Source organism: Halomonas sp. DP8Y7-3, from assembly GCF_019801675.1.
Classification (GTDB): Bacteria; Pseudomonadota; Gammaproteobacteria; order Pseudomonadales; family Halomonadaceae; genus Halomonas; species Halomonas litopenaei_A.
In genome coordinates this window covers 113,822-229,164 of the sequence record NZ_JAHVIO010000004.1, presented here as the reverse complement: position 1 = coordinate 229,164, position 115,343 = coordinate 113,822, and the positions used below count along the sequence as shown (strand labels likewise).

The following is a 115,343-nucleotide window of genomic DNA, read 5'->3' as shown; positions in this document are numbered from 1 at the left end:
CGCCAACTCCCGGGTCAACTTCATGGCCAGGGTCGAGAGTGTGGAGCTGACGCCAATGCCGGCCCGAGCCAGGGTGGTGTTGAATTCGCGGACCGGCTCCATCGTGCTCAATGGCAGCGTGACCCTGAAGCGGGCAGCGGTCGCCCACGGCAACCTGTCGATCGTCATCGATACCGCCTTTGGCGTCAGCCAGCCTACGCCCTTCAGCGAGACCGGCAATACCGCGGTCGTGCCGGACTCCGACATCACCATCAACGAGGAGCAGGGCACCCTGCAGATCGTTGAGGGGGCGAGTCTGCTGGACGTGGTGGACGCGCTGAATGCGCTGGGTGCGACCCCCAATGACCTGATGTCGATCCTGGAAGCGCTCAAGGCGGCAGGATCACTCAGAGCGGAGCTGGAGATCATCTGATGGCCATATCCGATCTGTCGTCGAGCCTTCCGCTGGGTCTGTCCGGGTCTGCGCTGGCAGGCGCCAGCCGTGCTACGGGCAGTGTGGGGCAAGCGGGCTTCGCGCTGGACATGCAGGGACTGTCGCGACTGAAGACCAGTGCGCGCCAGCAGGATCCGGCTGCCGCCGCTGAAGCGGCGCGCCAGTTCGAGGCGATGTTCATCAACATGATGATGAAGAGCATGCGCGATGCGGTGCCGAGCAGCGGCCTGACTGAATCCCGCCAGACCCAGTATTACCAGTCCTTGCTCGACCAGCAGTGGTCGCAGACCATGGCCAGCCGTGGCATCGGCCTGGCGGATCAGCTGCTGCAGCAGCTGCGTGGGCCCCAGCCAAGCAGCGAAGAACAGCGCTCGGAGGTGGAGGCGTTGATCGCCGGGATACCGCGCGGTACCCCGCGTCCGCTGTCCAATGCATTAAGAAGCGACGCTCCGGCCGCTGATGAGGTCGAGATGCCCGCCAGCTTCCTGGATGAACTGGGCGCCGTTACCGCGGGGCTGGATCGGCAGGCAGCGGATGCCCAGATCAGTGGCCGCGAGGCACGCGACACACCGGCCCATGTCCAGGCCTTCCTCGACAAGCTGGCCGCGCCTGCCCAGGCGGCCAGTCAGGCCTCAGGCGTGCCGGCAGAGTTGATTCTGGCGCAGGCGGCCCTGGAAACCGGGTGGGGGCGTCATGAGATCGCCACCGCCGACGGCGGCAACAGCCACAACCTGTTCGGCATCAAGGCCGGTAGTCGCTGGGAGGGCCCCACGACCCGGATCACCACCCACGAGGTGGAGCAGGGGCAGCGCCTGCGCATTCGCGATGATTTCCGTGTCTACGGCTCCTTCGAGGAAGCCTTTACCGACTACGCCCGCTTGATCAGCGATAACCCGCGTTACGCCGCTGTGACCACGGCCCCCGATGCGGAAGCGGCCGCCCACGCGCTGCAGCAGGGGGGCTACGCCACCGACCCGGCCTATGCCGCCAAGCTGATTGCGGTCATGCATACCTTCGGTCCGCTGAGTGATGCTCCCGCGGCGACCCAGGTGGCCGCCGTCGAGCGGGCCAGCGCTGACGCGAGCACCCGCCAGGCCAGTGATAGTCAGGATAGTCAGGCAAGCGTCAGCCAGGCAAGCGACAGCGGAGACTGGCTGGCACGGGCGGATATTGCGACGAACCCTACCCGCGTCTTCTAGACCCGCAGCACAGCAACGGACGAAATGGTGCTGTCGGCCTCAAGCCTGAAGCGGTTTGGCCGATAACGCTTCTATCGGCGAAAGGAATTCCACCATGAGCATGTTCTCCATCGGCTTGAGCGGTCTGAATGCTGCCCAGAATGCCCTGTCCACCACCAGCAACAATATCAGTAACGTCTACACCCCCGGCTACAACCGCGAGATCACGGTGTTGGGCGAGGGAAGTGGCGGTACCCAGGGGGTGCAGGTCAACGACATCGAGCGCCAGTTCAACCAGTACGTGGCGGACCAGCTCAATGGCTCGATCAGCGCCTACTCGGCGTTGAATGCCTACCAGACCCAGGTCAACCAGATCGACAGTCTGCTGGCCGACCAGGACGCCGGTCTGGCGCCGTTGATGCAGAACTTCTTCTCCTCGATGGAAGACCTGGCCTCGGCACCGTCTGATCCTGCTGCCCGTCAGGGCGTGCTGGGAGCGGCGGATACGCTGAGTGCCCAGTTCCGCGCCTTTGACAGCTACCTGCAGGATATGCAGGACGGCATCAATGGCCAGATTCGCGACGAGATCACCCAGATCAACAATCAGAGCGAGGCGCTGGCCTCCCTCAATCGCGAGATTGCCCTGGCGCGGGCCAAGACCGGCGAAGCGCCCAATGCCTTGCTCAACCAGCGCGACCAGCTGGTCACGGAAATGAGTGAGCGTATCGGGGTCGAACTGACGGTCCAGGACGGTACCTCCTACCGCGTCAATCTCCCTGGCGGTCAGCCGCTGGTGGCCGGCACCCAGTCCTATCAGTTGAAGGCGGTATCGTCTCCCAGCGACCCCCAGCGCATCGTCGTCGGCTACCAGGATCCGGGGGGTGGCCTGCAGGTGCTGGATGAAGACGGTCTGCAGGGCGGCTCCCTGGGAGGCTTGATTGAGTTCCGCTCCGAGACGCTGGATCGCACCCAGAACCAGATCGGCCAGCTGGCGGTATCCATGGCGGTAGCCTTCAACAAGCAGCACGCTGATGGCTACGATCTGGAGGGTAATGGCGGTGGCGCGATGTTCGACATCGGCGAACCGCGGGTCTTCGCCAGCGGCGCCAACAGCGGCGCCGCCGCCGTCACCGCGAGCTTCAACATCGATAAGATCGAAGACCTTGAGGCGGCGGACTACCAGGTGCGGGTCACCGATGCCGCGGCCACACCACCGACCTTCGAGGTCACCCGCAGCGATACCGGAGAGACGATCACCACGACCTTCGATGCGGTCGAGAACACCCTCAGTTTTGGCGGCGTGACGCTCACCATCGACGATCCCACGGCGCTGGCCGATGGTGACCGTTTCGAGATTCAGCCGGTGCGTCGCGCTGCCGGTGAATTCGAGACCGCCATCAGCGATCCCGACAAGATTGCGGCTGGCCTGTCCGGAGCCAGCGGCGACAACGAAAATGCGCTGGCCATGCAGGGGCTGCAGGATGCGCTCACTGTCGGTGGCAGTGCGACGCTCAGCCAGGCCTACGCGTCACTGGTCAGCGACGTGGGCAACCGGACCAATGTGGTGCAGGTCAATCTGGCGGCGCAGCAGGGGCTGACCGAGCAGCTCAGCGCGGTCAAGCTGTCCGAGTCCGGGGTCAACCTGGATGAAGAGGCGGCCAATCTGATCCGCTATCAGCAGTATTACCAGGCGAATGCCAAGGTCATCGACACCGCTACCTCGGTGGTCGACACCATTCTTGGACTGAGAGGCTAAGGAGCATCAGGTCATGCGTATCAGCACCGTTACCATGTTTGACCAGAGCGTCAGCTCACTGAACCGTCAGCAGTCCGACTTTATGCACCTGAGCCAGCAATTGGCGACCGGGCGCCGAGTGGTCAACCCGTCGGATGATCCCCAGGCGGCCTCCCGCGCGGTGTCGGTCAGCCAGGCCCAGGCGGTGACCCAGCAGTACACCGATGCCAGGGTCAGCGCACGCAATGCGCTGTCCCAGGAAGAAAGCGTGCTCAATAGCGTCAGCGACGCGCTGGCCAGTGCCAAGACCTTGGTGATTCAGGCGGCCAACGGCACCCTCAGCGATGCCGACCGTCAGTCCATCGCCAGCGACTTGCGCGGTATCTACGAGACAATGATCGGTCAGGCCAATGCGACCGATGGCAATGGACGCTACCTGTTCGGTGGCTATGCCGATGGCAGCGAACCGTTCAAGGACTCTGGCAGTGGCATCGAGTACGCTGGCGCCGATCAGGTGCGCAAGCAGCAGGTCGACGCCTCGCGCAAGATGCCGGTGGGGGATACCGGTGCCGACATCTTCACCAGCGTGCCCAGCGGTGCGGGCTACGTGGCTGAGCAGGGCAGCACCAATGCCGGTAGCGTGACCTTTGCCGGGCCTGATGTCGTCGATACCGCTGATGCGGGGTATGGCGAGCGCTACCGGGTCGCGTTCGGCGGCACGGCGGATGCGCCCACCTACAGCGTGGAGGTCGATGATGGCAGCGGCAACTGGGTCAGCGCCGGCGCTGCGTTCGAGGATCAGCCCTTTGCAGCCGATGGCACCACGGTAGAGGTGGGAGGCCTGCGCCTCGAGCTCGAAGGAGAGCCTGTGGCAGGCGATACCGTCGTGTTCGGCCCCGCCGACGAGATGAACACCAACGTCTTTACCACCTTCGAGAAGGTGTTGGCGGTGCTCGAAGCGCCGGCGGACACACCCGCCCAGCAAGCGACGCTGGAGAACACCCTCAACGGCGCCATGCGCGAGCTGGATGCCAGCCTCGACAACGTGCTGACCAAGCGCGCCTCGGTCGGCGCACGGCTCAATGAGCTGGACGTGATCGACTCGGTCAGCGGCAACCGTGAACTCAACTACGCCCAGACCATGTCGGACCTGGTCGACCTGGACTACAACCAGGCGATCTCTGAGTACAGTCTGCGCCAGGTGGGCATGCAGGCCGCCCAGCAGGCTTTCATCGGCATTCGTGACCTGTCGTTGTTCAACTATCTGTAAAAGGGTGGGGCTTGCCCCCATGTCTCTTCCCGTCCCCATGCAAAAACGGCGCGTCCTCTCCAGGGCGCGCCGTTTTTATGACAGCAAGGGCACCGGCGAATCACCGGTCATCAGTCTGTCCGTGGGGCTTGGGCCGGGCTCCCATCACCGGCTGCTCCATGTCGTTGCCCCAGGCCGTTGCCCCATGCCGTTGCCGCCAGACTAGTCACTCCAGGGTTGACGTATCGATCAATATGTCCATAATTCCGGACATATGGACACTAAAGACTTTCAACCGACTCTCGATACCTTCGCGGCGCTGTCCCAGCCTACTCGGCTGGCGGCCTTTCGCCTGCTGGTGCGGCATGAGCCCAATGGCCTACCGGCGGGGGAATTGGCGCGCTTGCTGGAGGTGCCCCACAACACCCTATCGGCCCACCTTGGCGTGCTCAGCCGCGCTGGGCTGGTCAGCCAGCGCCGAGAAAGCCGCTCGATCGTCTATCGGGCAGATCTGGCGCACATGGCCAGGACACTCGACTTCCTGGTGCGCGATTGCTGCGCCGGACGTCCTGAGGTGTGTCATCCGCTGGCCGACCTGATGACGCCTGGCTGTAGCGACCCCACCTGACGGAGCGACCCCGACCATGACCCTGATCTATCACAACCCAGCCTGCGGTACGTCACGTAATACCCTGGCGATGCTCAAGGCCTCCGGCGAGACCCCAGAGGTCATCGAGTACCTGGTGACGCCCCCCAGTCGCGAACGCCTGGTCGCGCTGATCGATGCCATGGGCATCACGCCGAGGGCATTGCTGCGCCAGAAAGGGACGCCCTACGCAGAACTGGGCCTTGAACAGCCGCACCTGTCGGACGAGGCATTGATCGACGCCATGATGGCGCATCCCATCCTGATCAATCGGCCCATCGTGGTCACCGACCTGGGCACCGCCTTGTGCCGGCCCTCCGAGCGCGTGCTTGACCTGCTGGCGGCTCCGCTGTCGCGGGTGGGGGGCACCTTCACCAAGGAAGATGGCGATATCGTGACCCTCAAGGAGGGCAACTCATGACCGCAGCATCCTTGTTGCATGATCTGCCGAACATTGATCCCGAGCACTTCCAGGCCATCGATGTAGATGCCCTGGTACCCGCCGATGCTCCGCGCCATGCCCCGCGCATTCTGGTGCTGTACGGCTCGCTGCGCGAGCGCTCCTACTCGCGCCTGGTCGCCGAGGAGGCGGCGCGGCTGCTGACGGCTTTCGGCGCAGAGGTGCGCACGTTTTCCCCGGTAGGACTGCCGTTGCCTGACGGCGCCGAGGCCGATCATCCCAAGGTGGCCGAGCTGCGTGAGCTGGCGACCTGGGCCGAAGGCATGGTGTGGGTCAGTCCGGAACGCCATGGCGCCATGACCTCGGTGATGAAGGCACAGATCGACTGGCTGCCGCTGTCACTGGGCGGGGTACGTCCCACCCAGGGCAAGACTCTAGCGTTGATGCAGGTATGTGGCGGTAGTCAGAGCTTCAATAGCGTCAACCAGATGCGCATTCTGGGACGCTGGATGCGCACGATGACCATCCCTAATCAGTCCTCGGTGCCTAAGGCATTCAATGAATTCAACGAGGCGGGCCGCATGCGTCTGTCACCGTTGTATCTGCGTATCGTCGATGTCTGCGAAGAGCTGGTGAAGTTCACCTGGCTTAATCGCGACCGTGCGCGCTACCTGACCCAGCGCTACTCCGAGCGAGTGGAAAGCGCCGAAGCGCTGTCGGCGCGGGTCAATCAGGACAGTCTTTGACAGGGAGTCGAGCATGTTGGCCTTTGCGATTTTTGTGGTGACCCTGGTGCTGGTGATCTGGCAGCCGAAGGGGCTCGGCATCGGTACCAGCGCCCTCGGCGGCGCGCTGGTTGCCCTGGTGGCTGGCGTCGTCGACCTGCCCGATGTGCTGGTGGTATGGGATATCGTGTGGGACGCGACCTTCACCTTTGTCGCCCTGATCCTGATCTCGCTGATCCTGGATGAGGCCGGGTTCTTTGCCTGGGCGGCTTTGCACGTGGCCCGTTGGGGCGGTGGCAACGGCCGTCGCCTGTTTCCGCTGATTATCTTGCTGGGGGCGGTCATCGCGGCCTTCTTTGCCAACGATGGTGCGGCGCTTCTGCTGACGCCCATCGTCATGGCGATTCTGGTCCGCCTCAAGTTTTCTCCCCAGGCGTCATTGGCCTTCATCATCGCCACGGGCTTTGTCGCCGACTCCACCAGCCTGCCGTTGATCATCTCCAACCTGGTCAACATCGTCAGCGCCAACTACTTCGACATTTCCTTCAATCGTTACGCCATGGTGATGGTGCCGGTGGACCTGGTGTCGCTGGCGGCCACCCTGGTGGTACTGGGCTGGATGTTTCGTCGCGACATTCCTGGGCAGTACGACGTGGCCTTGCTGGAAGAGCCGCGTCAGGCGATTCGCGACCCGCTGGTGTTTCGCGCCGCTTTTCCGGTGCTGACGGCGCTGCTGGTGGCCTTCTTTGTCACCGCACCGCTGGGCGTGCCGGTGGCGGTGGTGACCGGTTCCGCCGCGCTGATCCTGGTGGCGCTGGCGGGGCGCTGGGTCCAGGGTGGGCGTAGCGTGATCTCCCTGCCCAAGGTGTTCAAGGGGGCGCCCTGGCAGATCGTGCTGTTCTCCGTGGGCATGTACTTGGTGGTCTACGGGCTCGGCAATGCCTGGCTGACGGCAGATGCCAGCGCCCTGCTGACCTGGCTGGGTGAACAGGGCACCCTGGTAGCCACCCTGGGGACCGGCCTGGCGTCGGCGCTGCTGGCCTCAGTCATGAACAACATGCCGTCCACCCTGGTTGGAGCGCTGGCCATCGACCAGGCCCAGGTCAGCGATCTAACCCGGGAGCTGATGGTCTACGCCAATGTGATCGGCAACGATCTCGGACCCAAGTTCACCCCCATCGGTAGCCTGGCGACGCTGCTGTGGCTGCACGTACTGGCCGACAAGGGCACCCATATCAGCTGGGGGCAGTACATGAAGGTCGGCATCGTCATGACCCCGCCCGTGCTGCTGGCGGCACTGTTGGCGCTATGGCTGTGGTTGCCGGTGGTGTGACCTGGTCACACTAACCTCTGAGCCGTGCCCATCCGCTCACCTATCGGCGGCTGAGTGGCTCTGGGCCTGCAACGCGGCATGGGCCAGGGTAAGCTGTGTTGCCTGAACCTTCGGGGAAGATGATCTTCCCCGCTGAATTGCTGGCCTGCCGCTTGGTCGCGGTGGCCCATGAGGAGCCTTCCGTGCCCGTAAGTCTGAGTAGTGAACACAAGGATGCCCTTGTCGCGGGTGTCGAGGACGCCGGTCGCCTGGTGCTCGAGATCTATCAGCGTGACTTCGACGTCGAGCACAAGGATGACAACAGTCCCCTGACCGAGGCCGACCTGGCCGCCCATCACGCGCTGGTGGCGCTGCTGGAACAGCTGACGCCCGGCACGCCGGTACTGTCCGAGGAATCCGGCGAGATCGCCACCGAGACGCGGCTGGGCTGGGACTGTTACTGGCTGGTGGACCCGCTGGATGGGACCAAGGAGTTCGTCAATCGCAACGGCGAGTTCACCCTCAATGTGGCGCTGATCGAGCACGGTGTACCGGTGCTCGGGGTGGTGCACGCGCCGGTGCTGGGGGTGACCTGGTTCGGTGATCGCCAGCACGGCGCCTGGCGCACCGAGCAGGCCACCAGCGGCCAGGCGCCCGTGCGCCAGCCTATTCGAGTGCGTGACTTGCCGGACCCCGCGGTAGCGCCGTGGGTGGTGGTCGGCAGCCGGCGCCATGGGGCTGAAGCCTTCGAGGCCTTCTGTGCGGGCCTGCCCGCCAGCGAGTGCACGTCCATGGGCAGCTCGCTGAAACTGTGTCTGGTGGCTGAGGGCAAGGCGGACCTCTATCCCCGCCTGGCACCCACCTGCGAGTGGGACACCGCCGCGGCCCAGGCCGTGGTCACGGCCGCAGGAGGCGAGGTGCTGGATGCCGAGACGTTGATGCCACTGCGCTGCAATCGTGGCGAGTCACTGCTCAATCCGTTTTTCGTCGTCTGCGGCCAGCGTGACCGGCGCTGGGAACAGGCCCTGGCCGCAGCACTGGCGGACTGAGTCACGCTGTTCGGCCGGCTTCAGAAGGTGTAGGCCAGTGAGGCACTGATGACGTCGTATTCGGTGTCGCTGGCGCCCAGCGTGGTCTGTCCCGACAGCGACATGACCACGCCTTTGCCGAGGCGGTGTTCACCCCCCAGGGTCAGGACGAAACGGTCGTCATCGCTGCCATCCAGGTGGTCGGCGTCGTCGTCCACGTCACTGGATAGGTCGTAGTGATAGAACAGGTGACCATAGACCCGTCCCGCGCTGAAGCGGGTGCTCAACTTGGCACCAGCAAAGACCTCACCGGTCTCCTCGCCATAGTCAGTGCGCTGCCCCAGGTAATCGCCGTCCAGGTCGTCTTCAAGATAGGCGCCGCCCAGGGTAAGGCCGGTGTCGACCCGGTGATAGCGCGGTAGATAGTAGGTGCCCGAGGCTCGCCCTCCCCAGCGGTGTCCATCCACGTCGATGGGGGCGGCCAGATAGTCCCGATGTGCCTCTCCATCCAGGTCCTGGTACAGCAGGGTGGCATCCAGCACCAGACGGTCATCGAGCAGGGCCACCGCCGCATAGGGCATGACCAGCTCTCCCCCCAGGTCGGTGCGGCCGCCATGGTCGCCATGTAGTTCGATATCGCTGTGGCCCGCGGCGAGGCCGACGAGCCAGTTCCGGTGGCGGTAGTCCACCCCTGCCAGCACCGCCTTGGTATCTCCCGAATATCCTGTGTGGTCTGTTTCCCCGTCCAGATCGCCGACCTCGCTGGTCGTCCAGACGCTGATGCCCGGACCTGTCAGAGCTTGCTGAACGCGCGGTTGCATATGCGCGTCGATGCGCTGGGTGACGGGCTGGAAGTGGCGTGCCAAGGCTTGTTTGAGGGCACCGTACAGGCTCTGATCGATGTCGAGAATGCCCAGGCGGGACGCTAGTGCCAGGGTCTCGTCGCGATCTAGCTCGCTCATCGTTCCGCTGAACAGCAGCGTGCCATCGTCAGCACGCAGGGATATCGGCGTGGTGGTGTTCACGGCGGCAAGCGGTGTGCCGGGGGGTAGCAGGAGGTCAATGGGACGACCATTGAGCACCGCCGTCACACGGTTGTCCGGGCTGCCAGGAGCCGTTTGCTGGAAGTGCTGCAAGGTGAGGGGGCGGCCCTCGAAGGTCGTGTAGAGCGTGCCTGCTGCTGCGGTTGTCGGAAGCGTCTGGGCCAGCCCTGAAGCGGGCATAAGGCCGAGTGCCAGGCTGGGGATGAACAGGCAGCGAGCCAATAGTGAGGGTGCCGGGGCGACGGGGGAGTGGTGAGGTAGGGTCGGTTTCATGGAAATGCCTTTTCGGGATAGAAATACCTTTTGGGCGGCTGATTAGGGGAAATACATCAGCCTTTTCATCCGATTCTTAGCTGAAAATGCGCATGTTGGATGAGTTGTTATCCAGTATCAGGCATTAGAAAGTAACTAAATGTATATACTGTGCCTAAATGGAATTAGGATTGCATTTTTTTGCTATTTCATCTTTTAGGTGGCGAAAAAGTGCTCAAAAAAGCAGAAAAGGGTAATTAAGAGCACGGTGTTGGTGAGTGTTTGCTGAATAAATGACCCATCGCTGTCTCGGCAAGTCAGCAGGGGCTTTGTGAGGGGACCGGAGCAGGGAAGGACGTGGGTGCAGGGAAGGAAGTGGGTGTAGGGAAGGACGTGGGCGTAGAAAGGGAAATGGGTGTTGTGACAAAACGTGGCGCTGGGAGCGAGGGTAGAGCCGTTGCTCGTCAGGGTGAGGCGCCGTGCAGGTCATGACCAGAGGATTACTTGCGCGATATCCCATAGCCAAAAAGCTGCAGCAGGCGCTGGGCCCACGCTGGTGGTAGCAGCGTCAGACCTTGGGTTGCCAGGCACAGCGGCAGTGGAAAGCTGACTCGGGGGCGATTGGCATCCACTGCCTTGGCGATGCGTTTTGCAGCGCGCTCCGCGCTCCACATAAAGGGTTTGGGGCCGGGCATGGCACGCGCCATGTCGGACGCCACGTACCCGGGCATGACCAGGGTGACCCCGACGCCGTCATTGCCAAGGGGGGCCCTTAGCGCCTCGGCGTAGGCCTTGATGGCCGCCTTGCTGGCGCTGTAGCTGGGAACGGACGGCAGGCCATGCCAGGCGGCCAGGGAGCTGACAAAGACCAGCTGGCCGTGACCGCGGCGGCGCATGGCGGTCGCGAGCTGGCGGCTCATTTCCATGGGCACGCGCAGGTTGATGTCCATCAGCTGACGAGCGGCCTCGGTGCATTCATCGAGCCGAGCGTCGCGGATGCCGGTGTTCATGCCGGCTGCCATTATCACGAGATCTGGCGTCGCGCTGAGGCTGTCCAGCCAGGCGCGACGGGCCTGATCATCTTCCAGGGTAACGCTGGACAGGCTTACCTTGGCCCCCTTGGCGCGGCAGCGTGTGGCCAGTGTGTCCAGGACGTCCTGCCGCCGGCCGTGTAGCAGCAGGTGCTGGCCTGGCGCCGCGTAGTGTTCGGCCAGGGCGCTACCGATGGCACCGGTGGCGCCGGTGATGAGGATCAGACGAAGGGGCTCGGTCATCTCGCAAGTTCTCAGTAGGGTCCATGCAGGTAGCGTCGGGTCAGGCGATATAGGCGCTGAAAGAGGGTGAGTTCCGGCGGGTTCTGGCGTGCCGATGCCAACAGCTGGACGGCGGTTTCGACGTTGATGAGCTGACGACTGCATGGGTCGACGTAGCGGGGGTAGCGAATCAACGCGGCCACCACCAGCTGCTCCAGGCTGATCTTGCGGCCACGACGATCGGGTGCCGGTACGTGGTCCTGGGTCAGCCCCCAGCCCGCATAGAACGGCATGCCATAGGTGACCACCCGGCGTTCACGAATCAGCGCTTCAAAGCCGGTCAGGGAGGTCATGGTATGGACCTCATCGACCCTGTCGATCAGGGTCGTGATATCGACGTCGGCGACCAGCCTGTCCCAGTCGTCCGAGGACACCTGCGCTCCTTGCCGCACACCCGCCATCACATCCGGGTGGGGACGATAGACAATGAAGGCGTCAGGTCTGGTCCGACGGACCTCCCTGAGAAGCTGCGCATTGGTTCGGATTCGCCCGGCGCCCAGGCGCACCGAGGCATCGCTTTCCACCTGGCCCACCACCAGCAGGCGCGGTCGATTACCTGGCAGTTCAGGCAAGCGGGAAGGCTCGTGGTGAGGGTTGTACTTGCTCAGCTTGTGCTGTCGCAGCTGCTGGATCAGCCGGGCCGCCCGCGCGAGTTCGCGGGGGCTGAACCGGCCGTGGGCGATCAGCCGTTCCAGCTCGCTGGGGCGGCCAGGATCGTAGTGAATGCCACAGCGATCGATGACCAGCGACAGCGGCCTGACCAGATCGATGCCCAGCCCCACGGAGCGTAGAAAGCCATCTTCCATGCGTGATACCCCTGTCGCTGCTGGTATCTGGCTTCCCCATAGCAGCTGCCGCTCCGTGGAGGTGGCCACCGCTGATGGCTCGAAGCGTCCTTGTGAGTGATGACTTACACACGCCTTGGGTCCCAGAAAATCCCCGACGAACCGCTGCTTCCAGCGTGACAGGCCGTGGCATCGCCAATGCCCCCTGCCGGCGTCGATGTGACGTTGCTGGTCTTCCAGCAGATCCAGGGTGTCCTCCAGGGTGGAAGGGGCGCCGGTATAGGGGTTGGCGTAGCGGCTGTAATGCAGATAAGCGGCGGCGAACAGACGCGGCAGCGAGGCTCGACGGTGACGGCGAGGACAGCGGAGGTGGTCAGTGGTCAGACCCCAGCCAGCGTAGAACGGGAGGCCGTGGCAGGTGACGGGGAGCCCCGCCAGCAGGGCCTCGAAGCCAAGCTGGCTGGTCACGACGTGAACGGCCTGCACCGCATCGAACAGCGCCCAGGGGTTGATGTCATCTGCCAGCAGTTGGCAGCGAGGGTGGCGGCCCGCGTGTTCCAGATGGCCCTGGCGTCGCCCGGCGATGACCTCGGGATGCACCTTGACCAGGATGTCGGCATCGGGATGACGGGTCAGTGCATGGTCGAGCATCTGGTGAAAACGTTGACGGTCGGCCAGGCCACCGACGATCGAGGCGTCGTTCCGGGTCTGGTCGACCACCAGTACGCGTGGCCGAGGGCTCGCCGGTAACGGTATGTCCGGAGCGTGGTTGACCTTGGACAGGCGGGAGTGGCGCAGGCGCGCGATCAAACCGCTGGCGCGAAGCTCGTCCTCGGGTGAAATACGGCCATGCTCGATCAGGGATTCCAGGTCGGAGGGGGCCGAAGCGTCGTAGTAGATGCCGCTGTGATCGACCACCAGTGAATGACTGGCGTATCCCTCTGCCGCGGGCCCCCAGGAACGCAGGAAGCCTTCCTCGAGCGCAATGAACGGCAACTGGTGGCGTAGCGCCCACTGTCTGGCCCTGGCGGTGGTGGGGCGCTGCCCCCAACCCACCACGGCGTCCGCGCGACAGCCGCGGCGGCGTGGCCAGGGGACGATATCAGAAAACTCCGGCAGGCAGGGAGCCAGCGCCGGCAGCCGGGCCAGGGCGGTGGTGGCAGTCAGCGCACAGCCTGTTGGCGACGTGGCGTCACGAAGCTGTGGCGAACGCATGAGTGACCTCTACCCCTTGGACGAGTGTTCAGGATGCTGCTGTCGAGCAGCAGTCGCTAATGCTATCAGGGTGATAAGGGCATCAGGGCGGCGCTTTATGCCGCAGCCAGCAGAGAGGGTGAAGGCGTCGTGAGGGCTCAGCTCGACAGCGGGGCCAGCGTCTCGAGCAGCGACTGCAGAACGTTCAGACCCTGATGGAAGTGGTGCTGCAGGAAGCGGCCCAGGTCGGTCATCAGCACCATCAAAAGCGCCAGTCCAACGGTGAGGGAGGTGGGAAAGCCGATGTTGAACACCGTCAATTGGGGAGCCGCCCGGTTGAGGATGCCCAGCGCCAGGTTGATGGTCAGAAGGGGGGCGACCAGTGGCAGAGCCAGCAGCAGGCCGGTGGCGAAGATGGTGCCACCGTAGCGCGCCAGCATGATGAAAGCATCTGGATTGAAGCGTTGGATGCCGATCGGCAGCGTTTCGAAGCTGGTGATCAGCAGCTCCAGCACGATCAAGTGGCCGTTGATGGCCAGAAACATCAGCAGGGTGATCATGTAGAGATAGCGCGAGACCACCACCATGTTGGTGCCACTGGACGGATCGAAGAAGGTGGCGAAGGCCAGGCCCATCTGCAGGCCGATGAATTCACCGGTGGCCTGCACCACGACCAGCAGCACCCTGATGCACAGTCCCATGGCGACCCCGATGACCAGCTGCTCCACCACCAGCCCAAGGCCGGCCCAGGAGGCAATCGGAATATCGGGCAATGGGGGTAGCATGGGGCTGATCAGGATGGCGATGGCGCCCGCCAGGCCAATCTTGGCCTGGGTCGGCACTGCGCTGTGGCCCCACAGGGGAGCGCTCAGCATCAACGCAGTGATGCGCATCATGGGCCAGAGGAAGAGGCTGAGCCAAGCGTGTAGCTGGTCGAAGGTGACCTCTACCATGGGAGCCGAGTGTTTCCGGTGGTCATGATCTTCACAGCGCTCCCTGCTATTCGGCCACTTGCCATGTTCCGCTGACTGACGCTATGTCAGGACACGAGGGCCGGGATATTGCTGAACAGCTCCCGGGTGAAGGTGATGATCAGTTCCAGCAGCCAGGGGCCCGCCAGTACCAGCACGGCAAACACCGCCAGGATCTTGGGGATAAACGACAGCGTCATCTCGTTGATCTGGGTCGCCGCCTGGAACAGGCTGACCAGCAGACCGGTGAGCAGGGCGGTCAGCAGCAGCGGCGCACCCAGCAGCAGGGTCACGCGCATTCCTTGATAGGCCAGGCTCATGACGGTCTCGGGGTGCATGGGGATCTCCTTAGAGCGATGTGGCTGGCGCGTGCTAGAGGTAGAAGCTTTCGGCCATGGAGCCGATGATCAGCTGCCAGCCGTCCACCAGCACAAACAGCATCAGCTTGAACGGCAGTGAGATCGTCACCGGCGGCACCATCATCATCCCCAGTGACATCAGTACGCTGGCCACGACCAGGTCGATGATCAAGAACGGGATGAAGATGGTGAAGCCGATCTGAAAGGCCGTCTTCAGCTCGCTGGTGACGAAGGCCGGCACCAGGACCTGCAGGGGCACGTCCTCGGGGCCTGCCATGGGCCCGACGTCAGACAGTCGGGCAAACATCGCCAGGTCCGGCTCCCGGGTCTGGCCGAGCATGAACTCGCGGAAGGGCTGCTGGGCGATGTCGATGAACTGGCCGAAGTCGATGGCATCGGTGGTCAGTGGCAGCCAGGCATCCTGATAGACGTCATTGAGCACCGGCGACATGATGAAGGCGGTCAGAAACAGCGCCAGCCCCAGCAAGACCTGATTGGGAGGCGTGGACGCGGTGCCCATGGCGGTGCGCAGCAGGCTCAACACGATGATGATGCGGGTGAAGCTGGTCATCATCAGCAGCGCGGTCGGCAGAAATGCCATCGCGCTGAGCAACAGCAGCGTCTGCACCGACAGCGACCATTTCTGGCCGCCGTCGGCCAAGGGCTCGCTGATCACGCCAGGGATCTGCTGCGCCACCGCCGGTGTGGCGGCCAGTCCGCCTAACGCCAGCACCAGCACCACGGTCAGCAGCGGTGTCAGTCGTCGCGCCAGTGACCGTCGCGTCAGAGGCTGCCAGAAATAACCCGCGGCAGGGCGGCCGGTGGGGTGAGGCAGCAGGCTGTCGATCATCGCCATACCCATCAACGCGGTCGTTGTCCGAGGTTGGTCTTGAGGGCTTGTGCGAAGCGCTCGCCGAAGCTGTCCGCCGCAGCGGACGATGCCGGCAGTTCTGGCTCCTCGGGTGCTGGCAGGCTGTCGAGGCGATTGACCCGGCCTGCGCCGACGCCGAGCACCAGCCAGCGATCCTGAACCTGCACGACCACCACACGCTCACGCTGGCCCACGGCGGTGCTGCCGATGATCTTGAGCCTGCCTGGCTGGCCATGCAGGCCTCCGCTGCGCCGTTTGATCAAGGCCGAGAGTCCGAACAGGATGGCGATGATCAGGGCCAGGGCGGCTGCCGTCTTGCCCAGCATCGCCAGGCCCAGCAGGCCGTCACCGCCCTGGGCCAGACCGTCGATCGCTGCGCTGGTGGTCGTCTCGTTCATCGGTTGAGCTTCTGTACCCGCTCGGAGGGGGTGATGATCTCGGTGATGCGAATGCCGTAACGATCCTCGACCACTACAACCTCTCCCTGGGCGATCAGATAGCCGTTGATCAGGATGTCCATCGGCTCACCGGCCAGGCCTTCGAGTTCCACCACCGACCCCTGGGCCAGTTCCAGCAGCTGCTTGATGGTCAGGCGCGTGCGGCCGAGCTCCACGGTCAGCTTGACCGGGATATCCATGATCATGTCGAGATCACGGGTGCCGCTGGCGCTGGCACTGTCCCCCAGTGGCCGGAACACGCTGTCTCCGGCGGCCTTGGGGGTGGGGCTGTCGGCGGCGGTTGCCGTGTCATCGTTGGGGTCGGCGGCCTGCTGTTCCGCCATGGCCTCTGCCCAGGGATCGTCCTCGGGCGTGGTGGCGTCGTTGTCCTGTTGTTCGGACATGGCGGCAGCCCAGTCATCGTCGCCGACCTGGTCTTCGGGCTTGTTGGGGTCAGTCATGCTCTGATTCCTTGGAAGGAGGCCGTGTGCCTTTGACGAAAGCATTGCCGGAGGGATGCCCGGCGGCGTGATCGAACATTCGCAGGACGCGCAGCGCGCGCTGCTCGCGCTGGCTACCGTACTCGCACTCCATCACCGGCACGCCGTCAACCTGAGCGGTCACCGTGTCGGGCAGGTCCAGCGGCAGAATGTCGCCGACGGAAAGCGCCATCACGTCGGCAATTCGTGAGTCGACCGTGGCAAAGTTGGCGACCAGCTCGACCTCAGGGTGGCGCAGCTCACCGGCCATGCGGCGATGAAAGGCGCCGTCCTTGTCGCGACTGCTTTCGCTGAGGGGGTTGGTCAGCAGGTCCTTCAGCGGTTCGATCATGCTGTAAGGCATGCACACCTGGAAGGTGGACGACAGGCTGCCGACTTCAAGGTGGAAACTGGTGCTGACCACGATCTCGTTGGGCGAGTTGGTGATGTTGGCGAACTTGGACTGCATTTCCGAGCGCAGGTAGCTGATATCCAGCGGATAGACCGACTTCCAGGCTTCGCTGTAGCCCTCGATGGCGAGGTTGAGGACCCGCTGGATGATGCGCTGCTCGGTATTGGTGAACTCACGCCCTTCGGATTTGGTGACGAAACGTCCGTCTCCACCAAACAGGTTGTCCACCACCATGAACACCAGACTGGGGGGAAACACGATCAGCGCCGAGCCTTTGAGTGGCTTCATGGCGATGATGTTGATGTTGGTGGGCACCGGAACGTTGCGTGAGAATTCGCTGTAGCTCAGATAACGAACGGCATCCACGGTGATATCCGCGCTACGCCTGAGCAGGTTGAACATGCCGGTACGAAAGTGACGAGCGAAGCGCTCATTGATGATGTCCAGCGCCTGCAGCCGCTCACGGATGATGCGCTGCTGGTTGGCTGGATCAAAGGGGCGCAGGCGGCCCCGGGGCGCGCTTTCCTCGCCATCGGTGTCATCGTCACCGCTGACACCCTTGAGCAGGGCGTCGATTTCTTCCTGAGACAGGAGATCGTCTTGAGACATGATCGCGACCTATTGGACGATGAACTCGGTGAACAGCACGTCGTCGATACCAATGCGGGCGCGATCGGGGCCGAGCACGTCCTTCAGGGTCGTGACGATGTCGCTGGCCAGGGCGCGCTTGCCTGACGCCGTCACCAGACTCTCGGCGTCCCGGTCCGACAGCAACAGCAGCAGCTTGTTACGCACCTGGGGGCGGTGCTGCTCCAGGGTTTCCAGGCTCTGCTCATCGGTCAGTTGAAGCGTCATGCCGGCATACAGAAGACGCGGAATATCGTCGTCATCTGCCAGGTTGACGGTGAAGGGCTCCAGCTTGAGATAGATGGGCGCCACCGCAGGGTGTGCCGGGGTGCTGGCATCCACCAGAGTGTCGCCGATGGCATCTTCGAGACTGGCGTGAGCGGACGTCTTGGCCTTCTCCTGGTAGAGCAGGTAGAAGCCGGCTGCAGCCCCGAAGGATGCCAGGATGACCAGGATCACCAGCAACCAGATGAGCCGTCGAGATTTCGCCATGTCCTGAAGTCCTGAGCCTGTTGTCCCTGTACGGGAAGTATGGGTACACGCGGATGTGCCGCACCCTCAGTATGCCGCTTGAGGGTGCGTGTCGATGGCAAGAACAGGCACCAAGTTCGTGCTTATCTTGGGATATTGTTTCATCGAGGCGCGATTCCACCAGCGCTCTAGTTCACCAGAGCACTCTTTTGCCAATGCTCTAGGCCTCGACAGCGTTACGCATAGAGATCGACACGCCCCTCGCCGAGGGGCAGTGACGGCGCCTGCTGGGAAGTGGCCTCCTGGAGGCCTGTGTCTGTGGAGGGAGCGCTGGCCAGTGCGGCCTGGCCCCCGCTAGCGGCGCTGTCCTGGGCGTTGCCCTGGGAGCCCGGTTGCGTGCCCTGGTCGCTGACCGAGGCGTCACCGAGCTGGATACCCTGCTCCGCCAGCGCTTCGCGCAGCTGTGGGATGGCCTGCTCCAGGGTCTGCCTGACCTGAGCATGGGCCGAGAAGAACTGCGCCTGGGCGCCATGTTCGCCGAGCTTGAGAGTGACGCCCAGGGACCCCAGCTCGGCAGGATGCAAGCGCAGTTCGATCTTCTGTTCGGCATCGCCGGCCTGGCTGGAAAGACGCGCCAGGGTGTGGCCGAGCTGCTGAGGCCAGGCGTTGTGGTTGAGGGACAGTGCTGCGGCGCTGGCGGGAAGCGCTGACGCCGCCAGGGGGGCCGCGCCGCGGCTGTTCAAGGATGCCGGAGCTGCCAGGCCATCGGTGGCTGCACGAGCCTCAAGCGAGCTTTCGCTACGAGGCTGATCGGCAGCCTCGCTGGCACCCTGCAACATGCCGCTGGCCAGGGTCGTTGGCGCTGGCGGCTGAGCGGCGTCGGAGACCGGCGCTGACGGCGCTGACGCGAGCGGCGATGACGGCTGGGCCGCGCTGGTAGTCGCCTGGGTCGGATGCTCGCCGCGAGGCGTCAGATGCAGGGCGAGAGGATCGACGGAGGTGGCCATCGCGCGGTTCGTTGCGCGGTCCGACGCGCCGCTCACCACCCCGCCCATCGCGCCTTCACTTGACGCTTGAGGCACCGTGACGGCGTCCAGTTGTGTTGACGCAGTGCCCCCTGCCAGTGATGGCATCGCCCCTGCGCCCTGGGCCGCGCTGGCCAGAGAAGGGCCCGTCAGAGTGGGATTGAGCGGACCGGCGGCATGAGAACCTAGGCTGGCCTGGCCTGCGGTGAGCTGGGCCGCGCTGGTGACATCGGCACGGGCGAGACCAGCGCCCTGGCCAGTACTGGCTGTCGTGGCTGTCACCGTGTGCGCCTGGATCGCCGATGCGCGGGCGATGGCCATGGCAAGCTCACCGCTTGCCGGCATCCCTTCGCCGTGGATAGCGATGGGGGCCATGCTGAGTCCAGGCAGCGCGGCATCAGGATGATGAGCCGCGACGAGTTCCCCAGCCATGTTCTGATCGCCGTCCTTCGAGGCTGCGCTGCCCCCGCGGTCGCCACTGTGGGACCCCTGCACGCCAGGCTGCGTCGTCGAGGAAGCCAGCCCGGCCACCGCGGCCAGGTGCTCGGCGAAGTCGCCGCCGGAGGAGGCTTGGCCATCCGTTGCTGACGAGGCCTGTGCGACGTTGGTCGTGGACGGGCCGGCGAGGCCCAGCAGAGTCAGGTCCATGGGATATCCTTATCGCTCAGTAACCGCCGGGAATGGCGTTGCCACGCTGCAGGCGGCTGTTGATCAGGTCATCGCTGACGCGCTGTTCCTGGCGGGCCTGATGACGCAAGCCTTGCTGTGCACGGCGTTGTGCCAGGGTGTCGTAGGCGCTCAGGCGCTGTTGTTCTTGCTGCCATTCCTGCTGGCTGCTGGTGACCTTGTCACGCTCCCGCTGGAGCGCGCCGCGTGCCCTGGCCAGGGCGTCATCCAGTGACATCAGGAAGCGCTGGGTGTTATGCAGCGTGGCCGGATCGATGCCACGACGCATGTCCTGGTGCAGGCGCTCGGCATATTCCTGCCGGTAGTGCTCCAGCGAAGTCAGCTGGTCGGCCACCTGGCGCTCGTCGCGGCGGGCGCTGGCCAGATGCTGCAGGGCCTGGTCTCGGGCATCTCGGGCCAGCTCGATCAGGGTATCCAGTGGGGTGCTCATGCTGCTCCTCCCAGAGTGGACGAGAGCGCCTGACGCGAGGCCTCCAGGCTGGCGCATTCGTCGATTCGCTGTTGCAGAAAGGCTTCCAGATCAGGGTAGCGGCGCACGGCATCGTCAAGACGCGGGTCGTGGCCCGGCTGGTAGGCGCCGACGCTGATCAGGTCGCGGTTGCGCTGATAGCGTGAAAACATGGCCTTGAAGCCCTGTGCCTGGCGGCGTTGGCCGTCATCGACGATGGCGTTCATGGCACGGCTGATCGAGGCTTCGATATCGATGGCGGGATAGTGGCCGGCCTCGGCCAGGCCTCGCGACAGCACCACGTGGCCGTCGAGTATGGCCCGCGCCGAATCGGCGATCGGGTCCTGCTGGTCGTCGCCTTCAGTGAGTACGGTATAGAAAGCGGTGATGGAGCCTCCGCCGGGCGCTGCGTTGCCCGCGCGCTCGACCAGGCTCGGCAGCTTGGCGAAGACCGAGGGCGGATAGCCCTTGGTGGCCGGGGGCTCGCCGATGGCCAGGGCGATTTCGCGCTGGGCCATGGCGTAGCGAGTGAGCGAATCCATGATCAGCAGCACGTTCTTGCCGTCGTCACGAAAACCTTCGGCCAGGCGGGTGGCGTAGGCGGCCCCCTTGAGTCGCTGTAGAGGCGAAGTATCTGCCGGGGCAGCGACCACCACCGCACGACGGCGTCCTTCGGGGCCGAGGATATTGTCGATGAAGTCCTGTACTTCGCGGCCACGCTCCCCGATCAGACCCACCACGATGACATCGGCCTGGGTATAGCGAGCCATCATCCCGAGCAGTACCGACTTGCCCACGCCCGAGCCCGCGAACAGCCCCATGCGTTGACCGCGGCCTACGCTGAGCAGCGCGTTGATGGCGCGGATGCCGACGTCGATCTGTTCGTCGATCGGGGCCCGCGATAAGGGGTTGAGCGGAGGGGTGGCCAGCGGTGCGCGGGGAGCGTCGTCGAGCTCGCCGAGCCCGTCGAGGGGGGCGCCGGTGCCGTCGACAACGCGACCCAGCAGACTGTCGCCCAATGGAAAGCGGCGCGAGGCATTGGCGCCACCCTCACCCAGGGGCAAGACGCGGGCGCCAGGCATCAGGCCACTGATCTCTCCCAGCGGCATCAGAAACAGACGCTCGCCGGCAAAGCCTACCACCTCCGCCTCGGCGTACTGGCTGGCCTGGCTACCGTCTGGTTGGCGCGGGCCTTCACCGGGGAGTTCAATGCGACAGCTGTCACCCAGCGCTACCTGCAGACCCACCACTTCGATCACCATGCCGGTGGCGCGAATGACACGTCCGGTGGCTCGCGTAGCGGGCAGGCCGTCAACCCGTTGGGTGACGGCCTGAAGCACGCGCTGCCAGTGCTGATGGTGGGCCTGAGGTGAGTTCATGGGGCGCTGTCCTCGCCGCTAGTGCTGTCGTCGTCCGTCTCGCGGGGGGCGCGGCGGCGGACCTGGGCGGTGACGGCCTGCCAGCGGCGCTCCCAGGTGGCGTCGATATCGCCCTGGTCGCCGCTGACGCGACAGCCGCCCCGATGCAGACGTTCGTCGGCTCGCAGTGTCCAGCCGGCGGTCTCCAGCTGCTCTCCCAGGTGGCGCTCAACCAGTCGCAGGTCCAACGGATGCAGCCATAGGCGTTGGCGGCCTACCAGCGGCGGGTCGGTATGCAGCAGCTGTTGCACCAGCTCCACGACCTGGCGAGGGCGTGCCTTCAATGCCTCGCCTGCCAGCTGTCGACCGGTGGCCAGGGCCAGGTCGGTCAGCTGTTCCGCCACGGCATCATCGAGCTGCATCAGCGCCGCCTGGAAGTCTTCGACCAGCTGTGCCAAGGGAGCCAGCGCTTCCTCGCTACGGGTGTCGATCGCGGCGGCGATTTCCTGCTCGGCCTGGGCACGCCCGGCGGCAAGACCTTGCTCCAGGCCCTGCTGATAGCCCTTGGCATGGCCTGCGTCGAAGCCTTGCTGGTGACCCTGGGCATGGCCTTCACGGTGACCTGCGTCCCGCGCACGCTGGCGCTCGGCAGCCAGCTCATTGCGTGTCGGTGCGTCAGGCGCGGGCGCCTCGTCTGCATCTTCGGGCAGGGCTCCCATGTTCCAGCGACGCCAATGGCTCATGCCCGCGCCCCCTTGTCATGCGTCTTGTGCACGCCCTTAGACATAGGCTTCGTCCCCTCCACTGAGCACAATTTCGCCGTTGTCGGCGAGGCGGCGCACCACTTGCAGGATGACCTTCTGTTCGGCTTCCACCTGGGAGACCCGAATCGGGCCGCGGGCATCCATGTCTTCCTGCAGCAGGTCGGCGGCACGTTGGGACATGTTGACCAGGAACTTGGCCTTGAGGGTTTCCGGAGCGCCCTTGAGGGCGATGACCAGACTGTTGGTCTCGATTTCCTTGAGCAGCAGCTGGATGCTGCGATCGTCGAGGTCGCCGATGTTCTCGAACAGGAACATCTCGTCGATGATCTTCTGGGCCAGGTCCTCGCTGTGGGAGCGCACCGTGTCGATGGCGGCCTCTTCCTGGGTGGTATTCATCAGGTTGAGGATCTCTGCCGCGGTACGTACGCCACCCATCTTGCTGCGTTTGAGGTTCTGCCCGTCGAGCATGCTGGTCAGCACTTCGGTGAGTTCCTGCAGCGCTGCTGGCTGAACGCCGCTGAAGGTGGCGATCCGCAGCACCACATCGTTGCGCTGCTTTTCGTCGAACAGTTCGAGTACATCGGCGGCCTGGTGGCGCTCCAGGTGCACCAGCACGGTGGCAATGATCTGCGGATGCTCGTCGCGGATCAGCTCGGCCACGGTGGCCGGTTCCATCAGGTTGAGGGCATCGATGCCGCTGCTGGTGCCGGCGGTTTCCAGCACGTCTTCGATCAGGCTCGAGGCGCGCTCGCTGCCTAGTGCCTTGGTCAGCACCGAGCGGATGTGTTCGCTGGAATTCATGTTGAGACCGATGAACTCCTCGGTCTCGGTGTGGAAGTCATGCAGGACCCTTCGCATCTCTTCGTGGGAGATCTGGCCGAGCTGGGCCATCTCCCGCGATATCTGCTGGATCTCTTTGGCATTCAGGTACTTGAATACCTCTGCAGCGCTATCTTCGTCCAGGGCAAGCAGCAGCACGGCGCTGCGTCGAATGCCGCTCGAGGTTTCGATGCTAGTCATTGGCGTTCATCCAGCTGCGCACGATCATGGCGACCAGACGTGGGTCTTCCTGAGCCATTTCCCGCAGGTCATTGAGATTCTGTTCGTAGGCATTGGCCTTGCGCTTGCGTCGGTTGTCACGGCTGTATGTGGCCGCCTCGTCTTCGCCTGACTCGCTGTCGCCATCAGCCTTGTGCTCGCCTTCGGCCTCTTCGTCGCCGACCCGGGCCGAGAAGGCACTGGGCATCGCAGGCGCTGGCGGGGTTTCCGTATAGCGGCGAATCAGCGGGCGCAGGACCAGCAGGTACAGCAGCAGTGCAGCCAGCAAGATCAGCAGGTAACGACCTATCTCCTTGGCCAGCTGGTGGACCATGGGGTCCTTCCACCAGGTCGGCTCGACCAGCGCATCCGGCTGGGTAAACGGACGGTTGACAACGGACAAGGCGTCGCCGCGCTCCTCGGAGTAGCCCATGGCCTGGCGCACCAGGGTCTCGACCTCGGCCAGCTGGGTGTCGGAGAGGGGCGTGCGGGTGGCTTCGCCGGCGTCGTCGACGCCATCCTGATAGTTGATGACCACCGCGGCGGAGAGGCGCTCGATGCCTCCACGCTGGTGCTGTACGTGGGAGACCTGGCGGTCGACCTCGTAGTTGGTGACGTCATCGCGGCGAACTCGCTGGGCGCTGGCCTGTTCGTCGCCGGCGGTGTCCTGGGCGTTCCCCGGCTGCTCGGCGGCCGCCGGGTCGGTCTCTCCGTTGTCAATCGGCGACGCGGCGGTGGTCGGGGCGCTGTTGCTCAGGGCACCAGGGATGCCGCTGGCCAGATCGCCCTGGCCATTGATGTCCAGGCTCGACTGGTGACTGCGCACGGCGGCCTGGTTAGGGGGCTGATTGGGGCCGTAGCGCTCTTGGGTCTCTTCACGCTTGGAGAAGTCGATCTGAGCGGTGATCTGCGCGTGCACATTGGCAGGGCCCACCAGTGGCGCCAGGATGTCCTCGATCCGTCGCTGGTAGGAACGCTCGACCTCGGCGATGTAGTCGAGCTGGGTGCCGTCGAGCCCCAGCCCGCTGTGGCTGGCCGCCGACAACAGACGACCGTTCTGGTCGATCACCGTCACGTCTTCACCGGCCAGGTCGGGCACGCTGGATGACACCAGGTGGACCATGGCGGCCACCTGGCCTTCTCCGACTCGCCTGCCGGGCTCGAGGGTCAGCACCACCGAGGCCTTGGCCGGCTGGCGTTCGCGCACGAACACCGAATCCTTGGGCAGCGCCAGATGTACCCTGGCATCGGCGACCGGGCCCAGCGAGGCAATGGAGCGAGCGAGCTCACCCTCGAGGCCTCGCTGGTAGTTGATCTGCTCAGCGAATTGACTGATACCGAAGGCCTGGTCCTGCATCAGCTCAAGGCCCACGTTGCCGCCGTGGGGCAGACCTTGTTCGGCCAGCTGCAGGCGCAGGGTGTGCAGTTGATCGTCCGGCACCAGCAGGGCGTGGCCGCCGGCGGAGAAACGATAGGGTACGCCGCGACTGTCGAGCTCGGTGATGATGGCACCACCGTCGGCTTCGCTGAGGTTGCTGAACAGCACGCGATACTGCGGGCGTGAGGCCCACAGCACCAGGGCGACGATGAGCGCGATCGAAGCTGCCCCTGCCAGCAGCAGCGGAATCAAGGGCTTGCCACCCAGTCTTGACGTCAGTCCGGACAGGGGGCCCGCGCTGGTGGCTTTGGCGTCTGCCGTGGCGCTCATGGACGATTCCTGTGCGGAAGAGACGTGTAAAGTCGAGTCATTGGCATGACCGGTGGTCCGTTGGTCGAGTGGCCGCGGGCAATGCCCGGTTCTGTGTTGATGCCTATTATCGCGAGGCCTGGTCGAGCCAATGATTGAAATAGCCCATGTTTTGTCGGCCATTTACGGCGATGAGCAGGACGCAAGACTTGGTAGGCTTGCCTGCGACGATCGGGGAACTCCCTGCAGACTAACGAGCACCAGGACTTCACATGTCGACACCCGCGATGCAATCGGTTCTGGCCCAGATGGCCACCATGGCCCGTGATGCCGGTCAGGTTTCTGCGGCACAGCCTCCAGGCGTGCGCGATGGGGCCGAAGTCGACGGCGGCTTCGCCGATGCACTCAAGTCTTCGATACAGCGCATCAATGAGTTGAAGGCGACGGCCGACACCCAGGCCAAGGCCTTTCAGGCTGGCGTTCCGGGCGTCGAGCTCAACGATGTGATGGTCGACATGCAGAAGGCCAGCGTGGCTTTCCAGATGGGCCAGCAGGTGCGCAACCGCCTGGTATCGGCCTATCGGGACGTCATGAACATGCAAGTCTAGGCTGGCCTCTTACCAGCCCTATCCCCAGCCCGAGATGCGCCTGGGCGCGAGGCAGGCTGTGCGTGAGCCGTATGCCATTACCTTGGGCGCCGAGTCCCGTTTCGACACAGTCTTGTCATCAATAGCTGGTATTCCTGCCGCACCCCTTCGCTCAAGAAACGGGACAACCAGGGAACCTTGCTCCGATGACGCCTCTTCGCTTTCTTTCCATCCGCACCGGCGGCCTGCTGGTGCTGGCGCTGTTCTTTTTCCTTATGGCGGGCCTTGGTGGGCTTGGCCTGTATGCCAACCAACAAGGCCGTGAAGCCTTCGACACGATGCGAGAGGAGCATGTCGAGCAATTTCGGCTGCTCAACCTGGCTCAGACCCAGGTCTTTCGCTCACGCGTAGAGATGGACCGGGCGGCGCGGCTGACGCGGGTCCCTTCCTTCGATCGTCCGGGGCCGGTCATCGAAGCGGCCGAGGCGCTGCTGACGGATGCCAAGCTGGCCTTTGACGATTTTATGGCGTCGGACGCCAGTGAGGCCCTGGCGAGCAACAGGTCAACGCTGGAACAGCACTTTCGCTCGCTGGTCGGTACCGGCCTTGAGCTGCAATTGATGCTGCTCAAGGAGGGCGACCTGGGGGGCTACGATGCGGGGCAGTCCCGCCTGACCGCCATGAGCCACGACTTCGTGGAGGGTGTGGAGGCCTTTTCGGCCGAGGCGTTGGCGCAGGAGGCGCGGCTTGCAGCGGGCTTTCGCCACCTGGCGGACCGCATGAACATGGCGCTGGCCGCGACGCTGGGGCTGTCACTGCTGGTGTCTGTGTTGCTGGCCTTTGGCGTGAGACGTCACGTTCTTCAGCCGCTCAAGGCGTTGCTGCGCCACTTTGAGGCCTTGGCTCAGGGGCAGCTCGAATGGTCACTGCCAGACCGGGGCAACAACGAGGTAGGGCAGTTGTATCAAGGCGTTGAGTCACTGCGTCTGGCCCTGGTGAAGAACGTGCGTGACATGCGCGAGGCCAGCGATAGCCTCCGCCACAACGCTGAACGCATGCAGGATGATGGCCGTGAGCTTTCCCGTCGTACCCAGCAGCAGGCGGCGGCCATGGAGCAGACGGTCGCCAGCCTGGAGCAGTTGACGGCGACCGTGGCGCAGACGGTGGCCCATCTCGGTGCAGCCAATCGCCTGGCCGACGACGTGGGGCAGCGTGCTGCCAGCGGCAGTGAAGGAGTTGCCGCGGTGGCAACGGCCATGGCCGAGATTCAGCGTCACGCGGACCAGGTTCAGGCGATGGTCAAGCTGATCGATGATATTGCCTTCCAGACCAACCTGCTGGCCCTCAATGCGTCGGTCGAGGCCGCTCGAGCCGGGGAACACGGTCGTGGATTTGCCGTGGTGGCGGCAGAGGTGCGCAGTCTGGCAGCGCGCAGTGCGGAGGCTGCGGGCGAAATTCGTGATCTGACCGGGGCCTCCAGTGCCAGTGTGGCAGTCGGCGCCCGGCAGTCCCGTGACGCTGATGCGTCCATTCAAGGTATCGCCGGTGCCATCGTCGAGCTGGGGGCACGCATGGTGGAACTCGAACAGGCGGCTGGCGAGCAGCATCAGGGCCTGGATCAGCTCACCCAGGCGATGGCCGACATCGACAGCGTGACCCAACGCAATGCCGACATGGTCCGGCGCTCCAGGCAAGAGGCCGAGCGCCTGACGCAGACGGCTGTTGCGTTGACCGAGGCCAATGCTCACATGCGCCTTCCAGACACCTGCACGCATCTCGACGATGAGCCTTCCTCCCTGGCCCCGCCGACGTCAGCGGCAAGAACACAACGCCGGTGGCTGCCGCTGTTCAAGCGTCAGCAAGCACTCAAGCCCCAGGGCATTGGAAGTGCATGACCTGGGTGCTGGTACAGGAACGGCCTCAAGGGGGCATGCTCCGGGGGGCGTGCTCCAAGGGGCCGTCTTCAAAGGGCGAATGCTCATGGGGGTCGTGATGAACCGGCCTGCTAGGCCGTTAATAGACCTTACCTGCGTTGATTAAAGGTGAGTGTGAAATAGCCGATAGAGCTTTCTGTCGACCTCGCTCACGCGAGGCCCACCCCCCTGACAGAGAGCGACATGATTCATTCATTGAGATTTCGGCTCCTGTTGACCACCGTGGCCGTCATCCTGGCGGCCCTGGTGATCAACGGCCTAGTGAACTTCAGCATTCTTCAGCATCATCAGGAGCGCCAGGTCGGTGAGCAGCTGGCGTCTGTTGCCGAGGGCAACAAAGCCGCCATCGACGAATGGGTCATCGGTCATGGCCGGCAGCTCGAGGCGTTGGCGCCAGCGGTGGCCGTAGCGGATCCGATGAGCGCGCTACTGCAGCTTCAGGCAGGGGGTGGGTTCTACGCAACCTATATGGCCCACCAATCAAGTGGCGAAGCAGTATTTTCAGATGGCTGGCAAGCGCCCGCGGACTATGATCCGCGGCAACGCCCCTGGTACCTCCAGGCGGTGGCCGCGGAGTCCACGGTGGTGACACCTCCTTACAAGGATGCTGATAGCGGTAAGCTGGTGGTGACCTTCGCCACACCTTTCTATCGTCAGGGGAGCCTGGAAGCGGTAGCGGGTGGGGATATCATGATCGACAGCGTGATCGATGTCGTGAAGGGGATCGCACCCACGCCTAACAGCTTTGCCTTTCTGGTGGATGGAGACGGCAAGCTGGTCGCACATCCCGACGCGTCGCTTAGCCTGGTCCCGGCCAGCGAGCTTGCCGAGCGCCTCACGCCAGACTTCCTGGTCCGCCTGAGTGAACAGCAGTCGCCGATCGAGGTCGAGATCGATGAGCGTCTGCGCAAGCTGTACGCCACGTCCATTGATGGCACGGATTGGCAGTTGGTGATCGCCCTGGATAGCCAGGAAGCCGGTGCCAGTCTCGCCCAGGTGACACAGGCGTCGATCTGGACGCTGCTGATCGTTGGCCTGGTGGCACTGCTAGTGCTGGGTGTATTGCTTCGCTTCGCGCTTAAGCGGCTGTCCACCGCTCGGGATGCCATGGTGAATGTGGCCAGTGGCCATGGCGACCTGACCCGACGCCTGCCTGAAAGTGGCAAGGACGAAGTGGCGCAGATTGCCGCCGCCTTCAATCGATTTGTGTCGCGCATGGAGGCGGTGATGGTCACCATTCGCGAAAGCAGCGAGTCCGTGCGCGTGGCCGCAGGCGAGATTGCGCTAGGCGGTCAGGACCTGTCACGACGCAGCGAGTCGACGGCCTCGAGCCTGCAGCAGACGTCGGCATCCATCGAAGAAATCACCAGTACCGTGGCGCATACTGCAGCATCATCCAGGGAGGCTCGGCGCCAATCGGGTGAAGCGTCCGGAGTGGCCGAGAAGGGCGGCGAGGTAGTCGCTGAGGTGGTGACAACCATGGAGTCCATCACCGAGTCGTCAAGCCAGATCGGCGCCATCGTCAAGGTCATGGATGGGATCGCCTTTCAGACCAACTTGCTGGCGCTGAATGCATCGGTAGAGGCCGCGCGAGCGGGTGAGCATGGGCGCGGCTTCGCCGTTGTAGCAAGCGAGGTGCGCCAGCTCGCCACTCGCTCAGCCGATGCGTCACGAGAAATTCGTGGACTGATTGAGACGTCCGGCGAGCGAGTCGCCAGTGGCACGGAACTGGTGCGTCGGGCCGGCCAGACCATGGACGAAATCGTTCACCAGGTGGGGCGCGTCGCCCTGAGCCTTGACGAAATCAGCGTGGCTGCCGATGAGCAGAGCGAGGGCATCGCCCAGGTCAACATCGCCGTCGCTGAGCTGGATCGTATGTCTCAGCAGAATGCCAGTCTGGTCGAAGAGTCCACTGCTGCCACCGAACGTCTGCTGGAGCAGGCAGACCGGCTGGGTCAGCTCGTCTCGGGATTTACCTTGGGAACACCCGCGACCTTGACCCAGACCAGAGGGCCATCGCCGGCACATATGCCTGATCTGTCGTCGTCCACTAGTGGCTCCGCTGCTACGGCCGTCTAACCCTTGGGGACAGCCCGCTGACCATCCTACGGAGGAACGATGCTTATAAGAAGCGCCTATTCCGAGGGGCTGTTCTAAGGGCGGAGTGCTCTGAGAATGATGGGTCAGCGTGCCCGTCGCTTCCCTGGACATCTGGAGTCGTCGCCAGGCCAGGGGAGCGATGGGCATCGTACTTGTGACTGAGGCATAGGGCTGAGTGTCGATGGCGCCCCGCCGCCGGCGTCGGGGCTGGTCATTCAGGACTCGGGTTTACGGCTAAGTGCACAGGGGGAATGAGAAATGTAGGTACCAAAGGTCTGTTGTGTCGATATCGTGTCAATGTCATTTCGCGCTTGCCGATCGAGGCTGCGGCCCTTCCATGCTTCCCCTACTCATTGGCGTCTGACTTTCGTCGACTTCCTACGTTTAATGCCGTAGAGCCAATGTGTGTCCGATGATTGTCCTTAAGGACGAGGGGGTGAACGGTTTTTTTAAAATTATAGAAATTAATATATTAATCCCATCACGTTAAAATATTAGTGTGATGACGTGGTTTTTTTAATTACTCGCCAGCTTTGCATAATCAACTTCGAATGAAGCATCCTCACTTCTCCCGTGCCATCACGCCGTGCTCTTAGCCATCGCCATGGCTTAGTTCCATTCAGCAAAGCGCTGAGGTTGTTATATGTACAACAGTCGTAGGAAATAATGCGATTACTGTGCTTATACGAGGCTTTCTTTTTCTGTATTGTTTGTATCTTGTTGTTTTATATATCATTTTTTGTAATTTTTCATGCGTTTGTCGATGCCTTTTCGCCTTCGTTATCGGGGCGTGAAGTTCATGTTTATTTGTATCGGCATAATTGTATGTCGCTGGATTACTCATTATGCCGAAGTCGTTTTATTTTCGTAGTGAATGGCAGGGTTGGCTGGATGATGACAGACAAGATCATTAACATCCTCGGTTGTAACGTAAGACGGTTCTTTTGTTTCAAAGTGTATGAAGAGCCGCGTAACAGAAAAAATGTGCAGAAAGTGCTGTTGGGCACTGAAGTGGGCGAGGGGAAACGTCCGTGACATCCCCGGGGCGGTAGCGTGCTTTTAGCATTGTTCACGTATATATCGTCCCATCGGCACGTCAGAGTCTGGCAACGACGCGTTAACACATAAGCCTTATCACTCAAGGCGCCATCACACAGGCGCCAAGATAAGGGCTGAAGTAGCTGCTGTTAGGTAACGGCCAGAAGACAGGGGCAGAAAACAGGATCAGAAAAAGAGGGCTTGGCAGGGCACCTTGGCATGGCGTTCACGAACCTGCTGTTCCCATGCCGCCGCAGGCCCCTGACGGTGTCTCCGCCGGTCCTGCTCTTTCGACCTGGAGGCTTCTGACACTTCTCCTCTTGCTATGGCAGCCGGTCCCCCATCTTCACCCCAGCTGTCTCGCCGACGCGCCATGGCCGAACCGTTTCCCTGTACTTCCGATGTCATCTCTCATCACTTTTCTGATGACCCCCTTGCGACCGTATTTCAGGCAGGCGTAGGCCGGCCTCTGCTTTCTTGAGGATTAGCTTCCATGGATCTAGCACCCGACAGGCAGACTCACCTGAGACAACTCGAGGCTGAGTCGATCCATATCATCCGAGAGGTGGCGGCCGAGTTTCGTCGGCCCGTCATGCTGTACTCGATTGGCAAGGACTCGTCGGTGATGCTGCATCTGGCTCGCAAGGCGTTCTTTCCCGGGACGCCTCCGTTTCCCCTCATGCACGTCAACACGACCTGGAAGTTTCGGGAGATGATCGCCTTCCGGGATCTCATGGCCAAGCAGTCAGGCATGCAGCTTATCGAGCACATCAATGAGGAAGGCGTCGCTGCCAACATCAACCCGTTTGACCATGGCAGTGCCAAGTACACCGATGTGATGAAGACTGCCGCACTCAAGCAAGCGTTGGACCAGCATGGTTTCGATGCTGCTTTCGGTGGTGCTAGGCGTGATGAAGAAGCCAGCCGTGCCAAGGAACGCATCTTTTCCTTTCGTGACCGCCACCATCGCTGGGAGCCCAAGAGCCAACGTCCCGAGCTATGGAGTCTGTACAACGCCAAGATCAACAAGGGTGAGTCGATTCGCGTATTTCCTCTCTCCAACTGGACCGAGCTGGATATCTGGCAGTACATCCACCTCGAATCGATTCCCATCGTCCCGCTGTACTTCGCTGCGCCACGCCCGGTGGTCGACAGAGACGGAATGCAGATCATGGTGGACGATGAACGCCTCCCCCTGGCCCATGATGAAGTCCCTCAACAGCGCTGGGTGCGTTTTCGCACCCTGGGGTGCTACCCGCTGACCGGCGCGGTCGAGTCACGGGCCGCGACACTACCCGAGATCATTCAGGAAATGCTGCTGACTCGCACCAGCGAGCGAAGTGGCCGCGCTATCGACCATGACCAGGCCGGTTCGATGGAGAAGAAGAAGCGCGAAGGCTACTTCTGACATCACGTCGTAGCAACACGCCTACTTGGCAGCAGATATAGGCCGCCGCAGCGGCTGCTTCCAGGTTGCAAGCATCGAGATGACGGCACCTCGACCCCCGAGCGCGGTGGTCAACCCGTGGATGTTAGCTCTGCCCGGGCAGCGTTGCTGCCGCGCTTACCCGCCGGCCGTTTTGCATGGCGGCATCCTCTCTTTCAACAGGAATTCTGCATGTCTCACCAGTCCGAGCTGATTGCCAGCGATATCGAGCGCTATCTTCACGAGCATGAGAACAAGGACCTGCTGCGGTTTATCACCTGCGGCAGCGTGGATGACGGAAAGTCGACCCTGATCGGCCGCCTGCTGCATGACTCGAAGATGATCTATGAGGATCAGTTGGCGGCCATCACTCAGGCCTCTCGGACCAGTGGCACGACGGGGGATGAGGTGGACCTTGCCCTGCTTGTCGATGGACTGCAGTCCGAGCGAGAGCAAGGGATTACCATTGATGTGGCATACCGGTTTTTCTCCACCGACCGGCGCAAGTTCATCATTGCTGATACGCCTGGGCACGAGCAGTACACCCGCAACATGGCGACTGGGGCGTCGACGGCAAGTCTTGCCATTATCCTGATAGATGCGCGACATGGTGTGCAGACCCAGACACGGCGCCATAGCTTCATCTGTGACCTGCTAGGTATTCAACATCTGGTGGTAGCGATCAACAAGATGGATCTGGTGGGCTACGACCAGCGGCGCTATCAAGAGATCGTTGAACAATATCAGTCAGTTGTCGATCGCGTCAGCGCTCGGGATATCCGCTTTATGCCGATTTCAGCGCTCAAGGGTGACAATGTGGTGGAGCCAAGTAGCGAGATGCCCTGGTACGACGGGCCGAGCCTACTGGAGCTGCTGGAAACGGTGGAATTGCAGCATGACCAGAACTTGCGTGACCTGCGCTTGCCCGTGCAGTTCGTCAGTCGTCCTAACCTGGACTTTCGCGGTTATGCCGGCACGCTGACGTCCGGGATCTTGACGGCAGGTGCCACGATCAGAGTCCTGCCCCGGGGCACCACGAGCCAGGTGAAGCGAATCGTTACCATGGATGGGGATCTCGAGGCTGCGTTTCCGGGGCAGGCCATCATGGTCACTCTGGCTGGCGACATCGATGTCTCGCGAGGAGACTGGATCGTAGCTGCCGATGACCCTGTGACGCTATGCGATGGTTTCGAAGCCGATATCGTCTGGATGCATGAAACGCCGTTGGAACCCGGCAAGCTCTACGACATCAAGCTGGCTACGCGAGACCTGGCCGGGAAGGTAGTGGCCATTGATTACCTGATCGACGTCAACACCTTGGAGCAAAGACATGGTGTACAGCTCGATCTCAATGCCATTGCGCGCTGCCGCCTGGAGCTGACAGCCGAGGTGCCAGTAGATGACTACCGCCGCTACCCGGGCACCGGGTGTTTCATACTGATTGATCGGCTCACCAACCTGACCGTTGGTGCAGGCATGATTCATAGCCCTGTGGATAGCGAACTGCCGTATGAGTTTCGCAATCATGACAGCAAAGCCAGCGTGGTCTGGAACCGCACCACGGTCACCAAGGCCATGCGTGAGCGAACCAATGGGCATGCTGGCCGATGTGTCTGGTTCACCGGTCTATCTGGCTCCGGCAAGTCCACATTGGCGAATGCTCTGGAAGTCGAACTGAATCGACGTGGCTATCACACCATGATTCTCGATGGAGACAATATCCGTCACGGGCTGTGCAAAGATCTCGGGATGAATGAGAGAGATAGAGCAGAAAATATTCGGAGAGTCGGTGAAGTAGCACGTCTCTTCGCAGAATCCGGCGTCATTGTGATAACGGCGTTTATTTCACCTTTTCGCGCAGACAGAGAAGCCGCTAGAGCCCTGTTCGATCAGGATGGTTTTGTAGAAGTGTTCGTGGACACGCCCCTGGATGTGTGTGAGAAAAGAGACCCTAAGGGACTGTATCAAAAGGCAAGAGAGGGAAAAATTGCCGATTTCACTGGCATCAACAGCCCCTACGAAGCACCCGTCGATGCCGAAATCGTTGTGGATACTGAGAAGATGAGCGAGAAGGACATTATTGCGAAGTTACTGAAGTATATGTAAGCGTCTACCTAAAGCCATTTGGCGAGACAATCTCAGTGTTTTTGTCACGGTGATGTCGGGGTTATACATTTCTGTTAAACACGCTTTCCTGTTTGTGCAGATATACCACAGAAAGCGAGATTATCGCGAGCTCAGAAGCATGGCCGGACAATGCAGGGGACGAAAGGTAGATGCGATGGATGCTAAAGGGATGAAAGTAGGGGTGGGGGCAGGAAGAGCAATAAGCGCTGCCAGCAGGGCAGTGCACCAGCGCAGTCAGATACGACTGTCTGCCTTAGCACTGCTGTTGCTGTGGACCCTGGGGGGATGTACTCATTCGCCTATGGCGCCGACCCGTGTGGACGCCAGCATTATGGCTACACCGACTGGGCGGTCGTTAGATGCATCGCTGGCACGGTTTCTGACAGACGCTAGTGCGGGTAGCGTCACGGTCTTGCCGAGCAGCCCCTGGGGAGCCAATGCCGAGGTACAGGCAGATGCCCCCTACTTTGCTGCGAGTCGGCGAATCTGCCGTCATCTCACGATACGACGCGCCAACGCAGAGCGAATGGTGGCGGTGGCCTGCCGGGGTGAGCAAGGTAACTGGACCAGTGATCGATTGGTGACAGCGCTGTTTAACGGAGCGGAGACCTGGTGATGGCGTACATGGACGGTACGAGCGAGGGACGCAAGCTGGGTAATAGATCTGAAGTAGCAGAAGCGGACGGTGACAGTGAGAGCTGTCGAGCCGGGCTCTGCTCGCTGAAATACACCATGGCTCTCGTGGTGATGGTGTGGCTCATTATGTTGCCGATCGCTGCCATGGCACAGAGCCTGGTGCTGCCAGACGACATTCTGCCAGGCGCTCAACGGCAGGAAGGTGTTGAGGCGATCGACGACCGGCCCCGCACAAACTGGCATAACGATCACTATGGTCCCGTGGCTTCTTCGCCTATCTCCAGTACAACACCTAGCGTTGACCTGTTGCCGCCCTTTGGCGACAACCTTTTCGCGGGAGGGTTCCGCGGCACTATGGCGGACGGCTTGAATCGCGACTACCGAATCAAGCCCGGTGACCAGGTGACATTGAGGGCATGGGGGGCGGTAGAGTTTGATCGCGTGATACCTGTGGACGCGCAGGGCAATATCTTTCTGCCCTCTATAGGGCCGCTTGCGGTGCAAGGCTTGAGTCATGGTGAGCTGGATGCCAGGGTGCGGGCTGCCATTCAGAACATCTATCCCGACAATGTGCAGGTCTACACCAATCTCCAGGGTGTCCAGCCCGTGGGCGTCTATGTGACCGGCTACGTTCATAGCCCGGGTCGCTACGCAGGCACTCCATCAGACTCGATCCTGTACTTTCTTGATCAGGCCGGCGGCATCGACAACGCTCTTGGCAGCTATCGTCGGGTCAAGCTGATGCGCCAAGGGCAGCACTTAGCCAGCTTCGACCTTTATCGGTTTCTCCTGGATGGCAGTATTGCTCGGCCCCAGCTCCGCGATGGCGACACCATCGTGGTGGAGGAGCGTGGGCCGTCGATTGCGGTAACGGGAGACGTCGAGCGTGCCTATCGCTACGAGCTGTTGACGAACCAGTTGAGTGGTAGTGAGCTGGTCACTTTGGCGCGCCTGAAAAGTGGGGTATCACACGCTCTACTCAGGGGACAGAGAGCGACCGGCCCGATGGCGACGTATCTGACCCTGGCGGAGTTTGCGGGCCGCCAGATCAGGCCCGGCGATGAGGTCATCTTCAGCGCTGACCATCAGGAAGACACCATTGTGGTGACGTTGGAAGGGAGCTTTATGGGGCCGTCTCGATTTGCTCTCCCTATCGACGCTCGCTTGGGTGAGTTGCTGGATGCGGTCGCCGTCCAGCGAAACCTGTCTGCCAGCGGCAATGTCTCGATTCGTCGAGAAAGTGTCGCTTTCCAGCAGAAGCAGGCATTGGAAGATAGCCTGCGTCGTCTGGAAACAACCTATCTCGGGGCATCATCCGCTACTGACGAGGAAGCGCAGATCCGTGTTCGTGAGGCTGAGTTGATTCAGACCTTTGTAGCTCGTGCCCGTCAGCTGGAGCCTAGTGGGCGGCTCGTGGTGGCAAGTGATCAAGGGGTTGCGGACATCAGGTTGCAGGATGGTGATGTGGTAACCCTGCCCGAGGCGTCTGACTCGGTGCTGATCAGCGGTGAAGTCGTCGTTCCCCAGGCGATGGTCTTTCAGACGGGAGCTGGGCTTGATCACTATCTTGAGGCTGCAGGCGGGCTGACGCAGAGGGGGGATGACGACCATATTCTGGTGGTGAGGCAGAACGGCGCTGTGCGAAATGCGGATGATGTCGCGCTCCAGCCTGGAGATGAAATTCTGGTGATGCCCAAGGTACCGACCAAGAATCTCCAGCTGGCGACGAGCCTGACGCAGATTCTCTACCAGATTGCCGTGGCTACCAAGGTAGCGGTCGATCTGTAGAGTGGCAGCGGACCTGGAGGAGAGTACCGGCATGAGTCGTGCGGCAACGCGTCATCCCTGGGTGGTGACCCGCAGTGTGTGGTATGCGCTTTTCCTGCGGGAGGCGATAGCCCGCACCATGACGGACCGTATGGGCTGGTTCTGGATGGTGGCAGAACCCATTCTGTTCACGCTTATCATGGTTGCCATCCGTAGCTTCGTACATGCGGACAGTCTGATAATAGGTGCCCCTTTTCTGCCCTGGATGGTGGTCGGCTTAATGGGTTTCTTTCTTGTGCGAGAAGGCATGACCAGAGGCATGGGAGCTATAGGGGCGAATCAGGCACTATTTGCCTATCGGCAGGTGCTGCCTATCGATCCCGTGATGGTGCGGGTGGGCTTAGAAGGGCTGCTACGGTCTTTTATCTTTCTCCTCTTTATTGCTGGTGGCCTATTGCTTAAGGTCGATGCTATGGCCCCTGACGATGCGCTGATAGCTTTATCCTGGTGGCTGGCGCTGTGGGTGCTGGGGCTAGCACTGGGGCTGATCGTATCAGTGCTAGCCACCTTGGTGGCTGAAGTCGCCATTGTTCTAAGAATGGCAATGATGCCGATGCTGATCCTGTCTGGCGTCATTTTTCCGATTCAGGTGGCTCCCCATTGGGCGCAACAGTATTTGTTACTGAATCCTGTGGTACATGGGTTAGAACATCTAAGAAAAGGTTTTTTCGTTTCCTACTGGCCGGTGGCGGGGGGCAGCGCAGTATATTTCTGGCTGGTGACCCTGACATTGATGTCACTTGGGTTGATATTGCACCTTCGTTTTAAGCACCGTCTGATGGCGCATTGACTACGACGCCATGATAGAAATAGAGCATCTGTATAAGCGATATCACCATCACTTGGTCAGGGACTGGGTGCTGAGGGACATCCATCTGACGATTCCGGCAGGGGTCAGTGTGGGTGTGCTGGGGCGAAACGGCGCAGGAAAGTCGACGTTGCTTAGACTGATTGCGGGAATGGATACCGCAGAACGTGGACGCATCCGGCGTCACGTCAGGGTGTCCTGGCCGATGGGACTGGCGGGCGGTTTTCAGGGAAGCTTGACTGGGCGCCAGAACGTCAAGTTTGTAGCGCGCATTCATGGGGCTGGCAGGGATGTCAGTGAGGTTATCCGGCGCGTGGCGACATTTGCCGAGCTTGGCGAAGCCTTTGATGAGCCAATCCGTACCTATTCAAGTGGTATGCGTTCCCGGCTCAACTTTGGTCTTTCGCTCGCATTCGACTTTGATGTCTATTTGTCGGATGAGGCCACATCCGTAGGTGATCGTGCCTTCAGGGCCAAAGCCACTCAAGCCTTCAAGGAACGTGTAGGCCGATCAAGCCTGATCATGGTCTCTCACAGCGAGGGCATATTGCGAGAACTCTGCCAGGCTGGGATCTATTTGAAGGAAGGCCAGGCCTTCTGGTTCGATGACATTAATGATGCTATCGCCGTGTACCATCGTGACAGCGATCAGGTACTTGGGTCACGTACGACCACTAACCTCACTGAAACGGCCATGTTTCCTCAAGTGGCTCCAGGCCTATCAGAATCGTCAACCGCTATTGCTGGTCCTGAGACGTCTCTACCGGACGCCGAACAGCAACACCCCGAGCGTCAGCCCGCCGATGATAAAGTGGCATCATTCCGTTCCCCTAAGCCGACGGAAGGGCTTGACCAAATGCCTCTTGATGCGTTGAGAAGGCTGCTGAGGCGGCGGCGCCATACAATGATGCGCTGGCAGGCACGCCTGGACGAGTTAGGGGGCTCTGCCACGGCTGGCGATGTTCAGCCTGACGGAAAGTTGCATGAAAGCTTAGTCCTACGTCGCAATATCGCGCGGGACCGTCTGCACGAAGTTCGCCGAGCGATTCAAGCAAGGGACCCGGCACATCAACGTCATGGAACATCACCATGAAGATAGGCCCCATGGATAGCATCCGCCGGGGTATCGCCACCAAGGAACAAATACGATGTTGCGATGGTTGATGGGACGCCCACACTGGTTTGTGGTTTCTTTAGCGATTCTGTTCATGTCGTTCTACTGGCTTGTATGGGCTGAGGATCGCTATGTTTCTGAAGCCGTTGTGGTACTGGAAAGTCCGCAAATTGCGCCTGAAACGTTTAGTTTCTCAAGTCTTCTGGCCGGCGCGAATGTCGACAGCGATATGCTGCTTTTGAGAGAGTATTTACTCTCTGTCGATATGCTAAAATTGGCGGACAGACAGTTAGATTTACGTTCCCACTACAGTAAACATGGAGATTTTCCAGCAAGGTTATGGAACGCGGACGCACCGATAGAAGACATGCACGAGTACTATTTAAAGCGTGTGCGCGTGTCACTCGATGACTATGCAGGTGTTCTAAAGATTGAAGTACAAGCGTTTACTCCTGAGTTTGCTCAGCGGCTAACGTCCCTTCTGCTCGAGGCAGGCGAGTCGCATATGAATGAAATCGGGCAACGGCTCGCTGAAGAACAGGTAAGGTTTCTTGAAGTGCAGGTTGAACGTCTTTCTCTGAGGCTTGATCAGAGTCGAGAAGATCTACTCGATTATCAGAATACACATGGACTGGTATCCCCGACATCAACGGTTGACAGCCTGAATCAGGTTGTCGCAAGTCTTGAAGGTGAATTGGCCAGAATGCAGGCACGGAGGAGTGCCTTGGCCAGCTTCTCGAGCCAACGCTCGGCAGACATGGTCAGAGTAGAGAGTGAAATCACAGCGCTACGGCAACAGATCGATCGAGAGCAGGAACGGCTGGCCAAAGCAACAGGAGATTCTCTCAACCGGCTATCATCTGAATATCAGCGGCTTGAGTTGCGTGCCAGATTTGCACAGGAAACCTACTCGAGCGCACTGACTGCCTTGGAAGGGACCCGTATAGAGGCTGCTCGCAAGTTGAAGCAAGTGAGCGTGTTGCAGAGCCCACTTCTACCAGAATATGCGACACAGCCAGAACGGCTCTATAATCTTTCAATCTTCTCTATCGTAGCAATATTTATTGCTTTCATTGCTAGCATGTTGTGGATGATTGTTCAGGATCATAGAGACTAACGTAAGGCCAGGAATTAACTTGGCCATGGCGCATAACAAACTCTACGGAATACTAACACCTCTGACTCCTTTAAATCGATTACTGAATCATATCTTGATGGCCCTTATGCCTGGCCAGCTTCAATCGCACTACTATCTTCTTCTCCCGGCTAGCAGTGGTCATCCTGAAAGGATGCTGTCCACGGCACTGGGCCGATCACTTGCACGATTACCAGAGGCGCTATATGACCAAGACCTTTCTTGTAACCGGGGGGGCTGGCTTTATCGGTTCGGCCGTAGTCAGAGAGCTGATTGCTAATACCTCTCACCGCGTCATCAATGTCGACAAGTTGACGTATGCCGGGAACTTGGCCTCTGTCGCCTCCGTGGCGTATGACGCTCGCTACACCTTTGAGCGCGCCGACATTTGTGATGATGACGCCATGGCGAGAATTTTCGAACAATATCAGCCGGATGTTGTCATGCACCTGGCAGCCGAAAGTCATGTCGATAGATCCATTGATGGTCCGCGGGAATTTATCCAGACCAATGTAGTGGGAACGCTGACACTGCTTGAGGTGGCACGTGCGTATTGGGAGCGCACCAAGCAAAGCGAAGAAGACAAAGCCAGGGGGTTTCGTTTTCATCACATCTCTACGGATGAGGTGTACGGAGACCTGGATGATGATGGTAGCCTTTTTACTGAGCAGACCCCCTACGCCCCCAGCTCACCTTACTCGGCTAGCAAAGCGGGATCAGATCATCTTGTTCGAGCATGGCTACGTACCTATGGCTTACCCTGCATCATCACTAACTGCTCCAACAACTATGGCCCTTACCACTTTCCCGAGAAGTTGATTCCGTTGATGATTCTCAAAGCGCTACAAGGAAGTCCCTTGCCCGTTTACGGTGACGGAGGGCAGGTGAGGGACTGGTTATATGTGGAAGATCACGCCCGTGCCTTGGTGCAGGTAGCAACGGAGGGAGTAGTGGGTGACACCTACAATATTGGTGGTCATAACGAAAAAACCAATCTGGAAGTGGTGCACATGCTCTGCGACCTTCTGATGGAGATGGCGCCGTCAACACATCACTATCGGGACCTTATTACCTACGTCAATGATCGTCCAGGGCATGACCGGCGCTATGCCATCGATGCCTCCTATATACAGCGAACGCTTGGCTGGGAACCTCGCGAGACCTTCGAATCAGGCTTGCGCAAGACCGTCTCCTGGTATCTTGCCAATGAGCGATGGTGGAAGGCAGTCCAGGATGGAAGTTACCGCGCCGAGCGGCTGGGTGTATTGACATGAGCGTAGTGTTGCTGGGAGCGTCTGGTCAGGTAGGGCACGAGTTGCGCAAGGCTCTGGCGATTCATGCTGACGTGCAGGCACCCTCCCGGCCCGAACTCGACCTCGCCGATATAGATCAGGTGCGCGCCTACCTATCCCATTATCATCCTCAGTGGGTGATAAACGCCGCGGCGTACACCGCAGTGGATAAGGCAGAGAGCGAGACCGAGCTTGCCTTTCGACTCAACGCTGGGTTACCAGCCTGTCTAGCCAAATACTGTGCCGAGCGAGACATATTACTGACGCATTACTCTAGCGACTATGTGTACCCAGGCGATGGAGAGCATTCCTGGAAGGAAGATAGTCCGACAGGACCCTTGTCCTACTACGGGCAGTCCAAATTGGCAGGCGACAAAGCGGTGCAGGCCAGTGGCTGTGCAAGCCAGATATTCCGTACCAGCTGGGTGTACAGCGCTAGGGGCAACAACTTCATGAAGACCATGCTGAGACTTGGTCGTGAGCGTAAATCATTATCTGTCGTTGATGACCAAGTAGGCTCACCGACACCCGCCCGTTTGATTGCGGACATGACGGTATGGGCTTGGCAGCGATATCTGGATGACCAGGAACTAACTGGAATGTTTCACCTAGCCCCAAGAGGAGAGGTGTCATGGTACGGTTTTGCCCGAGAGATCTTTCGTCTAGCGAGAGAGGCGAATATCCCGCTCGCGATAGATGAGGCGGCGCTGGTGCCTCTTGCGACAAGCGAATATCCCACCGCGGCGACGCGCCCTTCCAACTCCCGTCTTTGTCTTCGCCGTACTGAGAGCACCTTCGGAGTGAGACTGCCACATTGGAAGGAACAGCTGGCGCTAACCCTGACAGATTACCTGAAATAGGAAAGCGTTCGAAGTTAATGCTGTTGGCGTTCTGGAAGGGGGCGTATTTTCGCGGCTCTGAGTAGCGCCTTTCCTGACGCTAATTTGCAGGTTGCCTGTGTCCATCTGAGCTTATCACTCTCACTTTACGTTGGCTGAAAGGTGTGTGTCTTACACAACACACTCCACTACTGGCTTCTCTATATTGTCGATATAGCTCCATGTGCTTGAGGGGCAGTCAAACGATTTTAAAAGTAGTAAAGTAAATAACTGGTCAGTAAGTTCTTTAGAAAGACAGATTTTCAGTCTGTCCAACGATATTATTCTGCTTTCCTTGATGTTTAATCCCGTCCTCCCCTTCGTCGCGTTTCTACCTTGTCCTGTATGTCGTCGACACCGCACTGAATATGTTAGCCAACCCGCTTATAAAAATAGCGTGCCCAGTGGTCAGTATCCCCAGAGGTCTTCACCATGAATCGTAAGGGTATTATCCTTGCCGGAGGTTCCGGCACACGTCTACATCCCATTACTCACGGCGTGTCGAAGCAGCTGCTTCCGGTCTACGATAAGCCAATGATTTACTATCCGCTATCCGTTCTGATGTTGGCGGGAATACGCGACATTCTTGTAATTTCCACGCCTGAGGATCTACCCGTATACCGTCAGCTACTGGGGAACGGTGAAAAATTCGGTGTTTCCCTTAACTATGCCATTCAGCCGAAACCCGAGGGCCTTGCCCAGGCGTTTATCATTGGCGAGGACTTTATCGGCAGTGATCCGGTCTGTTTGGTTTTGGGAGATAACATTTTTCACGGGCAACATTTCTCAGAGCAGCTGCTGAGGGCGTCGGATCAATGCCGTGGAGCTACTGTCTTTGGATACTTCGTTAAGGATCCCGAGAGATTTGGTGTCGTCGAGTTCGATCAAAACGGCCGTGCCATATCGATCGAGGAAAAACCGACACGCCCGAAGTCATCCTATGCAGTGACCGGTCTCTATTTTTACGACAATGATGTTGTCGATATTGCTAAAAGTGTGAAGCCTTCCGCCAGGGGAGAGCTGGAGATCACCTGTATCAATAACGAATATCTGGACCGTGGCCTCCTTCACGTGGAGCGCCTGGGAAGGGGGTTTGCGTGGCTCGACACCGGGACACATGACAGCCTTCTCGAGGCAGCTCAATACGTACAGACAGTAGAGCATCGTCAGGGACTGAAGATTGCGTGCCTGGAAGAAATTGCCTGGACTCAGGGATGGATTAGTGACGAATTCCTTTTATACCAGGCCGCAGGGCTAGCCAAGACGGGCTATGGAGTCTATCTAAAACAATTGGTGTCGTCCAAGGCAGTCGGGCTATGACAGGCCAAGCATAAGGGGAAGGAATAGGTCAATGAATGCAGAGAAGCTGGCAATACCCGATGTTGTGCTAATGACCCCCAAAGTGTTTGGTGACGAACGGGGATTCTTTATGGAGACATTTCGCCAAGAGCTCTTTAATGAGCACTGCGGCGATCAGCAATTTGTGCAAGATAATCATAGTCGTTCAGAGCAACATATTCTGAGAGGGCTCCATTATCAGCTTAAGCAACCACAAGGAAAGCTGGTGCGAGTCATTCGGGGCGAGGTGTTTGATGTTGCAGTCGACATGCGACGTCACAGTGACACTTACGGAAAGTGGGTGGGGGCTTTTCTTAGTGAGGACAACCGGCAAATGCTGTGGGTACCTCCAGGTTTTGCTCATGGATTCTTTGTCACCAGTGACCAAGCCGAATTTGTTTACAAGTGTACTGATTACTATGCACCAGGTGATGAGGTGTCGATTCGTTGGGATGACGAGACACTGTCGATAGGTTGGCCTCTAAGTGGCTGTACTCCACGCGTGTCTGACAAAGACGCACGAGGGATGGCATTTATCGATGCCCCCGGCTACTAGATGATAGATAGGGAGTGGAAGTAGTGGATGATGAATCAGGGCAGGGGCAGGCCTCTTCGGAGTATCCGGATCTGACGAATTTGGCGTTATCAGCAAGGCTACGGCGTATGCAGACGTCGCTCAGTTGGCGTGCGACCAAACCACTTCGTGATCTGGGCGGCCTGTATCACAAGTACATCAGAAAGAGCAGTCGGCTGGACCTGCTCCCTATCCACGAACTGCAGCTGATTACGAGAGATAATCGGGTCATATGGGTCGCGGTGGGTGATGATCCCCAGTTTCTGCTGACACCGCTTAACCCGGCTGTCTTAAAACAAGGCGGTTGGTTTAGTCTGGAGTATGAGTTCTCAGCGCGCTTTGCTGTCGAGCAGTGCGTGTACCTGGACTATGGGGACGGTTTCCAGCCTGATGTCGTGTGGACACGCGCTATTGCCAAGCCTGGGCGGCAACGCCTTGTCGTCTACATTCCGAGGGGGACGCAAGGTCTTCGGTTGGACCCCATGACCCGACCGGGAGAATTCCAACTCGACGACCCGGTGCTGAGACGAATCGACCCACCTCAGTTAGAACGTCCCTGGTCGGGTATCGATGGCTTTCTCAAGTGCTGCGAAGGTTGTACTGTCACCCTCACAGAGGCCCAACAACTCGAGCGTTGCCTAGAAGGGGAATTCCATTGGCGATCCCATGGAACTGATCCCGCTTTCACCGTGAGCCGACGAGCCCAGGATGGCTTGAGTGAGGGCTGGTGTCGAATCGAGTTCATTATCACAGGTGAGTACCAGCATCAGGTCGCCAAGCTTTACATCGACTATGGTGAAGGCTTTACGGAGGATGAGTCCTACCCGGTGCCGTTTCAGTCTGGCATGTCCACCTCGAGGGTGCTGCGCCTATCAGGAGATGTGGTCAATATTCGTTTCGACCCTTGGGAACGGGAGGGACTGTTTCGACTCGAGCGACTGTGCATCGATAATATTTTGGAGGGTGACGCCCACAGGGACATTGCCAGTAGACTGGCCACTAGTCGCCCTGAGTATGCCGGCCTGTCGGCATCGGACATATGGTTGGGTGCGGTCAATGATGTCTCGATGGAAGAAGGCGAACATTATGGTGAGCCCGCCAAGATCTCGCAGTCAGAAGGCAAAGTCAAAGACCTAGAAGGCCCTGAGGATATCCTCCATCGATTACTGGAGGATTACGCCGAGACCTTCATCGTTAATGAGGCCGAGCTTTCCTACCAAAAATGGATTGATGAGGTAGAAACGCTCGACTTACCCAGCAGAGACACGATTAAGGATTTCATTTCGACGATACCATCACCGGTCGTTATCTCGATTTTGGTTCCCGTTTACAATACCGATGAGCACCTCTTGGCGCAATGTATTGAGTCAGTGATCGCCCAGTCGTACCCTCATTGGGAGCTGTGTCTTGTCGACGATGCCTCTCCGTCACCACATGTGTCAAAGGTGTTGAAGGCGTATAGTGAGAGAGACAAACGCATCAAGTACCATCTGCGAGAAGATAACGGCCACATTTCCAAAACCACCAACGATGCCCTCGCTCTTGCAACAGGAGAGTACGTGGCGTTGCTGGATCACGACGACGAACTGGCAGTAGATGCCTTGTATTTCGTTGCTAGAGAAATTTCTGAACACCTCGACGCCCAAATCATCTATAGCGATGAAGACAAAATTGATTTCGCTGGTATGCGTTGTGAGCCACATTTTAAACCAGATTGGAATGTGGATCTTCTCTATTCACAGAACTATGTTTCTCATCTGGGTGTGTATCAAAGAAAGATCGTTGAGAAGATTGGTGGCTTTCGCGTAGGTGTCGAAGGATCGCAGGACTATGACCTTGTCTTGAGGTGTCTGCCCCACGTGCATCCGGACAATATTCGGCATATTCCTCGTGTACTGTATCACTGGCGAGCTATCGAAGGGTCCACAGCACTGGCTGAAGAGGGAAAAGACTATACAACATCCGCTGGGATCCAGGCATTACAAGATCACTTCATGTCCTCTGCGATAGAGGGAGCAATGGTTCAGCAGGGGATGGTGGCAAATACCTACCGTGTGCAGTGGCCGATTCCTCAACCTTCACCGCTTGTGAGTATGTTGATTCCTACCAGAGATAAGAAGGAAGTTACGGAGTTGGCAGTACGTAGCATTCTTGAGAAGACACTGTATTCACATTACGAAATCATTATTCTTGATAATGGTAGTGTTGAGCCGGAGACTCATGCATTCTTTGAGGAAATTCAGCGTGAGGACTCCCGTGTTACTGTGGTGCGATATGATCATCCCTTTAATTACTCTGCTATCAACAACTTTGGCGCGACCTTGGCCAAAGGAAGTGTTATCGGTTTGATTAATAATGATGTGGAGGTCATCTCGCCAGAATGGCTAGGAGAAATGGTATCTCACGTCTGCCGAGAGGATGTAGGTTGCGTGGGAGCAAAACTGTATTATGGCAACGACACAATTCAACATGCAGGCGTCATCGTAGGCTTGGGGGGCGTTGCCGGCCATTCTCATAAGCACTTTCCCAAAGAGTCTGGTGGTTACTTCAATCGTCTCAAGGTGGTGCAATCAGTGACAGCCGTGACAGCAGCCTGTCTGTTGGTCAGAAGGGATGTTTATAACGAAGTTGGTGGGCTTAACGAAAACGAATTGAAGGTTGCGTTTAACGACGTTGACTTTTGTTTAAAGGTACACGCTGCCGGGTATCGTAACATCTGGACGCCGTATGCCGAGTTGTATCATCACGAGTCTATTAGTCGCGGAGCTGAGGATAATCCTGAAAAAGTCGCCAGGTTCAATGCTGAAATAGAGTATATGAAGAATTCGTGGGGACGTATCATCGATCATGATCCAAGTTATAACCCCTGCCTGACAAAGAGTCGCGAGGATTTTTCCATTGGTGGACGATAATGACTGCCGTATTAAATATCACTAGCGGAGCTAGTGAGAGAGCTCGGAGGGATGATGGCTAAAAATAATGCGTTAATTAACAAGGGTGTCGTTGTTGTCGGAAACCCTAAGTCGGACAAGACGTCTCCTATTATTGTCATTGGTACGGCGCGCGGCGGGACGTCTATGGTGGCGGGCGTCTTGGCTAGATTGGGCGTTTATATGGGGGATCAGGCCAGTCATCCGGTCTACGAGGACGTTCGTCTTTCTGGAGCATTCGAGCGTAATCAACTTGCCAAGGCGAAGCATATCATTAACGAATACTCCATGAAGCATGTGTACTGGGGGTGGAAGCGTCCGTCGATCATTGATCACCTTCCCGAAGTTGATGCCCTGGTACCGAATGCGCGTTATATCTTTATCTATAAGGACATACTCTCGATTGCTCAAAGAAATTCTATCTCCATGCTTGAACAAGTCACCATGGGGATGGGCCGTGCACTGACGCAGTATCAAAAGACTTTGGGCTTTATTAATAGCCACACCCCTCATGCTATGCTGGTGTCGTATGATAAGGCCACTGCATATCCAGAGGTATTTCTCTCTATATTAGAGGAATTTTGTTCTCTCCAGCCATCGAGGGAGCAGCGTGATAGTGCACGTTCTTTTATTGATCCAGAACCCGAGGATTATATTGAATCCACCCGCATAACGAAATCGCAAGGCAGCCTTGTGGCTTTTGATGGGCAGCATGTCAAGGGATGGGCTCAATATGTTCATCGAGGGCGGCATGCCGAGGTCGAGATATTCATTGGTGAGCGCTCTATTGGCGTAGTGACTGCTAATGAAGCAGATCCGGGTTGTGGTGCACCCGATAACTTGGCTTGCGGCTTTTCCTTCACTTTGCCGGATGATGAAAGTGTACTGCCTGGTGAATGCGTAAGGGCAAGGGTCGTCAACGATGTTGTTGATTTGGTCAACTCACCGCTGAGGATGAACTAGCAATGGAGAAGCTTTGTCTTTCTGGAATTGTAAAAAATGAAGTTGACTACATGGTGGAATGGGTGGCCTGGCATCACCTCGCCGGTTTTGACAATATCATCGTAGCTGACAACATGTCGAACGATGGCACGAGATCATTGCTTGAGGCGATGGAGCTAATTGGGTGCCTCAAACTAATATATCAGCCGACTTTGGCCAAAAATACTCAAGCGCATTGTTACAACCGGGTGTTAGAAATTGCTCTCGGCAAGTTTGAATTTGTGATGTTTCTTGACGCTGACGAGTTTCTGGTGCACGAAAGTCAACGTCATGGGGAGGAGCGGCGCTGCCTTGAACAGCTAGTTGGTGCGGGTGATGTCGGCAGTGTCTGTGTTAACTGGCGATGTTTTGGTTCCGGAGGCCTAATCAAGAAGACTCCGGAGCCTGTCCTTCAGCGGTTTACTCACTGCTCGGGCGACCCTAACTTTGAAGGAGATCGTCATGTGAAAAGTCTGGTCAAAGTCGATCATGTTAAGAGTTTAGGAATTCACGCCAGCTTGTTGATTTCTGACCTTAAATATGTTGATTGCATGGGGAAGGAAATCTTAGACTTTTCGCAACGGGCTGGCCAGACTGTTAAGCCTGGCCCATTATGTGGTTTGACAGGTGATGTTCGCAAGGGGCCTTTGCGAGTGCATCACTATGCCGTAAAGACAAAGGAGGAGTTCGCCGCTAAATGTCGACGCGGAAGTGCAGCTAGCACTAGCCTTACGCGAGGTGAAAATTATTTCAAGCATCTTGATGTCCATGGCGAGCAATTTTTCTTTGACCCAGGGAAGCTAAGTCGCCTTGAACGAGAAATGGCGGGGTTGGATCAGCGCTTAGCCAGTGAGACCCCATTAGGCCGCCCTCTGAGGGGGATCGTGATTGTATCTAATGCTACCACGGTGATGGGCTGGATCACGGACTTGCAAGGTGAGGCGGGTGGTCTATTTGTGAACATATTTGTCAATGGCGTGCATGTGGGGCGTGTTTCGGCTGACATGTATCGTCCAGATCTTCTACATTCAGGGAGGTCAGTGGACGGATACTGTGGTTTTCGTTGGACGCACTCTCTTCCGTTGAAGCGTGGCGACAGGGTAACGGTGACACCCCACGCCAATGCATCTAATTTGGGCGGCCATAGTAATACCATTATCGGCGAAGATTGATATTCCAGTTTTTTATTAGAAAAATAGTAACTTAGCGCTTGAGAGATATCAGGATTCGTGGTGGAGACTGTTGCTATATTATGTGACAGGCGCACACTCTTTTTTGGATCTCTACGATAGTGTAATGCCAAGAAGCTCATTGTCGGGTTGTGGGACGTTGGTTCTCCTTATAGAAAAGGGTGTGGGGTATGCAGCTGCATGAAGAAGAATGTCCTGTATCAAGTGAAGTGACCGTGGGTCCTTTGTTTTTTATTCACATACCTAAAACGGCTGGTACAAGCTTTCGTTTAGGGGTTCAGCAGGCTTTAGGTAACCAACATATCGTGTATGACTATGGGCTTGAGGCTCAGGGCACTCATGCTTTAGTACGGCAGTATATGTACGAGGGGCGTGATAATGTATGGCAGTTTTACCGCAGTTGTGTTGCCATGCAGGCAAAGATGGTGGCCGGGCACGTTAATGCTGTCAGATACTTGCCTGTCTGCGGCGCAACTCAAACCTTGACGTTTCTTCGTGATCCTCTTCAACGGGCAGCCTCTGAATATTGGCATCATCAACGTCATGACCGTTACAAAATGAGCTTTGCTGAATTTATCCGGCTCGAGGGTTTTTTGAATCGCCAGCTTGCCGTGCTTCGTGGTGTCGAGCCTGAAGCTATCGGTGTCATCGGACTGACTGAACGCTACTCGGAGAGTTTGGAGATTATTAATACTCGCTATGACATCGATGTTCCTCAGCGTCAGGAAAATCTTGCAGCGCCTCGACTAGGTGCACGCTACGATATAGATCCAGATGATGAGCGAGACTTCCTTGAGCTGAATGCTAGGGAAGTGGAGCTATATCAGCATTGCTGCAAGCTCTTTGACGTGCGAATGCAACTCTATCGGAGGAATCTGCGATTTTCTCACTGCAAGATGACCCGTTGTGATATGCAGGGTGTTTCTGGATGGGCGTGGTGGGAGACAGAGTCCGATGATCAGGTCGTTGTTGAAGTATTAGTCAATGGCGAGCGAATGGTAACGGTTCCGGCGACGCAGTCCTGTAGTGATGTTCAAAGCTGGCGAGCACCGAGAAGCGGTTGTGTAGGGTTCAAGGTGGCGATCAAGTTATCAGCGGGTGATGAAGTGCAGTGTCGAGTCGCAGATACCGGTCAATGTTTCCCCATCGAACCTTACCGAATAGCGGCACCACATTGACGTGGAGCATAAGACTATCTGCAGACTTGAGCACGCAGCATGAGTGAGGATAGTACGTCTTCGGTGGTGTTACGACTTCTTGAGCGAGCGAACTTTATCGTTCATCCTCAGCGGTATTGGCGGCCTTGGAGTGGTTTGGGAAAGCTCGGGAACGGTCGTCTCGACTGGCAATGGGAGGCTTTGGATGATGATCCCCAGTTTCTTCAGCGCAGGCACTTGCCCCTTCCCGGGTGGCATATGGTTGAACTCGACCTGGACCATGATCAGCGGCACGCGCTAGTACGTCTGTATTTTGATACTGGTAGTGGCTTCAGTGAAGAGGAGTCACTCGTAGTGCCCTTGCGAAACGGGCGCATCAGTAAGCGTCTCGTGTATGTCAAAGGATGGCTGAAACGCCTACGCTTTGATCCTCTTGATTCGCCTGGTCGCTTTGCCGTCAGACATTTTCGTATCGTCTGGCTGACACCCTGGTTTGCCCATGATCGTCTGAGTCAGCGACTGGTGAACATGCATCATCGTTGGCGAAATGTCCCACGGGCAAGTGTGATACAAGGCTGTCGTCAGCGCGCCAGGTTGGAGCGGCGGCACTGGCGTGAATTGGCTTTGGCTGACTACGAAGAGACGTTTGAGTGGATGTGTTCGGGTCAAAGCTATCCCCAGTGGTTACGCGAACGTGGCTGGGAGGAGGCGTGGGAGCGTCTAGACGAGCAGGATACTAGCGTATCTTCTTGGCCTGTTGGGCCAGTGATTTCTCCTGTTCATCGTGTTGTGGCTCGGTCCGCCACGCTAATGGGTGAGGGCAACCTATATGACCTCGAAAGGGTGGATGGACGGGCGGAAAGACGGGATGAAGAGACGGTCAGGCAGCAAGATGCCCATCCTCCACTGCCAGCGCGTGAGGCGGTAAAGGCTGGAGAGGTCATCTATCGCCAGAATTGGCGGACGACCAGCCGACAGGCCGATTTTGGGGAAATTCGCGCCGGTACCGAGGGGCTCCGTGGCTCCCGCGCACGTGATCGTTCAAGAACCCGTCAGTCGAAAAGGAAGGCGGGGGGGGCGCGATCTCGCGATGACAGTCGCAGTCGACAGCGGGTGATGCTGGAGCACAAGAGATCGTTTGGGCGTATGGATGTTCAGGGGGAGTCGCGGTTGGTCCGTTCACAGGCCGGCCCCAGGTTCTCCGCTCGGGACGTGCCTGGTGCGGCCCAGGCAGCCGACGCCCATAGAGTCTGTCACCCTACGACACCGCAGGTGTCGATTCTGGTTCCCGTCCACGACCCCGTGCCGGCTCATCTGCGTCAATGCCTTGAATCGGTACTGGGGCAGGACAGCCCCCATTGGCAACTGTGCCTGGTAGATGATGCTTCCCAGGACCCTCAGGTGATTGCCCTGCTTGAGGAGTTTGCTGCAAGGGACAACAGAATCGAGCTCGCACGCCTCGAGCAGCATGGGCACGTATGCGCAGCCAGCAACAAGGCGCTATCCATGGCCAACGGGCAGTACATCGCCTTGTTAGACCATGATGACATGCTATCGCCGTGCGCCTTGAGCTATGTGCTTGAGGCTACCAGCCTGTTTCCCGCGCCACTGCTCATGTATAGCGATGAAGACAAGATCGACTCCCGTGGCTATCGCTGCGAACCACACTTCAAACCAGGGTATAACCCAGACCTGCTGTTGGCACAGAACTACATCGCTCACTTGTGTGTGTTTGATATCGAACTGGTACGTCAACTTGGGGGCTTCCGCCCTGGCTTCGAGGGTAGTCAGGATCATGATCTTGCGTTGAGGGTGTGTGCTGCGGCGGATCCTGATCGCGTCGTCCATATCCCACGCGTGCTTTATCACTGGCGTGCTTCTCCCGGCTCTACGGCCTTGTGCAGCGACGCCAAGCAGTACGCCTTCGATGCCGGACTGCGCGCCGTGGCAGACCATTTGCAACAGGCCCGCAGCGGGGCTGAGGTAGAACCAGGGCCGTTGCCCCATACCTACCGAGTTCGCTGGCCGTTGCCTGACCCTCTACCATTGGTCAGCCTGCTGGTTCCCACCAAGGATCGTATCGATCTGTTGGCGCCCTGCGTTGAAGCGATTCTCTCGCGCACCCGTTATCCGCACTTCGAACTGCTGATTCTCGATAATGACACTCGCTGTCCAGAAACGCTGGCATACCTCAAAACCGTCGCTGCGGCGGATAAGCGTGTCAGAGTAGTGGCGTGGAACCACCCGTTCAATTATTCGGGAATCAATAACTTTGGCGCCCGCCATGCTCGGGGCGAGTTGCTCGGTCTACTCAATAACGATATCGAGCCGATCAACGAAGATTGGCTAGATGAAATGGTACGTCACGCGGTGAGGCCAGACATCGGCTGTGTCGGTGCCAAGCTCTACTATCCCAACGACACGATCCAGCATGCGGGCGTTGTACTTGGCATAGGGGGAGTGGCTGGGCATGCCCACAAGTATTTCAGTCGTCACGCTAACGGTTACTTTTCGCGGTTGATGCTGGCTCAGAACTATTCTGCGGTGACGGGGGCCTGCCTGCTCGTTCGAAAGTCGCTGTTTGATCAGGTAGGCGGACTGGATGAGCGCCACTTGCCTATCGCCTTCAATGATGTCGACTTTTGTTTGCGAGTCCGCGCTGCCGGTTATCGCAATGTATGGACGCCGTATGCCGAGCTGTACCACCACGAGTCTGAGTCTCGTGGTGCCGATGACAACGCCAGCAAGCGGGCCAGAGCCAGTGGTGAGGTGCTGTATATGCGCAGCACCTGGAAAGAGCAGCTCGATCATGATCCCGCCTATAACCCCAACCTGACCCTGGTTCATGAAGACTTCTCTTTACGCTGATAGTGGCCGTATCGGGGCGCTTGGCGATGCCAGGCGAGACACTGGGCACGTTGGCTGTTGTGGCATTTCCTGCTGGAGCTCTTCTGGGGGGGAACCCAGCGTGTGAAAGCTGATGATCTGACAGGCGCAGTCGGGCGGCGCCATGCAACGGGAAGCCTGAGCGCCGCCCGAGCAAGATGGCTATTGCTTAGCGATGGTGCGCTGCCCACTGAGGATATCTACTTTATGGCGACGGCGGCGCCCGGGTTGCGCAAGGCCGGCGCCAACGTGACTCGATTGAATACTCGACGATGGGTGACCCCCAGACTATGTTGGCCTTGGCTCGGGCGCCTGTTGTCCGGGGCACAGGTCATTGTCTGCAGAAGTCTGCCTCGCCCCTGGCTTGAGCTGCTCGAGTCGCAGCGTGGCCTTTTGGCGAGTCTGCATTATCTGCTGGACGATGACATCGGGGCAGCCGCGGAGGATGCCAGCCTACCGCCGCCCTATCGCGAGCGTATGGCCTTGCTGTCCCGCTATTGCGTGCCACGGCTATTGGCCCTGGCTGATGAAGTCGTGGTGGCGAGTGAACGCTTGGCCCGTCGTCTCAGTAGCCACCACGGGACGGTGACGGTGTTGACGCCGGCTCTAGGCTCATTGCCTGGCGCGGCGACTCCGCTGCCAGGTGACGGGCAGTGGCGGCTGGGATATCACGGTACGCGAGCCCACCGAGAGGACCTTGCAAAGATCAGCCCAGCCCTCGTCAATGTCTTGTCGTCGTTTGACAGCGCCTCGCTGGAGGTGGCGATGGGGGCATTTACCCCTGAACCGCTGCGCGACCATAAGCAGGTCATGATCCTTGCACCCATGGGATGGCATGCCTATCGGCGACGGCTCGGCCAGACGCGCCTGCACGTAGGGCTTGCTCCGCTGTGGCCATCAGCCTTTAACAGCGCCAAGTCACACCTCAAGTTTCTCGAGATTGCTCGCATGGGAGGGGTCGGTGTCTACAGCCGCCGTTCGCCATATCAAGAGATCGTCGATGATGGCGTGGATGGTGTGCTGGTAGATGATGATGGTCTCGCCTGGCAGGAAGCCCTGGAGCGGTTGCTGACGTCTCCGGAACAGATGCAGGTCATGGCCAGACGTGCCGTGGAAAAGGCCGCGGATATAGGTAACCCGGCGAGGCACGAAGCCTTTTGGCGCGAGCGACAATGCTAGGAAAGTGTTTGCAATACTCAAGGCTTGCCTGACTAGGGCTTGTACGAAAAGTGCCTGCGCTTGGTGATACGGCGTTAAAAATCGGCTGGTACGCCAGCCCGGTCAAAATGCTCATTTACACCTCGTAAACTGCGCTTTCTCACCAATTTTTGCCTTGTCTAACCTTCGCTCGTCGACTTTTCGGACAAAGCCTAGGAAGCTCACTTCAATCTCTCTTCTCTCTTCTCTCTTCTCTCTTCTCTCTTCTCTCTTCTCTCTTCTCTCTTTTTCCCTCCCCTCGCTTTCTCCCCCTTTCTTCTCTCTCCTCTACTGCTTCTCCCTACGTTGATGGTTCCCCATTCACGCTGTTGCTGCTCACAGGCTTGGGTGGCTTCTTTGTTGGATCATTTTGGTTTTCCGTTGCTGGGACAAAGGTCAGGATCCTTCAATCACTACCATTTCATGACGATGTCGCCATCAATCCACCCAGCGTTTGCAGGGTGACGTCGATCTGCTCGTGTGTATGTTCGCTACTGACAAAGAAGCGCAGGCGAGCGCTTCGCTCTGGCACGGCGGGATAGAGAATTGGCTGGACATTGATGCCAGCCTCCAGCAGTCGGTGAGAGAGCTGGGTAGCCTTGGCCGAATCTCCCAGAATAACGGGAATGATGGCATGGCCTTGGCAATGTCCTGTCTCCAGTCCTAGCGCTCTGCAACCTGCCAGTAGACGCTGAGCGTTGTGCTGCAGGGCGGTGACGCGCCACGGCTCCTGCTCAAGAAGCTCAAGCGCGCGAATCGCTGGGGCCCCGAGCTGTGGCGCCAGGCCAACACTGTAAAGGAATCCTGGCGCCAGATAGCGCAGGGTGTCGATCAGCGGTTGGCAGCCGGCAATGTAACCACCGCTCGATGCCAGTGCCTTGCTGAGCGTGCCCATCCAGATATCGACCTCGGCGGCAGGTACGTCGCAATGCTGGTACAGCCCTTTTCCGGTCGCTCCCAACACCCCTAGTGAGTGCGCTTCATCCACCATGAGCCAGCACTGATGGTGACGCTTGACGGCAATGAATCGGGTTAGGTCCGGCGTATCACCATCCATCCCGTAGAGCCCTTCGATCACCACCAGTACCCGCTCGAAACGTTGGCGGTGGCGTCGAAGCAGCTGATCCAGGGCGTCGGGATCATTGTGAGGAAAGCTCATGCGCGTGGCCCCGGATAGCTTGGCGCCGACGAGCACGCTGTTATGGATCAGGCTATCGTGAACGATGAGATCGCGTGGCCCGACCAACATGGCAATGGTGGACACATTAGTCGCGTGGCCACTGACGAAGGCCAGGGCATCGTCGCTCTGATAGTGCTGGGCCAGCGCGCTCTCCAGTTTTTGGTGGAACGGCCGTTCGCCGGCCACGATGCGACTGGCGGAAACGGAGGTCCCATAGCGTTCGATAGCGTGACGCGTCGCGGCGATGACCCTGGAGTCTCCTGCCAGTCCCAGGTAGTCATAGCTGGCAAAGTTGATGACATCGCGGCCCTGTAGCTGACTAATGGCCCCCGCTCTGGCGTCATGACAGCGGAAGAAGGGGCTGGCGACACCTGCCCCGCTGGCGAGTGAGCGCATCATGCTGATCTGGCGGTAACCTTCCAGCGTGCTGAAGTCGGTGAGGTCTGGGTGGGCATCCTGGCGGCCAGGCCGCTCGCTGTGGCTCGCATCCTGCCGCCTGGCCTGATCGAGCCATTGTCCCTTGAATGCCTTGCGTTCGTCAGGCGTCATGACCCCTCCTTCTCGGCCTCCGCGCTGGCACCGTGACGGTGGGCCAGGTGGGTCTGCTCGTCGTGTACCGTGTCGGATGGGCCCATCGCCTGTTCGCAGATCAGGTTGACGGTGCGCTTGAACGTTGCAGCGTCTGCCAGGGCCATGGGAGACAGTGTTACACCCAGCTGGTGATCGATAGCCGTCACCAGCTCGACCCCCATTAGGGAGTCGAACCCCAGTTCAGAGAGACGCTTGTGGCCGTCGATCCGCTCCGGCTCGAGCATCAGGATGCTGGCGAGCTGCTGACGTACCACGCTTTCCACGATCTCCACCCTCTCGTTTTCGTCCAGGGTCGCCAGGTCGATGTGGGGGAGAGGCGCTTCCGAGCTATCCGTTCGTTGCCACTGCTGGCGCAGGTCGTCAAAGCGGCGCTGGGCGGGCAAGCCATCGACGGGGCCAATCACCGCGCCGACCCCGATATCCTCGTTGATGGCCTGTTGCAGATGGTCCAGCGCCTGGCTGGCACGCAGCTGACTGCCTCCCATGCGCTTGGCCAGTGACTGTTGAAGGGAGGGATGGCGCGCGAGAAAGCCGGTGTCCTCGATGATGCCCCAGCTCAGGCAGGTAGCGGGCAGGCCCGCCCGACGTCGTCTCACGGCAAGGGCTTCCAGCGCCGTATTGGCGGCAACGTAGGCGGACTGCCCAGGGCTGCCGAAAACGGTGGTGGCGGAGGCATACAGCACGAACAGCTGCAGCGGGCAGTCGCGGGTCAGGTGATCCAAATGCAGTGCCCCCAGCAGCTTGGCTCCTAGCGTTGTCTCCAGGTGGGAGCGCTCCAGATGGTGCACCAAGGCGTCATCGATGGCGGCCGCCGCATGGATGACCCCTCGCAGGGGAGGGCGCTGCTGTTGCGGGGCCTTGATCAGCGCCGCGAGCGCTGTGCCATCGGCAAGGTCCACGCAGGGAGTCTCCACGGTAATGCCCTGGCGATGCCAGCGATCGACTGCCGCCTTGGCTTCGGCGCTGCTGGCGCCTGATCGACTTAACAGCAGCAGGTGGCGGGCACCGCAGTCCACCAGTCGCTGGGCAGTCACCAGCCCCAGCCCCGATAGCCCTCCGGTGATCAGGTAGCAGCCGGCTGCATCGAGCCAAGGTTCTCCAGAACTGACCTCATCCTCTGCCAGTGAGCCCGGCTCGTGGTCGCTGTGCTCAACGCCTGTCCTGATCACGTGAGAGGCGGGAGCGGTGGCGACAGCGCTGTCCGGTAGCTCGCTCTGGTGGGCCGTGTCAGGGGCGGTCACGATGATCTTGCCGATATGTGCGGCCTTCTGCATGTGGCGAAAAGCATCGACCACGCGATCTGCAGTGAAGACGGTACATGGCAAGGCGTGAAAAGCACCCGAATGGAAGCCTTCCATCAGTTGCCCCAACAGCTTTCCGGCGAGAGCGGGTCGATGGGACAACAGCTGGTCGGAGTCGATGCCGAAGTAGCTCAGATTTTGGCGAAAGGGTCTCAGCCCCATCGGCGTATCCTGGTAGAAGTCGCGTTTGCCGAGTTCCAGGAAACGACCGAACGGCGCCAGTACCCGCAGGCTTTGGTGAATCGCCTCGCCAGACAGGGAGTTGAGCACAACATCAACGCCATCACCTTGGGTATCGTCGAGGATCTGTTCAGCGAAATGCAGGCTGCGCGAATCGTACAGGTGGGTGACGCCAAGCAGGCTTAGCATATCGTGCTTCGCCGGGCTGCCTACCGTCGCAAAGACCTCTGCTCCCTTCCACTGGGCGATCTGTATGGCAGCAAGGCCGACGCCTCCGGCGGCACCATGGATCAGTATTCGCTCGCCCGGAGAGAGCCGAGCCAGATGTTCCAGCGCGTAGAACGCGGTCAGAAAGGCGGTGGGTACTCCGGCGGCAGCGATGGGGTCGACGCCAGGAGGAATCCGCGTCAACGCGCTAGCACCAGTGACCAGGCGGGAGGAGAAAGCGTTTGAGCCGAGCCCCATGACGAGGTCTCCCGGCGCCAGTTCCTCGACACCGCTGCCCGCGGCTTCAACGATGCCTGAGAACTCCAGCCCCAGGCCTGCGCCCGAGAACCCTTGTTCCAGGGCCTCGTCGCTCAGCATGCCGAGGGCATACATGACATCGCGGAAATTCAGTCCCGTGGCCAGCACCTTGACCCTGACCTGATCGGCGTCGAGGGCCTCAGACGCATGGCCGCTGGTGAGCGCTGGCTGCCAGGTCAGACGTGATAGCTGTCCCGGATGGCTGATGGTCAGGCGCTGGTCGTTCGCGCTGGTCGTCACAGGCGCGGACACTGGCCTGTCGCAAGCCGGGGGGAGCTCTGGCCATCGGCGCACGCGAACCGCGTAGCGATCTCCCTGGGCAGTGATCACGGTTTCCTCTTCGCCATCGTCCTGCTCAAGTGCCCGGCCAAGCGTCTCCAGCGCTTCATCGGTCAGGACAATATCGACGGCGCGACAGCGAACCTTCGGTCGTTCATTTGCCAGGCTGCGCCACAGTCCCCAGGCGGCGGCCTGCTCAATCTCGTCAGCCGCCGTGCACCCCATCGCGTCTGCCGACCTTGGCGTGGCGCCGTTCAGCAGCGGTGCCAGCTGGCAGGTGACCAGCGTCATGGCTGCGACCTCAGGCAATCGAGCGAGCTGGCTAAGCTGTTCCAACCGATCGAGACAGCGACGGTGGGTCTCGAGGGGGAGACAGGGCTCTTGCTCAGCACTGATGGCTGGAGCAGGCGTAAGAGGCGCCGGGTGATCGCCTGTGGCCAGGCCGCGCAGGTCGACGAGATGAACCCGTGCGCGCTCGTCACTGGTCAGATGTTCAAGCTCAGCCGCCAGGTCACTATCCATTAGGCAACGTGGCATCAGGCAGTGTGCTTGGTTTGCTCCTTCCCCTTCCCCTTTCCCTTCTCCTTGCCCTAGCTGCGGCAGCAGGCGCTGCGCTGCTTGTTGGCTACGCTGATCGGTGATGAGCCAGAGTGCCGGTGAGGAGTTGGCAGCGGCCTCTGCCGTGTTGGGCTCTGTCAGTACGGCGTGAATGATCGCCGGTTGATGAGCACCCGTACGTGAGGGTGGGCTGAGAATGTCAAAGCCATGGTCGATGAGATACCGACATATGGCGTCGTGTCGGGCCGGACGAGCGGTTGGGTACAGTACACCCAGGGCTTGCCACCAGCGGGTGGGAGGGGGCGCCAGGATGATCAGCTGTCCCTGTTCGGCCAGACGGGCCCTGGCCTGATCGATGGCCTTCAAGCTGGCATCGAGATCGAGGGGTGTGGTGACCACCCAAGCCAGTTGAGCCGGAGGCCCGGCCGTGGATGTCGCCAACGATATGGCGCTGTTGGAGTCGATCAGGCGTTGGGCGCGCTGGCGCGAAAGCTCGTCCGAGACGCAGATCTGCAGCGTGATGCGGCTAGGCTGAAGCACAGGCAGCAGCGCCTCCGCCAGGCGTGGGGCCGCCATCCCCGCCTCCACCAGGCGTACAGGCTGAGACGAGGGAAGCTCCTGGTGCAGCGTGTCGACCAGCGCACGGACCTGCTGATGCAGTACCTCCCATAGAGCGTCATCCATCAGACTGGCCGCGGCAGGCTGGAGCTGTTCCAGAGTCAGGTCGTCGATGACCTCTCGCGTCCCGGCCAGCAGCGACGGCAGGTGCTGGCCAAGGCGTCCAAGCGGGCCTAGCAACGCCAGTTGCTGAGGATATTCCGCCAGCAGTAGTCGCCACAGCGCGACGGGCGCAGGTTGCTCATCTTCGCCGGACGCGGCGGCCGAAAGCTGCGCTTCGTGCTGGCACGGGGGCTCTGGCGAGTCATCCCCTGAGACGGGGCGCGTGGTCGGGAGCAAGGCCTCGAGCCGGTGTGCCACGCTGTCTTCTGTGATACCGACGCTTTGCTCTGTCCTCGGCTCGCTGGCTACAGCCTGGCCGGCGGCCTGTGCAAGCCAGCGATCGCAGAGGTGATTCAGCAACACGCTGAGTTCCTCCAGCACAAGTCCGTAGCGGCCGTTGATCAGCTCCTCGAGCTGAGCGGCTAGACGGCTGCCGTGCTGGCCGATCGGTTGCGGCGAGAGTGGCGCGGGGACCAGGGTCGATGTCAGTCGTTCCACACTGACTGTGTCGTTAGAAGAGACTCCTCGTGGCAAGGGCGTGGCGGCAAAACGCACCGCCTCAAGGGCGGCAACACAGCCACCGGCGTTGTAGAGCCATAGGTCGGCGGTGAAGGAATGGGGGGAGCGCCGACGTATGACGGCTCTGGCCAGTGTCGGCTGGCCTGAGCCGCGACGAAACTGAAGGCGCGACAGTCGCACGGGTAGATATCCACGTTTCTGGGGTTCTCCCAGCAAGGGAAGACACAGCTGCAGGGCGCCGTCGAGTAGACCGGGAGGCAACTCCCAGTTGGTGTCGTCCTCTACCATGGCCAGCGTGGCCACGGCCTCCTCACCTTGACACCAGATATGCTCGAGGCAGCGATAGTCACCGTGGTAGTCCAGTCCCATGGTCTGGGTGAGCTCGGTATGCTGCTCGCCGCTAAGCTGGGAAGGGGAGTCGGGTAGCTCGGGAGTTGGCTCCTGCAGCGTGCGCCCCAGGCAGCTTGGTGCCAGGCGTGCCGTCAGTTGTGGCGTCCACCGATCTGCCTCGTCGAGTCCTCGGGTCTGCAGGCTGACACGACGCTGGGCATCCACGTCCAGCCGGGTCAGACGTCCCAATGGGTCCTCCAGTACCAGCGGTGCGAGGATCTCCAGATCGTTGATCTCGATACAGGCGGAATCCTCGAGTGCGGCAGCGGCGGCCAGCACCATCTCGACCTGAGCCGCGGCAGCGAGTACCGGCGTGCCACCGACACGGTGGTCTGCGAGCGACGGCACCGTGGCAGTGCTCAGGCGTTGATGCCACACGGCCAGTGTAGGATCTGGGCGGTAGCCCAGCAGCACATGCTCTTCTCGAGCGATCAGCGAGTGGTCGCCCCAGCCGCTTGGGCGGGGCCAGTGGTGGCGACGTTGCCAGGGGTAGGGTGGCAGCTCCACGGGAGCATAGCGTCGGCCAAACCAGGCGGCGAAGCTGCCCTGCACGCCACTGAGCCACAGCCTAGCGGAGGCTTCTTCGAGTGTCGCCGAGGCATCTTTGGTGCGCGCCAGGGTAGTGACATGCAGTACCGGTTGACCGTGCAGCCGGTACTGGGCCTCGATATAGCGTTTCAACAGCGGATGCCCACCGACTTCCAGCAGCACCGAGTCGCCGCGCTCCACAAGGACATCGAGGACCTCGCGAAACCTTACCGGGGCGCGCAGATTATGCCACCAGTAGCCAGCATCCAGCGGAGCGTCGATCAGCGTTCCGCTGACACTCGAGATCATCGGCAACTGGGGTGGGGTAGGGGCCAGGTCTCCCAGTGCATCACGCAGCGAGGGTTCCAGTTCGTCCAGTAAGGCACTGTGAAACGGATAGTCCAGCGGCAGGCGAAGATGACGAATACCGGCGGCGGAGAGCTCATGTTCCAGCTCCGTCAGCGCTGCCAGCGGTCCTGCCAGAGTGATATTGCCGTGGCTATTGTCCCCCGCCAGATCAAGGGGAGCGAAGCGAGGCTGTTCCAACCAGGGCGCTATATCGTCCAACTGACAAGCGATGGCCGTCATGCCGCCCCGGTAGCGAAGCAGACTCTGCAGGCGACTGCGCTGGAATACCACCTCTACCGCATCGCTGAGTGACAGGGCACCACAGGCCCAGGCCGCGGCCACTTCGCCTACGCTGTGGCCGGTCACCGCCGTCGGTGCGATGCCCGCTGCACGCAGCCACTCGGTCACGCCGACCTGTAGCGCAAAGAGAGCCGGCTGTGCCACCAGGGTGTCGTCCAGCAGCTCAGCATCGTCGCCTTCGGCCAGCAAGGTGAGCAGCGAAAACCCACCGCGGGGTGCAAAGCAGTCACTGACCTTGGCGATGGCGTCCCGGAAGACGCTACTGCTGCTAAAAAGCTCTCGCCCCATGCCTAACCATTGGCAGCCGTTGCCGGTGTAGACAAAGACGGGCCCGAGGGGGGCCGCGAGACGCGGCTGCCGCCACACCGCTGGCGGCTGGCCGGCAGCGCTGTGCGCTACATCGGGGGAGTCGTCGCCCCCTGATGCTGGCGTAGCCGCCAGCTGGCGCAGCGCCGTCATGGCCTGCTCGTGATCACTGACCAACGCGATGGCCTGGTGGCTTAGCCGTTCACGATGCTGGGTGAGGGTCCAGGCCAGGGCCTCCAGCGCTGGTTGATGGTGCTCAAGGTGGTCGGCAAGCTGAGCGGCCCGCGCCGCCAGGGCCTGCTCGTCATGGGCGGACAGTACCAGCGGCCAGCGCTGTGCGTTGGGCATTGGATGAGTTGCCACGGCAACCTGGGTAGGCGCTGTCTGGCGTGGTGGTGAGGTCAGCACGACGTGGGCGTTGGCTCCGCCAAAGCCGAAGCTGTTGATGCCGATGGTCAGCGGGCCACTGGCAGCCAGCGTTCGGGTATGACGAACGACCTCCAGATTGTGGTCATCCAGGCGCAAGGCAGGATTCAAGCGTTCAATGCCGATCGTGGCCGGAACGCGGCGGGCGTTCAGGCAGCCCAGGGCCTTGTAGAGTCCGGCCATGCCCGCGGCGGTCTCGGCATGACCAATGTTGCTCTTGATCGAGCCGATAGGAAGGGGCATTGAGCGATGCCTGCCGAGTGCCTCGCCGATAGCGGACACCTCGATGGGGTCGCCCACGGGGGTGCCGGTGCCATGCGCTTCCAGGTAGTCGAGTTGGTCCGGCGCGATTCCGGCGCGCGCATAGACCTGGGTCAGCAGACGCGACTGAGCGTCGGCGCTCGGCACTGTAAGTGCGCTCTTGTGGCCATCGGTATTGACGCCGGTCGCCGCCACCTCTGCCAGGATCGGGTCGCCGTCGGCCAGCGCCCGGTCGAGCGCCTTGAGCACGACGACCCCGGCGCCTTCCGCGCGCACATAGCCGTCCGCCTCGTCACTGAAGACGCGGCAACGGCCGCGAGGGGACAGCATGCCTGCACGCGAGAAGGCGATGAAACCGAAGGGATGGAGATGCAGACAGACTCCGCCGGCCAAGGCGGAGTCACACTCACCGCTGCGGATGGCCTGGCACGCCTGGTGAAACGCCACCAGTGATGACGAACAGGCGGTGTCGATGGCCATGCTGGGGCCCGTGACGTCCAGCAGGTAAGACAGCCGATTGGCGGCGATGCTGAAGGTATTGCCGGTAGCGGACAGGCTGTCCAGTGACGCCAGGTCACCGGCGTGCCGATAGGCGAAGTCGGGGCTGGAAATCCCCACGTAAACCCCGCAGCGCGTTCCTTTCAGTGTCGATACCGGAATAGCGGCGTGCTCAAGGGCTTCCCAGGTCAATTCCAGCAGCACACGCTGCTGCGGGTCCATGGTGGCAGCCTCTCTGGGGGAAATGCCGAAGAAGTCGGCATCAAAGCCGCTGATGTCCCCGAGCGACCCGGCGGCCATGCTGACGCTGGTCCCCAGCGAGCCTCGCTGCGGATGATAGAAACGACGAGCATCCCAGCGCGAGGGATGCACCTGCGTGACCAGGTCTCGCCCGGCCAGCAGGCTCTGCCATAGAGACTCGCCGGGCTGTTGGGGAAAGCGGACTGCGTTTCCGATAATGGCGACACGCCGGGTCATGGCGACTCCTTCTGCCGACGTACGCGGCCAGACACGTTGGGAGAAATGCCGTGCGAGAAGTGCGGCGATGCGGACGATCGTCGTTCGGCATCTTGATATGCCAGGGCCGAGGCGGCATCCAGCACGCCATCGGCCAGCTCGGTGAGCTCCGTCACCGGTGGCTGTGGGTCAATACTGGCGCCCTGGGGGCTCCATAGCAGAAAGGGGGTTCTGCCATCTGGATCACCGAGCCATTCATAGCTGGCGCTCAAGATAGGCACGTGATCACCGTAGGCACAGAGCAGTCCTGGTCGCGACTGGCCTGTCAGTGCCTCGGCGAGGTGGCCGATCATGGCGTCGATATTCGCCAGATGGTGCAGATAGATGTCCAGCTCGTGACTTACCTTGTCCGGACGCCTGCTGTCTGGAGTCAGCCAACGTAGCGGCGATGGCATAGGTTCGAGCAGAAAGGGCCCATGACTTTCCATGGTGATCACCAACACCATCAATGGCCGGGGATCGGGATCCTGGAGCGCCCGTTCGACACGCTCAGCCAGTACTGCATCGGCCACGTAGGGGCCGTCGCGACGCTCGTGCCGGAAGCTGTCGAGATCTTCAAAGACATCAAAGCCTAGCCTCGGCATCACCTTGTCCCGCTGATAGAAGCTGGCCGGATAGGGGTGAAGCACCAGGGTCCGGTAGCCGAGCTGAGAGCAGGCGCTGGCCAGGCTGGGGACCTGTTGGCGAGCCAGCTGGTGGTAAGGATTGAAGCGATGCATGCCAAGGGCGTCAGCGCTCAGCCCGCAGAGAAAGGCGGTCTCGCTGCGCACGGTATTGGCGCCCCAGGCGGGCACGCTAAGGCGCCCATGGGCCAATGCGCTGGCGCAAAGATGGTCCCAGTGGGAGAGCACCTCAGCAGGAACCTGGGAATACCAGGGACGAGGGTCGAACAGCGACTCCCCTTGGACGATGACCAGGTGAGGCAGGTTGTCCACCGACGGCCTGAAGGGGGGCGTGTGCTGAGACAGCGGGATCGACGGCTGATTGAAGTGCATCCGTCGAGGTTGGCGCAATGAGATGGGGGCGCGGGAGACATCGATCGGGGTGTCTGGATAGCGCGCGAAGGCCCAGAAGCCTGCCCATAGCCCCAGTCTGCGGTGATGGGCCACAGGATCCAGGCTGGCCCCAGGCAAACGCGACAGGCCCAGCGCCAAGGCGGCTGACGGCGCCAGGGCCAGGAAAAGCCACCACAGCACGCTCTGCTGAGGGCCAAGCATGGACATCAGGCTGGGCTCCAGCCACCAGAACGCCGCGATGGCCAAGAGGCCTGCCAGGGTCGCTGATATGGCCAGCGTGATGCCGAAGAAGGGCAAATACAGTCGCGGATGACGCACCGCGTCCAGGAAGTACTCGAAATCCTGCAGCAGGAAGGGTTCCTTCAGGCTCTGCCATTTGGCCTGGTGGCTGCGATGAACGACCCACTGCAGGGTAAGGGTGATGACCATGGCCAGCATGCCGCGCTGTACCAAGGCCAGCCAGAGCAGATAGACAAGACCCCATGAGCCCATGTGGACCAGCCAGGCGGACGCAGGGCGTTGGCGCCATGGCGCGCGTTCATCGGAAGCCTCCAGGGCGAGGCTGAGCAGCGTGCCGAGGGGAAGACCAAGCAGCCCCAGGCACAGTGCTGTTCTCGCTATCTGTGTATCCAGCCCGGAGGTCATCATGACAGGACATCCTGGCCGAGCCCTCGGCTCCTCGCGGCTGACCCAAGGCTTACGCAGCGCATGGCACGCATGACAGCAACTCCTCTAGTCGAGAGCGTTCGGTACAGAGGCGACGGGTGCTGTGGTGGACCGCCAGTGCGATGCCTGGGCGGCAGTAGAAACTGCCGTTGAGCTGAACGGTATGGAGCAATGTTGTTTTCAGTGCCTGGAATAGCTTGCCGTCTGGGCGGGGCGGTGCATGCCAGAAGTCCGCTGGTACCCGACGTCGAGATAGCGTCAGGCCCGGCAGGTTGTAGATGGCATTCCCGAGGGAAAGTAGAGGGCAGTTATTTTCCAGCGCCACAAAGCCCGAGGTGCTGTTGACGGTAATGGCTCCCTGGGCGGCGGGCAGCAGGTGATTGAGGTCCCCGCCCTCGATGAACAGCAGGCGATGATCGATCTGCCACTCCCTCGCCATGTTCTGGGTATGCCGACGAAGGCCGCTCAATCCCGGATCGAGGGGATGATTCTTGACCAGCAAACGAGCGTCGGGAGGAGCAAACTGAGCAAAGGACAGCAGTACCTCGCGCAGTACCCTGACCATGTCGGGATAGTCTGAGTGACAGCGAATCTGCGCATCGCTGTCCAGCTGCAGCAGCAACACAAAATAAGGCCCAGGATGGCCAAGAAACGCCCTTAGGCGATGAGCTTCGCTGGCGCGCTCAAGACGCTTGCGCGTCAGTTGCCGTAGATAGCCGGCGTATTCGCGCGGTGCGCTGACGGGAGCGTGGCCGCGGTAGCCGGGAAACAGCAGTGGATTGGAGAGCCCGGCCAGGTGGTAGAGAACGTCATGGGTGGCACGCACCCTGAAGGGACTGAGGCTGTGTTGTGCAGGGGGCGGTGGGCCAAGCCTGGCGGCGGCTTCCACAAACCAGTCTGGGTCCTTGGGGAGTTGGGAGCAGCCGTTGACGCCATCCGGCTCCAAGGTGATCCAGTGGGGTCTAAGGTAGCCTTCTTCAAACACCTGGACGCGCAGTGCAAGCTGCCGGGCAGCCTGGATCGCTATTCGATGATGTGGGCGCTGATCACCAAAAACCACAAGGTCGGTGATCCGCCATTGGCTCATCCAGGTGGCTATCTGTGACGTGAAGTCCGTTAGCCCGCCGCGAAACCGACGACTGCCCAGCCGCCAGCGGTAGATCAGGTCACCTCCGCACAGGTCTATCAGATGCACGCCGTGACCACGTTCCAGCAGTTCACGACTGAGCTGTGTGAAGAACGGTGAGCAGGGGCCCTGTAGCAGCAGGAACTGGCGAGTCCTGAGCAGCGTCATTGGTTGGGCACCCCTAACCTGCTAGGCCGCTCTAATCGGTGGCGCAGCCCGAGGGCGAGATGATCGCTCGTGTCCTGGCAGTGACTCGTCGACAACAGCAAGGCGCGCGATGATTGGCCATCCACCGCTAAGCCGCGGTGCTGAGACGTGGGTTCCATCATGCGAGCCAATAAAGTCCTGTGTCAGTGAAACGCCTGGCAGCGACCACAACGCCTTGGCTGGCTGCGCCGAGGCTGAGGCATCTGAGAGCGATGCCTCTGAGAGCGATGCCTCTGAGAGATAGAGGTGTGGTTCGCAACATATCATGCGGGCGAGTGACGATTTGGTACGAACTTCGCAGAATCGGGCGCTAAAAGTACGAGATCCATGACAGTCGCTGCTTCTATCCGATGGCTGCACAACTTTTGTCGGCCTGGATAGGCGTTGATCGTGCTTCTGCGACTTTTCCACAGGACATCTCTGTGTCGTCCACAGTGTTGTGCACAGCCAGGAGCCTGACAGGGCTGCCGGTCGGGGAAGGTGCTGGTTACGTGGGAGACATACCGGCGAGGGCCGACCGCCCGTCAGGGACCCGTAGAAAGGGCATCAGGAGGAGGCGGTGCCAGCGGCATCGGCGCCCACTATCAGAGGACGGATATCTGCCGGGGCCAGCGGCGGCTGGTCACGATGTGCCGACAGTGGCTGCCCGCTGGCGGCTGTCAGCAGGATGTGCAGTGGATCGCCGTGGCTGACAAGCAGGATGGTCTGGTGGTGCAAGCGGGCCTCCAGGTCGATGATCAGCGCGAACATACGCTGGACAACGTCCGCGACACTCTCGCAGCCTTGAAGGTGGTGATGGGGGTTCTCGGCATCGTGGCTCCAGATAGAGGCGTAGGCGCTATCCGGACCCTGGTCGAGATCACCGAAAAAACGCTCTCTAAGCCGTTGGTCGGGCGTGGGCGTGAGCGAGAAATACGCGCCGACGTGCTCGGCGGTCTGGGTGGTACGCAGAAAGTCGGAGTGCACGATATGTGTCGGTGTCGCTAGATGCCAGCTGTCGAGTCGGTGCTGCAGCTGCTCCTCGCCCTTGGCAGACAGGCCATAGCCCTCGCAGCCGTGGGTGGGGGAAGACACGATCAGTCCTCTGGCATTGGCCTGGCTATGTCCATGGCGCATCACCAGATAGTGGTTGTGGCAGTGAGGAAGAGCCACTGTAGTGGCGTCTGCCATGAGCGTAGCTCCCGCTGCAAGAGGCGTTGCCTCGAAACGGCGTGCGGTAGGCGAGCGTCTGTGACATCGCCGTGTCACCCAACAGCATAGGCGCTGGTAGAACAGGCTGCATCGTCAGCTTTCATCAGCGTGGCCCTTAGCGTGGAAACCCCCACTGCGATGTCTGCCCCAATTCAGCTATTCTCGATACATCGAATGCCTGATTCAGGGATGGGTCGCTCAGCCGATGAAGATGGACGCCCGCCGAGCCTTTCAGCGCCTTGCCGACAGCCTCTCTCGCGAAGTGGGGGGAGACTTCTTTGTTCACCTGGTAGAACGCCTGGCGGTGATTCTTAACGCAGATGCACTGGTGGTGGCGGTACCCGTCGGGGACGGCACGAGGCTGCGCACGCTGGTGTTGTATGTGGATGGTGAATGCCTGCCGAATATCGAATACGTGTCGGCGGGGACTCCCTGCCATGGTGCCATGGTCAGTGGCGCCTGCAGCTACACCGAAGACGTCTGTCACGCCTTTCCCGACGACCAATGGTTGCGTGAGTTCAAGGCCCAGGCCTACTCCGGCGTTCCCATGCATGGGCCGGATGGAGAGTTGCACGGGGTGCTGGTGGCGCTGTACCGCCATCCTCTGCGCCAGCAACATCTGGTGGAGGAGGTGCTGCGAATTGCCGGTGCCCGCTGCGGCGCTGAACTCTCCCATCAACGCACCGAGCGCAAGCTGGCATCTACCGCGATTCAACTGGAAGCCACCAACCGTCAGCTGCAGCGAACCCATCGCGCCCTGACACTGCTGCGTCTGGTCAACCGTGCCGTGATCCGGTTGACGGACGAAATGGCCGTACTTGAAGAGGTCTGTCGACTGGCTGTTGATCAGGGGAGCTATCGCTATGCCTGGGCAGGGTTGGCCCAGGACGCACCCGACTATCGTATTCTGCCGCTGGCCAGTGCCGGCGGTGCCGATGAGCTGCTGCGCCATGCCAGCTTCAGCTGGGATGCTGACGGACTCCACGGACAGGGGCCGAGCGGGAGAGCCCTTCGTGAGGACGTGGAGCACCTGGTGGCCGATTACGCCGACATGGAAGACCGCCCCGACTGGGTCCAGCGCTTCGGGGTGAGGGCTGAAATCGCCTTGCCACTGCATCTGGGGAGTGGGCGCCGGGGGGTGATGGTGCTGTTGATGGACACGCCCTATCGTGCCAGCGACGGTGAGCTGGCGCTATTGAGGGAGCTGGCGGGCAATCTGTCGTTTGGGCTGCAGGCCATGCGTGCGCACCAGCATCAACGCCATACACAGCAGGCGGTGCTGGATATGGCGGAAGTGGTCACGGCCCGCAGTGATGACGCCTTTTTTTCTCAGTTTGTGCGTCGGCTGGCCAAGGCTCTGGGAGCAGACGGTGTCTTTGTGTCCCGGGTGGAAGAAAGTGTCCCGCTACAGGCTACCTTGTTGGCTGGATTGGTGGATGGTCAGCCGGTGGCACCGTTTCACTACTGCTTTGAAGGCTTGCCTTGCGACGATGCCTTTCGTGATCTGGAGCACGTGATTGCGCGAGGGGTAAGCGACCGCTACCCACGTGCCCAGGAGATGATCGGGTTCCGTGTGGAGGCCTACGTAGGGCGCCGCCTGGAAGACGCCAGCGGGGATGCCATTGGCACATTATTCGTGCTGTTTCGTGAGCCTTTGCACGACCCAGAGCCCGTGTCGCACCTGTTGCGCATCTTTGCCGCAGGCGCGTCGGCGGAGCTGGAGCGGCGACGTAGCGACGCCCATATCCGCCGACTGGCGTTCTTTGACCCCGGTACCGGATTGCCCAATCGCGCTAACTTCATGGAGTGTCTGCAGAGTGCCATCGCCCTGGCGCGCACCGAGCAATACCGGGTCGCGCTGATGTTTCTGGACCTCAATCGGTTCAAGGAAATCAACGACAGTCAGGGCCACGATGTAGGTGACCAGGTGCTCAAGGAAGTGGCTGCGCGGTTCAGCGCCTGCCTGGGCAAGCAGGGAACCCTCGCTCGCCTGGGCGGCGATGAGTTCGTGGTCATGGTCGAGCGGGCTGACGAAATCGGCACGGCTCAGGTCGTGGGGCGTCTGCTCAGTGCGCTGAATGCTCCGGTGGTGCATGACCGTCATCGCTTCAACGTGGAGGTGAGTATCGGCGTTGCCTTCTTCCCAGAGGATGGGGATGGGCCCAGAGAGCTGCTGAAACACACCGATATTGCCATGTATCACGCCAAGGAAAGCCGCAGCGGTTACCGTTTCTACGCGCCGGAAATGGGTCGTGACCTGCGTCGTCGCCTGGTGCTGGCTGCGCGCCTCGATGATGCGCTGGCCGGAGAGCGGCTGGAACTGTGTTTTCAGCCCTGCGTGGCGTTGGGTAGTGGGGCTCTCGTTGGGGCCGAGGTGTTGTGCCGCTGGTTCGATGCCGAGCTGGGTTGGGTGAGCCCGTCAGAGTTCGTCACGATCGCCGAAGAGCGTGGCATGATCGAGGCCTTGGGCAGCTGGGTGATGGAGCGCGCCTGTCGCCAGCTGAAAGAGTGGCAGGACGCTTCGCTGACGCGCTTGCCGCATCGCCTGCACGTCAATTTGGCTGCCGCACAGTTTGAGGACCCAGACCTGGCCAAGCAGTTGACCGACATTGCCAGTCGCTATGGGATCTCGCCGCAACAGCTTGGGCTTGAGATCACGGAGAGCGGCTTCATGAAGGACCCTGAGCAAGCCGTGCGAATCACCGACGATCTCCGCCAGCGAGGCTTCTCGCTGTCTATCGATGACTTCGGCACCGGCTATTCGTCCCTTGCCTACCTGAAGCGTTTTGCGGTGGAGGCGGTCAAGATCGACATGTCCTTTGTCAGCGATATGCTGACGGACAGTAACGATCACGCCATTGTGGCGACCATCATCGCCATGGCACGGCAGTTGGGATTGACCGTGGTCGCCGAAGGCATCGAGACCGCTGCTCAGCTAAAGGCCCTGCGCGAGCTGGGGTGCGACCATGGCCAGGGTTACCTGCTGTCACGTCCACTGAGCAGCGAAGAGTTCGCCCAGCAGTGGTTGATGGGTGAGACCAGCAGAGGACCCATGGCAGAGACCGAGTCCGCCGAAGGGTATCGTCCTGGCTAGATCGTACAGGCTAGGTCGTCATGGCGAGATAGAGGGCGAGTCGGAGGAGTCGCCGGCCTCCTGAGTGCACAACCGGTTCAAGCGCGACAGCGCCTCATCGGCGCCTGCCAGTGAGAAACTGAGAAACCAATAGTCACTTTCCTTCTCGGTCATGCGCAGCCGGAGATGCAACGTACTGCCGGTGCTCAGGCGTGACTCCAGCAGCGGCATGTCCAGATCTTCGACGTGGACATACAGACCGTCATCGCCCCGCTGCGTAGAGAGCACTGCCGTCCCGGTCTGGGCGGTCTGCTCATCCACCAGAATATCGACGGGCACGCGGTTGACCACTTCACTGCGCGACTGACGTTCCCCCAGGCGGCTTCTCAGCTCAAGCCAATGGGTGGCGCAGTGCCCTGCCGTGGCATTGATGCTGAGCAGCGTATCGCTGTAGCTGGTGTCTTCGAGGGCGCGTACATGTCGCTCCCCACCCAGAGAGGCCGTCAGCGACTGCCAACGTTGGTGACGTTGTCCGTCGGCGACATTGAAGCTGGTGGCGAATACGGCTTGGGAGCTGGTCAGCGCGCCTACCAGGATCGCCATGCCAAGCAGACGACTGGCACCACGGCGAATACCCCGGTGAACGCAAAAGGCATGGGACAGCAAAAGCGGCATGACAGCTCCTGGCAGTGCTCGAGACAGAGCTCAGGAGGCTAGCACTCACGGGCGTCGCTGTCCCGGCCTTAGCCGGTCCCGATCAGGCGCTTTCGGCTTCCGCTGTCAGCGAGATCAGTTTCAGAGTGTGCAGGCGCTGGCGGCAGTCGGAGGTCATCAGATCATCCAGCGTGTAGCGGTCGAGCACTTCCAGAAACGCTGCCAAGGCCTCGTTGGCGATCTGCTTGAAGCGACAAATCGGTGCCATATAGCAGGCGCTGTCGTCCCCATCGCACTCTACCAAGGCCAGGCTGTGCTCCGTGTCCTTTACCAAGGTGCCCAGGTGGATGCTGGCAGGGGTACGCTTGAGCGATAGCCCACCGTGCTTGCCTCTCACTGCAGACACATAGCCCAGGCGGCTGAGCTCCTGGACGACCTTCATCAGATGGTTGCGCGATACCTCAAAGCGCGAGGCAATTTCGGCGATGGTAGTGCGCTCATTACCTGATTCTGCCAGATACATGAGAACGCGAAGAGAGTAGTCAGTAAAACGTGTGAGGTGCATGGGTCGTGTCCCGGCGCCCTAGGGCGGCAGTTAGAAAGCGATAGAGGAAGATCTTTATCGGGTTCGACTCTATCAGGGGAGGGCAATACTAACGCAGGTATGGAGCATGAAAGTGAAGTAATGTGTGGAAAAACCTACAGCACATGACCTATATCAATTACTCGAGTGTGAGCAGATTTCTCATCATCTTTGATGTCATCAAAGCCTCACTATAATTTGAATGTAGCATGGAACTTTTCTTGAAATAGATGAAACATGGATTAATGAGTTCGAATGACCGCATTGGTTTAGTTTTCATACCTCGTTCGGGGTATTTGGAAGAAAGTCTGCTGATGTGGCTACCACGATTGAGAAAGTATTCGGCCGGACAATCTACTGGGCTATCAGCGAGTGAGCAGAGAAAAAGCCGGACAGGTAGGGGCTGGAGGCGCCGTGCGAAGGGGGGGTGTCGGTAAAGGAAGGAGTCACTTGTGGCGCAGTGTTCCCGCCTTTTCCAGATGGATTTCACTACCATTCAGCGTGAATCGTCACTATTTTTTCAGCGTCTAGGTGTCGATAAATGACTAAATCGCGACATCAGACTGACCCACCGTGACGGCAATGTGTCTAGCAAAGGGGGTAGATTGGGATAGCGAGGTAATATTTTCAGGATGTGATGCGGGTACCTCGGGAGCGAGAAAAATGTATGATTTTTCTGGAATATTAAGAAATGATTGTGTGGTCAGAAATGCGTGTTTTAGCAAAGTGCTTAAGGAAGCCTCTCTCCTGGGAAACGGATCGACGGGCGTGCCGCCATGGAGCAAATCTCGCTGAAGTATGTCTGGATAGTCGTGGCTCTTGATAAATGGCGCAGAAGCATGTCGTTAGCGTCGCGGGCATAGCAGGGGAGATAGCGCGCCAGGGGGTATGTCACGTGCGTCATGACGTCTCTTTGTGACACCCGACACGGTCATCAGCGGCTTGCGCCGCATGGCTATCCGCCTCGTGCCTCCCGAAAGGCCCATGTGCCAGCAGGCCGTGGGTGATAGCCGCCATTGTGAGGCAGGCATCATGGCGGTGGTGGTCGTCATGTGCTGGCACGAGAGCCCGGCCTGGCTGAGGGTTGCTGGTACTGCAGGACACCGGAAGCTAGAGAGAACGCTTCGCGTGGTGGCCTAGCAGCCTAGAGACCTGGTGTCAGGGCGTCAGTGAGGAGTAGTAGGCGGCAATATCGGCGATGTCTTGATCGGACAGTGCTGCCGCCTGGGGGGCCATGATGGCGGACATGCCGCCGCTGCGCTGGCCGTCGCGGTAGGCCTTCAGCGCGCCTTCCAGGTAGGGCGCATTCTGTCCTGCCAGGTTGGGATAGATGGGGCCAGTGGCCTTGCCATCGGTGCCATGGCAGGCGGCGCAGGCCCCGACCTTGGTTTCACCGGCGGCGGCGTCGCCAGCGGCTTGGGCAGTAAGACTGAACAGGCAGGCGGCGCCAAGCGCGGCCAGGGGGAACCATTTCATGATGAGCGCTCCTCGGGATTGTGTCTGCGGACGGGCAGCGTGGGCAAGGCATGCCACGCCGCTAGCCGAGTCTGTCCGGGGTCGTTGTGTCGGCACGCCAGAGCTGCCGGAAACCCTTGGGACTCTCGAGTATTGGAGCGCTCAGCCACAATACCCTATGACGCTGGTCAACTTTCGCTAGGGAGAGGTAGTCGCTACGCACTATGCTTGATGGGGATCAAGGGAATCAGACAGGCATCATTGCGGTGGCGGCCGTCACGCGCTAGCACCAGAGACCGACCTGCTTGAGGGTGACGTCCTGGTACTGATTTGATGCAGATCATGTCTGGCTTCGTCTATCGGAGCCAAGCCGAGATGACGTGAGACAATGCCGACAGATGCCGCCGTCGGGCGGTCGTGTCACGAGAGGCCTTGTCGATGTCATCCGATGTATTGCCGTTTCAGCGCAGCCTGGTCGAAAAGTATGATCGCCCCGGCCCGCGCTACACTTCCTACCCCACCGCGCCGAATTTCCATGAGGGCTTCGGCGTCGATGACTATCGACAGGCGGTACAACGCAGCCAGCAAGGAGAGCCAAAGCCGCTGTCGGTGTACGTGCACGTGCCCTTCTGCGAGAGCCTTTGCTACTACTGCGCCTGCTCCAAGATCATTACCCACAATCGCGAGCGTGCCGCCGAGTATCTGAACCTGCTCAAGCGCGAGATCGCCCTGCAGGCCGAACTGTTCGATAACGACCGCGAATTGACTCAGCTGCACCTGGGCGGAGGCACCCCCACCTTTCTGACCAACGCTCAGTTGGCCGGGCTGATCGACAGCCTGGCGCAACACTTTTCCTTCGCCCCAGTGTCCCGTCGTGAATTTTCGCTGGAAGTGGACCCGCGCACGGTAACGCCCCAGCAGATACATGAATTGCGGGCCATGGGCTTCAATCGGTTGAGCTTCGGCATTCAGGACTTCGACCCCCTGGTACAGAAGGCGGTGAATCGGCTGCAGAGCGAGGCCCAGGTAGCGGCGCTGATGGATGCCGCCCGGGAGGCGGGCTTCGCCTCGGTGTCGGTGGATCTGATCTACGGGCTGCCGCTGCAGACCCGCGACAGCTTCGATACCACGCTGGCCAAGGTGGTGGCGCTCAGGCCCGATCGTATCGCCGCCTACAGCTACGCCCACCTGCCATCGCTGTTCAAGGCGCAGCGGCTGATCCGTGACGAGGACATGCCGCCGCCTGGGCGTAAACTAGAACTGCTCGAGCTGACCATCGAGCGGCTGACCCAGGCGGGCTACGTCTATATCGGCATGGATCACTTTGCCTTGCCCGAGGATGAGCTCAGCCTGGCCCGTGAGAATGGCACCCTGCAGCGCAATTTCCAGGGCTACTCGACCCATGCCCAGTGCGACATGATTGGCCTGGGGGTGACATCCATCGGCAAGGTGGGCGATGCCTACAGCCAGAACGTCAAGACCACCGCCGAATACGCCGAGCACCTTGAGGCCGGGCGGCTGCCGGTGCTGCGTGGGTACCGCTTGACCGCGGAGGACCAGCTGCGCGCAGAGCTGATTGCTGCCCTGATGTGCCACGGCGAGGTGCGCTTTGCCGAGTTTGAAGATCGTCATGGTATCCACTTTCAGCAGCACTTCGCGGCGGCGCTGAACCAGCTGGAAGAGATGCGCGAAGACGACTTGATCGAGATCAAGCAGGACGCACTCAGGGTGCGCCCGGCAGGCCGGCTGATGATGCGCAATCTGGCCATGGCCTTCGATGCCTACCTGGTGGCGGAAAGTGGGCGCTTCTCCCGCACCGTCTAGGATGCGCCGGACGGTTGGCGTCCCCGCCAGGTCCTCGCCGGTCCCGGCGTGACCGTTTATGCGCCAAAGGCAATTTAAAAACCGGGCCTTCCGTGTCCGGTTTTTTCGTTTATATTGTGCCGCCGGCCAAAAATTTAACTATATCTAGTATAGCGATCGACCTTGGCCGTAACGCGCGTCGACGCCCTTGTTACCTCGTTTCTTTGCCGGCAATTTCATCGGAGACATGTGTTCATGACCACATCCGCCAAGGCCGCGGCCCTGTCGCAGGAGGTCCCCATGCAGGGTCCCTCGTATGATATCTGGGATGCCAAGTACCGCTTGAAGGATCGTCACGGCCAGCCCGTGGATGGCGATCTTCAGGCCACCTGGGAGCGCGTGGCCAAGGCGCTGGCTGCTGTAGAGGGCGAGGCCGCTGACACCTGGTTACCGAAGTTTCGCTGGGCCTTGGAAAACGGTGCCGTACCGGCAGGCCGGATCACCTCCAACGCCGGCGCCGAGGGCTACAAGCCCGCTGTCAGCCTGATCAACTGCACCGTGTCCCGCACCATCCGCGACTCCATGCACGACATCCTCGACAGCGTGGTGGACGCAGGCATGACCCTCAAGGCCGGCTGCGGCATCGGCTACGAGTTTTCCACCCTGCGCCACAAGGGAGCCTTCGTGTTCGGTGCCGGCGCTGGCACCAATGGCCCCCTGGCGTTCATGGATATCTACGACAAGATGTGTTTCACCGTAGCCTCCGCCGGGGGACGCCGCGGCGCTCAGATGGGCACCTTCGACGTTGGCCATCCCGATGTGCGCGAGTTTATCGAGGCCAAGCGTGAAGCCGGTCGACTGCGCCAGTTCAACCTCAGCCTGCTGATTACCGACGAGTTCATGGAGGCGGTGAAAGAGGACGCCGACTGGCCGCTGGCCTTCCCCCTGCACTCAGGCGAGAAGGGCGATGTCGAGGACAAGGACCTGATCTATCGTGACTGGCCGGTGATCGAGGACGGCTATACGGTGGACGCCGAAGGGCGCGTGGCCTGCCGCGTGGTCGAGGTGATCAAGGCGCGCGAGCTGTGGGACACCATCATGCGTTCCACCTACGACTACGCCGAACCTGGCTTCATCCTGATCGACCAGGTCAATCGCATGAACAACAACTGGTTCTGCGAAGAGATCCGCGCCACCAACCCCTGTGGGGAGCAGCCGTTGCCACCGGAAGGGGCCTGCCTGCTGGGCTCGATCAACCTGACTCGCTTCGTGATCGACCCGTTTGGTGAGGCGCCGCGGTTTGACTGGGACAAGTACCGACAGGTGGTCGCCGTTTTCACCCGCATGCTCGACAACGTGGTCGAGATCAGCGGCCTGCCGCTGTCCGGCCAGCGTCGTGAGATCGAGGCCAAGCGCCGCCATGGCATGGGCTTTCTGGGGCTGGGATCGACCATGACCATGCTCAAGATGCCCTATGGCAGCGCGGAATCGCTGGTCTTTACCGAGGAAGTCAGTCGGGTGTTGGCCGTGGAGGGCTGGAAGCAGGCGCTGGAGCTGTCCCGCGAGAAGGGCATGGCACCGATTCTCGAACAGGAGTTCGAGCTGACCCCCAGGATGCTGCGTGAACGTCCAGAATTGAGCCGCGATGGTTACGAGGCCGGCGACAAGGTGCCAGGCCGCATCCTGCATGCCCGTTACAGCCGCTATATGCAGAAGATCGCCGAGGTCGAGCCTGAACTGGTGGCGCAGCTGGCCGAGCATGGGGCGCGCTTCACCCATCACTCCTCGATTGCCCCCACTGGCACCATCAGCCTGTCGCTGGGCAATAATGCCTCCAACGGTATCGAGCCGTCATTCTCTCATCGCTACTTCCGTAACGTCATCCAGGCGGGCAAGAAGACCAAGGAGCAGGTCGAGGTGGTGTCCTTCGAGCTGGCCGCCTATCGTCACTTCATGCACGCCGAGGCGGTAGAGAGCGACCTGCCGGATTACTTCATCACCGCCGATGCGGTGATCCCCAAGCAGCACGTGGCGGTGCAGGCCGCCGCCCAGGCCTGGGTCGACTCGGCGATCTCCAAGACGGTCAACGTGCCCACCGACTTTGCCTTCGAGGCGTTCAAGGACCTGTATCTGGACGCCTACCAGAGCCGCCTCAAGGGCTGTACCACCTTCCGCTTCAATCCGGAGGCCTTCCAGGGCGTGCTGGTGCGCGAGGATGACCTCAAGAACACCACCTACGTGTTCGAGCTGGAGAACGGCGAGACCCTCGAACTCAAGGGCGACGAGACGGTGATCTACGACGGCGAGGAGCACAATGCCGCCAACCTCTACGACGCCTTGAAGGAGGGGACCTATGGCAAGTGGTAACGCCCGGGGCGAAAGGTCGTTGCGTGGTGGCCGGCGCCTGTGGGCATCGCGTCTGAATCATCTTTGTGGAGGAGCCTGCTGATGGCTGTCGAAATCACATCCAAGATCGTGGGCTACCGGGTCAAGAGCGAAGAGGCCCCTGCGGCCCCGGTGCCGCCCCCTCTGCCCGAAGAAAACCCGCTGACCATGCGCATTCCCTCGCGCCCCGAGGGGACGCTTGAGGCGGTGTCCGAGAAGATTTCCTACGTCGGCGCCGAAGGCCGCAAAAAGGTCTACCTGCTGGTGTCCTTTATGCCGGTGGAAGGGGTGCTGAACGGACAGCGCGTGATCATCGAGCGCCCGGTGGAGTTCTTCTTTCCCTCCGGTCAGCTGTCCAGCGAACACCAGTGGATCACCGCCACCATGCGCAGCCTGTCGCTGGCCGCCCGCGGCGGCTACGTCACCCAGGCGGTGGCCGATCTGCGCAAGGTGGCCTGGGACAAGGGCCTGGTGCGTTGCGGCATGAACCGCTGGAACAAGCCGATGTTCCACGACTCCGAGGTTGCCGCGATTGCCTGGTCGATCCAGCAGATCCTCTATCGCCGCGGCTTTCTCGACATCGACGGCAACCAGGTGCCGGTGGAGGAGCTGGTCAGCCGCTATGCCAAGCGTCAGGCCTCTGGCCACGGCTGGTTCCCTGCCGAGGTCGACGAAGATGTCGCTGCTGGCGCCGTCGAGCCACTGCAAGACAAGCCCGTCGTGGATGGCGCAGGTGAAGGCGCCGGCCCCGCGGTGGTTGGCCACTGCCCCGAGTGTCGCGGCGAGCTGATCATGATGGACGGTTGCCCCACCTGCTACGCCGGCTGCGGCTGGTCGAAGTGCGGTTGAGAGCCTTGCCAGATGTACAAAAGGGCGCCACTGCGGCGCTCTTTTTTTGTCGGTCGCTACTCGCTGCGACTCGGCGGCAGCCGTTGCGCGGTTGCTGTCGCGAGAAGCGTTGGTGCGTGGGTCGGTATTGATACATATCACGAACACAGGCCGGGTGTATCGCTAGCATGACCCGGCGGCGTCGTGCCGCCTGATCAGGAAATCGTCATGTCGCTGTCGCCGCTGGGTTCACTGTCGCTACCCTCGCTCTCGCTACCCGCCTTGCCCTCACTGCCACCGCTATCGTCCGGAACGCTGGTTCGCGTGCCCCATTGTCTGCATCTGGCACTGATGCGTCGGGTCGGCCCCTTGCCCTTGCCGCTGTTGCGCTCAAGTCTCGAGCCCTGGCTCAATCGCACCCTGGCCGAGCCGCTGGCAGAAGGTGAGTTCGACGTGCTGGAAGGCCGTCGGGTGGCGCTCGAGATTGAGGACCTGGCCATTGCGGTGACGATGACCCTCGAGGATGGCCGGCTCAGGGCCACGGACCTGCCTTGGGAGGTCAGCATCAAGGGTGGTTGGCGGGAGTTTGTGTGTCTTGCCCAGCGCGAGGAAGACCCGGACAGCCTGTTCTTCCAGCGACGGCTTTGCCTGGAGGGTGATACCGAACTGGGGCTGACCGTGAAGAACCTGCTCGATGGCCAGGAAATGGCACTGCTGCATCCTTATCTGGCCGAGGCCCTCGGCACACTTCAGCGCTGGCTTTCGCGCTGAGCCAATGCGCGGGAAGCCGAGATATCGGCTTCCCGCTGTCCCGGTCAGTCTTCCAGCACTGCCAGATCCATGCCCGCTTTACCATGCCAATAGCCGTTGCACAGCTCGGCGTCGACCAGCGTCAGCGGCGAGGGTGCCGGGCAGCGGCCCTGGCGGGCCTGGTCGAAGTCTGCCACCACCTCGGCCATGCCTTCGGTGCGGGGGCTCAGGCGGGCCATGGCGACCCCCATATCGGCCATGTCACCCAGTTCGTGGCGCAAATCCTGACAGGCGCCGGACAGGGTCTGGATGCCGTTCAAGGTGAACAGCCGACGGCTGTCGTCCTGGGTAGTCAGGGGCAGGCCCTCCGGATAGTTCTGACAGACGAACTGGCAGCGATCCTTGGGATGCTGGTGGTGGCGCGCGGTGAAGCAGCGCGACGACCAGGCCAGCGGAAGGTGGCCGTAGGCCAGCACCTCGCAGTCCAGCGCCAGCCCCGCGCCGCGGGTATCGGCCAGCAACCGGGCGAGGTCCTTGCCGGGCATCTCCACCGGGGCGACGAAACGGAACATGCCGCAGTCCTTGAGCACCCTGAGGCTTGGCACGTTGTAGAGATTGAGGGCGGCGCCGCCGACAAACGGCAGTCCTGCTTCCGATAGTCGGTGTACTGCTCCCATGTCGTTGGCCTCAATGAGAAAATCACCGTTATCACACAGCTTGGCCAGGTCGCGCAGGTCGGCGTTGGACTCGATCAGGGTCTGGGAGCCGAGCATCACCTGCTTGCCGGCGGCGGCGAGCTGGTGGCCGATCTCCAGCCAGTCGGCAAGCTTCATGTCTCGTCGGCGCGAGCACACGGTTTCGCCCAGGGTCACAGCAGAGAGCGGCCAGTGGCAGGCCCGTTCATAGAAAGCGAAGTAGCGCTCACGGGTCCAGTAGAAGGATACCGGGCCAAGGCTCAACTCCAGTGAAGCAGCAGTCATCTCGCCTCCTGTCATTTCCAGTTGCGCTCGTAAGCGCCTATTTCCAGTTGCGCTCGTAAGCGCCTATTTCCAGTTGCGCTCGTAAGCGCCTAGGGTGTGGGTGGAGCCTTCGGCCAGCGGCGCCAGGGCGGCATCCCATTGGGGCTGCGGACGATAGTCGTCGCCGTGGCTTGCCAGATGATCCAGCGCCTGGCGCCACACCCGGGTGACGCTGCCCACGTAGGCCGGGCTGCGTTGGCGTCCTTCGATCTTGATCGCCTTGATACCGAGGTCGGCCAGTTGCGGCAGCAGGTCCAGGGTATTGAGGCTGGTCGGCGCTTCGATGGCGTGGCCGATCTCGCCCTCGACGTTGAAGCGCCCCTTGCACAGGGTTGGGTAGCCGGCCTGCTCATCGGCGCGGTAGCGATCGATCAGGACGCCGTTCAGGCGTGATTCGCGGCCGCTTGCGGTCTCTTCCCAGCGCACATGGGCCGCGGGCGAGCACACGCCGTGGGTATTGGGGGACTCGCCGGTCAGGTAGGAGGAGAGGTAGCAGCGGCCCTCGGCCATGATGCACAGGCTGCCGAAGGCGAACACCTCCAGCTCCACCGGGCTATGGCGGGCCAGGGCTCTCACCTGCTGGACCGACAGTACCCGAGGCAGCACCGCGCGGCGGATACCGAACTCTCGGTGATAGAACGACAGCGCCTCGTGGCTGGTGGCGGACCCCTGCACCGACAGGTGCCGGGGGAGCTCCGGGTGACGCTCGGCGGCGTAGGCCAGCAGTCCAGGGTCGGCCAGGATCAGGGCATCGACCCCGAGCGCGGCGGCCTGGTCCACCGCCTCGCACCACTGCTCAAGGCTTGCTTGCTGGGGATAGGTATTGATGGCGCAGAACACCCGACAGCCGCGGGCGTGGGCATAGGCGATACCTTCCTTCGCGCGCTTGTCGGTGAAGTTGAGCCCGGCGAACTGGCGGGCATTGGTGGCATTCTGAAAACCGAAGTAGACCGCATTGGCGCCCTCGTCCACGGCGCGCTTCAGGGCGGGCAGGCTACCCGCGGGACAGACCAGTTCCATGTGAATCCTCGGCAGTGGGCTCTGCGTGAACAGTGGCGCCATGCTAGCCCCGGTGCTGCCCACCCGGCTTGATGCATATCAGTGCACGGGGAGGGCGGGAGTGCCCATGTGATGGCGCGGGTGAGAGCAAGGTCGATGGGAGGAGGGGCACGTTGCTGCAATAGGGTGTGGATAAGTATGCGGTTTGACTGTGAATAAGCGTGTGGTAATCGGTGGATGGGCTGTGCAAGGGATCTGTTCGCCGCTCGGCCTGGAGTGACAATAGCGTGTGACGGCAAAAGAAAACGGGCCCCTGGGGGCCCGTTGTTGTATCGAATGCAGGGGTTACTGTCCGCCGGAAGGGAAGTTGAACTCTGCCTTGGCGGTCTCGAAGGAGGATGGCCAGCGCTGGGACACGGCCTTGCGGCGAGTATAGAAGCGCACCGCGTCAGGGCCGTAGGCATGTAGGTCACCAAACAGCGAGCGCTTCCAGCCACCGAAGCTGTGGCTTGCCACCGGTACCGGCAGCGGCACGTTGATGCCGACCATGCCAACCTCGATGGCATCGGTGAAGCGGCGAGCAGCTTCACCGTCACGGGTGAACAGGCAGGTGCCGTTGCCGTACTCGTGGGCGTTGGTCAGGTCGATGGCTTCATCCAGGCTCGATACCCGCACCACGCACAGCACCGGGCCGAAGATTTCTTCTGCATAGATGGTCATCTGCGGGGTAACCCGGTCGAACAGGCAGCCGCCGACGAAGAAGCCGTCTTCATGGCCTTGCACCACCAGGTCGCGCCCATCGGCGACCAGGTCGGCGCCTTCCTGAATGCCCTTCTCGATATAGCCGAGCACCTTGTCACGATGCTGGGCGGTGACCAGGGCACCCATGTCCAGGCCCTTGTCGGTGCCGGGGCCGATCTTCAGCGCGGCGATCTTCGGCGTCATCGCCTCGATCAAGCGATCAGCGGTGTCATCGCCGACACACACCGCCACCGAAATGGCCATGCAGCGTTCGCCAGCGCTGCCGAAGGCAGCCCCCATCAGGGTGTTGGCGGCATTGTCGATGTCAGCGTCGGGCAGCACGATGGCGTGGTTCTTGGCGCCACCGAGGGCCTGCACGCGCTTGCCGCTTTCGGCGCCACGGCGGTAGATGGTTTCGGCGATGGGAGTGGAGCCAACAAAGGAAATGGCCTTGACGTCGGGGGCATCCAGCAGCGCCTCCACGGTCTCACGGCCACCTTGTACGACGCTCATGATGCCCTGGGGCAGGCCCGCCTCTTCCAGCAGCTTGGCGACCGCGACCGCCGCGGAGGGGTCCTTTTCGGAAGGCTTGAGGATAAAGGCGTTGCCGCAGGCAATCGCCATCGGGTACATCCACAGCGGCACCATGGCCGGGAAGTTGAACGGAGTGATGCCCGCGACGACCCCCAGCGGCTGGAAGTTGGAGAACGCGTCAATGGAGGGGCCCACGTTGTGGGAGTATTCGCCCTTGAGCAGTTCCGGTACGCCGCAGGCGTATTCCACGTTCTCGATACCGCGCTTGAGCTCGCCCATGGCGTCTTCGACGGTCTTGCCGTGTTCCTCGCTGATCAGCTGGACCAGACGCTCGGCGTCACGCTCCAGCAGCGCCTTGAACCGGTACATCACCTGAGCGCGCTTGGCTGGCGGGGTGTCGCGCCAGGCCGGGAAGGCGGCCTTGGCTGCCTCGATGGCGGCCTGCACGGTGGTGGCATCGCCCTCGGCCACCTGGCGGATGGTAGCGCCGGTGGCGGGATTGGTGACCGGCAAGGTGCGGCTGGACTCCAGGTCCTGGCCATTGATCCAGTGACTGACGTATTCCATTGAAGACCTCTTGTCTTTAAGGGTGATGTCTGGACGGTGGGTCCAGCGACGATATCGGTGTGAACAGTGGCCACAGGCAGGCATGACACCTGCCTGTGGATAATGCTGTGAATGATGGGTGTAAAGGTTGTCCACAGGCTGTCGATGTGGCGTGGATAACCGTTCTTGCTACTCACCCGTCAGCGCTGATGTTTGGCCCCTGGGGCGCTCAATGTGCTTACGCCAGGCGGTCGAGGGTGGTGGCCACGGCGTCGAACAGTCGCTCGAGCTCCGCCTCTGTGGTGCCGAAAGGAGGACCAAACTGCAGGGTATCGCCGCCAAAGCGCACGTAGAAACCCGCTTCCCACAGGGCCAGATGTGCGTCCCTTGGGCGAATGCTCGGGTCTCCGTCCCTTGGTGCCAGCTGAATCGCTCCGGCCAGGCCATAGTTGCGGATATCGACCACATGGGGGCGACCCTTCAAGGCATGCAGACGGTCCTCGAATGCGGGGGCGATGGCCCTGACCTGGCCGGGAAAGTCTTCCCGCTCCAACAGCTCCAGCGACGCCAGGGCCGCGGCACAGGCCACCGGATGTCCGCTGTAGGTGTAGCCATGGGTGAATTCGATGGCGTGCTCGGCACCGCCTGCGTGCATGAAGGTGTCGAAGATCTCGCTGGACGCAATCACCGCGCCCATGGGCACCGTACCGTTGGTGATCTGCTTGGCCACCGTCATCAGGTCTGGCGTCACCCCGAAGGCCTCGGCTCCGGTGCGGGCACCGCTGCGCCCGAAGGCGGTAATGACCTCATCGAAGATCAGCAGGATATCGTGGGCCGAGCAGATCTCGCGCAGACGATCCAGGTAGCCCTTCGGCGGAACGATGACGCCGGCCGAGCCTGACATCGGTTCGACGATCACCGCCGCGATGTTGGAGGCGTCGTGCAGGGCGATCTGCTCGAGCAGGGCGTCGGCCAGCTCTGCCCCGGTGTCGGCCTGGCCGCGGGTAAAGGCCAGTGACGGTTGCAGGGTATGGGGCAGGTGGCTGGCGTCCATCAGCTGGCCGTAGTGCTTGCGGTTGCCGCCGATCCCGCCAAGGCTGGTGCCGCCGACATTGACCCCGTGGTAGCCCTTGGCGCGGCCAATCATGCGGGTCTTTTCCGGGCGTCCCTTGAGGCGCCAGTAGGCCTTGGCCATCTTCAACGCGGTATCGGCGGACTCGGAGCCAGAGTCAGTGAAGAACACATGGTCGAGCCCCTTGGGGGTCAGGCTGGCGACCTTTTCCGCCAGCTTGAAGGCCAGCGGGTGGGACACCTGGAAGCTCGGCGCATAGTCGAGGCTGCCGAGCTGCTGGGCCACCGCCTGTTGAATCTCGACCCGGTTGTGACCTGCGCCGCAGGTCCAGAGGCCTGACAGGGAATCAAACAGCCGACGCCCGCGATCGTCGATGAAGTAGCGACCCTCGGCCCCGTGGATCAGCCGTGGGTGAGCGTGGAAGTCCCGGTTGGCGGTGAACGGCATCCAGTAGTGATGGTTCAGGTCGCTGTTATCCGCTGTCCCTGCGGTGGCGTCGGGGCGATTCTCCAGAGTGTCGAAGGTCAGCATGGTGGGTCTCCTGTCAGCCGCCTGGGGCCGGGGCCTGGTGGTCATGGCCTGTCGTTGTCGTGGTCTAGCTGTCTTATCTGGTCTGTCTTGTCCGGGCTGTCTAGGTCAGGCTAAGCGCCGAGCGGTGATAGCCGGATGGTCGTGACATAACGGCAGCATGGCGTCTGTAGAAAGTTGATAAAACACCACTCTGTTTTCGCTTAGGTAAGTAAATCTAAACGTAATTGGGTCTGCTGGCGTTGGCATAAATTGACTTGACCAATTCGCGCATTGGGACTAATCCTTATATTTATTCGAATAAATGACCGAGATGCCCGTGCCGACTTCTTTTCCCCAGCGCCGTCAGAAGCTCGCCGACCTGATCTGCGAGGACATCAAGCAGAAGATCGTGATGGAGAACCTGTCGCCAGGGGACCGGCTGCCCAACGAAAAAGCCCTGATGGAGCGCTATGAATGCGCCAAGGGCACGATTCGTGAGGCCCTCAGGGTGCTTGAGGTAGAGGGGCTGGTAGTGCTGAAGACGGGGCCAGGCGGTGGCGCGATCATCCGAGAAGTGACCATCGACCCGGCCTGCCGCGCCCTGCGCAACTTTCTGCACTTTCAGCACGTGGATGGCAGCCAGGTCTATCAGCTGCGTCGGATGGTAGAGGTGGAGGTCGCGGTAGCGGCCATGGATCATCTCGATGAGGCCGGACGTGAGCGGCTGCGTGACAACATCGCCCACTGCCAGCGGCCCCATGAAGATGAACTGAGCCAGCGCCAGCACCGCATGCTGGAGCTCGAGTTCCACAACATTCTGGCGGAGTACTGTCCCAATCCGCTGCTGCGTTTCATGAGCACCTTTCTCAACGATCTACTGCGCGACCTGGTGGTGATCAAGAAGGCCTATCGGCCGGAACGTCATGCCTTTGATGAGTCCAACATTCGCTACCACATCGCCCTGATGGAAGCCTTTGACAACGGTGACCGTGAAGCGGTGCGCCGTCTTATGTTCGAGCACATGTGTGATGCCGAGCACCATATGTCGGCCCTGGAAGGCGAGATGGCCAACCAGTTTCTGGTGTCGCCCGAGGTGCTGGGCGAAAGCGGCTGATCCCGTTTAGCCCGATCCGGCGACGGCCCACAGCGACCTATAACAACAACAGCGTCCCTTATAACAACAACCAAGCCACCCACGTCAGCGACCCCTCATCCACTCCGATGACGTCGACAAGAGGAATAACAATGACAGTGCGCAAGACACCCCTTCTGCTTTCCGCCCTGGCCCTTGGACTCGTGGCCCAGCCGCTGCTGGCCCAGGATCAGGAACCACTGACCTTCTACGGCGTGAAGTCGCTGTCTGGCGCCTTCGCCAGTTATGGCAAGTACGCCGAAATGGGGTCTCGCCTGGCGGTGGAAGAAGCCAGAACGTCCCTGGGACGTGATATCGACTACGTCAGCCTGGACACCGAAGGCAATGCCGGCCGGGCCATCCGCAAGGTGCAGGAAGCCATCAACCAGGATGGGGCCCGCTTGTTCAACGGCGCCACTCTTTCCTCCACCGCATTGGCGGTAGGCAAGGAAGTGGCTGGCGTCGAGGGGGTGTTCATGACGCCTGCCGGCGCCGACGAACTGACCGGCACCGAGTGCAACGCCTCCACCTTCCGCTGGTCGGTGCCGACCTACGGCGCCATTCGCGAAACCCTGGTGCCGTTGATGGAAGCGCTGCCCGAGGCCAAGCGGTTCTATACCATCACCCCGGAATATGTGTTCGGCGAGGCACTGCTCGACAACGCCAAGGCCGTCTTCGAGGAAGCCGGTGTCGAGCACGTGGGGAACAGCTATCACTCGCTGCAGGAGCAGGAATTCTCCGGCTACCTGACCAACGCCATGGCGGCCTCTCCTGATGTACTGGTGCTGCTCAACTTTGGCGCCCAGTCCTCCAACGCCCTGCGCCAGGCACGCAACTTCGGTCTCAATGATCAGATGGATATTCTGATGGTGTGGTCGGCGGGCCTGGACCAGTTCGAAGAGCTGGGTGCCGCCAACGTCGAAGGCATCTACTTCGGCGCCCAGTACTGGCACGAGGTGGATACACCCTTCAACAACGAGCTGGTGGCAGCGGTGCGCGACGCCTATGACATCACGCCCACCTATCCGCTGGCAGCGGACTACACCATGACGCGGGTGATGCTGGAGGTCGCCGATCAGAGCGGGGCCAGCACAGGTCCGGCGCTGATCGAAGCCCTGGAGGGGTACACCTATCAAGGGCCGACCGGCGAAGAAACCATCCGAGCGTCTGACCATCAGGTCATCAAGGATTACTACCTGCTCCAGGGCAAGGCTCAGGACGAGATGGACGATGACGATGACTATGCCGACGTGATCAGCGCCGGCCAGTCCTTTGTCGCCCCCGAAGATTCGCCCTGCCAGCTGTAAGGCAGCCCTCGTCCGTCTGCCGGGGGCGCCGCCCTCGGCATTCCAGGAGCCGCGACCATGCTTAATGTCTATCTGTTCCAGGTCCTTAACGGCCTGGGGCTCGGGATGATCTATTTTCTGATTTCGGTGGGATTGACGCTGATCTTCGGCCTGTTGAACTTCGTCAACTTCGCCCATGGAGCCTTCTTCCTGGTCGGCTCCTACCTCTGCTACACCCTGGTCAGCCTGACCGGCAACTTCTGGCTGGCCCTGGTGGCGGGACCGCTGTTGGTTGCGCTGCTGGCCTGGGCGCTGGAGCGTAGCCTGATCCAGCGTATCTACCACTTGCCGCATACCTTTCAGATCCTGGTGACGCTAGGCATCGCCCTGATCATTCAGGAACTGTCGATCATGATCTGGGGGCCGGTGGGCAAGAGCATTCCCACCCCGGAAGCCCTGCAGGGCGTGGTGCGCATCGGCAACTTTGCCTACCCCTACTACCGACTGTTCCTGATCGGCTTCAGTGCCCTGGTCGCCGTCGTGCTGTGGCTGCTGCTGGAGCGGACCCGTTTCGGCGCCCTGGTCCGGGCCGGCAGCGAGTCCACCGAGATGGTGTCGCTGTTGGGCTCCAACATCTTTCGTCTGTTCTCGGTCACCTTTGCCCTCGGAGTGGGCCTGGCGGGATTGGCCGGGGTGCTGTCGGCTCCCCTGCGCGGGGCCCATCCGTTCATCGGCCCAGAGGTTCTGGGGCTGGCGTTCGTGGTGGTGGTGATTGGCGGCATGGGCTCCTTCAGTGGTGCCCTGGTGGCGGGATTGATCGTGGGCGTGGTGCAGAGCCTGATGACCTCGCTGTGGCCACAAGGCGCAAGCCTGATGATCTACGCCGCCATGGCGGTGGTGATTCTGCTGCGTCCCCACGGACTGTTCGGGAGAGCATGAGATGATGACCAAGACTCTGGAACCTACCAGCACCTCCGCGCGCCCAAGTCGGTTCAAGGGCCGCCTGGGAGCGGGGACGACGTTGGCCATGCTGGCGGTGATGGTGCTGCTGCCGGTGGTGCTGCCGTCGGCGACCCTGGCGACCGAGATTCTGATCTTTGCCATGGCCGCACTGGCCTGCAATCTGCTGCTCGGCTTCACCGGTCTGCTGTCCTTTGGCCAGGCCATCTTCTTCGGTGCGGGGGCCTATATCAGTGCCCTGGCGATGATCCACCTCAATGCCGGGCTGGTCGGTGCCCTGTTGATTGCGGTAGTGGTGGGCGCCGTGCTGGCGCTGGGTGTCGGCATGCTGTGCATCCGCCGTAAAGGCATCTACTTTGTGATGCTCACCCTGGCCCTGACCCAGATGGCCTACTTCCTGGCCTACACCTTGAGTGACTGGACCGGTGGCGACAACGGCCTGCTCGACGTGCCACGTCCGCCCCTGGCAGTGGGCGACACCACCCTGATCAGCTTCGACTCACCGCTGGCCTTCTATGCGCTGGTCGCGGTGCTGTTTGCGGTCATCTACGTGGTGGCACGACGCATCACCGACTCACCCTTCGGCAGCACCCTGCTGGCGATCCGCGAGAACGAACAGCGCGCCTCGGCGCTGGGGTATGACACCCGACTGTTCAAGGTCATGGTGTTCGTGCTGTCCGGGGGAATCACCGCCCTCGCCGGTGCCCTTTACGGCATGCTGCTGAACTTCGTGCCGCTGTCGAACATCGAGCTGTTGATGTCCGAACAGATCCTGATCATGACCATCATCGGCGGCACCGGCTCGCTGTTCGGCTCACTGCTGGGCGCCGGCGCGATCGTCTTGCTGGGTGATCTGCTGTCATCGATCTGGCCGCGCTGGATGCTGCTGCTCGGGGTGGCCCTGATCGCGGTGGTGATCTTTATGCGAGGTGGTCTGTGGGGCGGCCTGTCCAGCCTGCTGGAACGTCGTAGCAAGCGCACCGATGGCAAGGAGGGCGACCAATGACCACGCAAACCTCGCGTCCCGGCGCCGACACTCTGCTGGAAACCCGTGACCTGGTGCTCGCCTACGGGGCCTTCCACGCCGTGGATGGTGTCAACCTGCGTATCGGCAAGGGCAAGATCCATACCGTGATCGGGCCCAACGGGGCAGGCAAGACCAGCCTGTTCCACTGCCTGACCGGCGAGCGCCGTCCCAGCGCTGGCAAGATCCTGCTGGAGGGGAGAGACATCACCCGCGAGCCAGCCCATGGCCGAGTGGGGCTTGGCATGTCGCGCTCGTTTCAGGTGACCAGCCTGTTTCAGGAGCTGAGCGTGCACGAGAACCTGCGGCTGGCGGCCCAGGGGGTAGACGGTCGGCGCGCCCTCAATTTCTGGCAACGCCTGAACAAGCGTCGCGAGCACCTGGCTCGAGCGGACGAGATTCTCGAACGCATTGGTCTGTCAGGCCGTGCCGGGGTGGCCGCGGGCGAGCTGTCCCATGGCCAGCAGCGCATTCTCGAGGTCGGCATGGCGATCTGCCCGCGACCGCGCCTGCTCTTGCTCGATGAGCCGACCTCAGGGATGGGCATCGACGATATCCCCAGCATGACCACGCTGATCGGCGAGCTGGGCCGAGACCACAGCATTCTGTTGATCGAACACAACATGAGCATCGTGATGTCGATCAGCGACACCATCACCGTCATGAACCGGGGGCAGGTGCTGGTGGAGGGCGACCCCCACAGCGTGCGCAATGATGCCCGTGTCAGAGACGCCTATCTGGGAGAAGCCGCCTGATGCTCGAGTTGACGGATATTCACAGCTATTACGGCAAGAGCCACGTCCTGGAAGGGGTATCGCTTACGGTCGGTGAAGGCGAGCTGGTGACGCTGCTGGGACGTAACGGTGCGGGCAAGACCACGACCTTGAAAAGCATCATGGGCCTGGTCGATACGCCGACCGGCAGCATCAGCCTGCGAGGCACGCCGCTGCTTGGCCAGGCACCGTTCCAGATTGCTCGCCAGGGCGTGGCGCTGGTGCCGGAGCATCGTGGCATCTTCAGCATTCTCAGCGTCGAAGAGAACCTGCAGATCGCCGTTCGCCGCGGCAGTCGCTGGCAGATGGAAGATATCTTTCGCTGGTTCCCCCGCCTCGAGGAGCGGCGACGCAATCGCGGCAACGCTCTGTCCGGCGGCGAGCAGCAGATGCTGGCGATTGCCCGGGCGCTGCTCAACGATCCCCAGATCCTGCTGCTGGACGAGCCCACCGAGGGCCTGGCGCCAGTCATCGTCGACGAGATCGTCAAGATCCTCAAAGCCATTCGCGGCGAGGGACTGTCGGTACTGCTGGTCGAACAGAACCTGCGGGTCTGCGAAGAGGTGGCCGATCGCCACTACATCCTCGAACAGGGCCAGATCGTCTACACCGGCAGCGCCGATGATTTTCGTGACGATCCCGCGGTACGTGACCGTTATCTGGCCCTCAGCGCCTGACCTGGCGACGCCCCGGCTGCTGCGTTCGGCTGGGGCCACGCTACGCCCTCAGGACCCAGCGTCACCGCTCCCCTGGGGCGCAGAAACAGCACAATGACAAGGATACTCTGATGACAGCAACCGTCACTTCCCCGGCAGCCGCAGCGACTGCCACCCTGGCCTGCGATGGCGAGCGCCTGTGGGCCTCACTGATGTCCCTGGCAGAGCTGGGCGCCACTCCCAAGGGCGGCGTCAATCGCCAGGCCCTGACCGAGCTCGACCGCCAGGCCCGTGACCTGTTTATCGGCTGGTGCCAAGCGGAAGGCATGAGCGTGCGTATCGACGCCATCGGCAACATCGTGGCGCGTCGCGAGGGCAGTGAACCTGACCTGCCGGCGGTCATGACCGGCAGCCATATTGATACCCAGCCCACCGGTGGCAAGTTCGATGGCTGCTTCGGCGTGCTGGCGGGACTTGAGGTGGTCCGTACCCTCAATCAGCATGCCATCACCACCCGTGCGCCCATCGACGTGGTCGCCTGGACCAACGAAGAAGGCTGTCGCTTTCCGCCCTGCATGATGGGTTCGGGAGTCTATGCCGGCCAGCTGGGTCTGGACGACATGCTGTCTCGCCAGGACGACGCTGGCGTCAGTGTGGGCGAGGCCCTGGATGCCATCGGCTATCGCGGCAGCGATCGGCTGGACCCTTCTGCGGTCAAGGCCTACTTCGAGGCGCATATCGAGCAAGGGCCCCTGCTCGAGGATACCGACACCACCCTGGGAGTGGTCATCGGTGCACTTGGCCAGAAATGGTTTGATCTGACCCTGACCGGCGTTGAAGCCCACGCCGGACCGACGCCCATGCATCTGCGCAAGGATGCGCTGGTGGGTGCCGCCGAGATTACCGTCGCGATCAACCGCATGGCGCGCGACGCGGCCCCCCACGGGCGCGGTACGGTCGGTGTGATGCAGCCCCATCCCGGGTCGCGCAACGTCATTCCTGGGCAGGTCAAGATGACCGTCGACCTGCGACACCTGGACCCGCTGACCCTTGAGACGATGGCGACCCAGCTGGCTGAGGTGGTGCAGGAGGTCAGCCAGCGTCATGGTCTGGCGGCAGAACTGACGCCCACCGCCGATTTTCCGCCGGAGGCCTTCGACGATAGCTGCATCGAGGCCGTGCGTGCCGGTGCCAAGGCCCACGGGCTCAGCCATATGGACATCGTCAGTGGCGCGGGCCACGACGCCATCTTCGTGGGACGGGTGGCGCCGGCGGCGATGATTTTTGTGCCCTGCAAGGATGGTATCAGTCACAACGAAAGCGAGTATGCCAAGCCGGAGGAGCTAAAGGCCGGCTGCGATGTGCTGTTGCACGCCATGCTCGAGAGCGCCGGTGATGGCAGTGCTGCCGCTGACCAGGGAGGCCAGGCATGAGCCATGAGGCTGCAGTGACGACCGGCCAGGCGGCGGAGCTTGCTGATCTGGGAGCGACCCAGGCGCTTGAGGCCTATCGCCGCGGCGAGTGCACGCCCACCCAGGTCATCGCAGATTGCCTGTCGCGCATCGCCCGCGACAACCCACGGGTCAACGCTTTCTCCCATGTGGCTGGGGACGATGCCCTGGCGGCCGCCGAGGCGTCGACCCTGCGCTGGCAACAGGGCAGACCGTGCGGGCCATTGGACGGCGTGCCGGTGACCATCAAGGACCTTACGTTGACCCAGGGCATGCCGACGCGGCTGGGCTCACGTACCAGCGATGCCCATGCTCCTGCCGCTGTCGATGCCCCGGTATCGCGCTTTCTGCGCGAGGCCGGCGCCATCATCGTCGGCAAGACCTTGTCGCCGGAATTTGGCTGGAAGGGGGTGACCGATAACCCGCTGCATGGCATCTGTCGCAATCCCTGGGATACCCGTCTGACCCCAGGGGGCTCGTCGGGAGGAGCCGGGGCGGCGGCGGCACTCAACCTTGGCATGCTGCATCAGGGGAGCGATGCCGGTGGCTCGATCCGTATTCCCTGCAGCTTTACCGGCACCTTTGGCATCAAACCCACCTTTGGCTGGGTGCCCCAGTGGCCCTCCAGCGCCATGAGCACCCTGTCCCACCTGGGGCCCATGACTCGCTCTGTGGAAGACAGTGCCCTGATGATGCGCTTGCTGGCACAGCCGGACAGCCGCGATGGCTATGCGGGGCCGCGTTGCCCCATCGACTGGCAGGCGCCGCGGCCTGATCACCTGCGCGGCGTTCGGGTCGCGATCAGTCTCGACCTTGGCTATGTCGAGGTAGCGCCGGACATTCGCCAGGGCGTCATCCGCGCCGCAGCGCTGCTGCAGGACCTGGGCGCCAGTGTCGAGTGGGTCGATCCGGGGTTCGCCGATCCCATCGAGACCTTCAATACCCTGTGGTTTGCCGGGGCTTCCCAGGTGCTGGAGAGACTCGATGAGTCGCAGCAGGCCATGCTGGATCCCGGTTTCCTCGAGATCGCCCGACGCGGCACCGGAATTTCCCTGTCGCAGTATCTGGCCGCCCGTCGTCATCGCAGCGAGCTGACCGCCGCCATGGGGGAGTTCCATCAACGCTATGACCTGCTGGTGACTCCGACCATGCCGATCTCGCCGTTTGCCGCCGGCCACAACGTACCCCCGGGCGGGCCTTACCGGGAGTGGATGGACTGGACCCCCTTCACCTATCCCTTCAACCTCACCCAACAGCCCGCCGCCTCCTTGCCCTGCGGGCTGGACGAGCAGGGACTGCCGATGGGGCTGCACCTGGTCGGACCGAAGTTCGCTGATGACCGAGTGATGCAGGTGGCGGCGCTGCTGGAATCACGTCTGCCACGCCTGACACCGCCGCGTCCCTGACCCAGGCCTTTATCCAGGTATTGAGCTTGACCTGCCTCAGCCACCGCCTTTTCCTCCAGGGCGTTGGCGGCGCTGGATGGGTCCCTTGCACGCCAAAGGCCCGGCCGTCTGATCGACGGCCGGGCCTTTGGTCTTAGTTGTCCAGCCGTTGGTGCGCAGCGGGTCGGTCGGCTTTGCCAGCACGCTCGCCTCAGGGATTGAGCTGTTCCAGGGTCAGCCGGGGAGACAGGGCCTGGCGATCCTGGCGCAGCTCCAGCAGAGCCGGGGAGGCACTGCGCCGGGTATGTTCCAGGGCACGTGACAGGGCGTCCGCGAAGGCGTCATCGTGGTCCACGGTTTCGCCGAAGGCGCCATAGGCGCGGGCCAGGGCAGCAAAGTCTGGATTGACCAGATCGGTGGCGGACGGCCGCCGTGGGTAGCGCTTCTGCTGATGCATGCGAATGGTGCCGTACATGCCGTTGTTGATCACCAGAATCACCACCGCAGCGCCATACTGGCAGGCGGTGCCCAGCTCCTGGGAGACCATCTGGAAACAGCCGTCGCCGGCCAGGCAGATGGCATCCCGCTCGGGATGGCGCAACTTGGCGGCAATGGCGGCGGGCAAGCCATAGCCCATGGAGCCCGAGGTAGGGGCAAGCTGGGTGCGAAAGCCGCGATAGCGGTAGTAGCGGTGTAGCCAGGCGGAGTAGTTGCCGGCGCCATTGGTCAGGATGGCGTCATCACCCAGCACCTCATTGAGCCGTGCAATGACGTTCTCCATATGTAGCGCGCCTGGCGTGGGCTCCGGCTGTTGCCAGCTGGCGTAGTCGTCGCGGGCGGCGCGGACCCAGGCGCCGCGCTCGACGCTGGGCGCCTCGGCCGCTGCCGCCAGCTGCTCGATCATCGCCCCCGCACACGCGACCACCGCCAGCTCAGGACGGTAGACCCGCCCAAGTTCGTTGGGATCGGCATGCACGTGGATCAGCCGCTGACGTGGCAGCGGTGGCGTCAGCAGGGTGTAGCCGCTGGTGGTCATCTCGCCCAGGCGCGCCCCAAGGGCCAGGATCAGGTCGGCATCACGGACCCGCTGGGCCAGCGCCGGGTTGATGCCGATGCCCACATCGCCGACGTAGTTCGGATGGCGATTGTCCAGGTAGTCCTGGCAGCGAAAGGAGGCGCCGACGGGGAGTTCGCACAGGCGTGCAAAGTGACCGAGCGCTTCGGCGGCGCGAGCCGACCAGCCGCCGCCTCCGACGATGACCAGTGGGCGTTCGGCACTGCCAATGGCGCGCATCACTGCCTGCACGTCGTGCTGCGCGGCGAGCCCGCTAGGCAGGGTGGCGGCAGGCACCGACGCCGCATCACAGTCTGACGACAGCATGTCTTCCGGCAGGCCCAGCACCACCGGGCCAGGCCTCCCGCTCTGGGCCACGTGGAAGGCGTGACTGATGTATTCCGGCAGGCGGTCGACCCGATCGATATTGGCGACCCACTTGGCCAGGGGCGAGAACATGGCGACCAGGTCGACCTCCTGAAAGGCCTCGCGATCGCGCTGGTCGCTTGCCACCTGGCCGACGAACAGCACCATGGGCGTGGAATCCTGATAGGCCACGTGCACGCCGCTGGCGGCGTTGGTGGCGCCCGGGCCGCGGGTCACAAAGGCGACGCCAGGGCGCCCGCTCAACTTGCCATCGGCCTCTGCCATCATCGCAGCCCCACCTTCCTGGCGGGCGACAATGGTCTCGATCTCGGCCTCGTGGAGGGCATCCAGCGCTGCCAGATAGCTTTCGCCGGGCACGCAGAATACCCGCTCGACCCGCTGCTGCTGCAGCGCCTTGACCAGAGCAAGTCCACCGTGAGGATGGGTCATGAAACCTCCTGGCTCAGAGCGGTGAGAATCGGGTGGAGCGCAACAGCTTGTTGGTCTGATGCTGGACGTTACCGGCCTCGGCGCTTTTCTTGCGATAGGCGATCCATTCGGGGTCCTGTTCCATGGCCGTGCGACGGCGCTCCCGGTCCGCCGCGGAGGCATACCCCCACAGGTGCACCACCTGATTCTGTGGTCCGGTCTCGGTGACGAAGTAGCCAATCAGATTGCCCAAATGGCGCTGCTGGATGGGCAAACCCTCGCGTTCGTAGAGCTCGAGAAAGGCGTTCAAGCGGCCGGGGACCATGGTGTAGGTGCGGTGGTCGACGATCATGGGATCTCCTGGTGGGGCACGATGGGTGAGGCATTCATTTGTCAATATTTGTAGTACATATGATTAATTCGCGCGAGTACGACCATGGTGGAAGGTGGAGGCAGCGAAGGTAGGAAAGGGTGTTTCGTAGCAGCGATAAGCTAGCGATAAAGCAGAGTTAAGGTAGCGATCTGGTAGCGATAGGGGGGTAATAGCGCCGCCCGGTCGGGACGCGGGGTTGCCGAAGGGACGTCGTTGCTGGTCGCTGCTTCACTAAAGTCGCATTTCGTTGTGCGGTGGCCCCGTCTATGTTGCTCATACAGCAACTTTGTATGATGTAGTACTTAATCTTCGCCGGCGGTGCTGGCCCTGAGCGGCGAGGCACCACCCTCAAGGAGAGGTTCGATGACTCAGGTCACCTTTGACGAGCTGCGCTCGCGTTTGGCCGCAGTGCTGAATGCGGCGGGCCTGGCGCCGGAAGATGCCGAGCTGTGCGCGCGCATTCATGCTGAAAGTACTCGTGACGGGGTGGTCTCCCACGGTATTGGCCGCATTCCGCGTTTTGTCGATTACCTGAACAAGGGGTGGGTCGATCCGGCTGCTCGGCTGAGCCTGGTGCAACGATTGGGTGCCCTGGAAGTCTTCGATGGCCACTTTGGGATTGGCGTTCGCCACGCACTCGACGCCACTAAGCGCGCCATGGAGTTGGCCTCCGAGCATGGCATGGGGCTGGTCGCCGTGCGCAATACCACCCACTGGATGCGCGGCGGCAGCTATGGCTGGCATGCGGTCGAGCGGGGATATGCTGCGATCATGTGGACCAACACCGAATCCTGCATGCCCGCCTGGGGGGCCGCCAGCCAGAGTATCGGCAACAACCCGTTGGTCATGGCGGTGCCAGCCGAGCAGGGCCCCATGGTGCTGGACATGGCCATGTCCCAGTTCTCCTACGGCAAGCTGAACAGCCTGGCCCTGGCCGGCGAGTCCTTGCCGGTGGACGGTGGCTTCGACCAGGCGGGACAGCTCAGTCGCGATCCTGGCGCCATCGCTGAGTCGCGGCGCCTGCTGCCTGCGGGCTACTGGAAGGGATCCGGCCTGGCGATGCTGTTGGACGTGATGGCGGCGCTGTTGTCCCAGGGCAACCCCACCCATCATATCGATACCTTGGGACGCGGCAGCGGTGGCGGCGCCTCCCAGGTTTTTCTGGTCTTCGACCCGCGCAAGCTGGCCGGCCTCGAGGCCTGCAATGCGCTGGTCGAAGGGCTTGCCAGCCACCTGGCCGACGCCGTGCCGGTGGACGCGGGCCGGCCGCCCCGCTGGCCGGGACAATCCACCGGAAATAGGCGCCACGCAGACACCGACAGCCTGCTCGACGTGCCCGACGACCTGTGGCAGGCCGTTCTCGCCCTTCCTAGATAAAGAGCCTTGAGAAGAGGTCAATGAGTCGGCCGTCGCCAAGCGGCAATGTTGTCAGGGCAGGCCAGTATCCGCTTCCACCGGCCCTCGGTGCAGGGCCATCAGTGTGACGCCAGCAGTCGCACCGCCAGCAATCACAATGCCAACAGACCCAAATCGCCAACAACAATGGCAAGGAGTGAATAAGATGCGCAAGTTGATGAGCGTGGCCCTGGGAGGCCTGATCGTTGTCGCCAGTGCCAGCGCGCAGGCCGACTATCCCCAGCGTGATATCCGCATGATCGTGCCCTGGGGCGCCGGCGGCGGCACCGATGGCATCGTCCGCAAGATCTCCAATCTTGCCGAAGCGTCCCTCGATGGCACCATCTATGTCGAGAACATCGAGGGTGGGATGAGTGCCAATGGTCTGGTCCAGACGCTGGGAGCCCGTCCCGACGGCTATACCCTGGTGGCGCTGACCTACGACAGCGTGGTGACGATTCCCTGGCAGGGGATGCTGGCCGGCTTTGATATCGACAAGCTCGACCTGATTGCGCGTATTACCAGTGAACCCGATGCCATCGTGGTGCCCGCAGACTCGGACTATACCAGCCTGGAGGCGTTGATCGACGCTGCCAAGGCGGCCCCCGGAGAGGTGCGCGCGGGTATTCAGAACATGGGTTCGCGTACCCACCTGACCCTGCTGCAACTGCAGGACCAGGCCGACGTGTCATTCAAGATCGTGTCCTATCCCGGCGGTGCCGCGCCCCAGAAGGAAGCCCTGCTCAACGGCGAGGTGGACTTTGCGCTGACCAGCCTAGGCGATTTTGAGTCGTTGATTTCAGCCGGCAACGCCAAGGGCCTGGTGGAGTTCACCGACGTCCAGAGCGAGAGCTTCCCTGATGTGCCCCCTGCCAGCGAGCTGGGCTACGACATCCAGATGGGCAGCTTTGTCATTCTGGCCGCGCCGGCCAACACGCCGGAAGACGCCCTGACGGCCCTGGAAGCGGCCTATCAGCAGGCCTACGACAGTGAAGAATTTCAGACCTGGCTGGTCGACGTAGGGGTCACCCCCAACTGGCTGGGTGCCGACGAGGTCGAGGCCTGGGCAGAAGATACCCAGGCAGAGCTGTTCGCGCGGATGGATGAGCTCAAGGAAGCCGGCCTGATTGGCCAGTGAGTCTCGGTTGCCGTCGGGCGCCGGCGGCAACCCTTGTGAGGATGTTGCCATGAAACTGCTGCTACGGGCGGGAGGTTGGCTGGGTGGGCGGCGAGGCGTTGTCGCCTGCCTGCTGACAGCGACCCTGATCTACCTGGTCGAAGCCTTCAAGATTGCGCCACCACTGCACGATGGTGCGCTGACCGCGTCCTTCTTTCCGGTGCTTCTGGGCGTTGTCATGCTGGTGGCGCTGGCCTTCGTGATCAGGGCCGATCGCCGGGATACGAGAGCCGATGGCGTAAAGGACGAGGCCCCGATGAGCGAGTCTGACCAGGAGGCGACTCAAGCGGCGACTTCGGGCGAGCCGGCACCGGCATCAATCTGGCAGGGCGCCCTGGCGGTGACCCTGGCGACCGGTCTCTATATCAGTCTGTTTGCCAGCGTCGGCTACTTTCTTTCTACCTTTGCTTACGCCTTCGCCATGATGCTGATCTTTGGCGCGGGCCGTCCTGCGCTTCGCAGCCTGGGCTTCAAGGCGCTGGTGGCGGCGGTCATCGCGTTACTGGGATACGCCCTGTTCGAATTGGTGTTCCAGGTGCGTCTGCCGACGCTGTGGAGGTGACGGCATGGATTACCTGATCGAACTGTCCAAGGGCTTCGCGGTGCTGATGCAGCCGGATATCCTGCCCTATCTGATCGGTGGCTACCTGATCGGTACCTTCTTTGGTGCGGTGCCGGGGCTGACCTCGATGCTGGCCATCGCGCTGCTGCTGCCGTTGACCTATAGCCTCGACATCACCGCCGCGCTGGTGGCCTGTGCGGGCATCTTCATGGCCGGGATGTGCAGCGGCAGCATCACCGCGACGACCATCAATATTCCCGGCGCCCCGGCCTCGATGATGACGGCGATCGAGGGCTATCCGTTGCAGCAGCGCGGCCAGGGCGCCAAGGCGCTGGGGCACGCGGCGCTGGCGTCGATGATCGGTGGCGCCATCGGGGCCCTGCTGCTGATGGTCATGGCACCCCTGGCAACGGATGCCGCGCTGCTGATTCGTACCCCCGGCAAGTTCTCGCTGATTGCCTTTGCGCTGATCGTGATCGTGATCTCTCAGCGCGGGGCCATCTCCAAGGGGCTTGTCGCGACCACCCTGGGGGTGATGGTGGCCACTGTCGGCATCGACGTGATGCAGCCGATTACCCGCTTCACCTTTGGTACTGGGGTACTGATGCAGGGCATCGACATCATGCCGCTGGTCATCGGTGCCTTTGCCGTCAGCGAGCTGTTGGTGCAGTCGCAGAATCGTGCCAAGCGTACCGTCGAGCGGGATGCGATCAAGGCCAGCGCCATTCGCCGCCGCGACTTTATTCCACCGTGGAAAGAGGTGCGCGAGATCGGACTCTATCGCTATCTCAAGTCGGCCATGATCGGCTATAGCGTCGGTGTATTGCCCGGTGCGGGCGGCTCCATGGCGGCCTTCGTGGCTTACGCAGAGTCCATGCGCAGCTCACGCCACCCGGAGAAGTATGGCAAGGGCTCGGTAGAAGGTATCGCCGCCGCGGAAGGGGCCAATAATGCGATGTGCAGCGGGGCCTTCGTGCCGATGCTGTCGTTCGGTATTCCCGGTGACCCAACCACCGCCATTGTGCTGGGGGTACTGGTGGTCAACGGCCTGCAGCCGGGGCCACAGTTCCTCGACAGCCAGCTAGCGCTGGTGGCACCGATGTTCATGGCCCTGCTGGTATCTGCGCTGGTGCTGGTGCCCCTGACCCTGTACGTGCTGGGGCCGTATTTCGTGCGCATCGTCTCCATCCGGCGCGATGTGCTGTACGCCAGTATTGCCGTGGTGGCCTTGGTGGGCTGCTATGTGGCGACCTATTCGGTGTTCCAGATGGGCCTTGCCCTGGTATTCGGCGTGCTGGCGTTCCTGCTGCGGCGCCAGGGCTACCCGGTGGCCTGCCTGTTGCTGGGCTTTGTGCTGGGGCCGAGCCTGGAGGAATATTGTCGGCGCTCACTGTCGCTGTCCGACGGCAATCCGCTGATCTTCCTCACCAGTCCAGACAGTCTGTTCTTCCTGGCACTGACCGGCGTGTTCTATTACTTCATGGTGATAAGAAAGCCGGAAGCTCGTCAGCACGCTTGAGGCGCTGGTCCAGCCACCATCGCCATCTTGCATCTGCCAGCAGGCCGCGCTCTGATCCCAGAGCGCGGCTTTTTTACGGATGACGGCGTCGCAGAGGAAGCTTTGTTGATAGCGCTTTGGCGCTAAAGCAACGGTGCTCAAGCGACGGTGACGAAGATCAACAGGGATCAGGCTGCGTGCAGTGGACGCGAGGGACCAAAGTGCTCGTAGTGGCGCTGCTCAGGGGCAATACCCAGGGCGGCCAGGTGGCTGTCGATGGCACTCATGAAGGGCCCAGGGCCGACAAAATAGCACTGGGTATCGGCACCGGGCAGCAGTCGGGCGAGCAGAGACTGTTCAAGGCGTCCCGTGATATCACCGTCGTCTCCATGATCATAGGCACAGATCCGCGTCATCAGCGTCGGGTACTCCCTCACCAGGGCGTCCACTTCGCTGCGAAAGGCGTGGTGGTGGATGTCCCTTGCCGCATGGACATAGCACAGCCGGCGGCCCTGGCTGAGCGCCTGGCGTGCCAGCGGCAGCATCGGCGTCTGGCCCACGCCACCGCTGATCAGCATCACCGGCCTATCACTATTGTCCAGCGTCAACTCTCCGGCGGGAGGCAACAGCGCCAGGGTGTCGCCAACCTGCATCTGCTGGTGCAAATAGTTGCTGACCCGTCCGCCTGGCTCCTGCTTGACCGAGATGCGGTAATCGCAGCCGTTGGGGCTGCCGGACAGGCTGTAATGGCGGTGGACGGTCTCGCCGTCGATGCGCAGTTGCAGTCCGATGTACTGACCCGGCAGCGCATCGGCGACCGGCTGACCATCGCAAGGTGCCAGGATGAAGGAGCGAATGACCTCACACTCGCGCTGGATATGGGCAATGCGAAACTCGCGCAGGCCCTGCCAGCCACCGGGGCGGCCAGCGAAGGCCTGATAGCGCTCGGCCTCTGCCGCGATCAGCAGCTCGGCCAGGTCGCCATACAGGGCTCCCCAGGCGTCAGCGATCTCGGCGGTGACGGCATCGCCCAGGACGTCGCCGATGGCGGCCATCAGGCACTCACCAACGATGGGGTACTGCTCGGGCTGGATGCCCAGCGAGACATGCTTGCTGATGACGGATTGCATCTGCTGGCGTACCGCCTCGGGCTGCTGGCGCAGCCCCACGTAGGCGAGCACTCCCCGTGCCAGGGCCTTGGGCTGGCCGCCGTCGGCCTGATGGGCCTGGTTGAACACCGCCTTGACCTCTGGGTAGCGCTCGAACATCAGCGGGTAGAAGCGGGCAGTAATGGCGTCCAGATGCTCGGCGACCAGCGGGGCGGTAGCATCGATGATGGCGTCTTGGGCAGCTGTGGTCATGGTAGGTCCTGTCAGGGAAAGGTGGTGACGAAGGTGCCGTGCATCCTTCATCTTGGCGTCTTGGCGCTGTCGTATCGGAGGCTTGGCTCGCTGCGGACTAGTCGCAGTCCTGGCGAGGTGGTCAGCCAGGCCGGCGCAGCGGGTCGGAGGGTGGCCGTTCGCGCCCGTGCTGAAGCGCTGCGCGTTTCAAGATCAAGAACGTGGTGACGCGTCAGGCTCCCTCTGCCTGATGTCTCAGGAGCAAGGGCCGTGCCCAGGCGTCATGGGTGCGCCAACTTGCCGCGGCCCTGGCAGGATCGCCAGCGAGAATGCGGGCTGGGGCGGGCTAGGGCAGGCTGGGGCGGGCAGGACGAGCGCGATCGAGGGGCAAGCGAATGTTGCCTAGTGTCATATCGACAAGGTTGTTGCTATCTTTTTGACACTGGTCATGTCAAAAGGACAATGCGGGTGGTCGACTTTCTTCAACAGCTGCGCGGACTGTTGCAGCGGCTGGGTGACCAACAGGGGCCTGAGCTCGCCGAGGCCTGGCAGGGCGTGCTGCGCTCGCTGGTGGCGAGAACGTCGGCGGACGCCAGTGCCTTGCTGGTCGTACACGGGCCAGGGCTTCGACCCGTGGCGATTCAGGGCCTGCCTGATGGGGTCGCGGGCAGAACCTTTGTGCTCCAGGACCATCCTCGCCTGGACGCTATCGCCAAGGCGCCCGGGGTCTGTCGCTTTGCTGCCGACTGTGGGTTACCCGATCCCTATGATGGCCTGCTGGATGACGGCCTGACTCCGGTGCATGACTGCCTGGGTGTCCCGCTGCGCGATGGTGGCGAGCTGATCGGCATGCTGACCCTGGACGCGCTGACCCCGGGAGCCCTCGCCGACTTGGATGACGAGGGTCTGCTGGCTGCTGCCGAGCTACTGGGCACCTGCCTGCGCCTGTCGCAGCGTCTGGACAGTGCGCGTTTGCAGCTGGCCCTGAACCATGCTCCTGAGGGCCATCGCAACCAGCGCCTGGTGGGCTGGCGCAGCGCCACCATGCGCAAGCTGATGGCGTCGGTCGAACTGGTGGCAGCTACCGACATGAGCGTGCTGGTGCACGGGGAAACCGGTGTCGGCAAGGAGCGTATTGCTCACGCCCTGCATCATGGTTCGCGCCGCGACGGGGGGGCCCTGGTGGTGGTGAACTGTGCGGCGTTACCGGCATCACTGATCGAAAGTACCCTGTTCGGCCACCGGCGCGGCGCCTTCTCCGGGGCGGTGAGCGACCACAAAGGCCACTTCCAGATGGCCGACGGTGGCACCCTCGTGCTGGATGAAGTGGGAGAACTGCCACTGGAGCTGCAGCCGAAGCTGCTGCGGGTGCTGCAGGAAGGGGAGATTCAGCCCCTGGGCAGCGATCAGCTGCGCCATGTCGACGTCAGGGTGGTGGCGGTGACCAACCGGGATCTGGCCCAGGAGGTGACCCAGGGACGCTTTCGTGAAGACCTCTATCATCGGCTCAGCGCCTTTCCCCTTGAGGTCCCGCCGCTACGCCAGCGCCTGGATGACGTGATGTTGCTGGCCGGACATTTTCTCGAGCAAAACCGGGTGCGACTTGGCGTCGGCAATCTGCGTCTTAGCGACCAGGCGCGGGCAGCACTGCTCGCATGGCACTGGCCGGGCAACGTGCGTGAGCTGGAGTCCCTGCTGGCCAGGGCGTCGCTGCTGGCGATGGCCGAGGTCGACCGGCTGGCGTCACCGGATGCACGACGCAGAAGCCTGCGTATCGATACCGTCCACCTTGGACTGAAGACACCTCCTCTGACGCGCTCAGCCGCCCACCTCGATGAGCAGGTGAGTGCTCAACGTGGGACGGCACATGACCTATTGCCGCTCAGGCAGGCGACGGACGAGTTCCAGCGCGATTGCATCAGCCAGGCTCTGGCCATGGAGCAGAGCTGGGCCGGAACGGCGCGTCGGCTGGGCATGGACCCGGGCAACCTGCACCGTTTGGCCAAGCGGCTGGGAATGAAGGCCTGAGGGGCGCCCGGAGGCACTAGCGAGGCTGCTATCTGGAGACGGCCAGCAGGAGGACGGTCGGCCTGGCATCAGCAGTGCCTTTGATGTGCATCATGGTGGCGATAGCCAAAGCGGGCCAGACTGGACAAGACCAACGGCTTTACTCGGGTACTTGTCATGTCCTCCATTGCCGATCGCCTGCCGCTGGCACGCCTTGCCTTTCGCCCCTTCTTCTTGCTGGCGGCGGCATTCAGTCTGCTGTCGCTGCTGCTGTGGCTGGGCTACTGGCACGGTGTGTTCCTGCTGTCGCCCCGGGCGGGCATGCTGTGGTGGCACCAGCACGAAATGCTGTTTGGCGTGGTGGCCGCGGTGGTCTCGGGTTTTCTTTTGACCGCGGTGCAGACCTGGACGGGACTGCGTGGCCTGCACGGTGGTCCACTGCTCGGGCTTGTAGCGCTGTGGCTGGCGGCGAGGCTAGGGCTGGCGTTTCCCGGCTTGCCCGAGCCCCTGGTAGTGGCGCTGGACGTCGGCTTTCTTGTGCTGGTCTGTGCGGTGATGGCGGTGATGGTCATCCAAGCCAGGCGCTGGCGTAATCTGGTCTTTATCCCGGTGCTGGCGATTCTGGCCGGGGCCAATCTGGGCAGTCACCTGGGCGTTGCTCGGGGAGACCCGGAGCTGGTACGTCAGTCCTCCTACCTGGCGGTCATGCTGGTCACGTTGATCATGGCCGTGCTGGGGGGGAGGGTCATCCCGATGTTCACCGCCAACCGCATGGGACTCAAGCGACGACCGGCGCTGGGATGGCTGGAAGGTGCGGCACTGGGCAGTCTGGCCGTGGCGGTGCTGCTGCAGCTGGCCCGGACGTTTGGCATTGAGCTGCCTGATGCCCTGCTGGCCAGTATTCTGCTGTTGGCGGCAGTGCTTCACCCGCTGCGTCTGATCCGCTGGCAAGGGGTGGCCACCGCGCGGGAGCCGCTGTTGTGGAGTCTGCACCTGAGCTATGCCTTTGTCCCATTGGGACTGCTGCTGTGGGCGTTCGGGCTGTTCGGTGTCGGCCGCGTGGAGCTGGGCATTCACGCCATCACGGTGGGCGCCATGGGGACCATGATGCTGTCGATGATGTGCCGCGTGTCGCTGGGACATACCGGCCGTCCCATGCGCTGCCTGCCAGGGGTTGGCGTGGCCCTGGGTCTTCTGGTCATCGCCGGACTGTCACGCTCGCTGCTGTTGGCGCTATGGCCTTCGGTAACCCACTGGGTCTACAGCGCCAGTATTGTGTGCTGGTGCGCCGGCTACGGACTGTTCCTGCTGCACTACCTGCCGATACTGAGCGCACCTCGCCTCGACGGTCAGATGGGCTAGCAGCATGTCAGCAAGCCTCTATCTGTTCATAAAATCGCTGCATGTGACGCTGGCCGTGTTCAGCGTGCTGTTCTTCGCCTGGCGCTGGTGTCGTGCGATGCAGGCCGGTCCAGCGGTTGGCTCCCCCACGATGAGAAAGCTCCCTCATGTTCTGGACAGCCTGTTGCTGGCGGCAGGGGTAGCGCTGATGGTGTCGACTTCCCAGTGGCCTCACCAGACACCCTGGCTTGCCGCCAAGCTGACGGCCTTGCTGGCCTATATCGGACTTGGAATGCTGGCCATGCGGCCAACCTTGCCTTTCTGGATACGCAGCGTCGCTGCCTCACTGGCTCTTGTGGTGTTTCTCTACATGCTGGGGGCGGCTCATCGCCACAGTATGCTCTCCTGGTTTTCGTCATTTTCATGACCCGATGGCGGCTCGTCTTTGAGCTGTATCAATGCTTTTCTTTCAGTGTTTATGGTGACGGCATTGTCTCCATTAAGTAGGCGTATCTCTCTGCCAAAAAAGGGTGAATAACGTCACTCCATTAAGTGGTTGATAGGGCGAATCAATCGATAAAATGGGTGATGCACGTCATATTCCGAGTGTTTTTGTCAGGTATAAAGCCTCTCCTCTTCATACAATGAATATCGGCGCCATGGAGGTCTGTCTTTTCGGCGCCATGGGCCAAAACAATGAGGAGGCGTCGTCATGGCCGAGGGTCTGACAAAATCTGCAGCACGCAACATCTTCTATGGTGGCTCACTGTTTTTCTTCCTGATCTTTGTAGCTCTGACGGCGCATAGTCACTGGTACATCGTGAAGGAGTCTACCAGTGCCCTCCCTCTCACCGATTCGGTGAGGGCAGGCAAGCATGTCTGGGAGAAAAACATGTGTATCAACTGCCACAGCATCATGGGTGAGGGGGCCTATTTCGCACCAGAGCTTTCCAATGTATGGACACGCTACAAGGGACGTGACAACCCAGAGGCTGCTAGAGCAGGCCTGGCCGCCTGGATGCGCGCACAGCCGCTAGCGATCCCCGGTCGTCGAAAGATGCCGCACTTTGACATTAGCGACGAAGAAATGACGTCGTTGATCGACTTCCTTCAATGGACCGATGCCATCGATGACCAGAACTGGCCACCCCATGAGTCCGGGTAGCAGCCTCTGGCTATGCCAGCCAGTGGTCGGCAGTCACGAGATGGGGTCGAGAGAGGGATAATCCTGGAGGGATATGCAACATGAAATATGAAACGCAGAAGGTGGCCTACGCCTTCTTTCTGGTCGCCATGGGGCTGTTTGCCCTGCAGGTCGTGTTTGGCATCATGGCCGCAGTGGTCTATGTGTTTCCTGATTTTCTGGCCCAGCTCATGCCGTTTAACGTGATCCGGGTTAGCCATACCAACCTGCTGATTGTGTGGCTGTTGATCGGCTTTATGGGCTGTACCTACTACCTGATGCCGGAAGAGGCTGAACGGGAGATCCATAGTCCGATGCTGGCCTATCTTCAGCTGGGCATCTTCGTGGTCGCGGGCGTCGCCGCCCTGGCGTGCTACCAGCTGGGGATCCATGAGGGGCGTGAATTTCTCGAGCAGCCGTTCTTCGTCAAGGTGCTGATCACGGTGTCCTTCCTGATCTTTCTCTATAACACCAGCATGACCTTGCTCAAGGGCCGCAAGACCACCATCAACCTGGTGTTGATGCTCGGCCTGTGGCTGGCCGCGGTGTTCTGGCTGTTCGCATTCTACAACCCGGGCAACCTGTCGGTGGACAAGGTCTACTGGTGGTGGGTGGTGCATCTCTGGGTGGAAGGCGTGTGGGAGCTGATCATGGCGTCGCTGCTGGGATATCTGCTGATCAAGATGTCCGGGGTGGACCGCGAGGTGATCGAGAAGTGGCTGTACGTCATCGTCGGTCTGTCGCTGTTCTCGGGGCTACTCGGCACCGGACACCACTACTACTGGATCGGCACCCCCAGCTACTGGCAGCCCATCGGCAGCATCTTCTCGACCCTTGAGGTGATTCCGTTCTTCGCCATGGTGGTGTTCTCCTTTGTGATGTTCTGGAAGGGCTCGCGCAATCACCCCAACAAGGCGGCCATGCTGTGGACCATGGGATGCCCGACGGTGGCCTTCTTCGGCGCCGGGGTGTGGGGCTTCATGCATACCCTGTCCTTCATCAACTACTACTCCCACGGCACTCAGGTGACGGCAGCCCATGGCCATCTGGCCTTCTATGGCGCCTACGTGATGCTGATCCTCGGGGTGATCAGCTATGCCATGCCGCAGCTGCGCCGGACTCAGCCCTTCAACCAGGTGCTCAATATGTGGGGCTTCTGGATTCTGACGTCGGCCATGTGCTTCATGACCTTCACCCTGACCTTTGCTGGTGCGGTGCAGACCCATCTGCAGCGGGTGCTGGGAATGAACTACATGGAGGTGCAGGACCAGCTCGGCCTGTTCTACGCCATGCGCCTGGGCACCGGTATCGCTGTGGTGGTGGGCGCGGCGCTACTGCTCTATGCCTTGTTCGGGCCGATTCGCCGAGGCACGGCGGCGGGCTCGACACTGTCTGCTGCCTGACCCGCATCGAGGCCGTCTTAGGGCGGCCTCGACTGTCTGGAGGACCCCCTTGAAGACTCACGCTTCACTCTCACCACTACTCTCACCACTACTCTCACCACTGCCGCGCAGCCTGGCCGCTGACAGCGTACCGTTCTACCAACCTCAGGGTAACGAAGTCGCGCTGTTCGAGCATGCCTATCGCCAGCGGCTGCCGCTGATGCTCAAGGGGCCCACGGGCTGCGGCAAGACGCGTTTCGTGCGTCACATGGCAGCGCGGCTTGGCCTGCCGCTGCATACGGTGGCCTGTCATGATGATCTGACGGCGTCAGATCTGACCGGGCGCTATCTGCTCAAGGGTGGGCAAACCGAGTGGTCCGATGGCCCCCTGACCCGGGCGGTTCGCGACGGTGGGATCTGCTATCTGGATGAGGTGGTGGAAGCACGCAAGGACGTGACCGTGGTGCTGCATCCGCTGACCGATGACCGGCGCCTGCTGCCGCTGGAGCGCACCGGCGAGCAGCTTTTGGCCCCGGATGATTTCATGCTGGTGGTGTCCTACAACCCGGGCTACCAACATATTCTCAAGACCCTCAAGCCCAGCACGCGCCAGCGCTTCGTGGCCATCTCGCTGGACTTTCCCGCGGCATCGGTCGAAGTCGACATCGTAGCCCGGGAGAGCGGCCTGCCCCGTCAGCGCTGCGAGGCGCTGGTCAGCCTGGCCGCCCGGCTCAGGACGATGAAGGGCCAGGATCTGGAGGAGGGCGTCTCGACACGCCTGTTGATCTACTGCGCCAGCTTGATCCAGGCCGGCATGCCGGTGCTGGACGCCGCCCGGGCAGCGCTGCTGGAACCTCTCAGTGACGATCCTGATGTGCTGAAGGGCATCGAGGATGTCGTCACCGCCACGTTCGGGTAGCCACTGTCATGCTGGAGTTTCTTGAGGTCGAGGAGTTCGTGGGCCGTCGCTGGCACCGCTGGGCGTCCCGCGCGGCGAGCTACCCGGAGTATGCCGAGGCGGCGGTTCACCTCGATGAGCTGTCTCGCCCGCTGGGGGTGCTGTTTCGCGCCAGCGGGGGAGACCCGGGCCTGACCATCGAGGCCATCGGCAAGCGTGCCTCTCGCCACCGGCTGTCGTGGCGACAGCGGCTGGGTTTCGATGAAGAGGCGCTGGTGGTGGCGCGGCGAGATCGCGAACACCTGCTGCTGCCGCCGCGCCTGGCGCTGCTGCCCGAATGTGCCTTGAACCTGGACCTGTATCGCTGGTTGGTGATGTTTCTGGCTGAGGCCCGCCCCATCGCTGCCGCGAGCGACCCTCTGGTTCGTGACCTGGCGTCGCTGGCTGAGGCCCGGCGCTGTACCGAGGCCACCCTGGCGCGCTATCCGGGGTTCGCCGCCCGTCACGCGCGACTCTGTCGGGCGCTGCTCAAGGCGCGTCCTCAGCGCCGTGGATTGCCACCGGCAGAGGCCGCCGTGGAGGCGCTGGTTCGCCGCCTGCTGGGGGATGACGCTGGTGAGGCGTCGCCCTGGTGGGACTGGCTCCAGCATGGCGCTGCAAGGACATGCCCTGAGGTGCGGGCACCCAAGGGCTATCGTCACTACCTGCCACTGCCGTTGTGGGGCGAGGCACTGAGCCCCATGACCCTGTGGGGGGCGAGTGATGACGACGAGGACATTGACGATGCGTCAGCCTTGCCCAAGGCGGTCGAGGTGGAAGGTGCCAAGCGCAAGGCCGAGCGACATTATCAGGACCAGTCGGAGAGGGACGATCCGCTGATGCTGAATGCCTCGGAGAAGATGCTGTCCTGGGCGGAGATGGTCAACGTCAACCGTCAGCTGGAGGATGAGGACGAAGAGGCCGCGCGGGAAGCCGCCGACCAGCTCGACGAGATCACCTTGAGTCGCCACCAGCGGCGCGCTGCGTCACGCTTGAACATGTCGCTTGAGCTGGCGCCCCACGCCATTGCCGACAAGGCGCTGGTGGCGAGCCAGCCTGATGAGGTGCTGTACCCCGAGTGGAACTACCGCAAGGGGTGCCTGCTAGCGGACCACTGCCGGGTGATCGTCGAGCCCGCCACCGACGAGGCCGAGCCCTGGCAAGGGGATCTGCAGGCGTCTCGACGGGTGCGCAAGGTGCGCCGACAGTTCGAGGCGCTCAGGCCGCGGCGTGAGTGGCTGAGAGGCCAGGCGGAGGGCGACGAGCTGGATCTTGATGCACTGGTGCGGTGTCGCTGCGACCTGGCGGCAGGGAGCCAGGCCAGCGATCGGCTGTTCGTCGATGCCAGGCCCCAGGGGCGGGATCTGGCGGTGTCGATCCTGATCGACGTATCGCTCTCCACCGATGCCTGGCTCGATAGCCGCCGGGTCATCGACGTGGCCCAGGAAGCACTGATTGTGCTGGGACATGGCATCGCCGACTGTGGCGACGATGTCAGTATTCATAGTTTTACTTCCCAGCGCCGCCACAGGGTCTGGGTGCGCCAGCTCAAGGGCTTTGATGAGCCCATGGGAGAGCGTGTCGAACGCCGCATTTCGGCGCTGACGCCGGGTCACTATACCCGCATGGGACCGGCAATCCGCCATCTGGCGAAGGGGCTGGTGGACCATCCTCGTCGACACCGCCTGGTGCTGGTGCTGACCGACGGCAAGCCGAACGATACCGACTATTACGAGGGACGATACGCCATCGAGGACACCCGCCATGCCGTGCGCGAGGCCATGCGCGACGGGGTGCGGGTGTTCGCGGTGACCATCGATCGCGAGGCGAGCCGCTACCTGAGCCGTATCTTCGGCCGTTCGGGCTACGCTATCGTGCCGCGGCCGGAACATCTGGCGCTTGCGCTGCCGGGCATCTATCGCCAGCTGGTGGCGCAATGAGGGACGTTCGCAGCGATGCCAGCCACCACGACAGGAACCAGCGCAGAGGGAATGCACCACGCCATCGGCTGGCGTTGGTAGCCGGCCTGGCACTGGCAGTGGCGTTGCTGACGCCGCTGGCCTGGCTGATCCATCACCGAGACTGGGGAGTCCTGCTGATGCCGCTGGTCCCCGTGGTGATCTGGTGGACCCTTAAAGTGTGGCGTTATCTGGAGCAGCGATTCCCTGGCTAGCGGACGAGGTCCCGGATACCCACTATTTCGTAGGCAAACTGGGCGCTGTCGTGGCGATAGATGTCGGTTCTCAGCACGCGCTGTCCCAGCAGCACCGCCGGGGAGGAAAAGTTCAGTGCACTCTGGGTGCAGTCACCGTAACCCCACTGGATCTGGTAGTGGTCATCGCTCTGGCGATCCAGCACGAAGGGGTAGGTGACCAGCGCTTCTTCTGCGTGGTCGCGAGCGTAGCCGTAGACCTGCTCGGAGGTCAGGTCGCCGTGTTCGTCGATCACCGCGATCAGGCGGATGGTCTCGCTCGGGTCATCCTCGAAGGTCATGTCAACTTCCACGGCCTTGTTCATCATGGCTCCTTGGGTGTTGGTCGTGTCTTGTCTGTTTCGGGCGGGTCTGTTTCGGGCGGGTCTGTTTCAGTCGGGGCTGTTTTTGGCGGGGGGCTTGGCAGCGAGGCCGCATCAGCCCATTGCCAGCCAGCGCGGCAGCAAGCCCGCCGCCGCGAGGCAAAGTCCCATCACGCCGACCATGATCAAGAGTCCGCCGCGCCAGGCGGAAGGGGCAATACGCAGGTCGAGGTAGTTCGCCAGGATCTGTTGCGCCTTGATCAGGCTGGCGCCGATCACCAGCGTCAGGCCCCACCAGGGCAACTCGCCCCGATGCAGGGCGCTACTGGCCATGGCCAGCAGCGTCATCAGCATCAGTAGCGCCCAGGTTCGCCAGCGGCGTCGTTGCAGGTCGTGGTGCATGGTCGTGGTCCCTTCGATACGGGTGTCGTTGGCGTCATCTCACCAGGTACAGCAGCGGATAAAGCAGCACCCAGACCAGGTCCACCATGTGCCAGAAGGCAGCGACGGTCTCCACCGTATGGGGGTGTGGGCGCCAGGCGGCGATGGCCAGCAGGCATAGACCAAACATGACGTGTGCCGCATGAAAACCGGTCAGACCGATATAGAAAGTGAAGAAGGTGACGCTATTGGGTATTGGGCTGGTAAAGAACTCGAGGTGATATTCGAAAGCCTTGATCACGCAGAACAGGATACCCAGCGCCATGGCGATCCAGAGCCGCTGACGGGTGCGGCGTCGCTGTCGCGCAGAAGGTGGTTGTCGGGAGGCATCGACGGCCAGCGCTGCGGCCAGGCCGCTGGTGAGCAATACCAGGGTATTGAGACCGCCGATCAGCGGCGCGAGATGCTGTTGGCCGAGCAAGAAGGACTGCGGTGCGTTCGCACGGTGCCAGGCAAACACACCGAAGAAGGCCGCGAAGACCAGCAGCTCGCTGAGGATCAACACCCACATCAGCGGGTTGCCAGGCAGGCCCGACAGCGGGCCCCAGCCCGGATTGGGCACAGGGCTGGGCATAGCGCTGGGCATAGCGCTGGGACGCTTATCGCTGGGGCCTTCGATATCACGCCGTCGCTTGAGGTTCGCCATGACGTATCAGTGTGGCGGCGCGTCGGTGAAGCAAATGCGACAGCCCCCAAGCCATGGCGACCATGGGCACGGAATCGCTTGCTGCGCCAACAGTCTACGAATGCCGAGGGCGCAGCGTCCCACCATCCAGATCAGCGCCAGGGTAATACCTGTATAGCCATAGGCCCAGCCGACACGTCCGTTCAGCGCCAGGGCTTCACTGGCAGTACCGATCAGCTGCCACAGGCCAAGCCCCACCAGGCCAGCCGCGACGCCATACCAGAAGGTCGCCAGCTGAAAGCGCAGATGACTGACCAGCAGGGCAGTGGCGGGACGTCGCAGCAGCAGCCACAGATGCGCCACGAGGGCACAGACAGGGGCCGTCACCACCGCCATGACGCTGCCCAGCATCAGGGCATACAGCAGCAGAACCCGACGCTGTTGCGAGTGAGAGGCGGACGGCGGGTGGTGATCGTTGCTGTCCAGTGACAGGGGGCGACTCGGCATGCCTTGTCTCCTGGGCCTACAGGCCGATGCGATGGGCGCGGTCGGTGAAGAAGATGCCGCTCGGTGAGGCGATATCGAGAGTCGCCAGAAGCTCGAAGGTGGCGGTGTCATAGACCACCACCTGGTCGGAGTCACGGGCCGAGATCCATACCTCTTCGCCGCGAGGACTGAACTCCATATGCAGCACGGCCTGGCCTGGCGTCAGCGACCTGATGACATCTCCGCTCTCGCTGTCGAGGACCTGGACCATGTCGTTATCCGGATAGGCGAAGTTGACCCACAGCTGTCGCTGGTCCGGGCGACTCATGACAAACACTGGCTGACCGTGTACCGCGATACGGCGTTCGAGCTGCCAGTCATCGAGACTGGCCATCAGCACCTCATGGCGGCCTACCGCCGGCCACCAGGCGTGATCGTTGGCGATGGTCCAGCCTTCCAGGTGCGGCATCTTGTAGACCGGCAGTGACTCGTCGCCCTGACGGTAGCCGGAAAGCACCGGCTCGACCCCGCGCTCCGGGTGCCACAGGTCGAGTCGGGCCAGGTGGTCCTCGCCGAACAGTCCCGCCACATAGTAGCGGCCGATAGGGTCGATCAAGGCGTCGTAGGGTCGGTCACCGATCTGCGTAAAGCGGGTGACGGTGGGCGCGTCTCCGCTGGCCAGGGGCGTCGTGTCGAGTATCTGAATCTCGTCTGCCTCCCACAGGCTGTAGACGAAGCGGTGGCCAGGCGCATCCACCAGGCCGACCACCTTCGACAGGGCTTCATGACCGCTGTTGTGCTGAACGCTGTTGTGCTGACCGTTGTACTGACCGCCTGATGGATAGCGTGCCGGGACCTCGGCCAGCAGCGTCAGACTATCCGAGTCGAACAGCTTGACCCCGCCGGGCTCATAATTCGCCACCGCCACGATGCGCCCGTCCTGGGATATCGCACCGCCGATGCTGTTGCCTGACTGAATGACCCGGGCGGCGATACGTGCGCACAGCAGGTCCACCTTGGTCAGCCCGCCATCACGCCCGAACACATAGGCGTAGCGCTCGTCACTGGAGAACTTCACCGAGGCATGGGACAGATCCCCAAGCCCCTCGATGCGACCAATCACCTTGTGTGCGCGGCGGTCCACCAGCGCCAGTCGGCCATCTGCCCGCTCCACCACTACGCCGAGTCCTCCGGTGGCACGCAGCTGGCAGGCGTCGGTGTCTTCTGGCAGTGCAGCGGGGGAAGGTGACGTGCCAAGCGAGTCGGTCGTGCGGATCGTCGTGGTGTCCTCGGAACGATCCTGTCCCATGGCAAATCCTGAGCCCAGCACCAGACCAAGCATCAGACCAAGCGACAGCATGGCACGGCAATGTCGCCATGCGATGGATAAGGCGGGCGACAGGGCGGTGGGTGACGTGGGCGCCGGTGACCCTGTCACGGGGCTCGCGTCACGTTGGGAGCCGTGCCCGGAACGGGAAAGCGTGGTGGTCATGGAGACTCCTGGGGAGCAGCAGGCTGATGCTTCAGGGCGTCAGCGATCCAGTGGGCCTGCTGAGGGGACAGCACGCCACGCCATGGCGGCATGGCGGTGCCGGGCAGGCCATCGAGGATAAGCGTGGTCAGGGTGTCGGTGTCATAGGCAGACAGTCGCTCGCTGGTGAGGGGTGGGCCAAGCCCTCCCTTCAAGGTCATGCCGTGGCAGGACCCGCAGTCCTGGTGCAGCAGGTTATCGAGGGCCGCGGAGTCGACACCGTCGGCCGCAGGCGTCGCCGCCGCGACCATGGAGGTTGGGCTCAGCAGTAGGCCTGCTGCCATCAGGCCAGCGGTCATCAGACCGGCTGTCGCCAAGCGGGCTGGCATCCGACTTGCCGCCGCCCAGTGCTTCACCAACCGTCGATGTGGATAGGGTCGCACTACCCACCCCCCGCACCGAGCTGGCGCTAACCGGGTGAAGTGGCGAAAAACATATCGCAATGCCATGGAAACACTGCCTCCAGCGATGGACCTGTTGCGTTCGCCAGTGTCCTTGATTCATCAAGAATATTTATTGATATGGATCGTTGTTTTTCCATTGAAAGCGTTAGTGATGGAAAGAAGTTGTATTGAGTAGTCCAGTTTTAAAGATCTGTCGATGTCCAGGAAAACGGTTAGATGATACGCGTCAATATCTTGCTTGAAATGGCATGAAACTATCTTTTTGCGACAGTAAATAGAGAGGTTTGTTTTCGATAAGCATTTGAAAATAAATATAAATATGGCTGATTGCCAGAAGGGGTGGAAATAGTTGATGAGGATCAAGAGTCAGCAAGAGACCAAGTGAAATTGTCGGGAATGCGCGTTTCCATAATGGCAAGGAGAAACATCGCCGATGGCGGATGCCCTTAGGGCTATCGTCCGGCGTGTTGATAGCGCCAAATGATGACAAGAGTTTTGCGAGAAAAGAGCAATAGCGCGCACAAAAAGAGTGGCAAACACCTGGCGACATTTTCACCTTGTGGCTCAGCCGAGGCCCCGGGTGAAAGACACGTGGATCATGACTCGAGGTGAAACGATGACCAGCAGCGTCACGACTCTCAAGCCCCTGGCCGCAGCGATCGCCATAGTGATCGCCGGCCTGGGCAGCGCCTACGGCGCCGACAAGACCCTGTCCCCGGAAGAGTCCGCTTATCAGGGCAGCCCATCGGGTATCGACCCTGCTGCGGTGATGATGCCCGATGAGGAGGGCGCCCCCGCCATGTCGCGGGAGGAATTCGAACACGCCAAGGAGATCTACTTCGAGCGTTGTGCCGGTTGCCATGGTGTCTTGCGTAAGGGGGCCACGGGCAAGCCGCTGACGACGGATATCACCCGGGAACGGGGCGTCGACTATCTCAAGACCTTCATCACCTACGGCTCGCCCG

General features: G+C 61.3%; 92 protein-coding genes (2 of these 92 running past the window's edge). 55 read left to right on the top strand and 37 right to left on the bottom strand.

From position 1 onward, the window contains the following. The 9 genes from KUV86_RS06170 to cysQ all read left to right on the top strand — a co-directional run. Nucleotides 1-412, top strand: the 3' portion of a protein-coding gene (locus KUV86_RS06170) for a flagellar basal body P-ring protein FlgI (RefSeq protein ID WP_261315742.1). Its footprint begins 728 nt before the window's first position; only the last 412 of its 1,140 coding nucleotides appear in the window; its start codon lies beyond the left edge, outside the window; the stop codon is at nt 410-412. After that, on the top strand, nt 412-1,632 hold the full coding sequence (gene flgJ, locus KUV86_RS06165) for a flagellar assembly peptidoglycan hydrolase FlgJ (RefSeq protein ID WP_222484107.1): 1,221 nt from the start codon (nt 412-414) through the stop codon (nt 1,630-1,632). Before KUV86_RS06170 ends, flgJ begins: the two co-directional genes overlap by 1 nt. Before the next feature lie 94 nt (nt 1,633-1,726). Beyond that, nucleotides 1,727-3,367, top strand: coding sequence for a flagellar hook-associated protein FlgK (flgK, locus tag KUV86_RS06160; protein WP_222484106.1), 1,641 nt, complete (start codon nt 1,727-1,729; stop codon nt 3,365-3,367). Between the two features lie 13 nt (nt 3,368-3,380). Beyond that, nucleotides 3,381-4,616, top strand: coding sequence for a flagellar hook-associated protein FlgL (gene flgL / locus KUV86_RS06155; RefSeq protein WP_222484104.1), 1,236 nt, complete (start codon nt 3,381-3,383; stop codon nt 4,614-4,616). Between the two features lie 253 nt (nt 4,617-4,869). Next, on the top strand, nt 4,870-5,223 hold the full coding sequence (locus KUV86_RS06150) for an ArsR/SmtB family transcription factor (RefSeq protein WP_206941852.1): 354 nt from the start codon (nt 4,870-4,872) through the stop codon (nt 5,221-5,223). Between the two features lie 16 nt (nt 5,224-5,239). Next, nucleotides 5,240-5,662, top strand: a complete 423-nt coding sequence (gene arsC / locus KUV86_RS06145) for an arsenate reductase (glutaredoxin) (protein ID WP_206941850.1) — start codon at nt 5,240-5,242, stop codon at nt 5,660-5,662. After that, entirely contained in the window at nt 5,659-6,387 is a 729-nt protein-coding gene (arsH, locus tag KUV86_RS06140; RefSeq protein WP_222484103.1) for an arsenical resistance protein ArsH, read from the top strand. Before arsC ends, arsH begins: the two co-directional genes overlap by 4 nt. Nucleotides 6,388-6,400: 13 nt before the next feature. Next, entirely contained in the window at nt 6,401-7,699 is a 1,299-nt protein-coding gene (locus tag KUV86_RS06135; protein WP_222162362.1) for an arsenic transporter, read from the top strand. 182 nt (nt 7,700-7,881) lie between these two features. Continuing rightward, nucleotides 7,882-8,727, top strand: a complete 846-nt coding sequence (cysQ, locus tag KUV86_RS06130) for a 3'(2'),5'-bisphosphate nucleotidase CysQ (RefSeq protein WP_315900965.1) — start codon at nt 7,882-7,884, stop codon at nt 8,725-8,727. Between the two features lie 20 nt (nt 8,728-8,747). Here the strand turns inward: cysQ and KUV86_RS06125 are convergent, their stop codons facing one another. The 16 genes from KUV86_RS06125 to fliF all read right to left on the bottom strand — a co-directional run bounded on the left by KUV86_RS06125 (nt 8,748) and on the right by fliF (nt 24,948). Further along, entirely contained in the window at nt 8,748-10,022 is a 1,275-nt protein-coding gene (locus KUV86_RS06125) for an autotransporter outer membrane beta-barrel domain-containing protein (RefSeq protein WP_222484101.1), read from the bottom strand. A 479-nt stretch (nt 10,023-10,501) separates the two neighbouring features. After that, nucleotides 10,502-11,275: an SDR family NAD(P)-dependent oxidoreductase gene (locus KUV86_RS06120; RefSeq protein ID WP_222484100.1), complete on the bottom strand. Its 774-nt coding sequence runs from the start codon at nt 11,273-11,275 to the stop codon at nt 10,502-10,504. Between the two features lie 11 nt (nt 11,276-11,286). After that, complete coding sequence (locus KUV86_RS06115; RefSeq protein WP_222484099.1) at nt 11,287-13,314, bottom strand: capsular polysaccharide biosynthesis protein; 2,028 nt, start codon at nt 13,312-13,314, stop codon at nt 11,287-11,289. Nucleotides 13,315-13,451: 137 nt separating this feature from the next. Then, nucleotides 13,452-14,246 carry a flagellar biosynthetic protein FliR gene (gene fliR, locus KUV86_RS06110; RefSeq protein WP_222162366.1) on the bottom strand — a complete coding sequence of 265 codons (795 nt, stop codon included), beginning with the start codon at nt 14,244-14,246 and terminating at the stop codon, nt 13,452-13,454. Between the two features lie 86 nt (nt 14,247-14,332). Then, the gene (fliQ, locus tag KUV86_RS06105) at nt 14,333-14,602 is read right to left on the bottom strand and encodes a flagellar biosynthesis protein FliQ (protein ID WP_206943660.1); all 270 of its coding nucleotides are present in this window, start codon (nt 14,600-14,602) and stop codon (nt 14,333-14,335) included. A gap of 34 nt (nt 14,603-14,636) precedes the next feature. Continuing rightward, nucleotides 14,637-15,485, bottom strand: coding sequence for a flagellar type III secretion system pore protein FliP (gene fliP / locus KUV86_RS06100; RefSeq protein WP_315900964.1), 849 nt, complete (start codon nt 15,483-15,485; stop codon nt 14,637-14,639). Beyond that, on the bottom strand, nt 15,485-15,892 hold the full coding sequence (gene fliO, locus KUV86_RS06095) for a flagellar biosynthetic protein FliO (RefSeq protein ID WP_222162367.1): 408 nt from the start codon (nt 15,890-15,892) through the stop codon (nt 15,485-15,487). Before fliO ends, fliP begins: the two co-directional genes overlap by 1 nt. Continuing rightward, nucleotides 15,889-16,392: a flagellar motor switch protein FliN gene (fliN, locus tag KUV86_RS06090; protein WP_222239033.1), complete on the bottom strand. Its 504-nt coding sequence runs from the start codon at nt 16,390-16,392 to the stop codon at nt 15,889-15,891. Before fliN ends, fliO begins: the two co-directional genes overlap by 4 nt. Further along, nucleotides 16,385-17,431 carry a flagellar motor switch protein FliM gene (gene fliM / locus KUV86_RS06085; RefSeq protein WP_222162369.1) on the bottom strand — a complete coding sequence of 349 codons (1,047 nt, stop codon included), beginning with the start codon at nt 17,429-17,431 and terminating at the stop codon, nt 16,385-16,387. Before fliM ends, fliN begins: the two co-directional genes overlap by 8 nt. 9 nt (nt 17,432-17,440) lie before the next feature. Next, nucleotides 17,441-17,941 carry a flagellar basal body-associated protein FliL gene (fliL, locus tag KUV86_RS06080; RefSeq protein ID WP_206943669.1) on the bottom strand — a complete coding sequence of 167 codons (501 nt, stop codon included), beginning with the start codon at nt 17,939-17,941 and terminating at the stop codon, nt 17,441-17,443. Between the two features lie 215 nt (nt 17,942-18,156). Then, entirely contained in the window at nt 18,157-19,593 is a 1,437-nt protein-coding gene (locus tag KUV86_RS06075) for a flagellar hook-length control protein FliK (protein ID WP_222484097.1), read from the bottom strand. A 16-nt stretch (nt 19,594-19,609) separates the two neighbouring features. Continuing rightward, a complete protein-coding gene (gene fliJ, locus KUV86_RS06070) occupies nt 19,610-20,062 on the bottom strand; it encodes a flagellar export protein FliJ (protein ID WP_206943671.1) in 453 nt (150 codons plus the stop codon). Continuing rightward, on the bottom strand, nt 20,059-21,459 hold the full coding sequence (fliI, locus tag KUV86_RS06065) for a flagellar protein export ATPase FliI (RefSeq protein ID WP_222162372.1): 1,401 nt from the start codon (nt 21,457-21,459) through the stop codon (nt 20,059-20,061). The genes fliJ and fliI overlap by 4 nt, the downstream gene beginning before the upstream one ends. Then, nucleotides 21,456-22,181 (bottom strand): flagellar assembly protein FliH, encoded by a 726-nt coding sequence (gene fliH / locus KUV86_RS06060; RefSeq protein ID WP_222484095.1) that lies wholly within the window; start codon nt 22,179-22,181, stop codon nt 21,456-21,458. The genes fliI and fliH overlap by 4 nt, the downstream gene beginning before the upstream one ends. Before the next feature lie 36 nt (nt 22,182-22,217). Further along, nucleotides 22,218-23,222 carry a flagellar motor switch protein FliG gene (gene fliG / locus KUV86_RS06055; protein WP_222162374.1) on the bottom strand — a complete coding sequence of 335 codons (1,005 nt, stop codon included), beginning with the start codon at nt 23,220-23,222 and terminating at the stop codon, nt 22,218-22,220. Continuing rightward, nucleotides 23,215-24,948 carry a flagellar basal-body MS-ring/collar protein FliF gene (fliF, locus tag KUV86_RS06050; RefSeq protein WP_222484094.1) on the bottom strand — a complete coding sequence of 578 codons (1,734 nt, stop codon included), beginning with the start codon at nt 24,946-24,948 and terminating at the stop codon, nt 23,215-23,217. The genes fliG and fliF overlap by 8 nt, the downstream gene beginning before the upstream one ends. A 251-nt stretch (nt 24,949-25,199) precedes the next feature. Here fliF and fliE point away from each other — a divergent pair, with 251 nt between their 5' ends. The 20 genes from fliE (at nt 25,200) to KUV86_RS20055 (ending at nt 54,064) form a co-directional block, all read left to right on the top strand. After that, complete coding sequence (fliE, locus tag KUV86_RS06045; protein ID WP_222484093.1) at nt 25,200-25,535, top strand: flagellar hook-basal body complex protein FliE; 336 nt, start codon at nt 25,200-25,202, stop codon at nt 25,533-25,535. 185 nt (nt 25,536-25,720) lie between these two features. Further along, nucleotides 25,721-27,409 carry a methyl-accepting chemotaxis protein gene (locus KUV86_RS06040; protein ID WP_222484092.1) on the top strand — a complete coding sequence of 563 codons (1,689 nt, stop codon included), beginning with the start codon at nt 25,721-25,723 and terminating at the stop codon, nt 27,407-27,409. Between the two features lie 222 nt (nt 27,410-27,631). Continuing rightward, entirely contained in the window at nt 27,632-29,527 is a 1,896-nt protein-coding gene (locus tag KUV86_RS06035; RefSeq protein WP_222484091.1) for a methyl-accepting chemotaxis protein, read from the top strand. A gap of 1,552 nt (nt 29,528-31,079) precedes the next feature. Continuing rightward, a complete protein-coding gene (gene cysD / locus KUV86_RS06030) occupies nt 31,080-31,994 on the top strand; it encodes a sulfate adenylyltransferase subunit CysD (protein WP_222484090.1) in 915 nt (304 codons plus the stop codon). Between the two features lie 210 nt (nt 31,995-32,204). Then, entirely contained in the window at nt 32,205-34,118 is a 1,914-nt protein-coding gene (cysN, locus tag KUV86_RS06025; protein WP_222484089.1) for a sulfate adenylyltransferase subunit CysN, read from the top strand. Nucleotides 34,119-34,470: 352 nt separating this feature from the next. Further along, nucleotides 34,471-34,755 carry a DVU3141 family protein gene (locus KUV86_RS06020; RefSeq protein ID WP_222484087.1) on the top strand — a complete coding sequence of 95 codons (285 nt, stop codon included), beginning with the start codon at nt 34,471-34,473 and terminating at the stop codon, nt 34,753-34,755. Nucleotides 34,756-34,901: 146 nt separating this feature from the next. Continuing rightward, complete coding sequence (locus KUV86_RS06015; protein ID WP_261397560.1) at nt 34,902-36,563, top strand: polysaccharide biosynthesis/export family protein; 1,662 nt, start codon at nt 34,902-34,904, stop codon at nt 36,561-36,563. Nucleotides 36,564-36,594: 31 nt separating this feature from the next. Next, nucleotides 36,595-37,392: an ABC transporter permease gene (locus KUV86_RS06010; RefSeq protein ID WP_222484083.1), complete on the top strand. Its 798-nt coding sequence runs from the start codon at nt 36,595-36,597 to the stop codon at nt 37,390-37,392. Between the two features lie 10 nt (nt 37,393-37,402). Beyond that, on the top strand, nt 37,403-38,503 hold the full coding sequence (locus KUV86_RS06005; protein WP_222484080.1) for an ABC transporter ATP-binding protein: 1,101 nt from the start codon (nt 37,403-37,405) through the stop codon (nt 38,501-38,503). 55 nt (nt 38,504-38,558) lie between these two features. Beyond that, complete coding sequence (locus KUV86_RS06000) at nt 38,559-39,641, top strand: chain-length determining protein (RefSeq protein WP_222484078.1); 1,083 nt, start codon at nt 38,559-38,561, stop codon at nt 39,639-39,641. 224 nt (nt 39,642-39,865) lie between these two features. Continuing rightward, nucleotides 39,866-40,933: a dTDP-glucose 4,6-dehydratase gene (rfbB, locus tag KUV86_RS05995; protein WP_222484076.1), complete on the top strand. Its 1,068-nt coding sequence runs from the start codon at nt 39,866-39,868 to the stop codon at nt 40,931-40,933. After that, complete coding sequence (rfbD, locus tag KUV86_RS05990; RefSeq protein WP_222484074.1) at nt 40,930-41,811, top strand: dTDP-4-dehydrorhamnose reductase; 882 nt, start codon at nt 40,930-40,932, stop codon at nt 41,809-41,811. Before rfbB ends, rfbD begins: the two co-directional genes overlap by 4 nt. Nucleotides 41,812-42,261: 450 nt before the next feature. Next, the gene (gene rfbA / locus KUV86_RS05985) at nt 42,262-43,149 is read left to right on the top strand and encodes a glucose-1-phosphate thymidylyltransferase RfbA (RefSeq protein ID WP_222484072.1); all 888 of its coding nucleotides are present in this window, start codon (nt 42,262-42,264) and stop codon (nt 43,147-43,149) included. A 31-nt stretch (nt 43,150-43,180) separates the two neighbouring features. Then, complete coding sequence (gene rfbC, locus KUV86_RS05980; RefSeq protein ID WP_222484070.1) at nt 43,181-43,723, top strand: dTDP-4-dehydrorhamnose 3,5-epimerase; 543 nt, start codon at nt 43,181-43,183, stop codon at nt 43,721-43,723. 23 nt (nt 43,724-43,746) lie between these two features. Beyond that, on the top strand, nt 43,747-46,653 hold the full coding sequence (locus tag KUV86_RS20060; RefSeq protein ID WP_222484068.1) for a glycosyltransferase family 2 protein: 2,907 nt from the start codon (nt 43,747-43,749) through the stop codon (nt 46,651-46,653). Between the two features lie 51 nt (nt 46,654-46,704). Next, nucleotides 46,705-47,634 (top strand): hypothetical protein, encoded by a 930-nt coding sequence (locus KUV86_RS05970; RefSeq protein ID WP_222484066.1) that lies wholly within the window; start codon nt 46,705-46,707, stop codon nt 47,632-47,634. Nucleotides 47,635-47,636: 2 nt separating this feature from the next. Beyond that, nucleotides 47,637-48,824 (top strand): glycosyltransferase family 2 protein, encoded by a 1,188-nt coding sequence (locus tag KUV86_RS05965; protein WP_222484064.1) that lies wholly within the window; start codon nt 47,637-47,639, stop codon nt 48,822-48,824. Between the two features lie 188 nt (nt 48,825-49,012). Further along, the gene (locus tag KUV86_RS05960) at nt 49,013-50,020 is read left to right on the top strand and encodes a hypothetical protein (RefSeq protein ID WP_222484062.1); all 1,008 of its coding nucleotides are present in this window, start codon (nt 49,013-49,015) and stop codon (nt 50,018-50,020) included. Between the two features lie 1,251 nt (nt 50,021-51,271). After that, nucleotides 51,272-52,867, top strand: coding sequence for a glycosyltransferase family 2 protein (locus KUV86_RS05955; RefSeq protein WP_222484060.1), 1,596 nt, complete (start codon nt 51,272-51,274; stop codon nt 52,865-52,867). A gap of 102 nt (nt 52,868-52,969) precedes the next feature. Then, the gene (locus tag KUV86_RS20055) at nt 52,970-54,064 is read left to right on the top strand and encodes a glycosyltransferase (protein WP_222484058.1); all 1,095 of its coding nucleotides are present in this window, start codon (nt 52,970-52,972) and stop codon (nt 54,062-54,064) included. A gap of 439 nt (nt 54,065-54,503) precedes the next feature. Here the strand turns inward: KUV86_RS20055 and KUV86_RS05945 are convergent, their stop codons facing one another. The 5 genes from KUV86_RS05945 to KUV86_RS05925 all read right to left on the bottom strand — a co-directional run bounded on the left by KUV86_RS05945 (nt 54,504) and on the right by KUV86_RS05925 (nt 67,693). Then, entirely contained in the window at nt 54,504-55,811 is a 1,308-nt protein-coding gene (locus KUV86_RS05945) for an aminotransferase class I/II-fold pyridoxal phosphate-dependent enzyme (RefSeq protein WP_222484055.1), read from the bottom strand. Next, on the bottom strand, nt 55,808-63,469 hold the full coding sequence (locus KUV86_RS05940; protein WP_222484053.1) for a type I polyketide synthase: 7,662 nt from the start codon (nt 63,467-63,469) through the stop codon (nt 55,808-55,810). Before KUV86_RS05940 ends, KUV86_RS05945 begins: the two co-directional genes overlap by 4 nt. Then, nucleotides 63,466-65,172: an LTA synthase family protein gene (locus tag KUV86_RS05935; RefSeq protein WP_222484051.1), complete on the bottom strand. Its 1,707-nt coding sequence runs from the start codon at nt 65,170-65,172 to the stop codon at nt 63,466-63,468. Before KUV86_RS05935 ends, KUV86_RS05940 begins: the two co-directional genes overlap by 4 nt. A 49-nt stretch (nt 65,173-65,221) precedes the next feature. Next, complete coding sequence (locus KUV86_RS05930; protein WP_222484049.1) at nt 65,222-66,484, bottom strand: capsule biosynthesis protein; 1,263 nt, start codon at nt 66,482-66,484, stop codon at nt 65,222-65,224. Nucleotides 66,485-67,069: 585 nt separating this feature from the next. Then, nucleotides 67,070-67,693, bottom strand: a complete 624-nt coding sequence (locus tag KUV86_RS05925; protein ID WP_261395922.1) for a histidine phosphatase family protein — start codon at nt 67,691-67,693, stop codon at nt 67,070-67,072. Nucleotides 67,694-67,919: 226 nt separating this feature from the next. On the opposite strand from KUV86_RS05925, the gene KUV86_RS05920 reads away from it, so the two are divergent. After that, complete coding sequence (locus KUV86_RS05920; protein WP_222484047.1) at nt 67,920-70,808, top strand: EAL domain-containing protein; 2,889 nt, start codon at nt 67,920-67,922, stop codon at nt 70,806-70,808. 18 nt (nt 70,809-70,826) lie between these two features. On the opposite strand, the gene KUV86_RS05915 is transcribed toward KUV86_RS05920, so the two are convergent. The 3 genes from KUV86_RS05915 to KUV86_RS05905 all read right to left on the bottom strand — a co-directional run bounded on the left by KUV86_RS05915 (nt 70,827) and on the right by KUV86_RS05905 (nt 73,500). After that, nucleotides 70,827-71,462: a hypothetical protein gene (locus KUV86_RS05915; RefSeq protein WP_261395921.1), complete on the bottom strand. Its 636-nt coding sequence runs from the start codon at nt 71,460-71,462 to the stop codon at nt 70,827-70,829. A gap of 82 nt (nt 71,463-71,544) precedes the next feature. Further along, nucleotides 71,545-72,006, bottom strand: coding sequence for an Rrf2 family transcriptional regulator (locus tag KUV86_RS05910; RefSeq protein WP_222484045.1), 462 nt, complete (start codon nt 72,004-72,006; stop codon nt 71,545-71,547). Nucleotides 72,007-73,182: 1,176 nt separating this feature from the next. Beyond that, on the bottom strand, nt 73,183-73,500 hold the full coding sequence (locus KUV86_RS05905) for a c-type cytochrome (protein WP_222484043.1): 318 nt from the start codon (nt 73,498-73,500) through the stop codon (nt 73,183-73,185). Nucleotides 73,501-73,917: 417 nt separating this feature from the next. On the opposite strand from KUV86_RS05905, the gene hemN reads away from it, so the two are divergent. From hemN to KUV86_RS05885, 4 genes are all read left to right on the top strand, one after another. Continuing rightward, entirely contained in the window at nt 73,918-75,303 is a 1,386-nt protein-coding gene (gene hemN, locus KUV86_RS05900; protein WP_222484042.1) for an oxygen-independent coproporphyrinogen III oxidase, read from the top strand. Nucleotides 75,304-75,537: 234 nt separating this feature from the next. After that, the gene (locus KUV86_RS05895) at nt 75,538-77,649 is read left to right on the top strand and encodes an adenosylcobalamin-dependent ribonucleoside-diphosphate reductase (RefSeq protein ID WP_222484040.1); all 2,112 of its coding nucleotides are present in this window, start codon (nt 75,538-75,540) and stop codon (nt 77,647-77,649) included. 81 nt (nt 77,650-77,730) lie between these two features. Further along, nucleotides 77,731-78,516 carry a ribonucleoside-diphosphate reductase gene (locus KUV86_RS05890; protein ID WP_222484038.1) on the top strand — a complete coding sequence of 262 codons (786 nt, stop codon included), beginning with the start codon at nt 77,731-77,733 and terminating at the stop codon, nt 78,514-78,516. A gap of 207 nt (nt 78,517-78,723) precedes the next feature. Further along, on the top strand, nt 78,724-79,266 hold the full coding sequence (locus tag KUV86_RS05885; protein ID WP_261397558.1) for an SCP2 domain-containing protein: 543 nt from the start codon (nt 78,724-78,726) through the stop codon (nt 79,264-79,266). Nucleotides 79,267-79,310: 44 nt separating this feature from the next. Here the strand turns inward: KUV86_RS05885 and KUV86_RS05880 are convergent, their stop codons facing one another. The 4 genes from KUV86_RS05880 to KUV86_RS05865 form a co-directional block, all read right to left on the bottom strand. Beyond that, nucleotides 79,311-80,225: a U32 family peptidase gene (locus tag KUV86_RS05880; protein WP_222484037.1), complete on the bottom strand. Its 915-nt coding sequence runs from the start codon at nt 80,223-80,225 to the stop codon at nt 79,311-79,313. Between the two features lie 63 nt (nt 80,226-80,288). Continuing rightward, entirely contained in the window at nt 80,289-81,284 is a 996-nt protein-coding gene (locus tag KUV86_RS05875; protein ID WP_222484035.1) for a peptidase U32 family protein, read from the bottom strand. A gap of 324 nt (nt 81,285-81,608) precedes the next feature. Next, the gene (locus KUV86_RS05870; RefSeq protein ID WP_222484032.1) at nt 81,609-83,105 is read right to left on the bottom strand and encodes a CoA-acylating methylmalonate-semialdehyde dehydrogenase; all 1,497 of its coding nucleotides are present in this window, start codon (nt 83,103-83,105) and stop codon (nt 81,609-81,611) included. Between the two features lie 217 nt (nt 83,106-83,322). Next, on the bottom strand, nt 83,323-84,687 hold the full coding sequence (locus tag KUV86_RS05865) for an aminotransferase class III-fold pyridoxal phosphate-dependent enzyme (RefSeq protein ID WP_222484031.1): 1,365 nt from the start codon (nt 84,685-84,687) through the stop codon (nt 83,323-83,325). Between the two features lie 316 nt (nt 84,688-85,003). Between KUV86_RS05865 and KUV86_RS05860 the strand changes: the two genes are divergently transcribed. The 8 genes from KUV86_RS05860 (at nt 85,004) to KUV86_RS05825 (ending at nt 93,354) form a co-directional block, all read left to right on the top strand. After that, nucleotides 85,004-85,780 carry a FadR/GntR family transcriptional regulator gene (locus KUV86_RS05860; RefSeq protein WP_409995511.1) on the top strand — a complete coding sequence of 259 codons (777 nt, stop codon included), beginning with the start codon at nt 85,004-85,006 and terminating at the stop codon, nt 85,778-85,780. 131 nt (nt 85,781-85,911) lie between these two features. Next, nucleotides 85,912-87,105: an ABC transporter substrate-binding protein gene (locus KUV86_RS05855; protein WP_206943734.1), complete on the top strand. Its 1,194-nt coding sequence runs from the start codon at nt 85,912-85,914 to the stop codon at nt 87,103-87,105. A 57-nt stretch (nt 87,106-87,162) separates the two neighbouring features. Continuing rightward, complete coding sequence (locus KUV86_RS05850) at nt 87,163-88,023, top strand: branched-chain amino acid ABC transporter permease (RefSeq protein ID WP_206943736.1); 861 nt, start codon at nt 87,163-87,165, stop codon at nt 88,021-88,023. A gap of 1 nt (nt 88,024) precedes the next feature. Further along, nucleotides 88,025-89,050 carry a branched-chain amino acid ABC transporter permease gene (locus tag KUV86_RS05845; RefSeq protein ID WP_261397557.1) on the top strand — a complete coding sequence of 342 codons (1,026 nt, stop codon included), beginning with the start codon at nt 88,025-88,027 and terminating at the stop codon, nt 89,048-89,050. Next, entirely contained in the window at nt 89,047-89,823 is a 777-nt protein-coding gene (locus KUV86_RS05840) for an ABC transporter ATP-binding protein (protein ID WP_222484029.1), read from the top strand. Before KUV86_RS05845 ends, KUV86_RS05840 begins: the two co-directional genes overlap by 4 nt. Further along, nucleotides 89,823-90,518, top strand: a complete 696-nt coding sequence (locus tag KUV86_RS05835; protein ID WP_206943740.1) for an ABC transporter ATP-binding protein — start codon at nt 89,823-89,825, stop codon at nt 90,516-90,518. The genes KUV86_RS05840 and KUV86_RS05835 overlap by 1 nt, the downstream gene beginning before the upstream one ends. Before the next feature lie 110 nt (nt 90,519-90,628). Next, a complete protein-coding gene (locus KUV86_RS05830) occupies nt 90,629-91,930 on the top strand; it encodes a Zn-dependent hydrolase (protein ID WP_222162411.1) in 1,302 nt (433 codons plus the stop codon). Beyond that, complete coding sequence (locus KUV86_RS05825) at nt 91,927-93,354, top strand: amidase (protein ID WP_222484027.1); 1,428 nt, start codon at nt 91,927-91,929, stop codon at nt 93,352-93,354. Before KUV86_RS05830 ends, KUV86_RS05825 begins: the two co-directional genes overlap by 4 nt. Before the next feature lie 190 nt (nt 93,355-93,544). Here KUV86_RS05825 and KUV86_RS05820 read toward each other — a convergent pair whose 3' ends face one another. Together KUV86_RS05820 and KUV86_RS05815 are read right to left on the bottom strand one after the other, a co-directional pair. Beyond that, on the bottom strand, nt 93,545-95,203 hold the full coding sequence (locus KUV86_RS05820) for a thiamine pyrophosphate-binding protein (protein ID WP_222484026.1): 1,659 nt from the start codon (nt 95,201-95,203) through the stop codon (nt 93,545-93,547). Nucleotides 95,204-95,216: 13 nt separating this feature from the next. Further along, nucleotides 95,217-95,534, bottom strand: a complete 318-nt coding sequence (locus tag KUV86_RS05815; protein ID WP_206943748.1) for an NIPSNAP family protein — start codon at nt 95,532-95,534, stop codon at nt 95,217-95,219. A gap of 384 nt (nt 95,535-95,918) precedes the next feature. On the opposite strand from KUV86_RS05815, the gene yiaK reads away from it, so the two are divergent. From yiaK to KUV86_RS05795, 4 genes are all read left to right on the top strand, one after another. Continuing rightward, on the top strand, nt 95,919-96,932 hold the full coding sequence (gene yiaK / locus KUV86_RS05810; protein WP_222484024.1) for a 3-dehydro-L-gulonate 2-dehydrogenase: 1,014 nt from the start codon (nt 95,919-95,921) through the stop codon (nt 96,930-96,932). A gap of 184 nt (nt 96,933-97,116) precedes the next feature. Beyond that, nucleotides 97,117-98,088, top strand: coding sequence for a Bug family tripartite tricarboxylate transporter substrate binding protein (locus KUV86_RS05805; RefSeq protein WP_222162415.1), 972 nt, complete (start codon nt 97,117-97,119; stop codon nt 98,086-98,088). 49 nt (nt 98,089-98,137) lie between these two features. Next, the gene (locus KUV86_RS05800) at nt 98,138-98,689 is read left to right on the top strand and encodes a tripartite tricarboxylate transporter TctB family protein (RefSeq protein ID WP_222484023.1); all 552 of its coding nucleotides are present in this window, start codon (nt 98,138-98,140) and stop codon (nt 98,687-98,689) included. Between the two features lie 4 nt (nt 98,690-98,693). After that, nucleotides 98,694-100,208 (top strand): tripartite tricarboxylate transporter permease, encoded by a 1,515-nt coding sequence (locus tag KUV86_RS05795; protein WP_206943756.1) that lies wholly within the window; start codon nt 98,694-98,696, stop codon nt 100,206-100,208. A 167-nt stretch (nt 100,209-100,375) separates the two neighbouring features. Here the strand turns inward: KUV86_RS05795 and hmpA are convergent, their stop codons facing one another. After that, on the bottom strand, nt 100,376-101,548 hold the full coding sequence (gene hmpA / locus KUV86_RS05790; RefSeq protein ID WP_206943758.1) for an NO-inducible flavohemoprotein: 1,173 nt from the start codon (nt 101,546-101,548) through the stop codon (nt 100,376-100,378). A 441-nt stretch (nt 101,549-101,989) separates the two neighbouring features. Here hmpA and norR point away from each other — a divergent pair, with 441 nt between their 5' ends. From norR to KUV86_RS05750, 8 genes are all read left to right on the top strand, one after another. After that, complete coding sequence (gene norR / locus KUV86_RS05785) at nt 101,990-103,555, top strand: nitric oxide reductase transcriptional regulator NorR (protein ID WP_222484022.1); 1,566 nt, start codon at nt 101,990-101,992, stop codon at nt 103,553-103,555. A 156-nt stretch (nt 103,556-103,711) separates the two neighbouring features. Further along, nucleotides 103,712-104,896 (top strand): NnrS family protein, encoded by a 1,185-nt coding sequence (locus KUV86_RS05780; protein ID WP_222484011.1) that lies wholly within the window; start codon nt 103,712-103,714, stop codon nt 104,894-104,896. A gap of 4 nt (nt 104,897-104,900) precedes the next feature. Beyond that, the gene (locus KUV86_RS05775) at nt 104,901-105,302 is read left to right on the top strand and encodes a SirB2 family protein (RefSeq protein ID WP_222484009.1); all 402 of its coding nucleotides are present in this window, start codon (nt 104,901-104,903) and stop codon (nt 105,300-105,302) included. A 285-nt stretch (nt 105,303-105,587) separates the two neighbouring features. Beyond that, nucleotides 105,588-106,040 carry a c-type cytochrome gene (locus KUV86_RS05770; RefSeq protein WP_222484008.1) on the top strand — a complete coding sequence of 151 codons (453 nt, stop codon included), beginning with the start codon at nt 105,588-105,590 and terminating at the stop codon, nt 106,038-106,040. 80 nt (nt 106,041-106,120) lie between these two features. Then, complete coding sequence (locus KUV86_RS05765; protein ID WP_222484006.1) at nt 106,121-107,461, top strand: cbb3-type cytochrome c oxidase subunit I; 1,341 nt, start codon at nt 106,121-106,123, stop codon at nt 107,459-107,461. Nucleotides 107,462-107,561: 100 nt separating this feature from the next. Continuing rightward, the gene (locus KUV86_RS05760) at nt 107,562-108,359 is read left to right on the top strand and encodes a CbbQ/NirQ/NorQ/GpvN family protein (RefSeq protein ID WP_315900972.1); all 798 of its coding nucleotides are present in this window, start codon (nt 107,562-107,564) and stop codon (nt 108,357-108,359) included. Nucleotides 108,360-108,367: 8 nt separating this feature from the next. Then, on the top strand, nt 108,368-110,317 hold the full coding sequence (locus KUV86_RS05755; RefSeq protein ID WP_222483999.1) for a nitric oxide reductase activation protein NorD: 1,950 nt from the start codon (nt 108,368-108,370) through the stop codon (nt 110,315-110,317). Beyond that, the gene (locus KUV86_RS05750; RefSeq protein WP_222484505.1) at nt 110,314-110,550 is read left to right on the top strand and encodes a hypothetical protein; all 237 of its coding nucleotides are present in this window, start codon (nt 110,314-110,316) and stop codon (nt 110,548-110,550) included. The genes KUV86_RS05755 and KUV86_RS05750 overlap by 4 nt, the downstream gene beginning before the upstream one ends. On the opposite strand, the gene KUV86_RS05745 is transcribed toward KUV86_RS05750, so the two are convergent. The 6 genes from KUV86_RS05745 to KUV86_RS05720 form a co-directional block, all read right to left on the bottom strand. Next, a complete protein-coding gene (locus tag KUV86_RS05745) occupies nt 110,547-110,894 on the bottom strand; it encodes a hypothetical protein (protein WP_222162424.1) in 348 nt (115 codons plus the stop codon). The genes KUV86_RS05750 and KUV86_RS05745 overlap by 4 nt on opposite strands. A gap of 111 nt (nt 110,895-111,005) precedes the next feature. Next, complete coding sequence (locus KUV86_RS05740) at nt 111,006-111,293, bottom strand: cytochrome C oxidase subunit IV family protein (RefSeq protein ID WP_222162425.1); 288 nt, start codon at nt 111,291-111,293, stop codon at nt 111,006-111,008. Between the two features lie 34 nt (nt 111,294-111,327). After that, nucleotides 111,328-111,978 carry a cytochrome c oxidase subunit 3 gene (locus tag KUV86_RS05735; protein ID WP_261397556.1) on the bottom strand — a complete coding sequence of 217 codons (651 nt, stop codon included), beginning with the start codon at nt 111,976-111,978 and terminating at the stop codon, nt 111,328-111,330. A 6-nt stretch (nt 111,979-111,984) separates the two neighbouring features. Beyond that, nucleotides 111,985-112,464 carry a hypothetical protein gene (locus KUV86_RS05730; RefSeq protein ID WP_222483997.1) on the bottom strand — a complete coding sequence of 160 codons (480 nt, stop codon included), beginning with the start codon at nt 112,462-112,464 and terminating at the stop codon, nt 111,985-111,987. Between the two features lie 16 nt (nt 112,465-112,480). Further along, the gene (locus tag KUV86_RS05725) at nt 112,481-113,935 is read right to left on the bottom strand and encodes a cytochrome D1 domain-containing protein (RefSeq protein WP_315900962.1); all 1,455 of its coding nucleotides are present in this window, start codon (nt 113,933-113,935) and stop codon (nt 112,481-112,483) included. Next, nucleotides 113,932-114,303 (bottom strand): c-type cytochrome, encoded by a 372-nt coding sequence (locus KUV86_RS05720; RefSeq protein ID WP_261397555.1) that lies wholly within the window; start codon nt 114,301-114,303, stop codon nt 113,932-113,934. Before KUV86_RS05720 ends, KUV86_RS05725 begins: the two co-directional genes overlap by 4 nt. A gap of 691 nt (nt 114,304-114,994) precedes the next feature. Between KUV86_RS05720 and KUV86_RS05715 the strand changes: the two genes are divergently transcribed. Then, on the top strand, nt 114,995-115,343 hold the 5' end (the start) of the coding sequence (locus tag KUV86_RS05715; RefSeq protein WP_222483996.1) for a nitrite reductase. The gene runs 1,376 nt beyond the window's last position; only the first 349 of its 1,725 coding nucleotides appear in the window; its start codon is at nt 114,995-114,997; the stop codon falls past the right edge of the window.

Coding starts and splice junctions, on each gene's coding strand:
- flgJ (WP_222484107.1), top strand. CDS start 412: ATGGCCATATCCGATCTGTCGTCGAGCCTTCCGCTGGGTCTGTCCGGG.
- flgK (WP_222484106.1), top strand. CDS start 1,727: ATGAGCATGTTCTCCATCGGCTTGAGCGGTCTGAATGCTGCCCAGAAT.
- flgL (WP_222484104.1), top strand. CDS start 3,381: ATGCGTATCAGCACCGTTACCATGTTTGACCAGAGCGTCAGCTCACTG.
- KUV86_RS06150 (WP_206941852.1), top strand. CDS start 4,870: ATGGACACTAAAGACTTTCAACCGACTCTCGATACCTTCGCGGCGCTG.
- arsC (WP_206941850.1), top strand. CDS start 5,240: ATGACCCTGATCTATCACAACCCAGCCTGCGGTACGTCACGTAATACC.
- arsH (WP_222484103.1), top strand. CDS start 5,659: ATGACCGCAGCATCCTTGTTGCATGATCTGCCGAACATTGATCCCGAG.
- KUV86_RS06135 (WP_222162362.1), top strand. CDS start 6,401: ATGTTGGCCTTTGCGATTTTTGTGGTGACCCTGGTGCTGGTGATCTGG.
- KUV86_RS06125 (WP_222484101.1), bottom strand. CDS start 10,022: ATGAAACCGACCCTACCTCACCACTCCCCCGTCGCCCCGGCACCCTCA.
- KUV86_RS06120 (WP_222484100.1), bottom strand. CDS start 11,275: ATGACCGAGCCCCTTCGTCTGATCCTCATCACCGGCGCCACCGGTGCC.
- KUV86_RS06115 (WP_222484099.1), bottom strand. CDS start 13,314: ATGCGTTCGCCACAGCTTCGTGACGCCACGTCGCCAACAGGCTGTGCG.
- fliR (WP_222162366.1), bottom strand. CDS start 14,246: ATGGTAGAGGTCACCTTCGACCAGCTACACGCTTGGCTCAGCCTCTTC.
- fliQ (WP_206943660.1), bottom strand. CDS start 14,602: ATGCACCCCGAGACCGTCATGAGCCTGGCCTATCAAGGAATGCGCGTG.
- fliP (WP_315900964.1), bottom strand. CDS start 15,485: ATGGGTATGGCGATGATCGACAGCCTGCTGCCTCACCCCACCGGCCGC.
- fliO (WP_222162367.1), bottom strand. CDS start 15,892: ATGAACGAGACGACCACCAGCGCAGCGATCGACGGTCTGGCCCAGGGC.
- fliN (WP_222239033.1), bottom strand. CDS start 16,392: ATGACTGACCCCAACAAGCCCGAAGACCAGGTCGGCGACGATGACTGG.
- fliM (WP_222162369.1), bottom strand. CDS start 17,431: ATGTCTCAAGACGATCTCCTGTCTCAGGAAGAAATCGACGCCCTGCTC.
- fliL (WP_206943669.1), bottom strand. CDS start 17,941: ATGGCGAAATCTCGACGGCTCATCTGGTTGCTGGTGATCCTGGTCATC.
- KUV86_RS06075 (WP_222484097.1), bottom strand. CDS start 19,593: ATGGACCTGACTCTGCTGGGCCTCGCCGGCCCGTCCACGACCAACGTC.
- fliJ (WP_206943671.1), bottom strand. CDS start 20,062: ATGAGCACCCCACTGGATACCCTGATCGAGCTGGCCCGAGATGCCCGA.
- fliI (WP_222162372.1), bottom strand. CDS start 21,459: ATGAACTCACCTCAGGCCCACCATCAGCACTGGCAGCGCGTGCTTCAG.
- fliH (WP_222484095.1), bottom strand. CDS start 22,181: ATGAGCCATTGGCGTCGCTGGAACATGGGAGCCCTGCCCGAAGATGCA.
- fliG (WP_222162374.1), bottom strand. CDS start 23,222: ATGACTAGCATCGAAACCTCGAGCGGCATTCGACGCAGCGCCGTGCTG.
- fliF (WP_222484094.1), bottom strand. CDS start 24,948: ATGAGCGCCACGGCAGACGCCAAAGCCACCAGCGCGGGCCCCCTGTCC.
- fliE (WP_222484093.1), top strand. CDS start 25,200: ATGTCGACACCCGCGATGCAATCGGTTCTGGCCCAGATGGCCACCATG.
- KUV86_RS06040 (WP_222484092.1), top strand. CDS start 25,721: ATGACGCCTCTTCGCTTTCTTTCCATCCGCACCGGCGGCCTGCTGGTG.
- KUV86_RS06035 (WP_222484091.1), top strand. CDS start 27,632: ATGATTCATTCATTGAGATTTCGGCTCCTGTTGACCACCGTGGCCGTC.
- cysD (WP_222484090.1), top strand. CDS start 31,080: ATGGATCTAGCACCCGACAGGCAGACTCACCTGAGACAACTCGAGGCT.
- cysN (WP_222484089.1), top strand. CDS start 32,205: ATGTCTCACCAGTCCGAGCTGATTGCCAGCGATATCGAGCGCTATCTT.
- KUV86_RS06020 (WP_222484087.1), top strand. CDS start 34,471: ATGGCTACACCGACTGGGCGGTCGTTAGATGCATCGCTGGCACGGTTT.
- KUV86_RS06015 (WP_261397560.1), top strand. CDS start 34,902: ATGTTGCCGATCGCTGCCATGGCACAGAGCCTGGTGCTGCCAGACGAC.
- KUV86_RS06010 (WP_222484083.1), top strand. CDS start 36,595: ATGAGTCGTGCGGCAACGCGTCATCCCTGGGTGGTGACCCGCAGTGTG.
- KUV86_RS06005 (WP_222484080.1), top strand. CDS start 37,403: ATGATAGAAATAGAGCATCTGTATAAGCGATATCACCATCACTTGGTC.
- KUV86_RS06000 (WP_222484078.1), top strand. CDS start 38,559: ATGTTGCGATGGTTGATGGGACGCCCACACTGGTTTGTGGTTTCTTTA.
- rfbB (WP_222484076.1), top strand. CDS start 39,866: ATGACCAAGACCTTTCTTGTAACCGGGGGGGCTGGCTTTATCGGTTCG.
- rfbD (WP_222484074.1), top strand. CDS start 40,930: ATGAGCGTAGTGTTGCTGGGAGCGTCTGGTCAGGTAGGGCACGAGTTG.
- rfbA (WP_222484072.1), top strand. CDS start 42,262: ATGAATCGTAAGGGTATTATCCTTGCCGGAGGTTCCGGCACACGTCTA.
- rfbC (WP_222484070.1), top strand. CDS start 43,181: ATGAATGCAGAGAAGCTGGCAATACCCGATGTTGTGCTAATGACCCCC.
- KUV86_RS05970 (WP_222484066.1), top strand. CDS start 46,705: ATGATGGCTAAAAATAATGCGTTAATTAACAAGGGTGTCGTTGTTGTC.
- KUV86_RS05965 (WP_222484064.1), top strand. CDS start 47,637: ATGGAGAAGCTTTGTCTTTCTGGAATTGTAAAAAATGAAGTTGACTAC.
- KUV86_RS05960 (WP_222484062.1), top strand. CDS start 49,013: ATGCAGCTGCATGAAGAAGAATGTCCTGTATCAAGTGAAGTGACCGTG.
- KUV86_RS05945 (WP_222484055.1), bottom strand. CDS start 55,811: ATGACGCCTGACGAACGCAAGGCATTCAAGGGACAATGGCTCGATCAG.
- KUV86_RS05940 (WP_222484053.1), bottom strand. CDS start 63,469: ATGACCCGGCGTGTCGCCATTATCGGAAACGCAGTCCGCTTTCCCCAA.
- KUV86_RS05935 (WP_222484051.1), bottom strand. CDS start 65,172: ATGATGACCTCCGGGCTGGATACACAGATAGCGAGAACAGCACTGTGC.
- KUV86_RS05930 (WP_222484049.1), bottom strand. CDS start 66,484: ATGACGCTGCTCAGGACTCGCCAGTTCCTGCTGCTACAGGGCCCCTGC.
- KUV86_RS05925 (WP_261395922.1), bottom strand. CDS start 67,693: ATGGCAGACGCCACTACAGTGGCTCTTCCTCACTGCCACAACCACTAT.
- KUV86_RS05920 (WP_222484047.1), top strand. CDS start 67,920: ATGAAGATGGACGCCCGCCGAGCCTTTCAGCGCCTTGCCGACAGCCTC.
- KUV86_RS05915 (WP_261395921.1), bottom strand. CDS start 71,462: ATGCCGCTTTTGCTGTCCCATGCCTTTTGCGTTCACCGGGGTATTCGC.
- KUV86_RS05910 (WP_222484045.1), bottom strand. CDS start 72,006: ATGCACCTCACACGTTTTACTGACTACTCTCTTCGCGTTCTCATGTAT.
- KUV86_RS05905 (WP_222484043.1), bottom strand. CDS start 73,500: ATGAAATGGTTCCCCCTGGCCGCGCTTGGCGCCGCCTGCCTGTTCAGT.
- hemN (WP_222484042.1), top strand. CDS start 73,918: ATGTCATCCGATGTATTGCCGTTTCAGCGCAGCCTGGTCGAAAAGTAT.
- KUV86_RS05895 (WP_222484040.1), top strand. CDS start 75,538: ATGACCACATCCGCCAAGGCCGCGGCCCTGTCGCAGGAGGTCCCCATG.
- KUV86_RS05890 (WP_222484038.1), top strand. CDS start 77,731: ATGGCTGTCGAAATCACATCCAAGATCGTGGGCTACCGGGTCAAGAGC.
- KUV86_RS05885 (WP_261397558.1), top strand. CDS start 78,724: ATGTCGCTGTCGCCGCTGGGTTCACTGTCGCTACCCTCGCTCTCGCTA.
- KUV86_RS05880 (WP_222484037.1), bottom strand. CDS start 80,225: ATGACTGCTGCTTCACTGGAGTTGAGCCTTGGCCCGGTATCCTTCTAC.
- KUV86_RS05875 (WP_222484035.1), bottom strand. CDS start 81,284: ATGGAACTGGTCTGTCCCGCGGGTAGCCTGCCCGCCCTGAAGCGCGCC.
- KUV86_RS05870 (WP_222484032.1), bottom strand. CDS start 83,105: ATGGAATACGTCAGTCACTGGATCAATGGCCAGGACCTGGAGTCCAGC.
- KUV86_RS05865 (WP_222484031.1), bottom strand. CDS start 84,687: ATGCTGACCTTCGACACTCTGGAGAATCGCCCCGACGCCACCGCAGGG.
- KUV86_RS05855 (WP_206943734.1), top strand. CDS start 85,912: ATGACAGTGCGCAAGACACCCCTTCTGCTTTCCGCCCTGGCCCTTGGA.
- KUV86_RS05850 (WP_206943736.1), top strand. CDS start 87,163: ATGCTTAATGTCTATCTGTTCCAGGTCCTTAACGGCCTGGGGCTCGGG.
- KUV86_RS05845 (WP_261397557.1), top strand. CDS start 88,025: ATGATGACCAAGACTCTGGAACCTACCAGCACCTCCGCGCGCCCAAGT.
- KUV86_RS05840 (WP_222484029.1), top strand. CDS start 89,047: ATGACCACGCAAACCTCGCGTCCCGGCGCCGACACTCTGCTGGAAACC.
- KUV86_RS05835 (WP_206943740.1), top strand. CDS start 89,823: ATGCTCGAGTTGACGGATATTCACAGCTATTACGGCAAGAGCCACGTC.
- KUV86_RS05830 (WP_222162411.1), top strand. CDS start 90,629: ATGACAGCAACCGTCACTTCCCCGGCAGCCGCAGCGACTGCCACCCTG.
- KUV86_RS05825 (WP_222484027.1), top strand. CDS start 91,927: ATGAGCCATGAGGCTGCAGTGACGACCGGCCAGGCGGCGGAGCTTGCT.
- KUV86_RS05820 (WP_222484026.1), bottom strand. CDS start 95,203: ATGACCCATCCTCACGGTGGACTTGCTCTGGTCAAGGCGCTGCAGCAG.
- KUV86_RS05815 (WP_206943748.1), bottom strand. CDS start 95,534: ATGATCGTCGACCACCGCACCTACACCATGGTCCCCGGCCGCTTGAAC.
- yiaK (WP_222484024.1), top strand. CDS start 95,919: ATGACTCAGGTCACCTTTGACGAGCTGCGCTCGCGTTTGGCCGCAGTG.
- KUV86_RS05805 (WP_222162415.1), top strand. CDS start 97,117: ATGCGCAAGTTGATGAGCGTGGCCCTGGGAGGCCTGATCGTTGTCGCC.
- KUV86_RS05800 (WP_222484023.1), top strand. CDS start 98,138: ATGAAACTGCTGCTACGGGCGGGAGGTTGGCTGGGTGGGCGGCGAGGC.
- KUV86_RS05795 (WP_206943756.1), top strand. CDS start 98,694: ATGGATTACCTGATCGAACTGTCCAAGGGCTTCGCGGTGCTGATGCAG.
- hmpA (WP_206943758.1), bottom strand. CDS start 101,548: ATGACCACAGCTGCCCAAGACGCCATCATCGATGCTACCGCCCCGCTG.
- norR (WP_222484022.1), top strand. CDS start 101,990: ATGCGGGTGGTCGACTTTCTTCAACAGCTGCGCGGACTGTTGCAGCGG.
- KUV86_RS05780 (WP_222484011.1), top strand. CDS start 103,712: ATGTCCTCCATTGCCGATCGCCTGCCGCTGGCACGCCTTGCCTTTCGC.
- KUV86_RS05775 (WP_222484009.1), top strand. CDS start 104,901: ATGTCAGCAAGCCTCTATCTGTTCATAAAATCGCTGCATGTGACGCTG.
- KUV86_RS05770 (WP_222484008.1), top strand. CDS start 105,588: ATGGCCGAGGGTCTGACAAAATCTGCAGCACGCAACATCTTCTATGGT.
- KUV86_RS05765 (WP_222484006.1), top strand. CDS start 106,121: ATGAAATATGAAACGCAGAAGGTGGCCTACGCCTTCTTTCTGGTCGCC.
- KUV86_RS05755 (WP_222483999.1), top strand. CDS start 108,368: ATGCTGGAGTTTCTTGAGGTCGAGGAGTTCGTGGGCCGTCGCTGGCAC.
- KUV86_RS05750 (WP_222484505.1), top strand. CDS start 110,314: ATGAGGGACGTTCGCAGCGATGCCAGCCACCACGACAGGAACCAGCGC.
- KUV86_RS05745 (WP_222162424.1), bottom strand. CDS start 110,894: ATGAACAAGGCCGTGGAAGTTGACATGACCTTCGAGGATGACCCGAGC.
- KUV86_RS05740 (WP_222162425.1), bottom strand. CDS start 111,293: ATGCACCACGACCTGCAACGACGCCGCTGGCGAACCTGGGCGCTACTG.
- KUV86_RS05735 (WP_261397556.1), bottom strand. CDS start 111,978: ATGGCGAACCTCAAGCGACGGCGTGATATCGAAGGCCCCAGCGATAAG.
- KUV86_RS05730 (WP_222483997.1), bottom strand. CDS start 112,464: ATGCCGAGTCGCCCCCTGTCACTGGACAGCAACGATCACCACCCGCCG.
- KUV86_RS05725 (WP_315900962.1), bottom strand. CDS start 113,935: ATGACCACCACGCTTTCCCGTTCCGGGCACGGCTCCCAACGTGACGCG.
- KUV86_RS05720 (WP_261397555.1), bottom strand. CDS start 114,303: ATGCCAGCCCGCTTGGCGACAGCCGGTCTGATGACCGCTGGCCTGATG.